At 69.7% G+C, this 114,994-nt stretch carries 96 protein-coding genes and 2 pseudogenes (1 of these 98 only partly in view); 48 read left to right on the plus strand and 50 right to left on the minus strand.

Annotated elements, in window-relative coordinates:
• Nucleotides 1-26: 26 nt before the first annotated feature.
• Nucleotides 27-1,763 carry a glycosyl hydrolase family 18 protein gene (locus ABD156_RS20065; RefSeq protein WP_344275458.1) on the minus strand — a complete coding sequence of 579 codons (1,737 nt, stop codon included), beginning with the start codon at nt 1,761-1,763 and terminating at the stop codon, nt 27-29.
• 239 nt (nt 1,764-2,002) lie between these two features.
• Nucleotides 2,003-3,253, minus strand: coding sequence for an MFS transporter (locus ABD156_RS20070; RefSeq protein ID WP_344275462.1), 1,251 nt, complete (start codon nt 3,251-3,253; stop codon nt 2,003-2,005).
• A gap of 223 nt (nt 3,254-3,476) precedes the next feature.
• Between ABD156_RS20070 and ABD156_RS20075 the strand changes: the two genes are divergently transcribed.
• The gene (locus tag ABD156_RS20075; protein ID WP_344275465.1) at nt 3,477-4,649 is read left to right on the plus strand and encodes a serine/threonine-protein kinase; all 1,173 of its coding nucleotides are present in this window, start codon (nt 3,477-3,479) and stop codon (nt 4,647-4,649) included.
• 73 nt (nt 4,650-4,722) lie between these two features.
• On the opposite strand, the gene ABD156_RS20080 is transcribed toward ABD156_RS20075, so the two are convergent.
• The 3 genes from ABD156_RS20080 to ABD156_RS20090 form a co-directional block, all read right to left on the minus strand.
• On the minus strand, nt 4,723-6,774 hold the full coding sequence (locus ABD156_RS20080; RefSeq protein ID WP_344275468.1) for a M3 family metallopeptidase: 2,052 nt from the start codon (nt 6,772-6,774) through the stop codon (nt 4,723-4,725).
• 91 nt (nt 6,775-6,865) lie between these two features.
• Nucleotides 6,866-7,570: a histidine phosphatase family protein gene (locus tag ABD156_RS20085; RefSeq protein ID WP_344275471.1), complete on the minus strand. Its 705-nt coding sequence runs from the start codon at nt 7,568-7,570 to the stop codon at nt 6,866-6,868.
• Nucleotides 7,571-7,599: 29 nt separating this feature from the next.
• Nucleotides 7,600-8,442, minus strand: coding sequence for an undecaprenyl-diphosphate phosphatase (locus tag ABD156_RS20090; protein WP_344275474.1), 843 nt, complete (start codon nt 8,440-8,442; stop codon nt 7,600-7,602).
• A 161-nt stretch (nt 8,443-8,603) separates the two neighbouring features.
• Here ABD156_RS20090 and ABD156_RS20095 point away from each other — a divergent pair, with 161 nt between their 5' ends.
• From ABD156_RS20095 to ABD156_RS20110, 4 genes are all read left to right on the plus strand, one after another.
• Nucleotides 8,604-9,566: an aldo/keto reductase gene (locus tag ABD156_RS20095; RefSeq protein ID WP_344275477.1), complete on the plus strand. Its 963-nt coding sequence runs from the start codon at nt 8,604-8,606 to the stop codon at nt 9,564-9,566.
• 98 nt (nt 9,567-9,664) lie between these two features.
• The gene (locus tag ABD156_RS20100; RefSeq protein ID WP_344275480.1) at nt 9,665-10,678 is read left to right on the plus strand and encodes a YncE family protein; all 1,014 of its coding nucleotides are present in this window, start codon (nt 9,665-9,667) and stop codon (nt 10,676-10,678) included.
• Complete coding sequence (locus tag ABD156_RS20105; RefSeq protein WP_344275483.1) at nt 10,675-10,899, plus strand: DUF5703 family protein; 225 nt, start codon at nt 10,675-10,677, stop codon at nt 10,897-10,899. Before ABD156_RS20100 ends, ABD156_RS20105 begins: the two co-directional genes overlap by 4 nt.
• Before the next feature lie 18 nt (nt 10,900-10,917).
• Nucleotides 10,918-11,499 carry a dihydrofolate reductase family protein gene (locus ABD156_RS20110; RefSeq protein WP_344275486.1) on the plus strand — a complete coding sequence of 194 codons (582 nt, stop codon included), beginning with the start codon at nt 10,918-10,920 and terminating at the stop codon, nt 11,497-11,499.
• 52 nt (nt 11,500-11,551) lie between these two features.
• Here the strand turns inward: ABD156_RS20110 and ABD156_RS20115 are convergent, their stop codons facing one another.
• The 5 genes from ABD156_RS20115 to ABD156_RS20135 form a co-directional block, all read right to left on the minus strand.
• Entirely contained in the window at nt 11,552-12,280 is a 729-nt protein-coding gene (locus tag ABD156_RS20115) for an SRPBCC family protein (protein ID WP_344275489.1), read from the minus strand.
• Nucleotides 12,273-12,875: a winged helix-turn-helix domain-containing protein gene (locus ABD156_RS20120; RefSeq protein ID WP_344275493.1), complete on the minus strand. Its 603-nt coding sequence runs from the start codon at nt 12,873-12,875 to the stop codon at nt 12,273-12,275. The genes ABD156_RS20115 and ABD156_RS20120 overlap by 8 nt, the downstream gene beginning before the upstream one ends.
• A gap of 33 nt (nt 12,876-12,908) precedes the next feature.
• Nucleotides 12,909-13,802: an alpha/beta fold hydrolase gene (locus ABD156_RS20125; protein WP_344275496.1), complete on the minus strand. Its 894-nt coding sequence runs from the start codon at nt 13,800-13,802 to the stop codon at nt 12,909-12,911.
• Nucleotides 13,802-15,124 (minus strand): M20/M25/M40 family metallo-hydrolase, encoded by a 1,323-nt coding sequence (locus ABD156_RS20130; RefSeq protein WP_344275499.1) that lies wholly within the window; start codon nt 15,122-15,124, stop codon nt 13,802-13,804. Before ABD156_RS20130 ends, ABD156_RS20125 begins: the two co-directional genes overlap by 1 nt.
• A gap of 387 nt (nt 15,125-15,511) precedes the next feature.
• A complete protein-coding gene (locus tag ABD156_RS20135; RefSeq protein WP_344275502.1) occupies nt 15,512-15,775 on the minus strand; it encodes a hypothetical protein in 264 nt (87 codons plus the stop codon).
• Between the two features lie 235 nt (nt 15,776-16,010).
• Between ABD156_RS20135 and ABD156_RS20140 the strand changes: the two genes are divergently transcribed.
• The 13 genes from ABD156_RS20140 to ABD156_RS20200 all read left to right on the plus strand — a co-directional run bounded on the left by ABD156_RS20140 (nt 16,011) and on the right by ABD156_RS20200 (nt 27,688).
• On the plus strand, nt 16,011-16,871 hold the full coding sequence (locus ABD156_RS20140) for a TetR/AcrR family transcriptional regulator (protein WP_344275504.1): 861 nt from the start codon (nt 16,011-16,013) through the stop codon (nt 16,869-16,871).
• Nucleotides 16,871-17,764: a beta-keto acid cleavage family enzyme gene (locus ABD156_RS20145; RefSeq protein WP_344275507.1), complete on the plus strand. Its 894-nt coding sequence runs from the start codon at nt 16,871-16,873 to the stop codon at nt 17,762-17,764. Before ABD156_RS20140 ends, ABD156_RS20145 begins: the two co-directional genes overlap by 1 nt.
• Nucleotides 17,757-18,698: a 3-hydroxyacyl-CoA dehydrogenase NAD-binding domain-containing protein gene (locus tag ABD156_RS20150; protein ID WP_344275510.1), complete on the plus strand. Its 942-nt coding sequence runs from the start codon at nt 17,757-17,759 to the stop codon at nt 18,696-18,698. Before ABD156_RS20145 ends, ABD156_RS20150 begins: the two co-directional genes overlap by 8 nt.
• The gene (locus ABD156_RS20155) at nt 18,691-19,116 is read left to right on the plus strand and encodes a thioesterase family protein (protein WP_344275514.1); all 426 of its coding nucleotides are present in this window, start codon (nt 18,691-18,693) and stop codon (nt 19,114-19,116) included. Before ABD156_RS20150 ends, ABD156_RS20155 begins: the two co-directional genes overlap by 8 nt.
• 75 nt (nt 19,117-19,191) lie before the next feature.
• Entirely contained in the window at nt 19,192-20,784 is a 1,593-nt protein-coding gene (locus ABD156_RS20160) for an ABC transporter substrate-binding protein (RefSeq protein ID WP_344275517.1), read from the plus strand.
• Complete coding sequence (locus ABD156_RS20165) at nt 20,781-21,737, plus strand: ABC transporter permease (protein ID WP_344275520.1); 957 nt, start codon at nt 20,781-20,783, stop codon at nt 21,735-21,737. Before ABD156_RS20160 ends, ABD156_RS20165 begins: the two co-directional genes overlap by 4 nt.
• Nucleotides 21,734-22,630: an ABC transporter permease gene (locus ABD156_RS20170; protein WP_344275523.1), complete on the plus strand. Its 897-nt coding sequence runs from the start codon at nt 21,734-21,736 to the stop codon at nt 22,628-22,630. Before ABD156_RS20165 ends, ABD156_RS20170 begins: the two co-directional genes overlap by 4 nt.
• Nucleotides 22,627-24,192, plus strand: coding sequence for an ABC transporter ATP-binding protein (locus ABD156_RS20175; RefSeq protein WP_344275526.1), 1,566 nt, complete (start codon nt 22,627-22,629; stop codon nt 24,190-24,192). Before ABD156_RS20170 ends, ABD156_RS20175 begins: the two co-directional genes overlap by 4 nt.
• A gap of 10 nt (nt 24,193-24,202) precedes the next feature.
• Entirely contained in the window at nt 24,203-25,303 is a 1,101-nt protein-coding gene (locus tag ABD156_RS20180) for a serine hydrolase domain-containing protein (RefSeq protein WP_344275529.1), read from the plus strand.
• 15 nt (nt 25,304-25,318) lie between these two features.
• Nucleotides 25,319-26,224 (plus strand): cobalamin-binding protein, encoded by a 906-nt coding sequence (locus ABD156_RS20185; RefSeq protein WP_344275533.1) that lies wholly within the window; start codon nt 25,319-25,321, stop codon nt 26,222-26,224.
• Between the two features lie 129 nt (nt 26,225-26,353).
• Nucleotides 26,354-26,956, plus strand: a complete 603-nt coding sequence (locus ABD156_RS20190; RefSeq protein ID WP_344275536.1) for a hypothetical protein — start codon at nt 26,354-26,356, stop codon at nt 26,954-26,956.
• Complete coding sequence (locus ABD156_RS20195) at nt 26,953-27,156, plus strand: DUF6186 family protein (protein WP_344275539.1); 204 nt, start codon at nt 26,953-26,955, stop codon at nt 27,154-27,156. The genes ABD156_RS20190 and ABD156_RS20195 overlap by 4 nt, the downstream gene beginning before the upstream one ends.
• A gap of 52 nt (nt 27,157-27,208) precedes the next feature.
• Nucleotides 27,209-27,688: an SRPBCC family protein gene (locus ABD156_RS20200; RefSeq protein WP_344275543.1), complete on the plus strand. Its 480-nt coding sequence runs from the start codon at nt 27,209-27,211 to the stop codon at nt 27,686-27,688.
• On the opposite strand, the gene ABD156_RS20205 is transcribed toward ABD156_RS20200, so the two are convergent.
• The 6 genes from ABD156_RS20205 to ABD156_RS20230 all read right to left on the minus strand — a co-directional run bounded on the left by ABD156_RS20205 (nt 27,685) and on the right by ABD156_RS20230 (nt 36,819).
• Nucleotides 27,685-28,467: an SDR family oxidoreductase gene (locus ABD156_RS20205; RefSeq protein WP_344275545.1), complete on the minus strand. Its 783-nt coding sequence runs from the start codon at nt 28,465-28,467 to the stop codon at nt 27,685-27,687. The genes ABD156_RS20200 and ABD156_RS20205 overlap by 4 nt on opposite strands.
• A 77-nt stretch (nt 28,468-28,544) precedes the next feature.
• Complete coding sequence (locus ABD156_RS20210) at nt 28,545-28,895, minus strand: hypothetical protein (RefSeq protein WP_344275547.1); 351 nt, start codon at nt 28,893-28,895, stop codon at nt 28,545-28,547.
• 77 nt (nt 28,896-28,972) lie between these two features.
• The gene (ligD, locus tag ABD156_RS20215) at nt 28,973-29,914 is read right to left on the minus strand and encodes a non-homologous end-joining DNA ligase (protein WP_344275550.1); all 942 of its coding nucleotides are present in this window, start codon (nt 29,912-29,914) and stop codon (nt 28,973-28,975) included.
• A gap of 33 nt (nt 29,915-29,947) precedes the next feature.
• Nucleotides 29,948-31,513 (minus strand): hypothetical protein, encoded by a 1,566-nt coding sequence (locus ABD156_RS20220; RefSeq protein ID WP_344275551.1) that lies wholly within the window; start codon nt 31,511-31,513, stop codon nt 29,948-29,950.
• Between the two features lie 136 nt (nt 31,514-31,649).
• Nucleotides 31,650-33,689 carry an MDR family MFS transporter gene (locus tag ABD156_RS20225; RefSeq protein WP_344275554.1) on the minus strand — a complete coding sequence of 680 codons (2,040 nt, stop codon included), beginning with the start codon at nt 33,687-33,689 and terminating at the stop codon, nt 31,650-31,652.
• Nucleotides 33,690-33,837: 148 nt separating this feature from the next.
• A complete protein-coding gene (locus ABD156_RS20230) occupies nt 33,838-36,819 on the minus strand; it encodes an arabinosyltransferase domain-containing protein (RefSeq protein ID WP_344275557.1) in 2,982 nt (993 codons plus the stop codon).
• Nucleotides 36,820-37,172: 353 nt separating this feature from the next.
• On the opposite strand from ABD156_RS20230, the gene ABD156_RS20235 reads away from it, so the two are divergent.
• Nucleotides 37,173-38,564 carry an amino acid permease gene (locus ABD156_RS20235; protein WP_344275560.1) on the plus strand — a complete coding sequence of 464 codons (1,392 nt, stop codon included), beginning with the start codon at nt 37,173-37,175 and terminating at the stop codon, nt 38,562-38,564.
• 84 nt (nt 38,565-38,648) lie between these two features.
• Here ABD156_RS20235 and ABD156_RS20240 read toward each other — a convergent pair whose 3' ends face one another.
• Together ABD156_RS20240 and ABD156_RS20245 are read right to left on the minus strand one after the other, a co-directional pair.
• Nucleotides 38,649-39,110 (minus strand): nuclear transport factor 2 family protein, encoded by a 462-nt coding sequence (locus ABD156_RS20240; RefSeq protein WP_344275563.1) that lies wholly within the window; start codon nt 39,108-39,110, stop codon nt 38,649-38,651.
• A gap of 12 nt (nt 39,111-39,122) precedes the next feature.
• The gene (locus ABD156_RS20245; protein WP_344275566.1) at nt 39,123-40,034 is read right to left on the minus strand and encodes a pyridoxamine 5'-phosphate oxidase family protein; all 912 of its coding nucleotides are present in this window, start codon (nt 40,032-40,034) and stop codon (nt 39,123-39,125) included.
• A 103-nt stretch (nt 40,035-40,137) separates the two neighbouring features.
• Here ABD156_RS20245 and ABD156_RS20250 point away from each other — a divergent pair, with 103 nt between their 5' ends.
• Nucleotides 40,138-40,701 (plus strand): CGNR zinc finger domain-containing protein, encoded by a 564-nt coding sequence (locus ABD156_RS20250; RefSeq protein ID WP_344275569.1) that lies wholly within the window; start codon nt 40,138-40,140, stop codon nt 40,699-40,701.
• Nucleotides 40,702-40,705: 4 nt separating this feature from the next.
• Here ABD156_RS20250 and ABD156_RS20255 read toward each other — a convergent pair whose 3' ends face one another.
• Entirely contained in the window at nt 40,706-41,266 is a 561-nt protein-coding gene (locus ABD156_RS20255) for a TetR/AcrR family transcriptional regulator (RefSeq protein WP_344275572.1), read from the minus strand.
• Nucleotides 41,267-41,302: 36 nt separating this feature from the next.
• On the opposite strand from ABD156_RS20255, the pseudogene ABD156_RS20260 reads away from it, so the two are divergent.
• Nucleotides 41,303-42,124 (plus strand): annotated as a pseudogene (locus tag ABD156_RS20260) (DMT family transporter); the annotation flags it as partial.
• A gap of 22 nt (nt 42,125-42,146) precedes the next feature.
• On the opposite strand, the gene ABD156_RS20265 reads toward ABD156_RS20260, so the two are convergent.
• A complete protein-coding gene (locus ABD156_RS20265; protein WP_344275575.1) occupies nt 42,147-44,444 on the minus strand; it encodes a glycoside hydrolase family 15 protein in 2,298 nt (765 codons plus the stop codon).
• Nucleotides 44,445-45,081: 637 nt separating this feature from the next.
• Here ABD156_RS20265 and ABD156_RS20270 point away from each other — a divergent pair.
• The gene (locus tag ABD156_RS20270) at nt 45,082-45,540 is read left to right on the plus strand and encodes a single-stranded DNA-binding protein (RefSeq protein WP_344275578.1); all 459 of its coding nucleotides are present in this window, start codon (nt 45,082-45,084) and stop codon (nt 45,538-45,540) included.
• Between the two features lie 188 nt (nt 45,541-45,728).
• Here ABD156_RS20270 and ABD156_RS20275 read toward each other — a convergent pair whose 3' ends face one another.
• The 3 genes from ABD156_RS20275 to ABD156_RS20285 form a co-directional block, all read right to left on the minus strand.
• Nucleotides 45,729-49,457, minus strand: a complete 3,729-nt coding sequence (locus ABD156_RS20275) for a S8 family peptidase (protein ID WP_344275581.1) — start codon at nt 49,455-49,457, stop codon at nt 45,729-45,731.
• A 90-nt stretch (nt 49,458-49,547) separates the two neighbouring features.
• The gene (locus ABD156_RS20280; RefSeq protein ID WP_344275584.1) at nt 49,548-50,738 is read right to left on the minus strand and encodes a CU044_5270 family protein; all 1,191 of its coding nucleotides are present in this window, start codon (nt 50,736-50,738) and stop codon (nt 49,548-49,550) included.
• Complete coding sequence (locus ABD156_RS20285) at nt 50,731-51,342, minus strand: RNA polymerase sigma factor (RefSeq protein ID WP_344275587.1); 612 nt, start codon at nt 51,340-51,342, stop codon at nt 50,731-50,733. Before ABD156_RS20285 ends, ABD156_RS20280 begins: the two co-directional genes overlap by 8 nt.
• Before the next feature lie 442 nt (nt 51,343-51,784).
• Here ABD156_RS20285 and ABD156_RS20290 point away from each other — a divergent pair, with 442 nt between their 5' ends.
• Nucleotides 51,785-52,420 carry a hypothetical protein gene (locus tag ABD156_RS20290; protein ID WP_344275591.1) on the plus strand — a complete coding sequence of 212 codons (636 nt, stop codon included), beginning with the start codon at nt 51,785-51,787 and terminating at the stop codon, nt 52,418-52,420.
• Nucleotides 52,421-52,717: 297 nt separating this feature from the next.
• On the opposite strand, the gene ABD156_RS20295 is transcribed toward ABD156_RS20290, so the two are convergent.
• The 3 genes from ABD156_RS20295 to cmtR all read right to left on the minus strand — a co-directional run bounded on the left by ABD156_RS20295 (nt 52,718) and on the right by cmtR (nt 54,753).
• On the minus strand, nt 52,718-53,458 hold the full coding sequence (locus ABD156_RS20295; protein WP_344275594.1) for an SDR family oxidoreductase: 741 nt from the start codon (nt 53,456-53,458) through the stop codon (nt 52,718-52,720).
• Between the two features lie 282 nt (nt 53,459-53,740).
• Complete coding sequence (locus ABD156_RS20300) at nt 53,741-54,424, minus strand: cation efflux transmembrane domain-containing protein (protein ID WP_344275597.1); 684 nt, start codon at nt 54,422-54,424, stop codon at nt 53,741-53,743.
• Nucleotides 54,421-54,753 (minus strand): Cd(II)/Pb(II)-sensing metalloregulatory transcriptional regulator CmtR, encoded by a 333-nt coding sequence (gene cmtR / locus ABD156_RS20305; protein ID WP_344275600.1) that lies wholly within the window; start codon nt 54,751-54,753, stop codon nt 54,421-54,423. The genes ABD156_RS20300 and cmtR overlap by 4 nt, the downstream gene beginning before the upstream one ends.
• A 44-nt stretch (nt 54,754-54,797) precedes the next feature.
• Here cmtR and ABD156_RS20310 point away from each other — a divergent pair, with 44 nt between their 5' ends.
• The gene (locus ABD156_RS20310; protein ID WP_344275603.1) at nt 54,798-55,604 is read left to right on the plus strand and encodes a helix-turn-helix transcriptional regulator; all 807 of its coding nucleotides are present in this window, start codon (nt 54,798-54,800) and stop codon (nt 55,602-55,604) included.
• Between the two features lie 45 nt (nt 55,605-55,649).
• Here the strand turns inward: ABD156_RS20310 and gcl are convergent, their stop codons facing one another.
• From gcl to ABD156_RS20345, 7 genes are all read right to left on the minus strand, one after another.
• Nucleotides 55,650-57,344 (minus strand): glyoxylate carboligase, encoded by a 1,695-nt coding sequence (gene gcl / locus ABD156_RS20315; RefSeq protein WP_344275606.1) that lies wholly within the window; start codon nt 57,342-57,344, stop codon nt 55,650-55,652.
• 2 nt (nt 57,345-57,346) lie between these two features.
• Nucleotides 57,347-58,237 (minus strand): 2-hydroxy-3-oxopropionate reductase, encoded by an 891-nt coding sequence (locus ABD156_RS20320; protein ID WP_344275609.1) that lies wholly within the window; start codon nt 58,235-58,237, stop codon nt 57,347-57,349.
• Entirely contained in the window at nt 58,237-59,061 is an 825-nt protein-coding gene (locus tag ABD156_RS20325) for a hydroxypyruvate isomerase family protein (protein ID WP_344275612.1), read from the minus strand. Before ABD156_RS20325 ends, ABD156_RS20320 begins: the two co-directional genes overlap by 1 nt.
• A 255-nt stretch (nt 59,062-59,316) precedes the next feature.
• Entirely contained in the window at nt 59,317-60,303 is a 987-nt protein-coding gene (locus tag ABD156_RS20330; protein WP_344275615.1) for a 2-dehydropantoate 2-reductase, read from the minus strand.
• A 401-nt stretch (nt 60,304-60,704) separates the two neighbouring features.
• Nucleotides 60,705-61,652 carry a ferredoxin family protein gene (locus ABD156_RS20335; protein WP_344275618.1) on the minus strand — a complete coding sequence of 316 codons (948 nt, stop codon included), beginning with the start codon at nt 61,650-61,652 and terminating at the stop codon, nt 60,705-60,707.
• Between the two features lie 296 nt (nt 61,653-61,948).
• Nucleotides 61,949-63,136 (minus strand): cupin domain-containing protein, encoded by a 1,188-nt coding sequence (locus ABD156_RS20340; protein WP_344275621.1) that lies wholly within the window; start codon nt 63,134-63,136, stop codon nt 61,949-61,951.
• 270 nt (nt 63,137-63,406) lie between these two features.
• Complete coding sequence (locus tag ABD156_RS20345) at nt 63,407-64,414, minus strand: pyridoxamine 5'-phosphate oxidase family protein (protein WP_344275624.1); 1,008 nt, start codon at nt 64,412-64,414, stop codon at nt 63,407-63,409.
• A 680-nt stretch (nt 64,415-65,094) separates the two neighbouring features.
• Between ABD156_RS20345 and ABD156_RS20350 the strand changes: the two genes are divergently transcribed.
• The gene (locus tag ABD156_RS20350) at nt 65,095-65,829 is read left to right on the plus strand and encodes a GntR family transcriptional regulator (protein ID WP_344275627.1); all 735 of its coding nucleotides are present in this window, start codon (nt 65,095-65,097) and stop codon (nt 65,827-65,829) included.
• Nucleotides 65,830-65,896: 67 nt separating this feature from the next.
• On the opposite strand, the gene ABD156_RS20355 is transcribed toward ABD156_RS20350, so the two are convergent.
• The 4 genes from ABD156_RS20355 to ABD156_RS20370 all read right to left on the minus strand — a co-directional run bounded on the left by ABD156_RS20355 (nt 65,897) and on the right by ABD156_RS20370 (nt 72,712).
• Complete coding sequence (locus ABD156_RS20355; RefSeq protein WP_344275630.1) at nt 65,897-67,291, minus strand: OFA family MFS transporter; 1,395 nt, start codon at nt 67,289-67,291, stop codon at nt 65,897-65,899.
• A gap of 162 nt (nt 67,292-67,453) precedes the next feature.
• A complete protein-coding gene (locus ABD156_RS20360; RefSeq protein WP_344275633.1) occupies nt 67,454-69,592 on the minus strand; it encodes an acetate--CoA ligase family protein in 2,139 nt (712 codons plus the stop codon).
• A gap of 2 nt (nt 69,593-69,594) precedes the next feature.
• Nucleotides 69,595-70,824, minus strand: a complete 1,230-nt coding sequence (frc, locus tag ABD156_RS20365) for a formyl-CoA transferase (protein WP_344275636.1) — start codon at nt 70,822-70,824, stop codon at nt 69,595-69,597.
• 16 nt (nt 70,825-70,840) lie between these two features.
• Nucleotides 70,841-72,712: a thiamine pyrophosphate-binding protein gene (locus ABD156_RS20370; RefSeq protein WP_344275639.1), complete on the minus strand. Its 1,872-nt coding sequence runs from the start codon at nt 72,710-72,712 to the stop codon at nt 70,841-70,843.
• A 1,057-nt stretch (nt 72,713-73,769) separates the two neighbouring features.
• Here ABD156_RS20370 and sucC point away from each other — a divergent pair.
• The 3 genes from sucC (at nt 73,770) to ABD156_RS20385 (ending at nt 76,735) form a co-directional block, all read left to right on the plus strand.
• Nucleotides 73,770-74,930, plus strand: coding sequence for an ADP-forming succinate--CoA ligase subunit beta (sucC, locus tag ABD156_RS20375; RefSeq protein WP_344275643.1), 1,161 nt, complete (start codon nt 73,770-73,772; stop codon nt 74,928-74,930).
• Between the two features lie 3 nt (nt 74,931-74,933).
• On the plus strand, nt 74,934-75,818 hold the full coding sequence (sucD, locus tag ABD156_RS20380) for a succinate--CoA ligase subunit alpha (RefSeq protein WP_344275646.1): 885 nt from the start codon (nt 74,934-74,936) through the stop codon (nt 75,816-75,818).
• A gap of 62 nt (nt 75,819-75,880) precedes the next feature.
• The gene (locus tag ABD156_RS20385; protein WP_344275648.1) at nt 75,881-76,735 is read left to right on the plus strand and encodes a LysR family transcriptional regulator; all 855 of its coding nucleotides are present in this window, start codon (nt 75,881-75,883) and stop codon (nt 76,733-76,735) included.
• A gap of 473 nt (nt 76,736-77,208) precedes the next feature.
• Here the strand turns inward: ABD156_RS20385 and ABD156_RS20390 are convergent, their stop codons facing one another.
• Nucleotides 77,209-77,850, minus strand: a complete 642-nt coding sequence (locus ABD156_RS20390; RefSeq protein WP_344275650.1) for a GntR family transcriptional regulator — start codon at nt 77,848-77,850, stop codon at nt 77,209-77,211.
• Between the two features lie 94 nt (nt 77,851-77,944).
• On the opposite strand from ABD156_RS20390, the gene ABD156_RS20395 reads away from it, so the two are divergent.
• Together ABD156_RS20395 and gdhA are read left to right on the plus strand one after the other, a co-directional pair.
• Complete coding sequence (locus ABD156_RS20395; protein ID WP_344275653.1) at nt 77,945-81,280, plus strand: molybdopterin-dependent oxidoreductase; 3,336 nt, start codon at nt 77,945-77,947, stop codon at nt 81,278-81,280.
• Between the two features lie 73 nt (nt 81,281-81,353).
• A complete protein-coding gene (gdhA, locus tag ABD156_RS20400) occupies nt 81,354-82,697 on the plus strand; it encodes an NADP-specific glutamate dehydrogenase (protein WP_344275656.1) in 1,344 nt (447 codons plus the stop codon).
• 640 nt (nt 82,698-83,337) lie between these two features.
• On the opposite strand, the gene ABD156_RS20405 is transcribed toward gdhA, so the two are convergent.
• Nucleotides 83,338-83,559: a hypothetical protein gene (locus ABD156_RS20405; RefSeq protein WP_344275659.1), complete on the minus strand. Its 222-nt coding sequence runs from the start codon at nt 83,557-83,559 to the stop codon at nt 83,338-83,340.
• 108 nt (nt 83,560-83,667) lie between these two features.
• On the opposite strand from ABD156_RS20405, the gene ABD156_RS20410 reads away from it, so the two are divergent.
• The 4 genes from ABD156_RS20410 (at nt 83,668) to ABD156_RS20425 (ending at nt 87,623) form a co-directional block, all read left to right on the plus strand.
• Nucleotides 83,668-84,669 carry a helix-turn-helix domain-containing protein gene (locus ABD156_RS20410; protein ID WP_344275662.1) on the plus strand — a complete coding sequence of 334 codons (1,002 nt, stop codon included), beginning with the start codon at nt 83,668-83,670 and terminating at the stop codon, nt 84,667-84,669.
• A 704-nt stretch (nt 84,670-85,373) separates the two neighbouring features.
• Entirely contained in the window at nt 85,374-86,606 is a 1,233-nt protein-coding gene (locus ABD156_RS20415) for an FAD-binding oxidoreductase (RefSeq protein ID WP_344275665.1), read from the plus strand.
• Nucleotides 86,607-86,625: 19 nt separating this feature from the next.
• On the plus strand, nt 86,626-87,228 hold the full coding sequence (locus tag ABD156_RS20420) for a dihydrofolate reductase family protein (RefSeq protein WP_344275668.1): 603 nt from the start codon (nt 86,626-86,628) through the stop codon (nt 87,226-87,228).
• Nucleotides 87,229-87,242: 14 nt separating this feature from the next.
• Complete coding sequence (locus ABD156_RS20425) at nt 87,243-87,623, plus strand: PPOX class F420-dependent oxidoreductase (protein ID WP_344275670.1); 381 nt, start codon at nt 87,243-87,245, stop codon at nt 87,621-87,623.
• Here ABD156_RS20425 and ABD156_RS20430 read toward each other — a convergent pair whose 3' ends face one another.
• Nucleotides 87,624-88,436 (minus strand): SDR family NAD(P)-dependent oxidoreductase, encoded by an 813-nt coding sequence (locus ABD156_RS20430; RefSeq protein ID WP_344275673.1) that lies wholly within the window; start codon nt 88,434-88,436, stop codon nt 87,624-87,626.
• 90 nt (nt 88,437-88,526) lie between these two features.
• Between ABD156_RS20430 and ABD156_RS20435 the strand changes: the two genes are divergently transcribed.
• Nucleotides 88,527-89,087: a TetR/AcrR family transcriptional regulator gene (locus tag ABD156_RS20435; RefSeq protein ID WP_344275676.1), complete on the plus strand. Its 561-nt coding sequence runs from the start codon at nt 88,527-88,529 to the stop codon at nt 89,085-89,087.
• Here ABD156_RS20435 and ABD156_RS20440 read toward each other — a convergent pair whose 3' ends face one another.
• Nucleotides 89,088-90,011 carry a LysR family transcriptional regulator gene (locus tag ABD156_RS20440; protein ID WP_344275678.1) on the minus strand — a complete coding sequence of 308 codons (924 nt, stop codon included), beginning with the start codon at nt 90,009-90,011 and terminating at the stop codon, nt 89,088-89,090.
• A gap of 83 nt (nt 90,012-90,094) precedes the next feature.
• Between ABD156_RS20440 and ABD156_RS20445 the strand changes: the two genes are divergently transcribed.
• Genes ABD156_RS20445 through ABD156_RS20455 form a run of 3 tightly spaced genes read left to right on the plus strand, consistent with a single transcriptional unit; the run spans nt 90,095 to nt 93,472 of the window.
• A complete protein-coding gene (locus ABD156_RS20445; protein ID WP_344275681.1) occupies nt 90,095-90,802 on the plus strand; it encodes a succinate dehydrogenase cytochrome b subunit in 708 nt (235 codons plus the stop codon).
• A 1-nt stretch (nt 90,803) separates the two neighbouring features.
• A complete protein-coding gene (locus tag ABD156_RS20450) occupies nt 90,804-92,732 on the plus strand; it encodes a fumarate reductase/succinate dehydrogenase flavoprotein subunit (RefSeq protein WP_344275684.1) in 1,929 nt (642 codons plus the stop codon).
• Nucleotides 92,729-93,472, plus strand: a complete 744-nt coding sequence (locus ABD156_RS20455; RefSeq protein WP_344275688.1) for a succinate dehydrogenase/fumarate reductase iron-sulfur subunit — start codon at nt 92,729-92,731, stop codon at nt 93,470-93,472. Before ABD156_RS20450 ends, ABD156_RS20455 begins: the two co-directional genes overlap by 4 nt.
• 68 nt (nt 93,473-93,540) lie before the next feature.
• On the opposite strand, the gene ABD156_RS20460 is transcribed toward ABD156_RS20455, so the two are convergent.
• A complete protein-coding gene (locus tag ABD156_RS20460) occupies nt 93,541-94,428 on the minus strand; it encodes a DUF2382 domain-containing protein (RefSeq protein WP_344275691.1) in 888 nt (295 codons plus the stop codon).
• Nucleotides 94,429-94,881: 453 nt separating this feature from the next.
• On the opposite strand from ABD156_RS20460, the gene erm reads away from it, so the two are divergent.
• On the plus strand, nt 94,882-95,643 hold the full coding sequence (erm, locus tag ABD156_RS20465; protein ID WP_344275694.1) for a 23S ribosomal RNA methyltransferase Erm: 762 nt from the start codon (nt 94,882-94,884) through the stop codon (nt 95,641-95,643).
• 102 nt (nt 95,644-95,745) lie between these two features.
• Nucleotides 95,746-97,203 carry an aldehyde dehydrogenase family protein gene (locus ABD156_RS20470; protein ID WP_344275697.1) on the plus strand — a complete coding sequence of 486 codons (1,458 nt, stop codon included), beginning with the start codon at nt 95,746-95,748 and terminating at the stop codon, nt 97,201-97,203.
• Here ABD156_RS20470 and ABD156_RS20475 read toward each other — a convergent pair.
• Entirely contained in the window at nt 97,197-97,802 is a 606-nt protein-coding gene (locus ABD156_RS20475; protein WP_344275700.1) for a TetR/AcrR family transcriptional regulator, read from the minus strand. The genes ABD156_RS20470 and ABD156_RS20475 overlap by 7 nt on opposite strands.
• A gap of 126 nt (nt 97,803-97,928) precedes the next feature.
• On the opposite strand from ABD156_RS20475, the pseudogene ABD156_RS20480 reads away from it, so the two are divergent.
• Nucleotides 97,929-99,839 (plus strand): annotated as a pseudogene (locus ABD156_RS20480) (primary-amine oxidase); the annotation flags it as partial.
• A 14-nt stretch (nt 99,840-99,853) separates the two neighbouring features.
• On the plus strand, nt 99,854-100,765 hold the full coding sequence (locus ABD156_RS20485) for a LysR substrate-binding domain-containing protein (protein WP_344275703.1): 912 nt from the start codon (nt 99,854-99,856) through the stop codon (nt 100,763-100,765).
• A gap of 253 nt (nt 100,766-101,018) precedes the next feature.
• On the opposite strand, the gene ABD156_RS20490 is transcribed toward ABD156_RS20485, so the two are convergent.
• Nucleotides 101,019-102,266 carry a flavin-containing monooxygenase gene (locus ABD156_RS20490; RefSeq protein WP_344275706.1) on the minus strand — a complete coding sequence of 416 codons (1,248 nt, stop codon included), beginning with the start codon at nt 102,264-102,266 and terminating at the stop codon, nt 101,019-101,021.
• 226 nt (nt 102,267-102,492) lie between these two features.
• Here ABD156_RS20490 and ABD156_RS20495 point away from each other — a divergent pair, with 226 nt between their 5' ends.
• The 6 genes from ABD156_RS20495 (at nt 102,493) to ABD156_RS20520 (ending at nt 109,160) form a co-directional block, all read left to right on the plus strand.
• Nucleotides 102,493-102,915, plus strand: a complete 423-nt coding sequence (locus tag ABD156_RS20495) for a RidA family protein (RefSeq protein WP_344275709.1) — start codon at nt 102,493-102,495, stop codon at nt 102,913-102,915.
• Nucleotides 102,912-103,589: a DUF1028 domain-containing protein gene (locus tag ABD156_RS20500; RefSeq protein WP_344275712.1), complete on the plus strand. Its 678-nt coding sequence runs from the start codon at nt 102,912-102,914 to the stop codon at nt 103,587-103,589. Before ABD156_RS20495 ends, ABD156_RS20500 begins: the two co-directional genes overlap by 4 nt.
• Nucleotides 103,589-104,713 carry a M20 family metallopeptidase gene (locus ABD156_RS20505; RefSeq protein WP_344275715.1) on the plus strand — a complete coding sequence of 375 codons (1,125 nt, stop codon included), beginning with the start codon at nt 103,589-103,591 and terminating at the stop codon, nt 104,711-104,713. Before ABD156_RS20500 ends, ABD156_RS20505 begins: the two co-directional genes overlap by 1 nt.
• Nucleotides 104,714-104,739: 26 nt before the next feature.
• Entirely contained in the window at nt 104,740-106,146 is a 1,407-nt protein-coding gene (locus ABD156_RS20510) for an aspartate ammonia-lyase (protein ID WP_344275718.1), read from the plus strand.
• 154 nt (nt 106,147-106,300) lie between these two features.
• Nucleotides 106,301-107,644, plus strand: coding sequence for an MFS transporter (locus ABD156_RS20515; RefSeq protein WP_344275720.1), 1,344 nt, complete (start codon nt 106,301-106,303; stop codon nt 107,642-107,644).
• Between the two features lie 34 nt (nt 107,645-107,678).
• Nucleotides 107,679-109,160, plus strand: coding sequence for an APC family permease (locus ABD156_RS20520; RefSeq protein ID WP_344275723.1), 1,482 nt, complete (start codon nt 107,679-107,681; stop codon nt 109,158-109,160).
• Here ABD156_RS20520 and ABD156_RS20525 read toward each other — a convergent pair.
• The 6 genes from ABD156_RS20525 to ABD156_RS20550 form a co-directional block, all read right to left on the minus strand.
• Nucleotides 109,157-110,011: an SAM-dependent methyltransferase gene (locus ABD156_RS20525; protein ID WP_344275726.1), complete on the minus strand. Its 855-nt coding sequence runs from the start codon at nt 110,009-110,011 to the stop codon at nt 109,157-109,159. The genes ABD156_RS20520 and ABD156_RS20525 overlap by 4 nt on opposite strands.
• Nucleotides 110,012-110,069: 58 nt before the next feature.
• Nucleotides 110,070-110,744, minus strand: a complete 675-nt coding sequence (locus ABD156_RS20530) for a hypothetical protein (RefSeq protein WP_344275729.1) — start codon at nt 110,742-110,744, stop codon at nt 110,070-110,072.
• 189 nt (nt 110,745-110,933) lie between these two features.
• On the minus strand, nt 110,934-111,455 hold the full coding sequence (locus tag ABD156_RS20535; protein WP_344275732.1) for a dihydrofolate reductase family protein: 522 nt from the start codon (nt 111,453-111,455) through the stop codon (nt 110,934-110,936).
• Nucleotides 111,456-111,508: 53 nt separating this feature from the next.
• Nucleotides 111,509-113,134: a dipeptide ABC transporter ATP-binding protein gene (locus ABD156_RS20540; protein ID WP_344275735.1), complete on the minus strand. Its 1,626-nt coding sequence runs from the start codon at nt 113,132-113,134 to the stop codon at nt 111,509-111,511.
• A gap of 4 nt (nt 113,135-113,138) precedes the next feature.
• Nucleotides 113,139-114,827 carry an ABC transporter substrate-binding protein gene (locus ABD156_RS20545; protein ID WP_344275737.1) on the minus strand — a complete coding sequence of 563 codons (1,689 nt, stop codon included), beginning with the start codon at nt 114,825-114,827 and terminating at the stop codon, nt 113,139-113,141.
• A 19-nt stretch (nt 114,828-114,846) separates the two neighbouring features.
• Nucleotides 114,847-114,994: the end of an ABC transporter permease gene (locus tag ABD156_RS20550; protein ID WP_344275740.1), read on the minus strand. The gene runs 854 nt beyond the window's last position; the window shows 148 of its 1,002 coding nt (coding positions 855-1,002); its start codon lies off the right edge, out of view — the gene reads right to left on this strand; the stop codon is at nt 114,847-114,849.

Consider the following 114,994-nt stretch of genomic DNA (forward strand, 5'->3'; position numbering starts at 1 on the left):
CGGCTGTATAGGTCGTTATACACCAGTCAGGCGACGGAGATGTCGTCCGCGTAGATCGGGCTCTGGCCGTACCAGCCGTGGACGTACACCGTCACCGCGCCGGACGAGCCGGTGGTGAACGGGATGGTCAGCTTGGTCCAGCCGGAGTTCGCCGTCCACGAGCTGGCCGTCGCTCCCCCGCGGACCCCGGCGTAGGCGTAGCCGCCCTGCACCCAAGCCGTCAACGTGTACGCGTGGTTCGGCGCGAGCGTCAGGTTCTGCGCCGCTTCCCCGGTCGTCGACGCGGTCGGCGACACCTGCAGCGCGTGGCTGCCGGAGTGCACCGGCGAGGACACGATCGTCCCCCCGGTCCACGGGCTCAGCGCACCGGTCTCGAAGTTGCCGTTGATGACGCTGCCGGTCGGGCTGGTTCCGTTGACCGTCAACGTGTACGTGGCGGTGTGGCTGCCGCCGCCCGCCACCGAACCGGTGATGGTCAGCGGGTAGACGCCTGGCTGAGTCGCGGCCGTCGTGGTGATCGACAGGTTCGCGCTCTCCCCCGCCTTGACTGTCGTCGGGCTGACCGAAGCGGTCACGCCGCCCGGCGCACCGCTCACGGCGAGGGAAACCTGCTGCGCCGTACCGGAAGTCACCGCGGTGGCCACCTTCCCGGTCGCCGAGCCGCCCGGGTCGATCGAAGCCGACGCGGGGCTGGCCGTCACCGAGAAGTCGTTGCCCGGCACCGGAGTTCCGCCGGTGAACGGAGCGAACGTGTGGCTGAAGTACCACTTGTCCTGCGGGATGCCGGAGCAGGTGTCCTGTGCTCCGGTGCCCGGGCAGGTGCCGTTGTCCCGCTGCAGCGCCCAGAACGACAGCATGTTGATGCCCTTGGACACCGCCCAGTTGTAGACGGTGACCGCGTCGGCCGTGGTGAAGGTTTCGGCCGCGCCGAAGTCGTCGATGCCCGGCATCTCGGTGATGCCGACCATCCCCCACAGCTGGTCCTGCGACTTGTCCGGGTACAGCGAAGCCAGCTGCGACACCAGCCCGGCGGCGGCGGTCTGGGTGTCCTGCGCCATGTTGTGCGTCGCGTTGTCGTAGTAGTCGAAGGTCATCAGGTTGACCACGTCGACCTTGGCTCCGTTGGAAACCGCGTTCTGCAGAACGCCCAGCGCGCTGGTGAGACCGCTCGTGGTGGTCGGCAGCGTGTAGGAGATCTGCAGCGAGCGCCCGTTGGCCGCCGCCCAGTCCTGGACCTTCTTGATCGCCTTGTTCCGGCGGTCGACGCCGGCCGAGTTGGTCAGCGAGTTGTCCTCGATGTCCATGTCGAGGCGCGGCACGTCGTACGTGGTGATCAGCGATTCGTACGCCGCCGCGATCTTGTCGACGTCCGTGCAGCTGTCGGCGATTTCGGTGGCGTTGTGGTCCGCGGTGTAGCCGCCGAAGGACGGGATCACGTCGCCGCCGCGCGAGCGGATGGTGCGGAAGTCCGCGCCGAACGACGAATCCGCGACCGGCAGGCTCGCGTCGCCGTTCCAGAGGACGGTGCACGAACCCGAGGAGGCGGTCTGCAGGAAGGCCATCGTCAGGTGCTTGACGCCGGCTTCCTGGGCCATCGCGGCCGGGCTCTGGCCGTTCCAGGATTCGAAGTAGGGCGCGAAAACGTGGTTGGGCAGCGGCGTCGCGGCGTGCGCCGGGGCCGCGGTGGCGACCAGCACGCCGAGCGGAGCCGCGGCGGCGGCCAGGACAGCGGACAATCGTGACAAGTGACTTCTTCGTCGCATGCGGGCTCCAGTGCCGAAAAAGGGGCCGTGCGGCGGCGGCGCACGGCCGGAACCTTCTCAGAATTGGACTGGACCAGTCACCCGTCAAGGTCTAGACCACTAATGCGGCCGAACGGCCGGGTCGGATCGTCGGGCGCCACCGGGGGCCGGTGGTCCGGTGCCGGGCACGGAGCTGCCATCCGCTTCGTGAGTGTTTCTGCCGGTGAGAACCGGCAGAAACACTCACGACCGCCAGCGGATCAGCCGACCTGTTCCTTGGCCGGGGCAGGCGCGCCGAGCGAGAGCGTCGTCGACCGCGTAGTCAGCGAAATCAAGGCCGCGGCCAGCGTCGACACCGCCAGGAAACCGAACGCGGCGGCGAACCCGAACCGGTCCGCGAGCCAGCCCATCACCAGCGGAGCGAGCACGCCGGCGAGCTGGCCGCCGGTGTTGACCAGGCCCATCCCCGCGCCGACCAGATCGCGCGGCAGCACGCGCAGCGGCAGGCCGACGATGCCGATCGAAGCGAGGCCGCTGATGAACATCGCGACGGTCTGCAGCACGGTGAACCCGGTCGCCGAATCCGACAGCAGCATCGCGACGAGCACCCCGGCCGCGGCGACGAGCGCGGGCACCACGAGCCAGCGCGGCCGATGGTCGAAGTACCGGCTCATCAGCCAGCCGCCCAGCAGCACCGCCGCCGCGCTGACCAGCTGCGGGATCGCCGCCGAGATCCCCGCCGCGACCAGCGACAGGCCCTTCGTCTCGACCAGGTACGACGGAACCCAGGTGATCATCCCGTAGGCGAGCATGTTGAAGCAGGCGAACATCGCCGCGCAGCGGATCACCAGCCGGTTCCGCAGTACCTGCGACACCGGCACCTTCACCGGGGCGACGCGCGCCTCGGGTTCGGTCAGCTCGCGCGGCAGCGGCGCCGGCAGGAGTCGCCACAGCAACAACCCGACGACCAGCCCGGCCACCGCGACGATCCAGAACGTGTGCCGCCAGCCCGCCGCGACCACCAACGGCGCGACCAGCAGCGGACCGAGCCCGGCCCCGACCGAGTTGGACGCCAGCAGCAGCCCGGCGCCGCGGCTGCGGCCCTCCTGGGTCGTCCGCTCGGCAAGCGCCTTGAAAGCCGCGCCGGGGAACAACGCCTGCGCGAACCCGAACGCCGCGCGCAGCACGAGCAGCACGACCAATCCGGGCGCGAACCCGGTGGCGGCGGTGAAAACCGACCACGCCACCAGGGAAATCACCAGCAACGGCCGCGCGCCCACCCGGTCCGCGAGCAGCCCGCCGGGCATCTGCCCGACCAGGTAGGCGATCGCGAACGCGGACACGACCAGCCCCTGCGTGGTCTTGGAAAGCCCGAACTCGGCGCCGATCAGCGGCAGCGCGACCGCGATCATGACGCGGTCGATGTAGTCGATGATGAAGACGCCGACCAGCAGCGCCAACGTGGTCCGTTCGGTCCGCCGCACGACCGGGGCGGAACTCGGAATGCTCACCGTCGGATCCTCCTTGATTCGGCGATGCCGCATTGTGCGGTCATAGACCCCCTCCGCGGCTTCGTCGGATCCGCCGAATCCCGGGCCCGGGCCTCAGCGGATCCGACGAAGAGCCGGATTCGCTGAGGTACCCGCGGCCGGAACCGGCCGTTCGGCGGCGGAACGCGGCGGGGTTCCCTACGCTGGCGAAGCTGACGACCGCGAGCGCACAGGGACGGTGGGGATGGCCGAGGGGCGACCGGACGCGATGATCGGCGGCCGGTACCGGCTGATCAGCGAACTCGGGTCCGGCGGTTTCGGGCGGGTGTGGCGGGCCCACGACGAAGCCCTCGACGTGAGTGTCGCGGTGAAAGAGATGCGGCTGCCGCCGTCGTCCAGCGACGCCGAACAGGCCGACCGGCTGAAGCGGGCCGAGCGGGAGGCCCGGCACGCGGCCCGGCTGCGCGACCATCCGAACATCGTGGCCGTGCACGACGTCGTGGTCGAGGACGGCGTCCCGTGGATCGTGATGCGCCTGGTCGACGGCCAGACCTTGGCCGACCGCCTCGCCGACGGCCCGCTCTCCCCCGGACAGGCGGCGCCGATCGCGGCGGCGCTGGTGGACGCGCTGGGCGCCGCGCACGACGCGGACATCGCGCACCGGGACGTCAAACCCGGCAACGTCCTGCTGACCGAGCGCGGCCACGTGCTGCTCACCGATTTCGGGATCGCCACCCACGACGCCGACACCCAGCTGACCTCCACCGGCATGTTCATCGGCTCGGTCGAATACACCGCCCCGGAACGGCTCGAAGGCCACGGCCGCGGCGCGGTCAGCGACCTGTTCTCGCTCGGGGCCACCCTGTATCACGCCGTCGAGGGCGTCTCACCGTTCGCGCGCGACACCGCGAAAGCGACGATGGCCGCGATTCTCTTCCATGAACCCCAGCCGCCGCGGCGCGCGGGCGCGCTGACCGATCTCATCGTCCGGTTGCTGGCGAAAGATCCGGCTGCCCGGCCGTCCTTCGCCGAGGCACGGGAACTAGCCGCCGCGGCGAACTCGCCCCGGCGCGAAACCCGAGTCGAGACCGTTCAGCAGCCGGTCGATCCGGAACCTGTGCCGCCGCGCCAGCACGCGGACCGGCCGCGAATCATCGCCGGGACCATCGCGACCGTTTTCGGCGTGGCGATGGCCGTCGTGGTCACGATGATCACCCTGAGCGGGGCGACGCATGCCGACACCCGGGGAGACGCCCTCTTTCCCCCGGCGTTGATCGCCGGGGGAATCTCGTTCCTCGTGGGAGTCGGCCCGCGCACCTGGCCGATCCGGCACTCCAAGCCGATCGCCTTCGGCGCGAGCATGGCCACGTTCGCGGTGCTGCTCGCGCTGTGGCTGCCGAACATCGCTGTCGGCTGAGCTTTTCAGTCCGGACGCCGAACGGCGGGACCGGTCGCCCCAGCCCCGCCGTATAGGTCGTTATACACCCAGCTTACGCGCCCGCGAGACCCCGGCGCTTCAGCAGCGGCTCGATCTCCGGCGCGCGGCCGCGGAAGGTCGCGAACGCCTCCATCGGGTCGACGCTGCCGCCGAGGCCCAGCAGGGTCGACCGGAAGTGGTCGCCGTTCTCCCGCTTCAGGCCGCCGTTCTCGGTGAACCACTCGACGGTGTCCGCGTCGAGCACCTCGCTCCAGATGTAGGAGTAGTACCCGGCGCTGTAGCCGCCCGAGAAGACGTGGTTGAAGTACGTCGTCCGGTAGCGCGGCGGGACGCTTTCCAGTGCCACGCCCGCCTTTTCCAGTGCCTCGGCCTCGAACCGCTGCACGTCCTCCACCCGGTCGTCCGGGCCGAGCCGGTGCCACGCGAGGTCGAGCAGCGCGGCGGCGAGGTACTCGGTCGTGCGGAAGCCCTCGCCGTACTGCTGCGCGGCCTCCAGCAGTTCGACCTGCCCGGCGGGCAGCGGCTCCCCCGTCTCGTGGTGCTTGGCGTAGTTGGCCAGGATTTCCGGCCAGAACATCCACATCTCGTTCACCTGCGACGGGTACTCGACGAAGTCGCGCGGCACGTTGGTGCCGGTGAAGGTCGGGAACTCGACGCCGGACAGCAGCGAGTGCAGCGCGTGCCCGAACTCGTGGAACGCGGTGCGCACCTCGTCGAGCGAGAGCAGGGTCGGCTCCCCCTCGCGCGGCTTGGTCACGTTCAGCACGTTGACCACGACCGTGCGCCGCCCGAGCAGCCGCGACTGGTCCACGAAGTTGTTCATCCACGCGCCGCCGCGCTTGGAGTCGCGGGTGTAGTAGTCCATCAGGAACAGGCCGAGCCCGCTGCCGTCGGCGTCGAAGACCTCGAAGATCCGCACCTGCGGGTGGTACTTCGGCAGGTCGTTCCGCTCGGTGAAAGTCAAGCCGTACAACCGGTTCGCCGCCACGAACACTCCGTCGTGCAGCACCCGGTCCAGCTCGAAGTACGGCCGCAGCGCCGCGGTGTCCAACTGGAAGCGCTCGCGCTCCACCTTCGACGCGTAGAAGGCCCAGTCCCACGGCTGCAGCGTCGCGCCGGGCACGTCGGCTTCCAGCAGCTTCTGCAGTTCCGCGGCCTCGGTGCGCGCGTTCGCGACCGCCACCGGCGCGAGCCGCTCCAGCAGACCGCCGGCCGCCTCGACGGTCTTGGCCGTCTCGTCCGCGATCACGTACGCCGCGTGGTTCGGGTAGCCCAGCAGCGCGGCCCGCTCGGCCCGCAGCCGCGTGACCTCCTCGACGATCGCGTTGTTGTCATAGGCGTTTCCGCGGTTGCCGCGCGACACCGAAGCGGTGAACAGGCGCTCGCGCACCGAGCGGTTCTCCAGCGACGCCACGGCCGCCTGCGCGGTGGGCAGCGTCAGGGTCAGCACGTACTTGCCCTCGAGACCGCGCTCGGCCGCCGTCTGCGCCGCCGCCGCGATCGCGCTTTCGCCGAGACCGGCCAGCTCCGCGGCGTCGTCGAGCACGACGGCGAGTTCGTTGGTGTCCCGCAACAGGTTCTGCGAAAAACGGGTCTGCAGCGTGGAAAGCTGCTCGTTCAGCGCGCGCAGCTTCGCCTGGTCCGCCTCGGGCAGCCCGGCTCCGGCCCGGCTGAAGTCGGTGTAGCGGCGCTCCAGCAGCCGCAGCGCCTCCGTGCTCAGCCCCAGCTCCGCGCGCTTCTGGTACAGCGCGTCGATGCGGGCGAACAGGCGCGGGTTCAGGTGGATCGCGTCCTCGTGCGCGGCCAGCTTCGGAGCGAGCTCGGCCTGGATCTCCTGGACCTCGTCGGTCGCGTTCGAGCCCGAGATGTTGAAGAACGTGCCGGACACCCGCGTCAGCAGCGCCCCGGCCCGCTCCAGCGCCGCGATGGTGTTCTCGAAGGTCGGCTCGGCCGGGTCGTCGGCGATCCGCTCCACGTCGGCCGCGTGCTCGGCGAGACCGGCCTCGAAGGCGGGCCGGTAGTGCTCGTCGGCGATCCGGTCGAACGGCGGCAGCTCGTACGGCAGGTCGCTGGGGACGGCGAACGGGTTGTCCGGGGAAATCATTCGGGTTTGCGCTCCTGGTTCTCCACAGGGTTCTCCACGTGGTTCCGCCCACCCTACGGGGTTTGGCATCCGACGGAAGGACTGTCGATCGTCAGCGGCCCGTGCTTCCGCCGACGACGGCGTCGCTGGAACCCTTCTTGCCGCGGCCGCGTTTCTTGGGCGGCGGCGGCACGATCCCGGCCAGATCACCGCCGTGTTCGTTCACCCGGAGCACGAACGGCCGCGTTTCGGTGTAGCGGACGACCGACACCGCGGCCGGGTCGACGACGATCCGCTGGAAGGCGTCGAGATGCTGGCCCAGCGCGTCGGCCAGGATCGACTTGATCACGTCGCCGTGGCTGCACACGACCCACACCGCGTGGTCGCCGTGCTCGGCGGTGATCCGGGCGTCGTGCGCGCGGATCGCGGCCACCGCCCGCGCCTGCATCTCGGCGAGCCCTTCCCCGCCCGGGAAGACCGCCGCCGACGGGTGCGCCTGCACCACGCGCCACAGCGGTTCCTTCACCAGGTTCTTGAGCTCCCGGCCGGTCCACTCGCCGTAGTCCACTTCGGACAGCCGCGGCTCGACGACCTTGTCCAGGCCCTGCGCGGCGGCCAGCGGCGCGACGGTCTGCTTGCAGCGCAGCATCGGCGACACCACCAATTCGGCCACCGGCACCCCGGCGAACCGCTCGACGAGCGCGGCGGCCTGTGCCCGGCCGGTGTCGTCCAGCCCGACCTTCGGGGTGCGCCCGGCGAGGACGCCCGAGCCGTTGGCCGTGGACTTTCCGTGCCGGAGCAAGATGACCGTACTCACGACGCCACCCTAACCGGTGATCCGCGCGGTCAGCCGCCCGCGGGTCCCGCGTTCGGGTCGAGCACGCCGCCGAAGACCAGGCCGAACAGCACGATGCCGAGCACGACGCGGTAGATCACGAAGGGCACGAAGCTGCGCTTCTTGATGTAGGCCATCAGCCAGGCGATCACCAGGTAGCCGACGCCGAAGGCGACCAGCGTGGCCAGAATCGTCGGCCCCCACTGCGCGTTCTCGCCGTTCTTGCCGATGTCGGTGAGCTTGTACAGCCCCGAGCCGAACACGGCGGGAACCGCGAGCAGGAACGAGTACTCGGCGGCTTCCGAACGCGTGTAGCCCATCAGGAGACCGGCGCTCGTCGTGCCGCCCGAACGCGAGACGCCCGGGATCAGCGCGAGCGCCTGCGCGAAGCCGTAAACCAGGCCGTGCGGCACGTTCAGGTGGTCCAGCGTCCGCTGCTGCTTCGCGGTCCGGTCGGCGAACAGCAGGATCAGGCCGAACACGATCAGCGTGGTCGCGGTGATCCGCAGGTCGCGGAAGGCCTTGTCGATCTCGTCCTGCAGGAGCAGGCCGAGCACGACGATCGGCAGCGAGCCGACGATGATCAGCCAGCCCAGCCGCGCTTCCGGGTCGCGCCGCCAGTCCGGGCGGTAGAGCGAAAAGAACCAGGCGCGCAGGATCCGGCCGATCTTCGGTCCGAAGTAGAGGATCACCGCGAGCTCGGTGCCGATCTGGGTGACCGCGGTGAACGCCGCGCCCGGATCGCCCCAGCCCGACAGCGCCGCGACGATCCGCACGTGCGCGCTCGAGGAGATCGGGAGGAACTCCGTGAGCCCCTGCACCAGCCCCAGCACCAGGGCCTCGAACCATCCCATCAGGCCGCTCCCGCCGGTTCGCCCGCCCGCACGGGGCGCAGTCCGATTCGCACGATCGGGAACCTATCGGGTGGTTCCCGGCGGTTCCCGGGAGGGCGCCGGTGCGACACGAGGTCACCTTCGTCCGGTCGCGGGGGGTGCGCCCACTAGGCTCGGCGGTCGTGGAAAAGCGACAGCTCGGCCGGTCGGGACTGCGGATATCGCGGATGGCCCTCGGCACCATGACGTGGGGCGGCGACACCGATCCGGACGAGGCGGCCAGCCAGCTGGTCGCGTTCGTCGACGCGGGCGGCACGCTCGTGGACACCGCCGACCTGTACGCCGGCGGCGAGGCCGAGCGGATGCTCGGCGAGCTGCTGTCGGACCTGGTCCCGCGCGAGGACATCGTGCTGGCCACCAAGACTGTCGCCCGGCGCGGAGACGGCCCGTTCGGCGGCGGAGCCTCGCGCGGCGCGCTGCTGTCCGCGCTCGAAGGCTCGCTGCAGCGGCTTCGCACCGACCACATCGACCTGTGGCAGCTGCACGCGTGGGATTCGTGCGTGCCGATCGAGGAAACGCTGTCCGCGCTCGACTACGCGGTGACAAGCGGCAAGGTCCGCTACGTGGGCGTCTCCAACTACGCGGGCTGGCAGCTCGCGACGGCCGCCTCTCTCGCCACCGTGCCGCTCGTGTCCGGGCAGTTCGAGTACTCGTTGCTGGAACGCGGCATCGAACGCGAAGTCGTCCCGGCCGCCGAGCACCACGGCATCGGCGTGCTGCCGTGGGCTCCGCTCGGCCGCGGCGTCCTCACCGGGAAGTACCGCACCGGCACGCCCGCGGACTCGCGCGGCGCGTCCGCCGAGTACGCCGGATACGTCGAACACCACCGCACCGAACGCGCCGCGCGGATCGTGCAGGCCGTCGTGACCGCCGCCGAGGGGCTCGGCACCTCGCCGCTCGCGGTGGCGCTCGCCTGGGTCCGGGACCGGCCCGGCGTAGCCGCTCCGGTCGTCGGAGCGCGCGACACCGGGCAGCTCACCGGCTCTCTCGCCGCCGAGGATCTGACCCTTCCCCCGGCGATCCGCAGCGCGCTGGACGACGTCAGCAGCGTCGACTTCGGCTACCCGGAACGGGGCACCCGGTGAGCCGCAGGTGTCGGGTCGGTGACACGGGCGTGACGGTTCGGCATTCGGAGAGGATGCTGAAGGGACCCGTTCGCCGGAGCTTTGCTGGAGGTTTCAAGGTGCGTCGGCTCACCGCCGCGTCGCGGATCGCGATCCCGCTGGCCGGTGCGCTCGCGCTGTCCGCCTGCTCGTCCTCGGCCGAACCGAAGGACAATCTGCAGGTCGTGGCCAATCCGACGGCCGCCAAACCGGCCGTCTCCCCCGCCCGCGCGGTCCCGCCGGCCGGGCAGGTGCTGCCGATGCCGGTGGTGTCGGCGATCGCGACCGACCAGCAGAGCCACACCCTCGTCGTGGCCCTCTCCCAGCCGCCTGAGCTGCGGCTTTACGACCTCGGCTCGCTCGGCGCGCCGAAGAAGACCGTCGCCCTGCCCGGTCCGGCGGAATCGCTCAGCGTGTCCGGCGGCCAGGCGCTCGCCGGAGTCCCGGGCAAGGGCGTGCTCGCCCGTGTCGCGCTGCCGAGCGGACAGCTGACCGCCGAGAAGGTCGCCGGACAACCCGCCGCCGGAACGGCCGACGGGCCGGACACCCTCGTCGCGGTCCGCGACCGCAAGGCCGTCGAGGTGCTGACGAACGGCGCGGTGGCGAAAACCATCACCGGACAGCTGTACAGCGCCGACGACGTGGTCAACACCGGCAACGGTGTCGTGGTCCTCGACCGGCTGCGCACCGCCGTGTTCAGCGTGGACGTGCAGGCCGGAACCATGGACGAAGGCCTGCGCGCGGGCGACGGCGCGGCCAACGCGATCGCCGATTCGTACGGCCGCGTGCTGGTCACCGACGCACGCGCGGGCGCGCTGCTCGCGTTCTCCACCAACCCCCTGATCCTCCGCCAGCGCTACCCGGTCCCGGGCGGCGCGTACGGCATCGCCTACGACGCGAAACGCAGCCTGGCGTGGATCACCCTGACCGCCCGCAACGAGGTCGTCGGCTACGACGTCCGCGGCGGAGAGCCCGTCGAGAAATACCGATTCCCGACCGTGCGCCAGCCGGACACGGTCGGCGTCGACGACCAGAGCGGCCGCGTGTTCGTCGGCTCGGCCGCCGGAGAAGGGACCCAGGTGATCCAGCCATGACGACAGTCGACGAGGCGGTGGTCGAAGGGGATTGGGAGTATCGCCGCCTGCGCCTTCCCCCCGCGGTGTCCCGGCGCGCGGCGATGATCCAGCTTTCCATTCACGCCGAGTTCGCGGGGTGGGAACTGCGGACGGTGCGGCTCTACGCGGACGGCACGCGGCGGGTGTGGCTGCGCCGGAAGCGCACCGCGGCGGACCACTCGACAGGGCTCGCCACCTGACCTGCTTGACTGTCCGTTATGCGCAAGTTGGTCTACCTCGTCGCGTCCACGCTCGACGGCTTCATCGCCGCGCCGAACCGGGAGGACCCGACCGGCTCGGTCTTCCAGTTCGAAGGCGACCACGCCGAGCCGCTGCTGCGGGAGTACCCGGAGATGGTGCCGACCCATCTGCGGTCCGTGCTCGGCATCGAGGACGCCCCGCACCGGCATTTCGACACGGTCGTCGAAGGCCGCGTCTCCTATCAGATGGGCGTCGACCTCGGCGTTCCGGACGCGTACACGCATCTGCGGCACTACGTCTTCTCGCGCACCATGACCGAGGCTCCCGGCCCGGCTGTGCAGGTGGTCAACACCGACCCGGCGGAGAAGATCCGCGAACTGAAGAAGGAAGACGGCAAGGACATCTGGCTCGTCGGCGGCGGCGCGCTGGCCGGGGCGCTGCGCGACGAAGTGGACGAGTTGCACCTGAAGCTGTACCCGGTGGTCATCGGCTCCGGCGCGCCCCTGTTCGATGCCGGGTTCTCGGTGGACAGCTACCGGCTCGCCGACAGCCGGACATTCGAGAGCGGCGTCGCCTTGCTGCGGTACGCGCGGGCCTGAATCGGGGAATCTGGCGTGGTGGACGAACCGGTGACCCCGGTTTTCGACACGATCAGCTGAGCGCGGCGATCCACTCCGCCCACTTGGCTTCCTCCGCAGCCACATCGACCTCCGGCGCGACGATGTGGTGCGTCGCCACCAGCGGGCCGCGGAAGCCTTGCATGAAGCAGAAAAGTCCCTCATCGGTACGGATCCCGACGGTCTGGTCGTTGACCGCGTACAACACACCATCAGACCCGGCCAGCCGAACCTTCGCGCCGACGCTCAACTCCTCGACCCCCAGTTCCTTCGCCACCGCGGCCCACAACGCAGACCAGTCCGCGATCACCGTCGACCCAAACGCGGTAACCGGCTTCGCAGTACGGCCCGGGAAATGCTGCACGAACTCCACCAGGTTGCGGAAGAACAGCGCGCCGCCCGCCTGCATGGCCTCGAACTCGTCCGCCCAGTCGTCGCCGGGCAGGAAGCCGCTCGTGACGCAGCGGATCACCGAGCTGCCGCCGTCTCGGCCCTCGACGAGGAATTCGTAGGCGATCCGGCGTCCGTCCGGCCCCGGTTCGCCGCCGTAGGCCAGGCGGTTCGGCGGGTCCCACGCGGTGATCGCGTGCGTCGGCTCGTAGGCGGCGAACGCTCCGCGCACCGCGCCGCCGACCCCGCCTTCGACCTCGTTGCGGCCCATGAACCAGGAGTCGATGCCCGGCCCGGTCGCGATCGCGGCCCAGACCTGCTCCGGCTCGACCGGGACCTCGGCGACGTCGATCTCCCGGAATTCCTTACCCATGCCCGTTTTCCTCCCCCATCGGCACGCTCGGGTGCACTGCCAGCACCACCCGGTGCGCGCGGCCGTTCTCTGCTTTTTCGTCGTGGTACTTCCCCACCAGCGTGGTCACCGCGGTCGCCAGTTCCTCCGCGAACGCGGCGCGGTCGGCCGCCGAAGCGAACCGGACCTCGCCGTCGAGCGCGAAGGTGGCGACGCGCTTTCGCGCTTTCGCGGCACCGGTGATCAGGATCCCGACGTCGCGAACCAGCCGCCCGGCGACCGCGAGCAGCCAGCGCGCGGAGAGCCGGTCCGGAGACTGCGCCGGGTCGGGCTGCACGGCCGCGAGCGCGGACGGCGAGATCACGTACGACGACGCGGTCGCCTGCATCATCCGCTCCGTGACGTTGCCTTTGCGCCGCTCCTCGACCAGCTCCACGAGCCCGTGCTTTTCCAGCGCGCGCAAGTGGTAGTTCACTTTCTGCCTCGGCAGGTCGACGCGGGCGGCCAGCATCGTCGCCGAGGCAGGCTGCGCCAGTTCGGCCAGCAGCCGGGCGCGGACCGGGTCCAGCGACACCTCGGCCGCGGCCGCGTCCTCGATCACCGCAACGGGAAACATGCGTCCCATCGTCGCGTCAGAACACTCAGCTTGTCAAGACAGATTTTGTTGTCGGTGGACCTCGTTGACGACCGACGCGATCCGCGGGACCACCTGCGCGGCAGCCTCCAGCGGGACGACGTGCCCGACGCCGGGCAGCACCACGGCGTATCCCTGGGCAAGCCCGCGCACGAACTGCTCGACGTCGGCGGGCGCGACGATCCGGTCCCGCTCCCCCACGATCGCCGTCACCGGCAGGTCTCCGGCCAGCGTCAACGCGGACTCGCGCGCATAGGCGTCGAGCGCGGGCCGGAACTGCGAGATGGTGTGCGGCCAGTTGCCGCGGATCATCTTGACGGTCAGCTCGACCAGGTCCGGGTCGGGATCGTCGCCGAACAGCCACCAGCGCAGCCCGGCGCTCACCGCCCGGCTGGTGTGCTCGCGGACCAGGCCGTACAGCTTCGCGCCCAGCACCATTTCCAGGTCCTGCGCGACTTTCCCGAGCGCGTTGGGCCAGGCCGCGGACGCTTCGGTGGCGATCCGCCCGGACGACGTCGACAGCAGCACCAGCCCGCCGGCGCGCGCCGCGAACAGCTCGGGATGCCGCTGGGTCAGCGACATGACCGCGAGCCCGCCCATGTCGTGGCCGACCAGCACGACGCGACCGTGCGGGACGGCCTGCTCGATCACCTCGGCGAGGTCGTCGGCGAGCTGGCCCATCGTCGCGGTGCCGCGCGCGGCCCGGCCGGATTCGCCGTGCCCGCGATGGTCGTAGCTGAGCACCGCGAGCGGATGCTCGACCGCGTCCGGCAACACCGGGGCGATGCGGCCCCAGCTGCGCTGGTCGAGCGCGTAGCCGTGCAGCAGCACGACGGTCACGGCCGCCGCCGGGTCGCCCCTGCGCACGAGGTGCAGGGGCGTGCCGTCGGCGAGCCGGAACTCGGGCATCAGGACGAGCGGAGGAACCGGTCCAGCACGCGGACGCCGAACTTCAGCGCGTCGACCGGGACGCGCTCGTCGACGCCGTGGAAGAGCCCGGAGAAGTCGAGGTCAGCGGGCAGTTTCAGCGGCGCGAAGCCGAAGTTGCGGATGCTGAGCTGCTGGAAGGACTTCGCGTCGGTGCCGCCGGAGAGCATGTACGGCAGGGTGCGCGCGCCCGGATCCTCGGCGAGCACCGCGGCGGTCATGGCGTCGACGAGCGCGCCGTCGAACGTCGTCTCGACCGGCGGCAACTCCATCCATTCCTTCTCGATGTCCGGCCCGAGCAGCTCGTCCAGCTCTCGGTCGAACGCCTCGAGCCGCCCCGGCAGGATGCGGCAATCGACGGCGGCCTCGGCCACCGACGGAATCACGTTCGACTTGTAGCCCGCGGTGAGCATCGTCGGGTTCGCGGTGTCGCGCAGGGTCGCGCCGATCATCCGGGAGATGTTGCCCAGCTTCGCGACCGCGCCCTCGAGATCGTCCTCGGGGAAGTCCCATCCGGTGATCTCCGTGACCCCCGCGAGGAACTCGCGCACGGAATCGGTCAGCACCAGCGGGAACTGATGCTGCCCCAGCTTCGCCACGGCCTCGGCCAGCTTGGTGACCGCGTTGTCGCGGTGGATCATCGACCCGTGGCCCGCCGTGCCGCGCACGCGCAGCTTCATCCAGCGGATGCCCTTCTCGGCGGTCTCGATCACATACGCGCGGACGTTGTCCTTCAAGGTGATCGAGAAGCCGCCCACCTCGCTGATCGCTTCGGTGACGCCCTCGAACAACTCCGGCCGATGCTCGACCAGCCACTGCGCCCCGAACTTGCCGCCCGCCTCCTCGTCGGCGACGAACAGGAACACGAGATCGCGCGGCGGCACGATATTGTTGATCTTGTAGTGCCGGGCCAGGGCCAGCGTCATGCCGACCATGTCCTTCATGTCGACCGCGCCGCGCCCCCACACGTACCCGTCCTGGACGGCCCCCGAGAACGGATGCACCGACCACTCGGCCGGGTCCGCCGGCACGACGTCGAGATGGCCGTGGATCAGCAACGCCCCGCGACTGGGATCCGCTCCCGGCAGCCGCACGATCACGTTGTGCCGGTCCTTGCCGCCGGACTCGACGTAGGTGATCTCGTACCCGGCGTCAGTCAGCTTCTCCGCGACATACTCAGCCGCGACACGCTCCCCCACGAGGGTTTCGGGGTCGCCGGTGTTGGTGGTGTCGATGCGGATCAGCTCGCTGGTAAGCGTGACAGCCTCGTCCGCGGCGGCGTCGATCAAGTTCGGTTGGGTCACCGGCCATTCCTATCATCCGCCGCAGGAAGACGCCGCCGTCCCGGCGAGTGGAACCGCACCGGGCGCGCCGAGCAGAAGTCCGTGAGGGAATCAGAGTCCCTCAGGGTTCCCCACACGACCAGGCATTCCCTCAAGGAGCCCCTCACGGAACCAGATTCCCTCAAGGAGCCCTTCACAGACCACGCCGCACCCGCGCACCCACCCATCGAGGCACCCAGCCCCTCCCCCAACCCCGATACGAAGCCTCCCTGCGGTTCGGGGGTGCTTGTCAAGGCATCTTTCCCGCCTTGACAAGCACCCCCGAACCGTCAGCACACTCGGGCTTCGGGGTGCCCCACGCAACCAACGGGCCAATGTCACCGCCAGGCGACGAGCCACAGCGAAAGATCACAACGACGGCTGACGCGTGATCCCCAGATCGATCCGCATCGCAAGCCGCGCCTTGGCGTGCAGTTTCACCAGCTTGTCGAGAAGCTCGATGACGTCGTCGAGGCACGCCCGCAAGGTCGCGTCCGGCTCGTGCTCGGCCGTCTGCACCTCGGCGGCCTCGGCCTCCGCCGGAATTCCGGCCTTGAGCGCGTGCGCATAGGTCAGCATCGCGTCCCGATAATTCCGGTTGTTCGCGGTCAACTGGATGTAGCACTCGCGCAACCGCTCAGCTTTCCGCTGCTTCTCGCGGCTTCGAGTTCCGCGCTGCGCAGCCGATCCGCGTGTTCCAGTTCCTGCAGCTTCGCCCGGCCCGGCATGGACACCTCAGCCTAACCGACTGATCCGCCAGTCAACCCAAGATCGCAACTCCTTGGCACACAACCGATATCTCAAACCGTTACGTGTCCAACCCCACCAGAGTTGCGATTTTCGCAACGCGGCGTTAGCGTCTCCGGCCATGGACGAAACCGACCAGCTGAGAGAACGAGTGCGCCAGCTGATCCAGTCCATGCCCGTCCCCCAACGCGAGTTCGCCGCCGCCATCGGCCTGGACCAGACCAAACTCTCCAAGGCCCTCAATGGCGCCCGCCGTTTCTCCCCGCACGAGCTCGTCCGCGTCGCCGAATACTCCGGCGTCACGGTGAACTGGCTGCTCAACGGCAGCGACGACGCCAAAACCGTCACCGCCGTCCCAGCCCCCGCGGCGGGAACCGCCAGCGACCCCGACGACCTTGCGCACTCCGAGCCACGGCGGCGGATCCTCGAAACCGCCTGGCAGCTCATCGCCGAGCGCGGCTATCACCGGGTGCGCATCGCCGACATCGCGCAAGCGTGCGGCACCAGCACCGCGGCCATCCACTACCACTTCCCCACCAAAACCGAAGTTCTCGACGAAGCGTTGCGGCGCAACGTGAAGCTCGCTTTCGACCGGCAGGTCGCCGAGCTGCACGCGGTGCCCGGCGCGCACGACCGGCTGCTCAAGCTGGTCGAGCTCCAATTGCCCACCGAGGGCCTGCTGCGCGCCGAATGGTCGGTGTGGCTGCAGGTCTGGAACGAGGTCGCGCTCGACCCGCGGCTGCGTTCGCTCTACACCGACTCCTACGACCGCTGGTACCAGACCATTCTCATGACCATCCGCACCGGCCAGGAGCAGGGCGCGTTCCGCCTGGCCGACCCCGAGGCCGCCACCGCGCAGCTCACCGCGCTGATCGACGGCCTCGGCATCCAGGTGCTGACCGGACGGCCCGGCAGCACGGTGGGCGCGATGCGCGCGCACCTGCACGACTTCATCGACCGCTCGATCGTCCAAGGAGCCTGATGAACCACGAGGTCATCGTCACCTGCGCGCTCACCGGTGCGGGGGACACCACCCGCCGGAGCCCGCACGTCCCGGTCAGCCCGGCGCAGATCGCCGAAAGCGCCATCGAGGCCGCCAACGCCGGCGCGGCCGTGGTCCACATCCACGTGCGCGAACCCGAAACCGGAGCTCCGTCGCGGGACGTCGCGCTGTACCGCGAGGCAGTGCGGCTGGTGAAAGAGTCCGGTGTGGACGTCGTCGTCAACCTCACCGCGGGCATGGGCGGCGACCTCGTCATCGACGCCGAAGACCCGCTCAAGCCGGTCGACGGCACCGACCTCGTCAACGCGCACGACCGGCTCCCGCACGTCGAGGAACTCCTCCCGGACATCTGCACGCTCGACTGCGGTTCGCTGAATTTCGGCGAAGGCAACCAGCTTTACGTGTCCACTCCGGACATGCTGCGCACCGGCGCGAAGCGGATCCAGGAACTGGGTGTGAAGCCCGAACTGGAGATCTTCGACACCGGCAACCTGTGGTTCGCCACGAAAATGGTCGAGGAAGGCCTGATCGACCCGCCGCCGCTGTTCCAGCTGTGCATGGGAATCCCGTACGGCGCGCCGCCGGATCCCGGGCTGCTGCAGGCGATGGTGCACCTGCTGCCGGAAGGCGCGCAGTGGGCGTCGTTCGCCATCGGGCGCGACCAGATGCCGTGGGTCGCGCAGTCGGTGCTGCTGGGCGGGCATGTCCGGGTCGGGCTGGAGGACAACCTCTACTTGGCGCGCGGCGTCAAGGCCACCAACGGCCAGCTCGTGGAACGCGCGGTGGACATCGTGCAGAAGCTCGGCGCGGACATCGCCAGTCCGGACCGGGCGCGGGAAATCCTCGGGCTGAAGGAGCGCGTGAATGCCTGAGACCACTGTGGACACTGTCGCCTGCATCGGAGCGGGAGTCATCGGCGGCGGCTGGGTCGCGCATTTCCTCGCCCAGGGCTTCGACGTCCGGGCCTGGGACCCCGCGCCGGACGCCGCGGAGAAGCTCGAACGGCTCGTCAACGCAGCCTGGCCCGCGCTCACTGAGCTGGGGCTCAAGCCGGGCGCGAGTCGAGACCGGCTCACCGTCACCGCGACACTCGCGGAAGCCGTCGAAGGCGTGGGCTTCGTCCAGGAAAGCGCGCCGGAAGACTTGGCGCTCAAGCAGAAACTCCTCGCCGACATCGACGCCGTCACCGCGCTGGACGTCGTGATCGCCTCGTCCACCTCCGGCTACGGCATGACCGAAATGCAGGTCGCCGCGAAGACGCCGGAACGGCTCGTGGTCGGGCATCCGTTCAACCCGCCGTACCTGATCCCGCTGGTCGAGGTCGCGGGCGGGAAGCTCAGCGCGCCGTGGGCGGTCGAGCGGGCCGCCGAGTTCTACCGCCGCGTCGGCAAGTCCGTGATCACCATGGACCGCGAGGTGCCGGGTTTCATCGCGAACCGGCTCCAGGAAGCGCTGTGGCGGGAAGCCCTGCACATGGTCGCGAACGGCGAGGCGACCGTCGAACAGATCGACCTCGCGATCACCGACGGGCCGGGCCTGCGCTGGCCGATCCAGGGCCCGATGCTCACCTTTCATCTCGCGGGCGGCGAAGGCGGCATGGCGCACATGCTGGACCACTTCGGACCGTCGCTGAAGTCGCCGTGGACCCGGCTCGAAGCGCCCGAACTCACCAAGGACCTGCGCGACGCCGTGGTCGACGGCTGCGACGACGAGGCGGCCGGGCGGACCATCGCCGACCTGATCGCCGAACGCGACCGGGCGGTCATCGCGATCCAGCGCGCGGTCGGGCAGGCCCGTCGTGGCTGAGTACCGCGACCGGGTCCGTCCAGAGTGGATCGACTACAACGGCCATCTCTCCGAGCCCTACTACGTCCTCGTCTTCGGCGACGCGACCACCGCGCTGATGGACATCGCCGGCCTCGGCCCCGGCTACCGCGAGAGAACCGGGGCGTCGCTGTACACAGTGGAGGCTCACGTCCGGTATCTGCGCGAAGTCGGCGCGGACGCCGAGCTTGAAGTGACCACCGCCGTGCTGTCAGTCGGCGCGAAAAAGGTGCGGCTCTGCCACGAAATGCGGGTCGGCGGCGAACTCGTCGCCACCGAGGAGCTGTTGTGCCTGCACGTTTCCGGAGGCCGCGCGACGCCGTTCCCCGCCGAGGTGGCCACCGCGCTGGAGGCGCATCTCGCCCCGGTCCCGGACTACGCGGGACGCGCCATCGCCTAATCCCCTCCCCACCCCCTCGTGAGCGGCAATCCCGGTTCGCGCCGGGATTGCCGCTCACCCGCTCGAAAGTCACCCATGGAAGCCCGATGTAAACCGACCAACGTTTCCCGCCGCCGATTCCTCACCACCGCGCTCGCCGGTGCCGCGCTCGCCAGCACCGCACCCCTGCTGGCCGCCTGCGGCTCCACCGTCGCCGCGGCCGTCCCCTCCGGCCCGCCCAAACGCGGCGGCGCCCTCCGCGTCGGCGTCACCGGCGGAGGCGCGTCCGACACGCTCGACCCGCACATCCCGGCCACGAACCCGGACATCGCGCGGGTGCTCAACCTCTACGAGCCGCTCCTGCTGCGCGATCACGACTACCGGCTCCAGATGCTGGTCGCCGAATCGCTGAAGTCCTCGCCGGACGCGCGCACCTGGACCGCCGTGCTGCGGTCGGGCATCCGCTTCCACGACGGCCGCCCGGTGACCCCGGCCGACGTCGTCGCGACCTTCCGCCGGATCACCGACCCGAAGGACCCGAAGAGCGGCGCGGCCGGGCTGACCATGCTCGGCGAGGTCGTCGCCACCGGCGACCGGACCGTCGAATTCCGCCTCACCTCCCCGAACTCCGGGTTCGACGACTTGCTCGGCCAGTACAGCCTCGGCATCGTCCCGGCCGACTTCGACGTCAAGCGGCCGATCGGCACCGGACCGTTCAAAGCCGACACGTTCACCGCGGGCCTGCAGAGCACCTTCGTGCGCAACGAGCACTACTGGCGGCCGGGCGAGCCGTATCTGGACCGGTTGTCGCTCATCAACTTCTCCGACGACGACGCCCGGATCAACGCCCTCCTCTCGTCCCAAGTGGACGCGATCGACCAGGTTCCCGTCGCGCTCGTGGACGTGCTCCGCAGCGACCCGCGCATCCAGGTGCTGCGGTCGGAAACCGGGACCTGGCTGCCGTTCACCATGCGGGTCGACCGGCCGCCCTTCAACGACGTCCGCGTACGCCAAGCACTGCGCTTGGTGGTCGACCGCGAGCAGATGATCAACCAGGTGCTCAGCGGACAGGGCCGGGTCGGCAACGACCTGTACGCGCCCTTCGACCCCGCGTACAACCGGCAGTTGCCGCAGCGAAAGCAGAACATCGAGGAAGCGAAACGCCTGCTCGCCGAAGCGGGCAAGCCGAATCTCGACATCGAACTGGTCACCGCGCCGATCCAAGCCGGCGCGGTCGAGGCCGCGCAGGTGTTCCAGCAGCAAGCCAAGGCTGCCGGGGTGAACGTGCGGATCCGGAAGATCGACACCACCACGTTCTACGGCGAGAACTACCTGTCCTGGGATTTCGCGCAGGACTTCTGGTACACGCGCAACTACCTGCCGCAGGTCGCGTCCGGTTCGCTGCCGAAAGCGCCCTACAACGAAACCCATTGGAACGACCCGGAATTCACCGACCTCGTCACGCGGGCGAGCGCCACGGTCGATCCGAAGGCGCGCGCGGAACTGCTTAGCCGGGCGCAGCAGATCGAGTACGAACGCGGCGGGCTGATCGTGTGGGGCTTCGTCGACCAGGTCGACGCCTATCAGTCCTATGTGGCCGGATTCGTGCCGGACCGCACCGGGATTTCGCTGTCGGGCTACCAGTTCCGGCAGGTCTGGCTCGGCACGGCGGAAGGCGGCGCGGCATGACCAGACTGATCCTCAAACGGCTTCTCGTGAGCCTCGTGGTGCTGTGGCTGGTCACCCTGCTGGTGTTCGTCGCGACGCTGCTGCTGCCGGGCGATCCGGCCCGGGCCATCCTCGGCCAGCAGGCGACTCCGGAGCGGATCGCCGCGCTGCAGCACACGCTGCACCTCGACGAACCGGTCTGGCAGCGCTACCTCTCCTGGCTCGGCGGCCTGTTCACCGGCGATCTCGGCACTTCGACCTCGACCCAGGGCCCGGTCACGACGCTGCTGGCGGACCGGGTGTCGGCCTCGCTGGTGCTGCTTGTGCTCGCCGCGGTGATCGCCACCCCGCTCGGGCTCGCGCTCGGCACGTGGAGCGCGATGCGCCGCGGCCGCGCCGGCGACCAGGTGGTGTCCGGAATCAGCCTGGTGATCGCCGCGCTGCCGGAATTCGTCATCGGCGTGGCGCTCATCGTCCTCTTCGCGACCACAGTGTTCCGCTTTCTGCCCTCGGTCACGCTCACGCCGCCAGGCGAAGCGGTCTGGGCCCAACCAAGTCAGCTTGTCCTCCCCGTGCTCACGCTCGTGCTCGTCGTGACGCCGTACATCACGCGGATGATGCGCGCGACAATGAACGAAGTCCTCGATTCCGGGTACGTGGAAATGGCTCGACTCAAGGGAATGCGCGAGCGGACGGTGCTGCTGCGGCACGCCTTGCCGCACGCGGTCGGCCCGGTCGCGCAGGTCGTCGCGATCCAGCTGGCGTGGCTGGCCGGCGGCGTCGTGGTGGTCGAATTCCTGTTCCGCTACCCCGGCATCGGCCAGGCGCTGATCGACGCGGTCGGCAAACGCGATGTCGCCGTGGTCCAGGCGGTGACGCTGCTGATCGCCGCGGTCTACATCGTGGTGAACCTGCTGGCCGACGTGATCGGCATCCTCGCCGATCCCAAGCTCCGGACGGAGGCAGTGCGATGACCGCGGTCGAAGAGGAACAGGTAGTCCCCGCCGTCCCGGAAACGCCGCCACGCGCGGCCGGGCTGATCCGCGCCGCCTGGGCGTTCCCGCAGGCCAAGGTCGGCACCGTACTGGCCGGAGTCGTCATCCTCGTGGCGCTTCTCGGCCCGTGGCTCGGGCCGATCATCACCGGCCACACCACCACGGACTTCGCCGGAAAGCCGTTCAAACCGGACGGACTGATGGGCACCGACGGCCTGGGCCGCGACGTCCTCACCCGCTTCCTGGCTGGCGGCACCACGTTGCTGCTGTACGCCGTCCTCGCCACCGCCCTCGGCATCGTGCTCGGCGCGCTGCTCGGCATGATCGCCGGGTACGGCGGCGGCTGGCTGGACAGCCTGCTGATGCGCGGCAACGACGTCCTGCTGTCGTTCCCGCAGCTGGTGATCGCACTGCTGGCGATCGCGGTGATCGGCCCGAAAGGCTGGCTGCTGGTGCTGGTCATCGGGCTGACGCACGCGCCGCGGACCGCACGGGTCGCCCGGCAGGCCACCGTCTCGGTGCGCAACCACGACTACATCCGCGCCGCCGAGATGTACGCCGTCCCGCGCAGCCGGATCCTGCTGCGCGAGATCCTGCCGAACATCACCGGCCCGCTGATGGTGGAGCTGGGCTTGCGGCTGACCTATTCGATCGGCTACATCGCCTCGCTGTCGTTCCTGGGGCTCGGCATCCAGCCGCCGGCCGCGGACTGGGGCCTGATGATCAACGAGAACCGGATCGCGCTCGTCGTGCAGCCGTGGGGCGTGCTGCTCCCGGTGGTCGCGATCGCGGTGCTGGCCGTCGGCACGAACCTCGTCGCCGACTCGCTCGCCTCGGCCGCGGCCGGGCGGACCCGGGAGGGACGCGCATGACGACCGCTCTGGAGGTGACCGGGCTGGCCGTGCGCACCGCGGCGGGCCGTCCGGTGCTGCATTCGGTGTCCTACGAGATCGCGCCTGGCGAGGTTCTCGCGCTCGTCGGCGAATCCGGCTCCGGCAAGACGACCGCCGGACTGGCCGCGCTCGGCCATTTCCGGCGCGGGCTGGTGTCCGGCGGCGGCAAAGTGGTGCTGCATCCGCGCGACGGCGAACCCGTCGACGTCCTGACGCTCGACGACGCCGCGCGCCGCCAGTTGCGGGGCCGCGCTGTCGCGTACATTCCGCAAGACCCGGCGCTGTCGCTGAACCCCGCGCTGCGGGTCGGGCGGCAGATCGCCGAGGTGCTGGAAACGCACGGGTATCCGGGTTCCGCCGAGGACCGGGTGGCCGAGGTGCTCGCCGAGGTCGGGCTGCCGTCCGACGAGGCCTACCAGCGGCGATACCCGCATCAGCTGTCCGGCGGGCAGCAGCAGCGGGTCGGCATCGCGATGGCGTTCGCGTGCCGCCCGAGCGTCGTGGTGCTGGACGAGCCGACCACCGGGCTCGACGTGAAGACCCAGGCGCTGGTGTTGGAAACCGTCCGGCAACTGACCTCCGAACACGGCGTCGCGGCGCTCTACATCACGCACGACCTCGCCGTGGTGGCGCAGCTCGCGGACCGGGTTGCCGTGATGTACCAGGGAAACCTGGTCGAATGCGGCGTCGCCGATGAGGTGTTGCGGCGGCCGAAGCACGCGTACACCAAGCGGCTTCTCGCAGCGGTGCCCGACCTCGGTGCGGAACCCGCCGCTGCTCCCCCGCCGGACGACGCAGTGCTCGCCGCGCGCGACATCCGGCTGGCCTACGGGCAGCAGAAGGTGTTGCGCGGCATCGATCTCGCCGTGACGCGCGGCGAAAGCGTGATGCTGCTCGGCGAATCCGGCTCGGGGAAAACCACGCTGTCGCAATGCATCGCCGGGTTGAACCGCGGCTTCACCGGCACCGTCGCCCTCGAAGGCACGCCGCTGGCCCCGGCCGCCCGGCAGCGCAGCACCGATGAGCTCCGGCGGATCCAGTACGTCTTCCAGAGCCCGTTCTCGTCGCTGAACCCGCGCAAGACGATCGCGCAGTCGATCGAGGTTCCGTTGGTGCGCTTGACTTCCCTCTCCCGCGCTGAGCGCCGGAAGCGGGTCGCCGAGACCTTGGACCGGGTCCGCCTGCGGCAAGACCTCGCGAACCGGCTGCCCGACCAGCTCAGCGGCGGCGAACGGCAACGCGCCGCGATCGCCCGCGCGCTCGTCACCACGCCGGACGTCCTCGTGTGCGACGAGGTCACTTCAGCGCTGGACGTGTCCGTGCAGGCCACCATCGTGGAACTGCTCGGCGAACTGCGCCGGGAGCTCGGCATGGCGATGCTGTTCGTGACGCACAACATCGCACTCGCCCCGGAGGTGGCGGACCGGATCGCGGTCCTGCGGGGCGGCGAGATTGTCGAGGAGGGCACCGTCGAGTCGGTGCTGAACTCTCCGTCGCACGAGTACACCAGCGAACTTCTCGCTACGACGCCGAGGCTGTGAGGAGCCGATCATGACTGTGCACGGAGCGGTGAAGCCCGGTTACGAGGGCGTGCGAGAAGCGTTCGGCGACATCATCGAAGCGACCACCGGCGGAGCCGCGTTCAGCGTCTTCCGCGACGGCGCGCCGGTGGTGGAGCTGTGGGGCGGCTCGGCGGCGGACGGCGTGCCGTGGACCGAGGACACCCGGGCTGTGCTGTTCAGCGGCACCAAAGGCGTGGTCGCGACCATCCTGGCGATTCTGACCGCACAGGGGAAGCTAGACCCGGACGAACGCGTGACCCGCTACTGGCCCGAATTCGCCTTGGCGGGCAAGGAGGACGTGCCGGTCTCGCAGGTGTTGTCGCACACGGTCGGGCTGCCCTACGTCGAGCCCGACCTGCCCATGCTGGACAACGCGGCGAACGCGAACGCCCTAGCCGCTCAACGTCCATTGTGGACTCCCGGCACGAAGGTCGCGTACCACGCGCTCACCTACGGCTACCTCGCCACCGAGCTGGCCCGGCGCGTCACCGGCGAGGACCTTGGCACCCTCGTCCGCGAGCTCCTCGCCGAGCCGCACGGCCTCGACCTGCGGCTCGGCACCCCGCCGACCGTCCCGGTCGCGACCCTGCGACGCGCGCCCGGCTACCGGATCAGCACCTTCCTCCAGGACGAGGAACGCCGCCGGATCGTCGAACGGATGTACCGCGGCCTGCTCGATTCCGGCGACTCGATGAACTCGCCGGAATACCGCGGCGCGACGCTGGCCGCAGGCGGCGCGGTCGGCACCGCGACCGCGATGGCCCGCCTGTACGACCTGCTGCGCTCCGGCAAGCTCGTCCCGGACGAGGTCCTCGCCCAGGCCACCCGCACCTGGTCCGAAGGCATCGACGCGATCAACGACCGCCCGCTGCGCTTCGGCCTCGGCTTCGAACTGGCCGACCCGATCGGCACCTACGGCCCCGCCGACGCCGATCCCGCCGCCTTCGGCCATTCCGGCGCCGGCGGCGGTCGCCACGGCGCGTGGCCGACCCGGGGTTTGTCCTTCTCCTTCGTGACGAACGAACTCCAGGCCGAGGACGTCGACCACCGGGCTTCCTCGCTGCTGGAGGCGCTGCACGAGGCCGTCTGACCTACCGTGGACCGCATGCGGATCGTGTCCCTGCTGCCCGCCGCCACCGACTTGGTCGCCGTTCTCGGCAAGGCCGGCGACCTGGTCGGCCGCACCCACGAATGCGACTGGCCCGCCGAAATTGCGTCCGTGCCGGTGGTGACCGCCGCGGACCTCGACTCCGACACGCTGACCAGCCGCGAAATCTCCACCGCCGTCGACGCGTCGCACCAAGGATCGTCGCTCTACTCAGTAGACCTCGATCAACTGGCCGCACTCGCGCCAGACCTCGTGCTCACCCAAGACCTGTGCGAGGTCTGCGCGGTGTCCTACACGCGCGTCGCGGCGGCGGTGCGGATGCTCGACGCCGGACCGCGCGTGCTCAGCCTCGAACCGCGCACCCTGGACGAAGTCCTCGACTGCCTGACCACCCTCGGCGACGCGCTGGGCGTCCCGGACGTCGCCGCTGCCCGCGCAGCCGAACTCCGCTCACGGCTCACGGCCTTGCGGAGCAGGGTCGCCGGGCTCCCCCGGCCACGGGTGGTCGCGCTCGAATGGCTCGATCCGCTCTGGCCCGCCGGACACTGGGTGCCCGAGCAGATCACGGCCGCGGGCGGCACGCCGCTGCTCGCCGAACCGGGCGAGCACACCAAACCGATGACCTGGGACGCCGTCGCCGCCGCCCGCCCGGACGTCCTGCTCGTTCTCCCCTGCGGCTTCTCGCCGGACCGCACTGAGGCTGAACTCGACGTCCTCACCTCCCGCCCAGGCTGGGCCGACTTGCCCGCAGTCCGGAACAGCCGGGTCTGGCTCCTCGACGGCCCGGCGTACTTCAACCGCCCCGGCCCGCGAGTGGTGCGCGGCGCGGAGATCCTCGCGACCGTGCTCCACGACGTCCCCGCTGATCCACCAGTCAGCCCTGACGAAGCCCGCCCGATCTGACGCTTTCGCCCGCAACTCGCGTCCGCCGCTCCCCCGCAAATCCGGCCCTTCCCCCGAAAAGATCGCCCGTCCGGGAAGCCAACCGCCCCCTTTCGTGTTGTCCTCCATGCAGGACCGGCACGAAATGGGGTGCGTCGCTTGAGCTCATCCGAACGGCACGCGGCGGACTACCCGGCGCACCGGCTGGCCGTCGATCTCCCGATCGCCGCCCTCCTCATCGCCTCCCTCGCCCACTGGATCCGCGGCGCTCCCGCCGACGGCGTCATCTTCTTCGCCGCCGCGATCCTGCTGCTCTTCACCGAACGCCACAGCACCGCCGCCGACGCGCTCCTCGCACCGTCCACCCGGCTCCCCGGCACCTCGCTGATCGCCGCTGCCGCACTGGTAGCGCTCGTCTTCGGCCGCCAGACCGTGCCGATGTTCCTCACCATCGCCGCGATCGGCATCGGCGCGCTGGTCGTGGAATGGCGGGACCCCTCGCTCCCGCCGCAGCCAGTCCCGCACCGAGGCTGGCTGTGGGTCGCGCTGGCGATCTCCTGGTGTCTCTGGGAGCTCGTCTCCTTCATCTACGAACAAGCCGCGGGCGGACTCTCGCTCACGCACCCGACGATGAGCGACCTCGTCGACCCGATGCTCGACAACCGCGTCGTCCAAGCACTCGCGCTCGGCGTCTGGGTCGCGGCCGGGCTGGCGATGCTGCGCGCGGCCGCCGCGGCGAGGAGAACGGCATGAGCAGCAGGCTGATCACCGAAATCGGCTTCGGCGCGATCGTGGCCGCCGCGATCCTGCTGTGGCTCGGCAGCCATCTGTTCCCGAAGAAAATCCCGCCGCTGACCCGCGTGCTCTCGGCGCTGATGCGGAAGCGGTCGACCCGGATCGCGCTCGTGCTGGCCTGGTGGTGGGTCGGCTGGCACTTCTTCGTCCAAAGCTGACACAGAGCTAACACCAAGCTAATCATCGATTATTTCTGCTATAGTCGATGACATGACCAGCACCGAACGCCTCGAGGTCTCGCGGATCGTCCCCGCCCCCGCCAGCGCCGTTTTCGCGGTCCTCGCCGACCCGCAGGGCCACGTCGACATCGACGCCTCCGGAATGCTCATGGACGCCGAGGGCGAACCGGTCACCCAGGCCGGAGACCGCTTCGTGGTCCATATGGACCGCGAAGCGCTCGGCGACCGGCCCATCGGCAAATACGACGTCGAGGTCGTCATCACGAAGCTCGTCCCGGACGAGGAGATCGCCTGGACCGTCGAGGGCAGCCTCCGCCCGCACGTCCGCCACATCTACGGCTACCGGCTCGAACCCGCCGACGGCGGCACCCGCGTCACGTCCTATTACGACTGGTCGGAGCTCTCCGAGGAGTGGAAGGAGCGCCTCACGTTCCCGGTCGTTCCCGAGTCCGCGCTCAAGGCGACGCTCGGCATCCTGGAGCGCACCGTCCGCCGCCGCGCCGCCGGCTAGCGGTACCGCAGCGCGGTCGGCTTGCCCTGCTCCGCCAGATACTGCTCGAAGGTGACCACGCCGTCGGCATGGTTCGGCGCCAGATTCGCGCCGGTCGCGTAACCGCGCCCGATCCGCCCCGGCACCGGCACCGGCACCGAAACGAGCCGTTTGCCCTTCCCGGACGCGGCGAGCAGGGCACGCGCCAGATCCTCCGTAGTCCGCACTTCCGGGCCGCCGAAATCGGCGGCCCGGCCCCGCGGTTCGCCTTGGGCCAGTTCGACGAGCCGCGCCGCGACGTCGCGGACGTCGACGGGCTGGAACCGGAACTTCGGCACCGGCACGAGCGGCAGCCGCGCGGCGCCGGCGAGGATCGTCCGCACCAGCGAGTGGAACTGCGTCGCCCGCAGGATCGTGTGCGGCATCCCGGAATCCGCGATCACCTTCTCGGCCGCCAGTTTCGCCTGGTAGTAGCCCATCGGGATCTTGTCCACGCCGACGATCGAGACGTACACCAGATGCGGCGTCTGCCCGCTCCACCGCGCGGCCTCCACGAGCGTGCGCACCGTCTGGACCTCGCGGCGATAGTCCGTGGCGCAATGGATCACGGTGCCGACCCCGGCGACCGCGACGTCGATGCCCCGCCCGTCGCGCAGGTCGCCGGCTGTCCACTCGACACCTTCGCTGGACCGCCGTCGCCGGCTCAGCGCCCGCACCGGCGCCTCCGCGGCCCGGAGCCGTTCCACGACCACCCGGCCCAGTTGTCCGGTCCCGCCGGTGACGAGGATCTGCTCGGCCACGTGGTCCTCCCGCTGCCGCACCGCCCGGGCTCAGCCGGCTCTCGCCCGCCATCCTGGCATGCCGGGCACCGCGGGGGTCAAAACTTCGAGCGCCACCGCACAGTCGGCTCGTCCGTGCTGTCCCGGCGCGGCGCGTCCTTGCGCAGCAGCACCGACAACCGTCCGTAGGCGGTGATCAGCTCCGACGTCGCCTCGTTGCCCCGTCCCGCGCGAGCGTGGTCGAACGCCTGCCGCAGGGCGGCCAGCGCGGCCGGTTCCGCGGTCGAGAGCAGGCCCGCGGCTTCGGAAACGGTCTCCGCGAGCCCGTCCAGCATGGCTTTCGTTTCCGGCCGGCCGGGCGCGACTGTCAGCACCGGCGACAGCACGCGCAGCTGGTGGTGCAGGCGATAAAGCACGGCGAGCGGATCGTTGTGCCCGGCACTGTCCATCGTGCTGTCCTCCGCTCCGTCCCCGGGGAGACTCGGCGGGCGCTCCCCCATGACGCCAGGCGCCCGAATGATTTCGCTCAGGAGTCCTCCGCCTCCACCCCGTCCCGGTCGGCCCACTCCAGCAACGGCTCGAGCGAATACGCCACGTCGTCGATGCCCGCGTGCAGGTCGCCGAGTTCGGCGAACCGGGCGGGCACGGTCGCGATCGTGCAGTCGTGCGGGTCGACGTCGTCGACCTCGTCCCAGCGGATCGGCGTGGACACCAGCGCCTCCGGTACGCCGCGCACCGAATAGGCGCTGGCGATCGTGTGGTCGCGGGCGTTCTGGTTGTAGTCCACGAACAGCTTTTTCGGATCCCGGTCCTTGCGCCACCAGGTGGTGGTGACCTCGTCCGGAGCCCGCCGCTCGACCTCGCGGGCGAACGCGAGCGCCGCCCGGCGGACGTCCGCGAATCCCCAGCGCGGCTCGATCCGGACGTAGATGTGCATCCCGCTGCCGCCGGACGTCTTCGGCCAGCCGCGGATGTTCAGCTCGTCGAGGATTTCCTCGGCGACGTGCGCGACCCGGCGCACCGTCTCGAACCCGCATTCCGGCATCGGGTCGAGGTCGATCCGCCATTCGTCCGGCCGTTCGGTGTCCGCGCGCCGGGAATTCCAGGGATGAAACTCCACAGTGGACATCTGCACCGCCCACGCCACGTGCGCCAGCTCGGTCACGCACAGCTCGTCCGCGTGCCGGTGGTAGCGCGGAAACTGCACCCGCACCGTCTCCAGCCACGGCGGCGCACCGCCCGGCACCCGCTTCTGGTGCACCTTCTCCCCGGCCACCCCGGACGGGAACCGGTGCAGCATGCACGGCCGCTCCCGCAGCGCGCGCACGATCCCGTCGCCGACCGACAGGTAGTAGCGGACGAGATCGAGCTTCGTCTCGCCGCGCGCCGGGAAGTAGACCCGGTCCGGGTTGGACACCCGGACCGTCCGGTCCCCCACCTCGAGCTCGACGGCCTCGCCCTTCGCCATGGAACCGACCGTATCCGGAAATCGGCCGGTGCGTCAGCGGTCGAACGGCACGAGGGTGAAATGCCCGACGCCCTTGGCCGCGGAATAGACCGTCCACTGGTCCGGACCGTTGCCCGGGCCCTTGTCGTAGAGCAGCCGGTAGTCCGGCTTGCGCAGCGGCAGCCGGTGGAACCAGTGGTAGTTGATCCGGAGGATCGTTTTACTGAAGAAGCCGTCCTCGGCGAGCCGCTTGTTCACGATCTTCGTGACCTGGCTGCGGTCGGAGAACACGTCGAGGATCTGGCAGTCGCAGTAGTAGGCCAGCGTGCCGATCTCCCCCGGCCCGGCCACTGACTTGCCTTGCAGCCGCGCGCCGAGCTCCTTGCCGACCCGCGCGTAGTCGGTCGAACTCGCCCAGTTGCCGAAAATGACCGGCGACTGCCAGGGCACGCCCTGCGCGAGGTCCACGCCCACGTTGGCGAGCGCGACCGCGCCGCCGAGCCCGAGCGCGACGAGCGGCGGGACGCGGTTCAGCTTCGGCCGCTTCTTCGTCTCGGCGTGCCAGACGCCGATCATCAGGACCGCGAACGAAGCCGTGCTGACGATCGGGGTGACGTAGTACCAGTGGTACGGGCCGACGCCGAGCGTCGAGTAGACGATGTAGTAGACAACGCCGCCCGCGCCGAGCGCGACGACCGGGGCCAGCTGCGGGAAGTCGTCCCAGCGGCGCGCGAAGCGCAGGGCCAGCCAGCCGAGCAGCACGGTCACGCCGACGAGCGCCGAGGCGAAGGCGACCATCACGGTGAACGGCAGGTACAGGAAGTACATCATCGGACCGCTGAAGTAGCCCCAGGCGCCGAAGAGGCCTTCCTGGTCCTGCTTGATCACCAGGGTGTCCGGGATGAAGGAGCCGAGGGCGAACCAGCTCGTGAGGAACCACGGCGCGGACACCACGACCGCGGCGGCCACGGCCGTCCAGAACTTCTTCCGGATCGCCGCGGTGGAGAAGGCGATCACCAGGACGAACACGACCAGGTCGAGGCGGGTCAGCACGGTCAGCGCGGCGACCGCGCCGAACAGCACCGGCCGCTTCTCCAGCGCGGCCACGACGAGCCACAGCAGGACGGCCGGGACGAGCAGCACCTCGAGGCCGGTGGCCGACAGCAGGAACGGGTTGGCGATCACCAGCAGCAGGCCCAGCACGCCGACCCACGGCGACAGGCCGAAGCGGCGGGTCAGCCGTGCCCACGCCCAGCCGATCGCGGCGCTGCTCAGCACGGTGAGCGCGCCCAGCGCCACCACCGTGTGCGCGGAGCCGCTGATCCGCGTGACGAAGGTCAGGAACCCGAGCAGCAGGACGTCGAGCGGCGACGTCGCGGAGTTCGCGATCGAGCCGGGAACGAGCGCCCATTCCCCGTGCAACGCGAGATTCTTCGCATACGACAGGGTGATGTACCCGTCGTCGGTGAGGCTCCCGCGCACGAGCAGGAACGAGAGCAGGCCGAGCACCGCGGCGGCCACCGGCAGCCACGCGGCGAGGCGGGACCGGACGGGAACGCGCGCGCTCTCCGCGCTGTTCGAGTCGTCCGAAGTCGTGAGCACAGATTCATCCACCGACATGATCCCGGAACAGTAGAGGGTGTCTGACAAGCAGATGCTAACGGGCTGTCCGAAACGTCGGTGCCTCCGCACCCGCTGCACCAGCGGTACCGGTTTCGCAACGGTTTCCCGCCGCGCGGCGCAATTTCCCGCAGTTTCACGCCAGTGCGTGCCGTCCCCCGGCGCGGTCGGCGCCCTGGTCGAGGATCCGGGTCGCCACGCGGGTGATCGCGGCGTCCAGTTCGGACCGGTCGCCGGCGCCCCAGTCGCCGAGGCGTTCGGCGATCCAGTCGTGCCAAGCGCGCACGAGCTTGTCCCATTCGCGCGTCCCGGATTCGGTGAGCGACCAGCTGTCCCGCGCGTAGTTCAGGTGCCCGGTGAGTTCCAGCCGCGCGAAGGCCGGTTCGAGAACCTGCGCCGGGACGCCGTGGTCCTCGCCGATCGCTTCGAGCGTCGCCGGACGGCCGGCCCGCTCGCGAAGCCGGACCTGCAGAACGCACCACAGGCCGCCGACGTCCAGTTCGGACCCTGCCCGCGCGACGATCGCGGGCGCGGCTTTGCGGCGTTCCCGGAACAGCAAAGTCGCGATGGCCCGTTCGAGTTCCCGGTCGGGTTCGTGCGCTTCGGGCATCGCGAATCCGTCGCCGAGGTCCGGCGCGGCGGCGCGGGCGGTGTCGCGCAACGGCATTTCCTTGAGGAAGAACGCGAGCACGAAGGCGACCAGCCCGACCGGCGCGGCATAAAGGAACACGACGTGCAGCGAATCCGCGTACGCGCTGATCACCGGTTCCGAAATCGTCGCGGGCAAATGGTGCAAGGCCAGCGGGACCTGGACGGCTTTCGGGTCGACGCCCGGCGGCAGCGGGTGTTCGGCAAGCGCTTTGGCCAGATTCGGGCCGAGCTGATTCGCGTAAATGGTGCCGAAAATCGCCGCGCCGAACGAACTGCCGATCGAACGCAGGAAGGTCACCCCGGACGTCGCGACGCCGAGATCCTTGTAGTCCACGGTGTTCTGCACCGCGATGGTCAGCACCTGCATGCCGAGCCCGATCCCGAGGCCGAGCACCGCCATGTAGAGCGCGGATTCCCAGAACCCGGTGTGCGGCCCGAGCCGCGACAGCAGATACAGCCCGACCGTCATCACCGCGGATCCGACCAGCGGATAGATCTTGTACTTCCCGGTCCGGCTGACCAGCGTGCCGGACAGGATCGAGGCGACCAGCAGCGCGAGCACCATCGGCAGCAGCCGCACGCCGGACGTCGTCGCCGACACGCCCTGGACGTACTGCATGTAGGTGGGCAGATAGGACAGCGCGCCGAGCATCGCGAACCCGACGACGAAGCTCATGATCCCGGCGACGGTGAACACCGGATTCCGGAACAGCCGCATCGGCAGCATCGGCTCCCGCGCGCGCAGTTCGACCGCGACGAACGCGCCCAGCAGCACCACCGAGCCCGCGGCCATGCCGATGATCACCGGCGAACCCCACGCGTACGTGGTCCCGCCCCAGCTCGTGACGAGCGTCAGCCCGGTCGCGGCGAGGCCGATCAGCAGGATGCCGAGGTAGTCGATCACCGGCTTGACCGCGGCGCGCACGCTCGGCATCGCCGACGCGGCCACCGCGAGCACCACCACCGCGAGCGGGATGTTGACGTAGAACGCCCAGCGCCAGGACAGGTGGTCGACGAACAGCCCGCCCAGCATCGGCCCGGCCACGGTCACGACGCCGAACACCGAGCCGAGCGCGCCCTGGTACTTGCCGCGTTCGCGCAGCGGGACGACGTCGGCGATCAGCGCGGTCGAGGTGACCATCAGCCCGCCGCCGCCGAGTCCCTGCACCGCGCGCCAGATGATCAGCCAGGTCATGCTGTCGGCGAACCCGCAGAAGAACGAGCCGACGCCGAACACGATCACCGACAGCTGGAACATCAGCTTGCGGCCGAACAGGTCGCCCAGTTTGCCGACGACGACCGTCATGATCGTCTCGGCCAGCAGGTACGCGGTGACGACCCAGGACAGATGCCCGGCCCCGCCGAGGTCGCCGACGATGGTGGGCAGCGCGGTCCCGACGATGGTCTGGTCCAGCGCGGCGAGCAGCATGCCGAGCACCACCGCGCCGAACACCGCGTGGATCTTGCGCCGGGACAGCGCCGCCGGCGCCGGTTCTTCCCGGATCTCCTCCGCCGTGGCCGTCATCGGCTCCTCCTCGCGCGCCCGCGCCGGGCCGCTCCCGGCGCGTCCACGTAAGCACCTCGGTCCACTGTGGAATAGCCGCCAGGCCCCGTTGTCGCCCGTTCCGGTGACCGCGGCGGACCGACGGTCCGGCGCGCGCTTCACGTCTTGCCTACCCGCCGCCTCCTCGGGTCGCGTCGAGCATGGCTGGCTGTTTCGCCAGCCCGGACGTCGGCCGGGTACCGTGTTCGACGGTCAGTCCCCGCATCGCGACCGGGTAGTCGAACCGGTACACCGCGACCGGCTCGCGCAGTTTGTCGCCGCGCAGGTACGTCGGGACTTCGGTGGCCTTCGCGTCGGCGAACAACGGCACGTACGGCCCGCCGGCGTCCGCGGAGTAGGCGACGCTGGCCAGCGACTGCGCGTCCGGACCAGGGGCGAACCGGTAACGGACCGGCTGCACGATGCCGTCCGCCAACGAGGCCGGAGTCCGGCACGGCACGACGAAAGCATTGGTCCAGTCCAACGTCACCGGCGCGCTCGGGGGGATCTCCTTCGTCAGCGGCGCCAGTCGCGGAATCCGGGGTGCGGTGACCCCGACCCAGCCGGACGGACCGGGGTCCGCGTCGCGCGCGACGACCCGGACCCGTCGCGCGCCCGGCGCCTGCCAGCGGGGATCGAACCGCGCGTCGCGCCACTTCCCGCTGCCGTCCCCTTTGGCCTTCACGGCCGCGAGCACGGTCCCGTCCGCTTTCGCGAACTCCATCGACACCTGCACTTTCCCATGCCCGGCAAAGGAAATCACGACCGGAGCCGAATCCTTCGCCCCGATGTCGGCGGGCAGGTCGTACCACCCGGTGGTGAGCGTGCCGGTCCCGGACGGCGACCGGTAGGAACTCCACGCCGGGTGCGCCGGGTCAGTGCCGTACGGGGTCCGCGGCGCCGAGTCCGGCGGGAACGTGGCGTTCATCGCGAACCCTTCCGCCGCGGCCGGGGCGGACGGCCGGAGCACCCCGGCGCCGACGTCCGGCTCGACGTCCAGCCAGTCCTCGACGCCGCAGGAGCTTCCGGCGCTGCCAGCACTTGGCGCGAGGCCGAGCGAAGCCAGGTTCGACCGGCCGACGGAGTAGGTGTCCCACCGCAGTTTCACCGCTTGCGCCTGCCCGGCCAGCTCGACCGCCACCGTCGCGGCGGCCACCGCGACGATCGCCCAGCCGGACCTCGGCAGCCAGCGCGGCGCGCGCCCCGCCTCCGGCCGCCGCTTCGCGCTCAGCCAGGCCCCGGCGAGCACGCCGCCGAGCGCGACGGCCAGCCCGGCCCAGAGGACCAGATCCGCCAGCCGCACGCCCTTCACCGAGGGAACGGAATCGCCCCAGCGGACGTCGTAGTCCGACTGCATCCACCACCGGTCCGGCGCGGACCAGGCCAGCCACGTCGTCGCCGCGGCCAAGCCCAGCGCCGCCGCCCGTGCCCACACCGAGGAAAGCGCTCCGCGCGCGACGGTGTGCACCAGCATCACGGTCACCAGCGTGCCGAACCCGGCCAGCGCACCGAAGTGGTGCGTCCACTTCGTCGGCGTGAACGCGAGCACGACGAGACACAGAACGCTGACGACGACCATCCGGCGGGCAGGCCCGACGGCCAGTCCCGGAGCACGGCGCCGGATCAGCAGCACAGCCGTCAGCGCCATCGCCAGGAACATCAGCAGCACCGGCACTCGGCGGTTCAGCGCGCCCTCGACCACCGACGGGTCGAGCAGGGTCGTGTAACGGGTGATTTCGCTCTGCCACGGGAGATCCGGGCCGATCTGCTGACGGACGACGGTCGACTGCAGGACGGCAGTCAGCGGCTGGTCGTAGAACGCCGTCAGCAACGCGCTGCCCGCGGCTCCGGCGACGACCGCGATCGCGCCGAGCACCCGGAGGTCGGCACGCCTGCGCACCAGCCGGACGAGGGGGCGCGCTCCGGCGACGAACGGCAGGAATGCCGCGACTCCGAGCGGGTTGGTCGTCGCGGTGGCGCCGGCGACCACGAGCCCGACCGCGACCGGCGTCACCGCACCGGTCGCCACGGCACGCTCGACCAGCGCGAACACCGCCAGCGAGCCGAACACGATCCACGGCTCCGGCCGCAGCCCGACGTCGAAGGCCAGGTACCACGCCAGGAACAGCGCCGCGGCCGCCCAGCGGGTCCACCGGCCCGGCCGGTCGACCAGGCGCGGCAGCACCAGCCGATCGATCAGGAACCAGGACGCCAGCCCCAGCAGCACCGAGGGCAGCCGCATCCACACCATGGCCGGCGAGATGCGGCCGAGCAGCGCGTACAGCTCGTAGTACCAGCCCCACGGCGCTTCCGGCGCGTTGAACCAGCGGAAGTAATTGCCGGTGAACCCGCTCGATTCCCGAGCGCGCAGCATCGTCGAGATGTATCCGTCGTCCACGGTGAGCGCACCGATGACGGACCAGACTCCGAGCACCCCGGTCACGACGACGTCCGCCGGCCGCGGCACCCACGCCCGCCGGGGGAACAGCCGGACCTTTCGCGCGGCACGCCGGTCGCGCCGGATCAGCAGCACGATCATGCCGAGCAGCGCGAGCAACGAGACCACGCCGAGCGCGACCTTCAGCACGCTCGGCGAGCTGACCCATCGGGTGTCGGGTTCGACCTGCGCGGACACCGTGCCCGGACGCTCGGTGTACAGGCCGGTGACGGCCGGGCGGCTCGCAGTCCTGGCGGTGCCGACGGCAGTGCCTTGGCCGTCCGAGTGCACGGTCAGCCGGCAGTCGCCGCCGGACGGCCGGCGGAGCAGCTCGGCACCGCCGAGTTCGGCTCTGACCGTGCCGTCGACCGCCCGGATCTCCAGCCCGCCGCCGAGCGGCTCGGCGCCTTGTTTGCCTCCCGGCGGAGTGGTCGCCAGGATCAGCCCGTTCGGGTCGGCGCATCGGACGGTCGCGTCCATTCTGGCCGGGTGGTACGGGTACGACGGCAGCGCGGTGTCCTGCGCTCCGTTCCAGCGGTACGTCGTTGTCTCGGTGTTCACCGGCGCCACGGTGAACAGCACCGCGGTCAGGGCGGAAAGGAGCCCGAGGCCGATGATGAGCCAACGATCGCCGGGTTGTCCGCGTGCGGTGGCGTCGGAATCTGGGGACGGCATCGCGCGCAGTTTAGTGTTCCGGGGTTTCCCCGCCGTGAAGCGGCCTCGCCGCGCACCGGTTCCGTCCGTCCACTGTGGAACATCCGCCCGCCGTCGGCATCGCCCGTTCCGGCCGCCTCAGCGCTCTGGCGGACGCCCGCTTCCGCCGATACCCTGGATACCCCCGGCGGCTGCCCGAAAGTCTCCGCGCGCACCGTCCATCGTGGACATCCGCGCAGCTCCAGCACGATTTCCGGATTTCAAACGGGTCCTGCCCGATTTACCCGGTTCCTCCACGGTGATCTGGAGCACACCTTAAGTCCAGCCTAGGTGTGCTGCGTCACGCCGCCCGGTACCGCTAGCGTCTCGCAACCATGGAATCCACAGTGGTCGCCAAAGAGGGCGACAACTACACGAAAGCACTGGGCAATCGCCAGGTGCAGATGATCGCGATCGGCGGGGCGATCGGGGTCGGGCTCTTCCTCGGCGCGGGCGGGCGGCTCCACGAAGCGGGACCGTCGCTGGTCCTTTCCTACGCGCTGTGCGGCATCGCGGCCTACTTCGTGATGCGGGCGCTCGGCGAACTCGTCATGCACCGGCCGAGCTCCGGCAGTTTCGTCACCTACGCCCGCGAGTTCATCGGGCCGTGGGCCGGCTTCGTCTCCGGCTGGATGTACTGGCTGAACTGGGCGATGACCGGGATCGCGGAGATCACCGCGGTCGCGATCTACGTGCACAAGTGGCTGCCGGACGTGCCGCAGTGGATCACCGCGCTGATCGCGCTCGGCGTGCTGATGGCGGTCAACCTGCTGAGCGTGAAGCTGTTCGGGGAACTGGAGTTCTGGTTCTCCGTCGTGAAGGTCCTCGCGATCATCGTGTTCCTGGTGACCGCGCTCGGGCTCGTGTTCACCGGCGCGAACATCGGCGGCACCACCGCTGGCGTGCACAACCTGACCGACCACGGCGGGTTCTTCCCGGCGGGCGTCGGCATCGCGCTGATGACGCTGCAGGCGGTCGTGTTCGCCTACTCCGCGATCGAGGTCGTCGGCATCGCGGCCGGCGAGACCAAGGACGCGCGCAAGGTTCTCCCGAAGGCGATCAACGGCGTCGTCTGGCGGATCGGCGTCTTCTACGTCGGTTCGGTGCTGCTGCTGGCGATGCTGATGCCGTGGCCGTTCTACAACGGCGGCGAAAGCCCGTTCGTCACGGTCTTCTCGCGGCTGGGCATCGGCGGCATCGGCGACGTGATGAACGCCGTCGTCCTCACCGCCGCGCTTTCCTCGTGCAACTCGGGCCTGTACTCCACCGGCCGCATCCTCCGCGCGCTCGCCGACGAGGGCGAGGCGCCGAAGTTCGTCGGCAAGATGAACTCGCGGCACGTGCCCTACGGCGGAATTCTCTTCACCTCGGTGGCCTACGTGCTCGGCGTGGTGCTGAATTACATCGTGCCGTCGAAGGCTTTCGACATCGCCACCGCGATCGCGTCGCTCGGCGTGGTCGCGACATGGGCGACTCTGGTGTTCTCGCAGATGCGCATGCGCCAGGCGGCGTTGCGCGGCGAACTGGAGCGGCCGAGCTACCGGATGCCCGGCGCACCGTACACCGGCTGGGCCACTCTCGGATTCCTCGTGCTGGTCGTGGTGCTGATGGGATTCTCCGACGGAGCCGAGAAGATCGCGTTCTACTCGATCCCGGCGATCGTCGTGGTGCTCGCGCTCGGCTGGCGCATCGTGTCCCGCAAACGGCAGGCGCGCACCGGCGCCTGAGCAAAGCCCGCGTTCCCCCATCCCCGCGAACGCGGCACCGGCCCGGCCGCTCCTCCGACACCACCGGAGGGGCGGCCGGGTTTCTTACCACAGCGGGAAGTCGACCCCGTGTTCTGCTTCCGGCCGCGGTCCGAAGATGCGCCGGTCGGCCTCCTCGATGCGCCGGTCGTTGATCGACGCCTCGCGCCTGCTCATCAGGCCGTTCTCGGCGAATTCCCAGAGCTCGTTGCCGTAGCTGCGCCACCATTGCCCGTCCGCGTCGCGGCTCTCGTACTGGAACCGGACCGCGATGCGGTTCTCGCGGAATCCCCACAGTCCCTTGCGCAGCGCGTAATCCTGCTCGCGCTCCCACTTCGCCGCAAGGAATTCGACGATCGCGGCACGGCCGACCACGTGCGTGTCCCGGTTGCGCCACACGGAATCCGGCGTGTAGGCCAGCGAGACTTTCTCGGGATCCCGGGTGTTCCACGCGTCCTCGGCGGCCTGGACCTTCTTCAGCGCGGCGGACAGGTCGAACGGCGGGAACGGGGGCCGCGATTCGGTCATGACGGGGTCCTTTCAGTTGATGAGCTGGGGATTGCGCGGATACGGCGTGTGCGCGACCTGACGCGGCGCCGGACCTCCGGAGACGATGCGCCGCACCTCGAGCCGGACGATCCGGCCGGTGTAGCCGTCGTCGCCCGAGCGGCCCGCTTCGCCCCATTCGATCGCGGCGGTCCCGGAGACCTGCAGGACGCGGCCGGTGGCGAAGTCGAAGAAGAGCAGCGCGGCTTCCGGGTTCGCGGCGATGTTGCCGAGGCTGTTGAACAGGTTGTTGCCGGGATAATCGGGCCACCACAGGGCATTTCCCTCGACACGGACGAACCCGGGCGCGCCGCCGCGATGGGACGCGTCCGCGCCGTGGCCGGGGTTCACGGTGCCGAGGAAGAACGTGTCGGCTTCTTGGATCAGCTCGGTGTCGCCAGGACTCAGCTCTGGGCGGGTCTGCGCTGGTGCTGTCGGTTCGATTTCCTCGGACAGCACGCGCTGCTGAATGTATTGCGGGCAGTTGCCGTACGCCTGCTCGATATCCACGATCAGGTGGTCTTCGGCGACGGTCGAGAGACTCCCGTTGATCCGGACCCGGCGGCGCGTGGCGAACTCGATGCTCGTCATCCCGAGCTGCTGCCCGGCCGGGAGCCCGTGCAGCGGATCGCCCTCCGGGATCCCGCGGCGGATCGCGAGCGTGGTCGCCGACCTGGTTTCGAGGAACCCGGGCGGGCCGACGATCGGCGACGTCCACAGCTGCCCCGCTGCGTCGCGTCCGGTGATGACGAGAAGCGTTCGCTCGGCCAGGAACCCCGCCATTCCCGCGGAAATCCCGGCTGGTTCGGCCATCCGCGACAAGCGCGCGGCCTGGCGTTCGACTCCGGCCTCGCGCTGGACCGCCAGCTCGCCGGCGTGGAAGACCTGCTGGATCGCCTGGTTCATGCCACCTCCTTTTCTCACGGGTCGCACGATGATGTTCCGTGAGAAGTTCTAGCAGTCGCTTCTCACGGATGCAACCCATTCCATCCGTGATACGGTCTCGGCCATGGGGATGCTGCCGGACGAGGTCGTGCCGGTCCGCCTGATGGCGACCGTCTGGGCCGACACGAGCGGGCTCCACGACGACCTCCGGACCCGCGAAGACCTCGACGCGTGGCTCGACGACGCCGGCATCGAACGCGGGCCGCGGCAGTCGTCCGCCGCCGAACTCGCGCTGGCACAGCGGCTTCGCGACGCCGTCCGCCGCCTTGCCGCCCAAGTCACCGCCGACGATCGGCAGACCCCGACCGTCAATCTGGACACCGCACTGGGCGACTTGAACGACCTCGTCACCCACCTGCCTGTCCCCCAATTGACCTTCGTGGCTGGGAAATTGCAGGAGAGTGCCTCGCGCGGCACTTCGCCTGTTGTCACTGGATTAGCCCGCGTGGCACGAGAATCGATCGCGCTTTTGGGCGGCCCGGAAGCGGCAAAGCTGCGCGCCTGTTACGCGCCGGGCTGCGTGCTCTACTTCATGAAGACGCATCCGCGCCGCGAGTGGTGCTCCGTCGCCTGCGGCAACCGAGCGCGCGCCGCACGGCATTACGAGAAGGTCCGCTCGACGCGCTGACGGCTCAGCCCAGCAGCACCACCGCCGTTTCCGCCGCACGCTTGAAGACACCCTTCGCGACCCGCATGCCCGCCATCACGACCGCGCCCTCGTGCAGCAGCATGATCTGCTCGCCCGCCTGACGCGGATCCGAAACGCCCGCCGACTCGGCCAACTCGACGAAAACGCCGAGCATCCACTTCTTGCTCTCGGTCACGACCGCGTACGCCGGATGCGCGGGATCGCTGATCTCCGCGTGCGCGTTGATCATGCTGCAGCCCTTGCCGCCGTACTTCTTCGCCCACGCCTCGGACGCGTCGAACGCCGCTGCCACCCGGTCCCGCGGGTCCGTTCCGGCCTTCTCCAGCCACTCGCCCAGAAACGCCCGCCAGCGCGCGTCCCGATCGGACAAGTACTCCACGACCAGCCGGTCCTTGGAGCCGAACCGGTCGTAGAGCGTCTTCTTCGTGACGCCCGCCTTCGCCGCGATGACGTCGACGCCGACCGCGTGGATCCCGCGTTCGTAGAACAACTCCGACGCGGCCGTCAGCACCGCTCGCGCCTTCGGGGTCCAGTCGATCGTCATGGCCCCAGTGTATACCGATCTGTATAGTCCGGTGCCATGGGTAAACCGATCGGTATAGTCGGAGCGGCCGTCCTGTTCGTGGTGTGCTGGTCGTCGGGGTTCATCGGCGCGAAACTCGGCGCGGCGGACGCGTCCGTGCCGACCGTGCTGATGTGGCGGTTCCTGCCGCTCGCGCTGCTGCTGGCGCCCTTCCTGCGGGTGCGGCCGGTCGGCGAGCTGGGCAGGCACGTCCTGATCGGGCTGCTGTCCCAGTCGGGCTATCTGCTCACCGTCTACTGGGCCATCGGCGAAGGCGTCAGCACCGGCACGACGGCACTCATCGACGGCGTGCAACCGCTGGTCGCCGCCGCGCTCGCCGGTCCGCTGCTCGGCGTCGCGGCGACCGGACGGCAGTGGCTCGGCCTCGCGCTGGGCCTAATCGGCGTCGTCCTGGTCAGCTGGTCGGACGCCGCTTCGCACGCCCCGGCCTGGGCGTACCTGATCCCGTTCGCCGGCATGCTCGGGCTAGTCGCCTCCACGGTGCTCGAACGCCGGGCTCGCGTCGCCGCTCCCCCGTTGCGCGCGCTGGCTATCCATTGCGCCACCTCGGCCGTAGTGTTCACCGCCCTCGCGCTGGCGACCGGCAGCGCGGTGCCGCCCGCGTCCGGGCACTTCTGGTTCGCCCTGACCTGGCTGGTCGTGCTGGCGACCTTCGGCGGGTACGGGTTGTATTGGCTGCTGGTCGGACGGATCGGCATGACCGCGGTGAACAGCCTGATGTTCCTGATCGCGCCGGTCACCTCGGTCTGGGGCACGCTGTTGTTCGGCGAACCGTTCACCGTGCTGACCGGCGTGGGCCTCGGGCTGGCCTTGATCGCCGCCGTCGTCGCGAACGGGCGGGTCAGCCGCCGTAGCGCTGCCGGACCACCTCCGGAGTCTCGAGGTTCTTCCCCGCGGCCATGTTCTGCGCGAGCCGGAGGTATTGGCCTTCCGCCCACATCAACGGCGCCGCGCTCCCGGTCGGACGGCCCAGCCCGAAGCACGCGACGTCGGCGCGATCCCACACCTGCTCGGGAATGAAGTAGCCGTCGTTCGCCGCGTCCGCCATCGACTTCAGATACACCGCCGCCGAACGCCCGTTGGCCAGCTCGTACTCGCCGCGCTCGCCGGACAGGACCGGCCAGAGCCGCCCGAAGCGCTGCGGCCCGTTCGCCGGCCAGCCGGTGCAGGCCGTGGTGCTCTCGCCGTAGTTGTCGTGCGGGTAGCGGTGGAAGTAGATGTCGCCGTTCGGGGTCGTCACCTGCATCGGCGCGTTGCCGTCGCGGGCCGCCGCGGTCGGAGCCACCGACTCCGCGACCGCCGGGTCCGCCGGCGCGCGGAGGCCCAGCCGGACCAGGTCGAGGAAGCCGAAGTCGACCACGTCGTGCTCGTAGAAACACCCCTCGTCGAAGCAGATCTGGCCGGTGTCGTTCGGGTCGGTACCCTTGTCCAGCCGCTCGTAATAGGTGTGGCCGCCCCAGTACCCGGAGGTCGTCCGCGTCCAGCCGTCGAGCTGCGCCCGCCACGAGTCCGCGGTGGACTCCCACTGCTGCGCCGCCGCGGCATCGCCGTTCGCCCGCGCGATCGCCCCGGCCGTGACCAGCCCGGCGACCTCCGCCGCGATCGACGACGGCGACCGCCCGTACTGCTCCTCCCACCGCTCGGTCGTCGCGGGCCCGCTCGTCCGGATGTGCTCCGCCGTCACCTTGACCCGCGCATACGTCGCCGCGTCGGTGAGCCCGGTCGTCCAGGCGAGGACGATCGCGTCGGAATCCTGGTCGAGCTGCTCGCAACAGCCGAGCTGCTGCGGCGTCGCCCCTTGGACCCCGCTCACCGGGCTGTACCGGGGAAACGCGCCGGCCGGATACGTCGTCCCGTCGCCTTGAGTGGGCGCGGAAATCCACTGCGAGGACCACAGGAATTGCGCCATCCGCTTGGCCTGCGCCGCGTCGCCCGCCGCGAGCAGCCCGGTCGCCTGCTGGTACAGATCCCGGCCCCACACGCGGTGGTACCCGTCGCCCAGCGTGTCACCGTTGACGACGTCGCCCCACGGCGTGGCCAGCCCCGCGACACTCGCGCCGCGATGCGTCTTGTCCTCCGCCGCGTGCAACGCCATCAGCGCTACGTAATACGCCCTCCGCTGCCGCTCGTCGCCCGCCACGCTGCCCGGCGCCGCCTTCAGGCTGCCGACATACTCCTCCCATCCGCGCCGATACGCCTGTTCCAGATTGTCGAATCCGCTCGCCAGCGACCCGTCCGCGGCCGCCGCCGCGCCGTGAGCGTCGCTCCCGTACCCGAGCGCGACCGAGAACGTCGTGTCCTGCCCGACCGGGATCTGTCCACATTGGACTACATTGCCAGAATTGGTGGAATCGAATTGATTCGCAATACGTTGATGTGCCCGCAAGTCTACCAGGCAATCGCTCGCGGCGCCGGAATATCCGTTGTCATGCGCGACGAACCCCGTCGAGGCCCGCAACGCCGACGCCACCGTTGTCTTCGCCCCGAACAGATCCTCCGTCCCGCTGGCCGTCAGCCCAGTCCCGTCCCACGCCGCGAGGTCGTTCGCCGCACCGCCCGCCATCGACGGATTCGCCAGCAGGTAAACCTGATACTGACCGCCGTCGAGCGACTGAAACCGGGTCCGCGTAACGAGAGTCGGCCGCCCAGCGTCGGTGACGTACGTCGTGGTGATGCGGTAACGACCGTTCTTGGCGGTGTTCGTGATCGTGTATTCGAGCGCCTTCTCGTCCGGCATCGAAACAACGTGATCCGTCGCGTCGCGCTCCAGGTCCACAAAGGACTTCCCGTCGGTGACGACGTACTGCATGTCCTGCATGTTGGCGACGTCCGCACGCGGATAGAACACCTCGGAGGTAACGCCCTTCGCGACCGTGAACCACAACGGGCTCGCCGTCCCGGCGGCGGTCCCGAGGGCGGATTTGTCCCCAGTTGTCCAAGATGACGGCCCGCCGCAGCAATCTCCCGGCGTGCCTCCCGCCGCCGGCCGCGCCGCTCCTTGCCCGCTGCCGCCCGCTCTGCCGTCCACCGCCGAACCGGGCTTCGCCCCCACTTCGGCAGGCGCTATCCCCTGTCCCGCCACCGAAATCCCCACGACCGCGACCACCGCCGCCGCCCGTCCCCACTTCCCACCGACCATGCCGCTCATGCTGCCCGCCGCCTCCGCCCGGAACAACAGCCGAACGGTGGGAACCGCTCCGCCGTCGCCGCGAGGGAAGTCCCACCCGATGGAGTGACCGAGAAGCCCCGGAAACTGTCGTACCCGGATGGTCTCCTGATTCCCGAAGCGGCGCCCGCCCCGGGCCCGCACCGAACAGAGGAGCGTCACCATGGCCGGAGAAACCGTCCGCACCGGAAACCTCGCCGCCGAGCCGGAGCTCACCTTCCCCGTCGCGAGCCCCCTTCGATTCCTGGACCACCAATCCCACGATTTCGCACGACGGCGAGCTTCTCCGCACAGACCCGGCGCCACTGCGCCGCCCGGTCAGCCCGACTCGCCGTCGAGCCCAGGTTCAGGCGGCATGGGCAGCCCGAGTTCCCGTCGTCGGCGGAGGACGATCGCCCGAACCTGCTTCGCGACGTCTTCGAGCTGCGGCGCCGCCGCTGCTCGACAGCAGCGCAGGCGCCAACCGTGCCCGACGTGAGTGATCCCGAGATGGGTCTCATTCACCCCAACTGAACGCGCACATCTTTCGACAAACGAAAACTGATCGAGTCCACTCGATCGTCGCCTTCGCCGCCACGGACTTGGCGGCACAAGACCAAGGAGCTTCATCATGGCCGGAGAAACTGTCATCACCGTGGTCGGGAACCTGACCTCAGACCCCGAACTGCGGTTCACCCCCTCAGGAGCCGCGGTCGCGAATTTCACTGTCGCGTCAACGCCCCGCACACTCGATCGGCAGTCCGGCGAGTGGAAGGACGGCGAGGCGCTGTTCCTCAGGTGCAGCATCTGGCGGCAGGCAGCGGAAAACGTCGCCGAAAGCCTCACCCGGGGCGCGAGGGTGCTCGTCACCGGACGTCTGGTCCAGCGGTCATTCGAGACCAAAGAAGGAGAGAAACGCACCGTAGTCGAACTGCAGGTGGACGAGATCGGCCCGTCGCTGCGGTATGCCACCGCCCGGGTCACCAAGGTCAGCCGCAACAGCGGCGAAACCGGCGGGCTGAGCGGAGAAAACTGGGGCGCCGCGCCGGTGCCCGCCGGAATCGGCGCGGGTGGTGAGCCGCCATTCTGATTCGCACCGGTGGCGGCCAGCTGAGACCCAGTCGCCCATACGGCCAACCGACATGTCGAACCGAAGGGAACGCTGCCTCAGACACGCTTGCAGCACCGGAAAGCCACCGCACGCCTCGGATGGCCTCTCCGCACCCGACCGGCGGCCGGGTGCGGGGGTTCGCCCGACGCGGCAAACCCCCGCACCGCTCAACCGATCTGATAGGCGCGGGTAATCGTCTGGCTCACCGCATTGCCCTTGTCGTCGGCAGCCTTCGCCCGCAACGAAGCGAACCCGCTCGCCGGATTGCGGACCTTGGCCGTCCACTTCGGACCGTCCGCGGTCAGCTCCACCGGTTGCCACGTCGCGCCGCCGTCGTAGGAGATCTCTACCGTCAGCTCGGTGACCTTCGGCGGCGAATCCTGCCGGGTCACGGTCACCGGGAAGCTGATCTCCTTGCCGCCCGGCACGACGTTGCGCAGGTCCGCCGGCGGGGCGAAGCCGACCGCGAGCATGCCCAGCGGGCCGTCCTCGAACAACGTCGGGGCGACCGTCCACTCGCCGCTGAACTTCGTGGACGTCGGCCACCAGGGCTTGTCCCGGGTCACCTCAGTGGTGATCCGGTACGTGCCGAACCGCGCCGGGGCCTGGAAAACACCTCGGCCCGGAGAGTTCTGGGCACCGAGGAGCTGGCCGTCGAGATAGGCCGACGTGGTGCCTCGGTCCAGTCCGTTCAGGTAATCCGCGCTGCTGCTGTGCCCGGCCGCGTCGGAGAACACCGGCACGGTGACGTCGAGCGCCCAGTCCTTGGTCCGCGACACCCACGGGCGGCCCGACGCGGTGGGCCCGGTGAAGGAGGGGCCGATAACAGCGGTGTTCCAGTCGATGCGGTAGGACTTGCCCGCCGCGAGGGTGCGCTGTCCCTCGACGAGGGTGCCGCCCTCGGCGACGCTGACATCGGTGAACTCGACGCCCTGCACCTGGAGCCGCCAGTCGCCCGGGGTGAAGTAACGCCGTTGCTCGGACTGCGGCGCGGTACTCGCCCCGCCCCGGTTGACCTCCCCATCGGCACCCACCACGATCGCGTACACCATCGGGAGGAATTCCTTGGCGTAGCCGTGGTAGGCCATGGTCACCGCGGCCACGTCCGCGGCCCTCGCCTCGTGCGTCAGGCCGGCGGGGATGCTGCCCGCCGACGGGTAGTACAGGTCGTACTGGTAATCGCTGCGGTCCCGCGTGGTCAGCGAGGAGGTCAGCCCGCCGGCCTTGGCCAGTGCCACGTAGCGGTCGCCGGTGTAGCCGTCCAGCTGAAGGGTCGGCAGCGACCACTTCTCGGGCAGGGTGCCGAGCAGTGTGGCCGAGGCGACGGGGTCGACGAGGCGGAAGGCCGCGAGCCGCCCGCCCGCCGCCTTGACGTTGTCGATCCGCTTGCCTGCCTCGACGACGGGCATGCCGTCCGGGAAGTCCAGCACCACCAGCTTGTCCTTGGCGTCCACTTTGGACAGGTCGGCCGGCGTGCCGGCACCGCCGTAGACGGTGCCCAGCCGCTGAGTGGACGGCGGAGGGCTGTCGGAGAACCGGGTGAAGCCCGCGTCCACCGCCAGCGGTTGCGTCCCTTCCGCGGTGAGTTCGATCCACGGCTGGTAGAGCTGCACGTCCTCGGTGAAGCGGAAGTACTTCGAACTCACGCCCGGGGTCGAATAGGCGTAGAGCCGCTGGAACTGCGCGCCGGCGGCCAGCCCGAGCGACACCGGCTCGTGCGGTCCCTCGGGGCGGGTCTCCAAGCGGGCGCCCAGTCCGCCGTCGAGGGCTCCCGTCTGGTCCGTGCGCACCGTAACCGGCTTGGCCTGGCGGGCATCGAAGAACACCTTCGTATCGCGAGCCACCTTCACGACGGGGTTGGCGAACGCAGTGATCTCCGGCGGCCCGCCCGGCTTGCGAGCCGTGAGCCCCGCACTCAGCGTGTACTCCCCCGGCGGCACCCGCATCGGCTTGCCCGCGTAGCCCAGGAAATTCTGTCCGGTGTGGACGTTCACCGCGACGGAGGTTTGGAGGTCCTGCTCGCCCGGAGCCTTGCCGTCCCTGCCCAGCAGGTTCGCCGACAGGTCGTACAGCTCCGGCTCGTCCTTCACTCCGACCGGAGTGCGTACCCGGGTCTTGCCGTCCGCGGTGCCCGCCAGCAGCAGACCTGCGTAAGTCCCGGGCTTGCCGGACCTCGCGGTGAACGTGATGTCCACGGCGGCCTTGCCGCCGGCGGGCACGGTGACCGAGTTCGCCGAGATCTTGGCCAGGTTCGTGGCGGGCGGCTGCCCCTGCTTGTCCGCCAAGCTGAAGGCCAGGTTGAGCGTGACCGCGGCGGTACCGGGGTTCGTGTAGGTGACGGTGCGCTTGCCGGGCTTGTCCGACCAATGCACCACAGTGTTCACCGTCGCGGGCTCGGACTGGACAACCTGGGTCACCGCCGCTGCCGCGTCGAGCCGGCCGCCGCCGATCGCGGCCACTCCGATGCCCGGCAGTTCCTTGGCCGCGCCGACCAGCCCGGACTTCAGTTGCTCGCCGGTCCATTCGGGGTGCTCTTGGGCCAGGATGGCTGCCGCTCCCGCGGTGTGCGGCGTGGCCATCGAGGTGCCGGAGAGCCTCGTGTAGTGCTCGTCCACCGGATCGCCCAGCGCGGTCCCCTTGGCGCGCGCGGCCACGATGTCGCTGCCTGGCGCGCCGATCTCCGGCTTCACCGCGCCGTCGCCGACGCGCGGGCCGCGGTCGGAGAACGGGGACAGCGCATCGGATTTGGTCACGCTTCCCACCGCCAGCGCGGCGTCGGCCGTCGCTGGGGAACTCACCCCCTCGTCCTGGCCCGCGTTGCCGGCCGCGACCACGAACAGCGTGCCGTACTGACGGCTCAGCTTGTTGACCGTCTGAGAGCTGGGATCGGTGCCGTCTGTGGGATAGGTGCCCAGGCTCAGGTTCACCACCTTCGCCTTCGCCTCGCGCGCGGCCCACTCCATGCCGGCCATGATGTCGGACTCGCGGCCCGAGCCGCCGTCGTTCATCACCTTGCCGATGGCCAGCCGCGCGTCCGGGGCGACCCCTTTGTACTTGCCGCCCGATGCCGCGCCGGAACCGGTGATGATGGAGGCGACGTGCGTGCCGTGCCCGTTGCCGTCGACCACGTTGCCCTTGCCGCTGAAGTCCTTGCTCTGCGCGACTTTTCCGGCCAGGTCGGGATGCTCCGCGTCCACTCCGGTGTCCAGGACGGCCACGGTGACGCCCTTGCCGGTGTACCCGGCCTGCCAGGCCGCGGGCGCGCCGATCTGCGGCACGCTCTGGTCCAGCGAGGCGTGCACCTGGTGGTTGAGCCAGATCTTGCTCGGCCCGCCCGAGAGCACGGCCGGTCCTGCCGCGCTCAGCCCGGCCCAGAACCCCCTGGCGTCCTTTTTGGACTCGGCGAGTTCGGAGTAGCCCAGTGCGTCGAAGCTGCGGCCGCGCTGAGCACCGGACGGCGCGGCCGAGCGAGCGGCCACACCGTCCGGGTACTCGGCCAGCAAGGGCAGTGTGTCGGTGGCGGCGTCGTCGTAGCCCTGGCGGATCAACCCGGTGACGTTGAAGAGTTCCTGGTCTAGCCGACCTGATTGGAGGAGAGGAATGGCTGAGGCGGGCACCAGGTAGGAGTCGGTGCGGTCGCCGTGCCGGGCGCCGAACTGGACGTACGGCGGGTGCCCGGAGCGGGCGTCGTCCTGCACGGCCAGCGACCAGTGGCCGCGCGCGTCCTTGCGCGCGCTGACCCGGTCGCCGGTGATCAACGTGACCTGGTGACTGGCACTGTCCCCGGGCGCGGCCGGTGCACCGGCCGCGCCTGCCGGACCGGGCAGGGCCGTCAAGGTCGCCGCCGCGCAGGCCGTGGCCAGCGCGACGGCGGTCAACCGTCTCCGTGGTGTCATCAGTTCTCCCTGGTGAGGTGATGCCGGATTTGCCGGAGCAGCGGGGCAATTTCGGATGGTTCGCCGAGAACAGGAGGTGACACGGCGGGGTCACTGTCCGGGCGGGACGACTCCCTGCTCGTCAGCGACCGCGGTCTGGACCGAACTGGAGAAGGTCACGGTGCCGGGATTGATGCCCGCTGTCGTGATGTCGTTGTCGTCACGCTTGAGCCGGGTCCGGCGTTCTCCGATGAATTCGCCGGTGGCGGGGTCGACGATGATCTCCATGCGGAAGGTGCCGTCGACGGGATCCACGCCCAGCGCGACGCCCGTGCGGCCGTCGAGGTTGGCGACCTGCTCGGTCACTTTGAGGCCGGGGATCTTCGCCACCGCGCGGTACAGCGACTCCTTGAGATCGGCCGGCAGGGTGCCGGTCTTGAGCAGTTGCGCGGCGATGTCCAGCACCCCGCCGAGCTTGGGTTTGTTCACCACCGAGAGGTCGGCCGCCATCAGGTCGTACAGCTGCTGCGGGTCGCGCGGCAGGTCGGCCAGCCGCTGTTCGGTGGGTGCGCCCCATTCGTCGGCGGACCGGCCGACGATGGCCATGGCCTTGCCGGGGAACTTTCCGCCCGCGGCGCGCCATTCGCCGCTCGGCCAGTACTCGCTGAGGTCGGCGCCGTGGCCTCCGTTGAGCTTCTCGGTGCCCGCCTTGAGCGTTTGCTCGTCGCCGATCAGCCACTTCCGGCTGCCGGTGGGCGCCGTTTTGAGCAGCCATTGCCCGGCGAAGTCGCTGGGCTGCCAGGTCTCGGTCAGCCGCTCGCCGGCAAAGGCGGCCGGGATCCGGCTGTCGTTCCACAGGAGCCAGGTGCGGGTCGCGACGTAGCGGAACTTGCCCGCCGGGACGGGAGTCTCGCCGATGACGTGGATCTTGTCGGCGGCGGTATTCAGCGCCTGCCTCACCGACAAGAACTTCACTCGTGGCGCGGACGCTGAAGTCGGGCCCGAAGAGTCGGCTCCGCTGGTCACCACGGTGACGCCGACAGCGATGACCACTGCCGCGGCGGCCGCGCTAATCCACCAGCGTCGCCCAGCCCGGGACGCCGGCTTGCCCTTGAACTCGGTCAGCGGGGCCGTTTCCGGCGCGGGGATGCTTTTTCCTTCGAGGGACCGCACGGCGTTCACCAGCGCGTTGTTGGCCGCGGCCAGGGTCCGCCTGCCGGTGGGTTCCTCGGCGCGCAGCGAGGCCAGTGCCTCGTCCAGCTCGTCGTTCGTCCACAAGCGACGGACGTTGTTCTCAGTCATCGTCGCGCTCTCCTTCCAGACTGGGCGGGGCCTTCGGCGTGGCTCGGGCTCGAAGCAGCCGCCTGACCCGATGCAGCCGGGAACGGACAGTGCCCGCGGGAATGCCGAGGACCGCACCGATCTCGCTGGCGTCCAGCTCTCCCCAGCTGGACAGCAGCAGGACGTCCCGGTCCCCCGGCGCGAGGCCGGCCAGCGCGGCGGCCAGTTCCCGGACCCTGACCTGAGCGTCGACCTGGTCGGCGACCCGGTCCGCATGACCGTGCGCGACCGGCGTGCCGTGGTCGCGGGCGGTCATCCGCAGGTACCGGATCTCGGCCCTGGCATGCTGGCGCAGCAGGTTCGTCGCGATGCCGAACAACCAGGCGCGGGCGCTGGCCCGTGCCGGGTCGTAGCTGGCCCGGCGCTGCAACGCGATCAGGAAGGTCTCGCCGACCAGATCGTCAGCCGCGACGGGCCCGGCGCGGCTGGCAAGGTATCGGCGCACGTCCCGGGCGTGCCGGTCGAACAAGCTCTGGAAGATCGGCTGCAGGTCGGGCCCGCACAAGTCCGGTCGATCGTCACCGCCCGCCGCGCCCGCCGCGGCGTACCGCTCCGCCCTAGTCACATCGGATATTCGCCGGAGCCGCCGGAAGTGTTCATCCCGGCCCCGCGACACGACGGCCCAGGGCCGCCGACAACCGGCCCGGCCTGTTCGCCACGAGAGACCGCGCCTGGTCGCCCCGGCCTCCGCCACAAGAGACCCGTGCCCGGCAGCCGCCACAAGAGATCGCATCTGGCAGCCGACCCTGGCCTCCGCCACGAGAGACCGTGCCCGGCAGCCGACCCGGCCTTCCCCGCGAGGGACCGCGCCTAGTTTCCGTCCCCGGCCTCAGCAAGCCGGACCGTCGCCGCCGCGCGCGCAGGTCCCGGCGTCAACCGGCCGCATGCCTCGATCCCCGCCAAACCCCGCGGGTGGTCTGGTCCTTTCCCGCAAAGGTCCATACCACTGACCGAAAGCCGACTATCGGCCCTGACCGGCCGGAAATCCCGCTGGTAGCTTCCGATCCATGCCCGCATCCCGCCGGACCAAGGCCGGAATCCCAGTCCTCGCCGCGATTTCCGTACTGCTGCTGGCTCCGCTCTCCGCGCCAGCCGCGCAGGCCGCTCCCGCCGGGCACCCCGGCGTCAGCGTGCAAGACGAATGCAGCACCCCGTCGATCAACCGGCTGCAGAAGTGGCTGGCCAGCGGCGAAGGAACGACCGTCCCGCCCACCGGCAGCCTCCTCGTCCCCGAAGGCGACGGCTACGCGGCGAAGGTCGTCTTCCAGAACAACGAATGGCACGTCGCCGTAGTCTGGCTGGGCAACCAGTTCGACGCACAAGCCGACCTCGGCCATTCGTCCGGATTCTGGCTGACCTACAGCGCCGACGACGACCTTTACGTCCAGCTGCGCCCCGCCTCCCACTGGAGCGGCGGCGACAAATGGCTCACCCGCATCCCCTCGACCGGGGGCCAACTGGTCCGCAAGTTCTTCCCCTTCGACGCCGACGCGTGGACCTGGCTTCCCGAACTGGGCCAGCCGCAGTACTCGTTCGCCTCCGCGCTGACCGAAGCCCGCGGCCTGGTCTTCGTCGGCAAGACCCCCAACACGCTCGACTTCCGCGAACTGCTCATCGACGGCTACCAGCCGCCCTGCCTCTGACCCCGCCCGCCGCCTCGGCCCGAACCAGCCGCCCGGCCGAGGCTCCGGCACCCCGCCGAGGTTTCGGCGCCCGGCAGGCCAGGAACAGCACCCTCTTCTTCCCGGCCTGCCGGGTCCGCCGCACCACCGACAGCCACGACCGCAGCAACCGCTGCCAGTCGCGGGCACCGGACACGGCCAACACCGACCGCCACGACCGCCGCCGGAACGGCCACCGGGCACGGGCACGGCCACGGCCACCACCGCCACCGCTGACCCCCGCGACCGCCAGGACCGCCGAAAACGTTGCCGAGCCCGCTAGTTCTGCACCGCGGGCCGAATAGTGATGTCCCCGATCTCGACGTCGTCCGGCTGCTCGATCGCGAACCCGATCGCCCGCGCCACCGCGGCCGGGTCCAGCGCGAACTCTTCGACCCGCCGCCGAATCGCCTCCCGCTCCCCCGGGTCGTCGATCGAATCCGCCAGCTCCGTCCGGACGAACCCCGGCGACACCGACGTCGTGCGAAGAACCCCGTCCGTCGATTCCTGCCGCAGCGCCTCCAGAATTGTCCGCACCGCGTTCTTCGTCCCCGCGTAAACCGCCTGCGCCGGAACGATCTTCAGCCCGGCCGTCGACACCGTCGTCACCAGATGACCCCGGCCCTGCCGCCGGAAAACCGGCAGCGCGGCGGCGATCCCGTGCAGCACCCCGCGCACGTTGACGTCGATCATCGCCGACCAGCCCTCGACGTCGGCGTCCGCCACCGGTCCCAGCTTGGCGATCCCGGCGTTGCCCACCAGCACGTCGAGCCGGCCGAACTCGTCGACCGCCCGTTGCACGAGCCGATCCAGGTCCGCGCGGCGCGTCACGTCGGTGACGCACGCGACCGCGCGACCTCCTCCGTCGCGGATTTCCTTCACCAGCGCGGCGAGCCGATCCTCGCGGCGCGCGCCAAGGACCACCGCCGCGCCCCGTGCCGCCAGCAGCCGACCGGTCGCCTCGCCGATTCCGCTGCTGGCACCGGTGATCGCGACTACTTTCCCAGCCAGCACAGACATTCCCACCCCTGACACCTAAATGGACACGTGTCCGCAAGCTTACCGGACACGTGTCCGCATACGCCAGCGAGCATCGGCGGCATCAACATCGGCCGGAGCGCAGTCAAGGAAGCGTGAGCGCCGCCGAAATCCGGCCCCGCGCCACGTCATGCTCAACCGGCCCGAACGACCACCGGAGAAAGGCCCGCAGGTGAGCGACCTAGCTGCCGCACTGACGCTGATCGGCGTGTTCATCGCCTTCGCCATGACTTTGCGCGCCGTCCAACGCCGCATGACCCGCGATCAGCAGCAGTGCTCGCCCCGCCAGGCCTCAAGCCCCTCGCGCACCGCGACGGCCGCGATCACCAATGCCGCGACGGGATCCGCCCAGTACCAACCAAACAGCGCATTCACCAGCAACCCGACCAGCAGCACCCCGGAAAGGTAAGTGCAGAGGAGCGTTTGCTTCGAATCGGCGACCGCGCTCGCGGACCCGAGTTCCCGCCCGGCCCGGCGTTGCGCGCTCGAAAGCACCGGCATCACAACCAAGGACACGGCGGCAAGCACGATCCCCGCTGTCGAATGCGAGGCCTCGCCGCCGCCGAACAGCGACCGCACCGAATCGACCGTGACGTAAGCCGCCAGCAGGAAGAACGACACCGCGATCACCCGCAGCGCGACCCGTTCCCGACGCTCCGGATCCGCGCTGGCGAACTGCCACGCCACCGCGACCGCGGACAGCACCTCGGCCACCGAGTCGAGCCCGAACGCGACGAGCGCCGACGAGGACGCGATCGTCCCGGCCGACACCGCGACGATCGCCTCGACCACGTTGTACGTGATCGTCCCGGCCACCAGCCACCGCACTCGCCGCTGCAGGACCGCCCGCCGCGCCGCATCCACTGCGGGGCGCGACCCGCAACTGGCCAGCGACAAGGGCTCGCCGCCCAACACCTCCGAGCGACAGTCCGGGCAGTTCTCAGTCATCGAACGGCCCGCGATTCCTCGTCGCACGCATCCGTCGGCGCGACAGCCAAAACGACCTGCGTCAGCTCCGACAACGCATGCGCGAGATGCGGATCGGCGATCGCGTACCGGACCTGCCGCCCCTCATACGTCGCGATCACCAGCCCACACCCGCGAAGGCACGCGAGATGATTCGAGACGTTCGACCTGCTCAACTCCAGCTGCGAAGCCAACTGCGCCGGGTACACGACACCGTCCAGCAGCGCCACGAGAATCCGGCAGCGCGTCGGATCCGCCAGCGCCCGGCCGAGCCGGGCGAGCGCCAGTTCGCGAGTCTCAGAGATCAGCACAACCGCAACAGTACAGCTTCCACTGAATCAAATACACTGGCGAAGTGGACAACCTCCTCGGCGACTTCCTCCGCGCCCGCCGCGAACGGATCTCGCCTGCCGACGTCGGGCTGCCGGACAGCGGACGGCGTCGCGTCCAAGGACTGCGCCGCGAGGAACTCGCGCTCCTGGCGGGAATCAGCAGCGACTACTACATCCGGCTGGAACAGGGACGCGACCAGAACCCGTCCGCCCAGGTCCTCGACGCGCTTGCCCGGGCACTCGGCCTCGACGAACCCTCCCGCCGACACCTGCATCAGCTCGCCGCCCCGACGCAGCCGAGCCAAGTCGAACCGCACGTGCCCGCGAGCATCGTCGAATTGATCTCGACTTGGCCGACGAATCCGGCGTACGTCCAGGACCGCCTCACCAACGTCCTCGCAGCGAATCCCGTCGCAGCAGCGGTTTCGCCGAACTACGCGGTCGGCCGGAACCTGCTCCGCGCGGTCTTCCTCGACCCGGCCGAGCGAGACCTCCGCCGCGACTGGGAGCAGATGGCCGCCGATGGCGTCGCCGGTTTGCGCGCCGCTCTCGGCCCGAATATCGCCGACCCGGCCGCCGCCGAAGTCATCGCCGGGCTGACCTCCAGCAGCGAAGAATTCCGCGCTCTCTGGGCCCAGCACGACGTCAAACCGAGGACCGGCCACCTCGTCCGCTTCCGCCACCCAGCAGCCGGAGACCTCGATCTGCACAGCGACAAACTGGACATCCCCGGCCCGGCGACCCTGCAGCTGGTGGTCTTCCACGCGACCCCCGGCACCCGCGACGCCGAGGCACTCGCCTCGCTGGCAGACCTGATTCCCGCGCGATGACACCAGAAACCGGGCCGGAGCGCGCACGCCCCGGCCCGGCTCCCGTCAGTCGGCCGCTTCGAACTCTCGCACCGCGTCCAGTGCGGCGCCCATCGCGGCGTTGCCCTCGCGTTCGATCATGATTTCGACCAGCACCGGCCGCCGGGTGCGTTCGGCTTCCTTGCGCGCCCATTCGAGCGACGACCGGATCTCGCCCGGGTCCTCGACGCGCGTGCCGGAGCAGCCGTAGGCCTCCATGATCTTCACGTTGTCCGTGCCGTGGTCGTCGTAGTGGATGTCGACCTGGTAGTTCATCTCGTACGGCAGCTCGGACTGGCGGATCAGGCCCAGGTACTCGTTGTTGAGCATGACCAGCACGAACCCGACGTCGTACTGTGCGGCGACCGCCAGCTCCTCCACCAGGAACTGGAACGAGTAGTCGCCGACCACGCCGACGACCTCCGCGTCCGGCCGGGCCTTCTTGACGCCGATCGCCGCCGGGATCTCCCAGCCGAGCGGCCCTGCCTGGCCGCACACCTGGTAGTGCCGAGGCAGGTGCGCGCGCTGGAACTGCCCGGACCAGATCTGGTACAGCCCGATCGCGGTGACGAAATAGGTCTCCGGTCCGTAGAACTCGTTGAGTTCCTTGAACACCCGCGGCGCCTTGATCGGCGTGCAGTCGAAGTCCTCCTTGCGCGGCAGCTCGGCCTTGAGGTCGCCGAGCCGCTTGACCCACGCGCGGTCCCGCGCCGGAGCGGTGCGCGCGTCGAGCTCCGCCAGCAGCGCTTCCAGGAACTCCCGCGTATGCGACACGACGCCGAGATCCGGTCCGAACACCTTGCCCAGCTGAGTGGGCTCGATGTCGACGTGGATGAACTTCCGGTCGCCTCGGTACACCGACAGCTCGCCGGTGTGCCGGTCGCCGAACCGCGCGCCCAGCGCCAGGACCAGGTCGGATTCCAGGAACGCCGCGTTGGCCCAGCGCTGCGACGTCTGGATGCCCGCCATGCCGGCGAACAGCTCGTGGTCCTCGGGGAAACTGCCCTTGCCCATCAGCGTGACGCCGACCGGGACGCCGAGCCGTTCCGCGAGCCGCCGCAGCGGGTCGCTCGCCTCGCCGAGCACGACGCCGCCGCCGGCCAGGATCAGCGGGCGTTCGGCGGCGAGCAGCATGTCCAGCGCCCGCTCGACGCGCGCCGGCGACGGCTTGACCGTGCTGACCGGCAGCGCCGAATCGATCGACGAATCCCACTCGATCATCTGCTTCTGCACGTCGATCGGCAGGTCGATGAGCACCGGGCCGGGACGTCCGGACCTCGCGATCCGAAACGCCTCGCGGAAGATCCACGGCAGCTGCGCGGCTTCCTTCACCTGGACCGCCCACTTCGTGACCGGCCGCGCGATCTCGACGATGTCGACCGCCTGGAACGCCTCCTGGTGCAGCTTCGTCGTCGCGGCCTGCCCGGTGATGCACAGGATCGGGACGGAGTCCGCGTGCGCGGTGTAGAGGCCGGTGATCATGTTGGTGCCCGCCGGACCGGACGTGCCGATCGCGACGCCGACGTTGCCGGTCGTGCGCGCCCAACCGTCGGCCATGTGCGTCGCGCCTTCTTCGTGGCGGACCACGAGATGGTCGATGCCGCGGCCCTGCATCGCGTCGTACAGCGGCAGGATCGCCGCTCCCGGGCAGCCGAAGGCGACGTCGATCCCTTCGTCGACCAGCACGTCGACGACTGCCTGCATAGCGGGGACTCGGGCCATGGTCAAACCTCCTCGGACGAGCGGCCGGACAGTTCTTCGACGACCTTCAGCAGCGCGGAGTGGTCCAGCGAGCCGTAGCCCATCGCCCGCCCGGCCGCGACCAGCTGCGCGACCAGGCCGGTGAGCGGGAGCGCCACGTCGGACTGCCGCGCCGCGGCGAGCGCGATGCCCATGTCCTTGTGGTGCAGGTCGATCCGGAAGCCCGGCTCGAACCGCCGCTCGACCATCGACTTCCGTTTCAATTCCAGGATCCGGCTCCCGGCGAGACCGCCCGCCAGCACGTCGAGCCCGGTGCCCGCGTCCACTCCGGACGCTTCCAGCAGCACGATCGCCTCCGCGACCAGCCCGTAGATCCCGCCCACCACCAGTTGGTTGGCCGCCTTCACGACCTGGCCCGCGCCGTGCGGGCCGACGTGCACCACGGTCTTGCCGAGCGCGTCGAACACCGGCTTCGCCGCGGCGAAATCGGCCTCGTCGCCGCCGACCATAATGGACAGTGCGGCCTGCTCGGCTCCGGCCTGGCCGCCGGACACCGGCGCGTCCAGCACGCGGATCCCCTTGGCCGCACCGGCTTTCGCGACCTCGATCGACGTCTCCGGCCGGATGGTGCTCATGTCGGCCAGCAGCGTGCCGGGCGCGATCGTGTCGAGCACGCCCCCGGGGGCGAGCACGACCTGCTCGACCTGCGGGTGGTTCGGCAGCATGGTGATCACGACCTCGGCCCCGGACACCGCGTCGGCGACGTCCTTCGCAGCGCGGCCGCCCGCGGCTTCCAGTTTGGCCAGCGCGTCGGCGTTGAGGTCGAACCCGCTCACCTCGTGTCCGGCGGCGGCCAGGTGCGCGGCCATCGGCGTGCCCATCACGCCCAGTCCGATGAACCCGATCCTGCTCATCAGTTTCCCCTTCGCTCGTACGGCAGCCAGGTCAGCGAGTCCACAGTGGAACCGTCCGGTTTGTATTCGATGCCCACCGGTCCGGCGTAGCCCGCCGCCTGCAGCTTTTCCAGATGTCCTTCGAGATCCAGCTCCCCCGTGCCCGGCTGGTGCCGGCCCGGCGCGTCGGCGATCTGCACGTGCCCGGTGCGCGGGGTGTGGCGGGCGATCACGGTGTCGAGGTCGTCGCCGTTGACCGCCAGGTGGTAGAGGTCCGCGAGCAGCCGGACGTTGTCCAGGCCCAGCTCGTCGAGCACCGCGACCGCGTCGGCCGCGGTCTTCAGCGGGTACGCCGGGGTGCCGGACAGCGGTTCGAGCACCAGCTGCGCGCCGATGCCCTCGGCCGCTTTCGCCGCGGTCGCGAGGTGCGTGCGGGCCAGATCGTCCTGTTCGGACGGTGCGACCCCGTCGATCCGGTTGCCGTACAGCGCGTTGAAGCTGCGGCAGCCGAGCCGTTCGGCGAGCCCGAGCGCGACCGTCAGGCTCGTCGCGAACTCCGCCTCGCGGCCGACCCACGACACGAGCCCGCGCTCGCCCGCGGCCATGTCGCCCGCGTAGAAGTTCAGCCCGGTCAGCTGGACGCCCGCCTCCTCGACCGACCGCGCGAACCGGTCGACGTCGGTTCCGGACGGGTCGGCGCTGTCGAACGGCCACCAGTACTCCACCTTGGTGAAGCCCGCTGCCCGAGCGGCCTGTGCGCGCTCGAGCAGCGGGAGTTCGGTGAACAGGATCGACAGGTTGGCGGTGTAGGGCAGCGAGTGCCGCTCCCCGGCGGGACCGGTCATGAGTACCTCGGCTCCTCACATCTCGATCAGCTAATTTCGCTTTGTGGAAGTTTTCTTCCGTAGTTCGAGAATAGCTGGACGCGGAGGCTTCGGTCAACGGTCGACGGGCAGGTTTCCCCGGCGCGCGGGGGCGGCAAGATCCACAGGAGCGTCACCCGACGCTGGTCACGCGCGTGCCGCGGAGAGAGGATTCAAGACCAACTGTCCACAGTGGTCATATCTGAGTCCACAGTAGACTTTTCGTTGATTCTCGTTTCAGCCGACTGAAATCGGCGTGCTCGTGCGATTGAGCAGCCCGATCGCGGCGTGGACGTGCCGCAAGGCGGGAGCCCGGACGCCGGTCAGGTCCGCGATTTCGACGACCGCGCCGACGATCGCGTCGATCTCCAGCGGTTTGCCCGCTTCCAGATCCTGGAGCATGGACGTCTTGTGGTGCCCGACCCGCCACGCGCCGTCGATCCGCTTCTCCACCGAGACCTGCGGATCCGCGCCCGCGGCCCGGGCGATCGCGAGGGTTTCGGCCATCATCTCGGCGACGAGCGCACGGGTCTCGTCGTGCTCGCACATCTGCGCCATGGTCGCCCGGGTGAGCGCGGACAGCGGATTGAACGCGACGTTGCCCATCAGCTTGACCCAGATGTCGTCGCGCAGCCTCGACTCGACCGGGGCCTTGAGTCCGCCCGCGACCATCGCGTCGGCGAGGTTCCGGCAGCGGGCGGAAGTTTCGCCGGACGGCTCGCCGAGGGAGAACCGCGTGCCCTCAAGATGCCGGATGACGCCCGGCTCCTCGATCACGGTCGAGCAGTAGACGACACAGCCGATCGCCCGCTCGACGGCGAGCACACGGCTGGTCGCCCCGCCGGGATCGACCGCCTCGACGCGATGTCCGGCCAGCGGATGGCCGGTCAATCCGTGGAAATACCACCACGGAATGCCGTTCTGCGCCGCGACGAGCGCGGTGTTCTCGTGGAGGAGAGGCTCCAGAAGTTCGCCGCAGTCCGGGTACGAATGTGCTTTGAGGCCAAGGAAAACGTAGTCGACCGGCCCGATGTCGCGCGGGTCCGAGGTGACGTGCGGACGCGCCGTGAAGTCGCCGCGCGGGCTCAGGACGCGCACCCCGTCCGCCGCCATCGCAGCGAGGTGCGCTCCGCGCGCCACGAGGTGGACTTCGGTGCCGCCGCGATGGAGGGCCGCGCCGACGTACGCGCCGATCGCTCCCGCGCCCAGAACCGCCACCCGCATGGTTGCCTCCCGGTCCGGATCCTGCTGACGTTAGATTGCATACAGTATCCCGCGTGGTGGATGCGGGGCCAGGCTTTGGTTATCGGAAGCGGCGATGACGCAGGGGCGGCTTGTGGTGCCGTAAGGACGGCCGTGGCGATGCGACGAGGAAGTGGTGACACAGGGGCCGCCGTGGCGTTGCGAGGACGCTGTGGGGACGCAGGGGCCGCCGTGGTGACGCACAGCTGTCCGGTACTGCAGGGAAGGACTCCCGCAGTCACTCCGGCGGGATGGCGCGGTCAGATCATTCCGCCAACCTGCTCGAGGTTCGCGCAACGGCCTCGCTCAAAGTCGTCGACTGGCCTGTCAATCTGCCCGTGGCTCAAGGGAAACTGCTGAGCCGAACGGTCCAGCCAGCGACGTCAGACCTCGCGCACAGACTCCGCCACGAACCCGGACAGCACCAGCCGCGCAGTGCACCGGCTGTGCCCGGAGGTCGTCGGAGCCCTCCGGCGCACCACCACCTCGTACCGCCGCCCGCCCGCTTCCACGAGCACGCTCCGGCCCTCGTCCCGGGATTCCTCAGCGACGGCCAGCACCGCGTCGAGTCCGCGCAGACCGGTGCGGCCCCGGACCTCGATCTCGGCGAACTGCGACCACGCGCTCTCCGCCGAGGTGCGACCGCGCAGGTTCTCGAACCGGACGTTGCCGCCGAGCGCCTCCTTCGCCACCAGTTCGGCTTCGGGAACCGCGAGGCTGCCGTGGAGGTACCCGTCGGGCACGGTCAGGAGGTTGCCTGCCCAGCGGTCCCCGCCGACGTGGCTGACCTCCCACACCCGCCCGGGATGGTTCTGCGCCAAGCTGGCCACCAGCGGGCGGCCGAAAACCGCGCAGCACATGTCCTTGCTGCCGTGCGTGCACACGAGAAAGAGCGGACCGGACACCGGTTCGCCGTGCCCGCGCCGTCCGGCGGCGACCGCTTCGAGGTCGAGGTGCGCGAGTTCGTCCAGATCAGCGACGTCGAGCCGTTCCGTCCAACGGTTCCCGGGCAGCCCGCTGGCCACGTAAACCGCACGCGGAGCGCCGGGTTCCCGCACGTGCCGCCCCGGCTTCCGGATCAGCAGCGGACGAAGGCCGGCGGCGCGCGCGGCGTCGAGACGCTCGGCGGGAAATACGGCGGCCAGCACCTCTTCGAGCGCGTCCGGACCCCACGAACCTGGCTGCTCGACCAGCAACCAGGACGTCATGCGCGCAGCGGTCCCGGCAGGCTCGCCACCGAGCTCGCGAGTCAGCGCGGCGCATCCGGGCGCGGCATTCCGGCCCGGGAAGCAGATTCCCGGGCCCGAGTGCCGCACGTCGGGCTTAGGCATGCCTAAGTATAGCTGACCGCTCGCCGTGCCCCTCCGAGGCGACCGTCCCCGGCGCGCGACATCACTCGATCGGGCAGTGCTCGGCCCCCGAACGGCGGGCGAGGCGGCAGGTTCGCCCAAGAGCCCGTCGCCGGGAGCACACCGAACACGCTTCGGCCACCGTGCCCTGCGCAACTACTTCCTCGAGGGCCCTCCCGGAAAAGTCCCGGCTCAAGCCCGAGCCGCCAGTCCCTGCGCCACCAACTCCCCCGAGAGCGCACCCGCCATCGCCAGCGTGCGCCCGGAGAAAACCCGGCTCAAGCCCGAGCCACCAGTCCCTGCACCACCAACTCCCCCAACAACGCCCGCACCGTCGCCGCAGGCACTCCCGGCGCGGCGTCGACAAGCACCTTGAACGGCTGCGGCGCGCACCCCAGCAGCGCAGCGAGCACCGGCCGCGCGGCCTCCGCGAAGACCAGCCGCTTCCCCGCCCCGACCAGGGCCACCGTGCCCTCGCCGTCCGCCAGCGCGGCGCGCGGGACGAGCAGCCGGACCTCGAAGTCGTCGTCCGGCGGCAGCAGCTCCGCCGTCGCCGCCCATGGCAGGCCGACGCGGGTCTGGGCCGGAGCCTGGGCATCCCGGTCGGCGAGGAACCGGTCGACCACGTCGCCCGCCGCCAGCTCCGCCAACCGACCGCGCAGCGCTTCGGCCCGCTCGGCCCGCGCGTCCGGACCGGCGAACCGGGGCAGGTCTTCGCGGAAGAGTTCGTCGGACCGCAGCTGGTCGGCCAGCCACGCCACGAGGTCCACGCCGGTGGCGGCGTTGAACCCGATCGTCAGATGCAGGGACTCCTCGCCGACGGCGGACACGTCGTGCCAATGCCCGCGCGGCAGGTAGAGGACGTCGCCGTCCTCCAGCAGGAAGTCGTCGTGCGGCTCGCCCTCCGGACGTTCCGGAAGCTCGACGTCCCGCTGCAGCGGCGAACGCCGGGTGACGCCGTGCAGCCGCCACCGCTTGCGCCCGGAGAGCTGGATGATGAACGCGTCGTGGTCGTCCCAGTGCACGTCGAAGCCGTGCGTGGTGCCCCAGCCGGCGTAGAGGTTGACCTGGATGCGCTCGCGCAAGTCGTGTTCGAGTCTGCCCGCCAGCTCGCCGACCTCGTCGACCAGTTCGTTGACCGAGTCGAGCACGAGCGTCGCGCCGGCGCGCAGGTGCTCGGCGAACGGTGCCGAAAGCACGCGCGGGACCTGGCCGTTGCGCCGGGTCGAGACCATTTCGGTGTAGGTGTGGGCGGGGACGACGTCGCCGTCGCGCGCGAGCCGCAGCCGGGGGAACTCCAGCCGGTGCTGGCGCAGCACCCGGTCCAGCTCCGGCCACGGGAGCAGCGACGCGAACCGCCCCTTCTCCCCCGGAAACCGCCGCGGCTCCTTGCCGAGGACCTCTGCGAAGAACTGGCCGGCCTCGAGCGGTGCCACGAGGCCGGCCAGTCCGGGAATCTCCGTCATGGAGCGGGACAACGGCTAGTCGTTGCCGTCGTTGTCGGCCACGGCTCCGTTGGCCTTGCCGCGGTCGACCGCGGCGGTCAGCGGTTCCACGCTCAGCAGCAGGCCGCTGGCGGCCGCGTCGGTGTCGGTTGTCATGCGTTCTTGAGCCATCCGGACCTCGCAACGTCGACGACTGGGCCCGCCTCACGCTACGGGAGATCGCCGAGGCGGACATCAGTCATTTGAGTTATCTTCCCCGGTCCCGCGACCACCCTCGGCAGCCTTGGCGCGTCACAGATTCTGCTGGTAGTCCAGTTCGAGACCGGCTCGCAGCTGCTGCTCGTTCACCCCCGTGCGCACCAGGTTCGCGGCCTCGCCGGCGGTCTCGTTCAGCTTGAGGTGGTCGGTCCAGATCGTCGACGAACGCGGCAGGTCAGCCGGGTCGACGTGCCGGGAGGCGTCCCACAATCCGGCTGCGAGCACCGCGGCGTTCCGCGCGAGCCGGACGGTCTCGATTTCCACCTTCAGCACCGTTTTCGGAGTGCGATTGCGCTCGGTCATCGACTCGCGCAGCGCGGACTCCGTCCTGATGAACGCCTTCCCGGTGATCTCCACGGTGCGGGAGTCCCCGGGGACGACGGCCACTACAGCCACCTCAGGACGCTCGACGACATTGTGGAACGTGTCGGTGCGCCGGTTGCCCGGCCGATCCGCGAGGACGACCGTCGCCGGTCCGATCATCCGGGCCACTCCGGGAGGATCGCCCTTGGGACTGGCGTCCGCGCGCCCCGAGCCGTCCCGCGACGTGATCACCGCGAAGGGCGAGGCAGCAAGGAAAGCAGCCGCCGCGGGCCCGATCGCCGAGCCCTCCTCGACGACGTCGGTGTCCTGGGTCGCGGTTGGACCCCACAGGTTCGAGCGGATCACCGCTTTGCCGCAGTGCAGGAACGCTTCCTCGACGAGAAGCCCGTCCTCGGCGAGAGTTCCGTTGATCCGCAAGGTCTCGCGCCATCCCGGGATGAGCACGAGCAGCGCGGCCCCGGTGCCTGGCGCGGCGTCCGACGGAACCGGGAGTTTCAGCCGCGACTCGGTCTCTGGCTTCGCGAACCCGGGAGTCCCGCCGACCATCTCGGCCCGCTGCCGACCCCCGGCGTCGACGTAGCCGAGCGCACCGGCGGGACTGTGGCGGAGCAACGTGCGGCAATGCGGGTCGAGGTGGTCGATCGACTTCATCATGACCGGCAGCGGCCGTTCGCCCACGACGCGTTCCAGGTCCGGCACCGCACGGATGATCCCCATGGAGTTAGGTTAGCCTAATTCACTGGCGGGCTGCGGGGTGCTTGCCGCCGACGCTTCCGCGGACAGCCAGCGTGGGATTGACCCGCTGCCGGACGCGGGCGACAGCCGGACCGAGTTGGGTTCACCCCGCCGCCGAGCACGTCGCCTGCCAGTTGACGGAGAGTCCACTTCACCGCCAGGCGCAGGCGGCGGGCCTCGCTCCACCGCCAGTCACTGGCGACCGGCTTCGTGGAACTCTCTCCGCTGCAGAGAGGGCGGCACCTTCAGCGTCGACCCCCTCCATGGCCACGAGGCCCAGCCGCCCCGCGCCAGCCCGTCCCACGCCAGGACCGTCCCACGTCGGCTTCCGGTGCTCCCGCCCCGTCCCGTTCTGCCCTGCCCTGCCCTGTCCCGCCCCGTTCTGCCCTGCCCAGTCCTGGCCGGGCCTGCCCTGCCCTGCCCTGCCCGGCCTGGCCTGGCCTGGCCTGGCCTGGCCTGGCCTGGCCTGGCCTGGCCTGGCCTGGCCTGGCCTGGCCCGAGGCCACCAGCCGTCCATCCGCCTCCGTCACCACCCGCCCATCCACTTCCGGCGGAACATCGCACACCCGATCCAGAATCCCGGGATTTTGCATACCAAAACCTGTATCCTGAAAACTGAGTTCCTCGAATCCCGCCGCAGATCCCACCACCCGAGGTGCACCGTGACCGAGTCCGTTTCCCCCCTGCCCGAACGCGGGCCTACCGGCCGCCGGACGGCGAAAGGGTCGCTTGCCGGCAAGAGCGGCAGCCGGGTGGAGCGGCCCGCGCCGTTGCGGCAGGTCGTGTACGACGCGCTGGCCGAGCTGATCATCAACCGCACGCTCGAACCCGGGCAGCATCTCGTCGAGGCCGATCTCGCCGAATACCTCGGGGTCAGCCGCCAGCCGGTGCGCGAGGCGCTGCAACGGCTGCAGAGCGAAGGCTGGGTCGACCTCCGGCCGGCGCAGGGCGCGTTCGTGCACCTGCCCACCGATGAAGAAGCCGACCAGTTGCTCGGCGTCCGCGCGGTCCTCGAGACCCATTCCGCGCGGCTGGCCGCTGCTTGCGCGACCGACGAGGACATCAAGCGCTTGTGGGAGCTGCAGGACGTCGGCATGAAGGCCCTCGCCGCGGACGACGGCGAGCGGCTCGTCGCGGCGAATGCCGACCTGCATTCCTACATCACCGAGCTGACCGGCAACGCGGTCCTGTCCGAGCTGATCGGCCTGGTCGACCGCCGCGTGCGCTGGTACTACACGCCGATCGCGCGGCCCCGCGGGCGCGACGCGTGGCAGGAGCACGCCGCGCTGATCGAGGCGATCGCCGCGCACAACGTCGACAAGGCCGAAAAAATCATGGCGCAGCACACCGAACGCACGCGCCGGGCGTTCCACGAACGGCCCGGCGCGTCGGAGTAAAGCGCAGCGGTCTGGGAGCGACGGGGCGGATGCCAGCCGTCCCGTCGCTCCCGGACCAGCGGGGCGCTCAGCTGCCGGCCGCCGGAGCGGTTCGGGCGATCTGCTTGCCCGCCTTTTCCGTTGCGCCACGCCCGGAACGCCCAGGCTGGCGCAAGAACAGCGTCATCACCGCGGACAGCAACGCGATGCACCCGGCCAGCACGTACGCACCGGTGTAGCCCCACGCGGCGATCACCCCGGCTGCCAAGCCGCCGCCTCCGACACCGCCCACCAGTTTCGCGCTGTAGACGATGCCGTAGTTGGTCGCGTTGTGGTTTTCGCCGAAGTAATCCGGTACCAGCGCGGCGAACAGCGGATAGAACGCGCCGCTGCCGAAACCGGTCAGCACCGCGAACACCATGAACCAGAACAAACTGTGCGTCTTGCCCGACCACAGCACGCCGAATTGCGCGAGCGCCGCGATCACCAGCACCCAGAACAACGTCGCTTTGCGCCCGATCCGGTCGGACGCCCAGCCGACGATTCCACGGCCCACCCCGTTAACGATCGCCAGGATTCCCGCCGAGGACGCCGCTACAAACGCGCCGAACTGGCTTTCCTTGGCGAAATCGACCTGGAAATTGATCCCGAACAACGAAACGCCGCCGATCACCACGAGCGTGACCCACATCAGCGGAAGCATGCCGGTGCGGATCGCTTCCATCGGCGTGAACTGGCGCACCGCGGGCGGGTTCTTGGCCAGGCTCTTCGCCTTGCCCGCCGCGCTGCCCTTCAGCCAGGCGATCGGGTCGACCTCGGCGGGCCACCAGTTCTTCGGCGGGTCCTTGAACAGGAAACCGCACAGCCCGACCACTACGAGCATGTACAGGCCGATCGCGTCGAGCGTGATCGTCACGTTCTCATGTCCGAGAAAAGCGCTGAACAGGTAAATGAACGGCACCGAACCGTAAGCGAACCCGCCGTTCACGAACCCGGTGCGAGCGCCGCGTTTCTCCGGATACCATTTGCCGACCATATTGATGCACGTCGCGTACACCAGCCCGGCGCCGATTCCGCCCAGCACCGAATACCCGATGAACGCCACCACCAGGTTTCCGCTGTGCGCGATGGAGAAGTAGCCGATCCCGGAACACACCGCGCCGGCCAGCATCGCCGTTTTCGCCGACACGATGTTCTTCTCCCGCAGCCGCCCGGCCGGGAAAGCGACCCCGGCCTGGAACACGGCCCAGATGCTGGCCAGCCAGAACGCGTCCGACAACGACCAGCCGTATTTCTCTTCGAGCGTTCCCTCGACGGCTCCCCAGCCGTATTCGAACACGCTCACCGCCATCATGGCCACCCACGGCAGCCAGACCATCCAGCTGCGGGACCGGCCCATCAGGTCCCGGGGGCTCTCCCCGATCCGGTACGTCCGCCCGTTTTCGTCGACGATCTCCTGGTATGTCGGTTGGGCTGCGGTCATGAGAATTCTCTTTCGTCACCGTTGACTTCGGTTCCCGTGCCGGGCTGTCTCCGTTCTTCCCCCGAGCCGGGACACGACCGCGCGTCCCGGCTTCCCTTCCTCGCCGCACTCCGCTGACCAGCGGTTAGGTGTCGGGCAACGTACGCCTCCCTCCGGACTTGATCAAGGCAGCAGCCCCGCCGAACGCGCCCAGCGGTACTTCGCGCCGAGCACCGCGACCGGCTTTTCGGTCGTGTAGGGATAAGCGACGACGCCGTGTGCGTACAGGTGCTCGCTGGCCTGCTCGACCTCGACATCCCCGGACAGCGAGGCCACCACCGGCTTGTGGATTCCTTTCCGCCGAAACTCCTCCACGACGTCCACGACCAGCTCCGCGAACACCATCGGCGGCGTGACGATCGTGTGCCAGTAACCGAGAACCAACGAGTGAATACGATCGTCGGAAAGGCCGAGCGCGATGGTGTTCCGGTAGGTCGAGGGCGGTTCGCCGCCGGTGATGTCCACCGGGTTGCCGGCCGCGCCGAACGGCGGGATGTATTCGCGGAACGCGGCGTCGAGGTCGTCCGGGATGTGCATCAGCGTGAGCCCGTTGTCCACACAGGCGTCCGACAGCAGCACCCCGGAACCGCCCGCGCCGGTGATGATCACGACGTTTTCGCCCTTCGGCGTGGGCAGTTTCGGCACGCCTCGCGCGTATTCGAGCAAGTCGTTGAGCCCGGGCGCGCGAATGACGCCGCTCTGCCGCAGGATGTCGTCGTAGACCCGGTCATTTCCGGCTAGTGCACCGGTGTGCGACCCGGCCGCTTTCGCGCCTTCCGACGTGCGCCCGGCTTTCAGCACCACCACTGGTTTCTTCGCGGACACCCGTTTCGCGGTTTCGGCGAACGCGCGACCGTCCTTGAGATCTTCCAGATGCATGGCGACGAGTTCGGTGTTGTCGTCATGCTCGAAGAACGTGAGAAGATCGTCTTCGTCGATGTCTGCCTTGTTTCCGACGCCGACAATCGCCGACACACCCATTCCCGCCGACCGGCTGAAGCCCAGAATCGCCATCCCGATCCCGCCGCTCTGCGACGACAGTGCCACGCCGCCCTTGACGTCATAAGGAGTGCAGAACGTCGCCGACAGGTTCTCCGGCGTGTAGTAATAGCCGTAGATGTTCGGGCCGAGAATCCGCACTCCGTACTTGCGCGCGATGGCCAGCACTTCGTTCTGCAGCTCGATGTTTCCCGTCTCGCCGAAGCCAGACGGGATCAGGATCGCCCCGGCCACGCCTTTCGCGCCCGCCTCTTCCAGCGCTGCCGGCACGAACTTGGCCGGGATCGCGAAGACCGCGACATCCACGTCGCCGGGCACGTCCGCGATGCTCGGATACGCCTTGCGGTCGAGGATTTCCGCGGCCTTCGGATTGATCGGATAGATCTCGCCCGCGTACCCGCCGTTGACGAGATTCTTCATCACCGAATTGCCGATCTTGCCGTCCTCGGCGGACGCTCCGATGACCGCGACCGCCGCCGGCTTCATGATCCGGTTCATCGCGGTCAGGATTTCGTCCTGGCTGAACCGCACCGGCTCCGCGGCCGCCGCCGGATCGACGAGGATCCGCACGTCCACCGCAGTCGCCCCGTCGCCGGTGGCGAGCACCGGGTTGAGGTCGACCTCGGCCAACTGCGGGAAGTCGGTGACCAGCCGCGACAGCCGACGCACAATATCCGCCAGCGCCGCCTTGTCCACCGCTTCGCGGCCGCGTACTCCATTGAGGACTTCAGCCGCGGCGATTCCGTCCACCATGGACAGCGCCTCGTCGGTGCTCGTGGGTGCCAGGCGGAAAGTGATGTCCTTCAACACCTCGACCAGAACTCCGCCGAGTCCAAACGCGACAATCTTGCCGAAGCTCTGATCGGTGACCGCACCGATGATCACCTCTTGCCCGCTGGTCAGCATCTGCTGCACCTGGACGCCGGCGAGGCGCGCCGACGCATCGTAAGCCTTGGCATTAGCCAGAATGGCGGCGTAACCGTCCTCGACTTCCTGCTCGGTGCAGAGCCCGACGAGCACACCGCCAGCCTCGGTTTTGTGCAGGATGTCCGGCGACACGATCTTCAGCACCACCGGCAGGCCGATTTCCGTCGCCTGCGCCACCGCTTCCTCCGCCGACGTGGCGAGCCGTTCCTGTGGCGTCGGAATCCCGTACGCCTCGCAGATCGCGCGTCCCTCCGGCGCGGTCAGCACGGAACGGCCTTCCTCGGCTGCTCGGGCCAGGATCTCCTCGACCGCCGCGCGGTCCATTTCCGTGGTCATCCTCAGATCACGCCCGCCGTCCGAAGGTGCTCGACGTCCGCCGTGCTGTAGCCGAGTTCGCCGAGCACTTCGTCGTTGTGTTCGCCCAGCAACGGTGAACGCTCGACGTCCACCGGCGAGTCCGACAGCTTCAACGGGCAGCCCACCGTCTTGAACGCGCCGCGCTCCGGATGCGGCACCTCGACCACCGACCCGAGCTCGGCCAGGGTCTCGTCCTCGATCAGCTCCTTAGTGGACAGAATCGGTCCACAAGGGATGTTGCGGGCGTTGAGCAGCTCCATCACTTCCCATTTGGTGCGCTGCTCGGTCCATTCCTCGACCATCGCGAACACCTTGTCCAGTTTGGACAGCCGCGCCTCGGGAGTGGCCCAGTCCGGGTCCTCGGTGAGCTCAGGCCGTCCGATCAGCTCAGTCAGCGGAGCCCAGCCGACCGGCTGGACGATGACGTAGATGTAGTCGTTGGGCCCGCCTGGCGCGCAGCGCACCGCCCAGCCCGGCTGGCCGCCGCCGGACGCGTTGCCCGAACGCGGCACCTCGTCGCCGAACCGCTCGTTGGGATACTCCCCCAGCGCCCCGTGCGCCAGCCGCTGCTGGTCGCGCAGCTTGACCCGGCACAGGTTGAGCACCGCGTCCTGCATCGCCACCTGCACCCGCTGCCCGCGTCCGGTGCTCGTGCGCTGGTACAACGCCGCGAGAATCGCCGCGACCAGATGGATGCCCGTACCCGAATCGCCGATCTGCGCACCGGTGGCGGTCGGCGGCCCCTGTTCGAAGCCGGTCGTGCTCATCGAGCCGCCCATCGCCTGCGCGATCACTTCGTAGGCCTTGAAATTCGCGTACCTGCCAGGCCCGAACCCTTTGATGGACGCGTAAATCAGCCGCTCGTTGATCTCGTGCAGCTTCTCCCAGGAGAACCCGAAGCGGTCCACCACGCCAGGCCCGAAGTTCTCCACCAGAACGTCCACTGAGGACACCAGTTTGGTGAAGACTTCCTTGCCCTGCTCGCTTTTCATGTTCAGCGTGATGCTGCGCTTGTTCGCGTTCAGCATCGTGAAGTACAGACTGTCCACTCCGGGCAGATCGCGCAGCTGACCTCGCGTGATGTCGCCGCGGCCGGGGGTTTCGAGCTTCACGACGTCCGCGCCGAGCCAGGCGAGGATCTGGGTCGACGACGGTCCTGATTGGACGTGGGTCATGTCGAGGACGCGGACGCCCTCCAGTGCCTTTCCCATCTTCGGCTCCTCCCGACTACTTGTACATCGTCTGGTTCATGGTTCCGGGGGCGTAGGCGTCCGGGTCGACCCAGACGTTGATCAGCGACGGCTTGCCGGATTCCCGCGCGCGGCGCAGCGCCGGGGCGATGTCCGCCGGGTCGCGGACCTCCTCCCCGTAGCCGCCGAGCATCCGGGCGAACTGGTCGTAGGGGACGTCGCCGAGGGTGTTGCCGATGCGTTCGCGCGCGAGGCCGTATTTCTGCGCCTGGCCGTAGCGGATCTGGTTCATCGACGAGTTGTTCCCGACGATTCCGACGAACGGGAGATCGAACCGCACCAGCGTCTCGAAGTCCCAGCCGGTCAAGGAAAACGCGCCGTCGCCGAAAAGCGCCACGACTTCCTGGTCCGGACGCGCGTGCTTCGCGGCCATCACGAACGGAATGCCGACCCCGAGTGTCCCCAGTGGACCGGGATCCATCCAGTGCCCGGGTGCCTTCGGCTGCACGACCTGCCCGGAGAACGTGACGATGTCGCCGCCGTCGCCGATGTAGATCGAGTCCTCGGTCAGGAATTCGTTGATCTCGTGCACCAACCGGTACGGATGGATCGGATTCGCGTCGGAATGCTGCTGCGGCAACCGCTTCTGCTTGGCTTTCTCCTCGACCGCACGCAGCTCTTCCAGCCACGGCTTGCGCCCGACCGCCCCGTTGTCCACGCGACCCGACGCGGCATCCGCGACGGCGGCGAGGATCTGTCCGGCGTCTCCGACAATGCCGAGATCGATGTCGCGATTCTTGCCGACCGTACGGTAGTCGAGGTCGATCTGCACCACCTGCGCGTCGGGAGAAAGCCTCTTGCCGTAACCCATCCGGAAGTCGAACGGCGTGCCGACAATGACGATCACGTCGGCGTTGTCGAACGCGTAACGGCGAGACAACTGGAAGTGGTGCGGATCGCCCGGCGGCAGCGTTCCCCGACCGGCGCCGTTCATGTACGCCGGGATGTTCAATGCGCGCACGAGTTCCGTCGCAGGCTCGGTGGCGCGAGTCGTCCAGACCTGGCTGCCGAGCAGAATCGCCGGTTTCTTGGCGTGCACCAACAGATCCGCGAGCTTCTCGACGTCCGCCGGATCGCCCGCGTTCCGAGTGGAAGCGCGATAGCGGCCGGACTCCGGGATCCTCGCGTTCTCCAGCGGCACCCTGGCGTCGAGAACGTCGCGCGGAATCTCCAAAAAGGACGGTCCGGGCGCGCCCGCGAAGGCCTCCCGGAACGCCATCGACACCAGGTCCGCAGCCCGCGAAGTGTGCGGGACGGTGGCCGCGAACTTGGTGATCGGGCTCATCATGTCCACGTGCGGGAGGTCCTGCAGCGAGCCCATTTTGTGCTGGCTCAGCGCACCTTGACCGCCGATCAGCAGCATCGGGCTCTCCGCGCGCAACGCGTTCGCGACGCCCGTGACCGCGTCGGTCGTCCCCGGCCCCGCCGTGACCACCGCACAGCCGGGACGCCCGGTGATCCGCGCGTACCCGTCGGCCGCGTGCGCCGCGACCTGCTCGTGCCGGACGTCGATGACGCTGATGCCCTCGTCCACGCAGCCGTCGTAGATGTCGATGATGTGGCCGCCGCAGAGGGTGAAGATGGTGTCGACGCCTTCAGCTTTCAGGGCTTTCGCGACCAGGTGCCCGCCGGAGATCGTGGCTGCCGCCTCGCGGTCGCCGCTGGCAGTGGTGGCCCTGGGCTGCTCCGTGGTCGCGCCGGTGTTCTCGCTGTGCTTCTCCCCGGGCTCCCAGCCGGTTCGCCCGTTGGGGTTCTCGCTGTTCTTCTCTCCGGGCTCCCGGCCGGTTCGCCCGCTGGGGTTCTCGCCGGTGTGCTGGCCTGCTTGCCGGCCGGTCGTGGTTGGCGACATGCGCAACTCCTCCTGTCCCGCGCCGGACCTCTCTGATCCGCGCGCTCGTCCCGGTCTGCTCGTGCCCTCTCCGCGGCCCGCCGGATCTGTCGCCGCAGGTCAGCGGCTCGTCGCCGGAAGACTGTAGATTGCATACCGTATGAGGTAGGCATTAGACTTACTCTTCGAGCCGCCCGCTGTCCAGGGGCATCCGCAGGTTTGTCCGACTGGCTTGCGGGCCGCTTCGCCCCGGGTTCCGGAGGGAGGTTCGCGAGCTGATTCGTCGGGTTGATCTGCCGCATCGGAGGCGGCGGCAGTTCTCGTTCGTCGGATCGGTTTGTGCCGCTGAACGTGGCGGCAGTTCGGCTCGCCAGGCCGACCTTGCCTGCCCAACGTGGTGGCGGTTCGGCTCGTCAGATCGATCTGTCCTGTCGAACGCGGAGGCAGCTCAGCTCGTCAGATCGATCTGCCCGGCTGAACATGGCGGCGGACTTGCGGACGCGTCCACCGCACCGGAGCGCATCGGCGCTGAGTGGTGCGGATCGGGCGCGTCGTCGGAGCGCGTCGGTGCTCAGTGGTGCGGATCGGACGCGTCGACGGGTCCGCACCGGAGCGCGTCGGCACCAAGCGGTGCGGACCAGGCGCGTCGACGACGCCTGCCGCATGGAGGGGCATCCACCTCAAGCGGTTCGGATCGGACGCGTCGACAGGGATTCGGCTGGGATCCGCCTCCTCCGGGCGGATGCCAGAGCTGCACGGGATCCGCATCCGGCCAACCTGGCCGGATGTCGGGGGGGTCGGCCAGGCCGAGACCTGCCGGGTCCATCCCGGACAACCGGGCCCAGGCCGGAACTCCCGGCCAAACCCGCCCGGGCAATCAGCCGGGCCACAACTTCAACCCACAACCCAACCGTCCCCCTGACCCGCCATCAGCACCTGCCACCAGCACCGGCCGCCCGCCACCAGCACCAGCCTCAGCAAGACGGCTCAACCGAACTGGCCAAGAAGCAGCCCCAACCCGCACACAAACCCACCCTCACCAACCCCCGGCTCCCCCGCCCGCAAGGAAGGAATCCCGATGGACCTCTTGGAACACCAAGCGCGCGACCTCTTCGCCGCGCACGGCGTGCCAGTCCCCCGCGGCCAGGTCGTCGCCACGCCCGAGGAAGCACGGGCGGCGGCCGTCGAGATCGGCGGGCCGGTGGTCGTCAAGGCGCAGGTCAAGACCGGCGGCCGGGGCAAGGCGGGCGGGGTGAAGCTCGCGGCCCGGCCGGACGACGCCGAGCGGATCGCCGGCGAGATCCTCGGCATGGACATCAAAGGCCACCGCGTGCATCGCGTCCTCGTGACCGAGGCGAGCGATATCGCCGACGAGTACTACGTTTCCTACCTCCTCGACCGCGCCGACCGGACCTTTCTCGCGATCGCGTCCGCGGCCGGCGGCATGGATATCGAGGAAGTCGCCGCGACCCGGCCCGAAGCACTGGTCAAGGTGCCGATCGACCTCCGCGTCGGGGTGGATCTGGTGAAGGCGCGCAGGATCGCGGCGGCGGCGCGACTTCCGGTCGAAGCGGCAAGTGTCCTGGTTCGGCTGTGGGACGTGTTCACCTCCGAGGACGCCACACTCGTCGAGGTGAATCCGCTTGCCCGTACGCGCGGCGGAGAAATCGTCGCGCTCGACGGGAAGGTCACGCTCGACGACAACGCCGCGTTCCGGCATTCCGGGCATCAGGTGTTCGCGGACGCGGAACTCGGGGATCCGCTTGAGCAGCAGGCGGCCGAGCAGGGACTCAATTACGTCAAGCTCGACGGCGACATCGGCGTGATCGGCAATGGCGCCGGGCTCGTGATGTCCACTCTGGATGTAGTGGCTGCCGCGGCGCAGGAGGCCGGGGCGGTCGGGCCGGCGAATTTCCTCGACATCGGCGGCGGGGCGTCCGCGGAAGTGATGTCGGCCGGGCTCGGGGTGATTCTCGGGGATCCGGCGGTGCGCAGTGTGTTCGTGAACGTCTTCGGCGGGATCACGGCGTGCGACGCGGTCGCGGACGGCATCGTGAAAGCGTTGGCGCTGCTGGGCGATCGCGCGACGAAACCGTTGGTGGTCCGGCTCGACGGGAACAATGTCGCCGAGGGCAGGCGGATCCTCGCCGAGGCGGCGCATCCGCTGGTGACGGTGGTCGCGACGATGGACGACGCCGCCCGCGAAGCGGCCAAGCTCGCGACTGTGACGGAGGGCTGACCGATGGCGATTTTCCTGGACGGCACCAGCCGGGTCGTCGTTTCCGGCATCACCGGTTCGGAGGGCGCCAAGCACACCCGCCGGATGTTGGCCGCGGGCACGAACGTCGTGGGCGGAGTGAATCCGCGCAAGGCCGGGCAGACCGTTTCCCTTGCCGGGCATGAACTGCCGGTGTTCGGCGGCGTCGCCGAGGCGATGGCGGAGACCGGTGCGGACGTAGTGGTCTTGTTCGTGCCGCCGCCGTTCGTGAAGGACGCGGTGCTCGAGGCGGTCGAAGCCGGCATCGGTCTCGCGGTGGTGATCACCGAGGGCGTACCGGTGCACGATTCCGCCGCGTTCTGGGCGCACGCGCGCAACAGCCGCACCCGGATCGTCGGGCCGAACTGTCCTGGCCTGATCTCCCCCGGGCTGTCGAACGCCGGGATCATCCCCGCCGACATCACCGGTCCCGGACGGATCGGACTGGTGTCGAAATCCGGGACGCTCACCTACCAGCTCATGCACGAACTCCGGGACATCGGCTTTTCCAGCTGCATCGGCATCGGCGGCGACCCAGTCGTCGGCACCACGCACATCGACGCGGTCGAGGCGTTCGAGAAGGACCCGGACACCGACGTGATCGTGCTGATCGGCGAAATCGGCGGCGACGCGGAGGAGCGCGCGGCGGCTTACGTGCGAGAGAACGTGCGGAAGCCGGTCGTCGGGTACGTCGCCGGGTTCACCGCGCCGGAAGGCAAAACCATGGGGCACGCGGGAGCGATCGTGTCGGGGTCGTCCGGGACCGCCGCGGCGAAGAAGGCGGCGCTCGAAGCGGCTGGAATCCGGGTCGGGCGCACGCCGAGCGAGACGGCGCGGCTGGTTCGCGAGGTGCTTGCCGAAACCAGCTGAGGCCGGAAGAGGCGGCACAGGCGTAGTACTACCCCCGGAGTGGTTCGGATTCAGGAGGACCGATGGACCTGCGGCAGCTGGAAACCGTCGTGGCAGTGGCCGAGGAGGGCGGGTTCACAGCGGCCGCGCGGCGGTTGCACACGGTGCAGTCGACTGTGTCCACTGTGGTCCGTGCGCTCGAACGCGATCTCGGCGCCGAGCTGTTCGAGCGCACCACTCACCGGGTCGCGCTCACGCCTGCGGGCAAAGCGTTTCTCCCGGCCGCGCGAGCCGCGCTGGAGGCGGCGAGCCAGGCTCGGGCGACTGTCGACCGGGCGCGCTGGCAAGTCACCGGGGAGGTCCGGATCGGGGTCATGCCCGGGGCGTGGCCGGAACCGCATCGGGCGCTGAGCGCGTTGCGCCGCGACCATCCCGGAGTGCGCGTGCTGGTGCGGACCGCGCCGCCGAACCAGCTGCGCGAGGCGGTCGTGACATCCACTGTGGACATAGTGGTCGCGGTCGCCGGCTGCGCCCCGAGCGAGGGCCTGGTGAGCCGTCCGGTCTGGAAGGAGGAGATGGTGCTGGTCACCGCGGCGGGCGACGGGGCCGCCGATCGCCCGGTGTCGGCCGCCGAAGCGGCCAGCACCGCGGTGGTGGATTTCGCGCCGGGATGGGCGATCCGGGAGGCTACCGACCGGACGTTCCAGTCGGCGCGGGTGCGGCGGACCGTCGTGCACGAGGTCACCGACGCGCCGGCTGCGGCCGAACTGGTGCGGCACGATCTCGGCGGTTGCGTGCTGCCGGTGTCGATCGCCGCGCAGTTCCCGGACCTGACCGGCCGCCGGTTCGCCCGCGGCGGTCCGGCGTGGAACATCACGGCTACGCACGCCGGCGACCCGCGTCCGGCGGTGGCGGCGGTGTTGCGGCATCTGACCTGACCGCACCCGCGGTGAGCCTGGCATCGAATATCACGATGACCGGCACGGCGGTCCGGCGACAAGCTGTGGTGCGGCATCTGGCCAGACGCGGTCCGCCTACGGCTGCCCTATCCGGGACATCACCGCCGCGCACGCTGGCGATCCCGTGACGAGCAAGCGATGTTGCCGCACCCGACCGGACCAGTTTCATCCGCAACGAACCGACGTCCCGACGACGGACCGACCTCCAACACATCGTGGCACCCCACGCTGGCGACCCGGTCCCGCCCCGAGGCCGCGGCTTCGCGGCATCCGCCCACGACCGCACGCCGCCTCGCTCGCAAACACCGCGTCACACTCGGAAGTTCCTACTGCCCATCGTCCAGACCAGGACCCACCGATCAGCGATTCGCCCCCCCCCACAGCCCGACGCAGCAAAACCCTCGCTCAACCGAACGGCACCCGATCGCCCTGCCAGCACACCAAACACCTGCTCAGCCCGAAGCCCAATCCGCCCGGATGTGCTTCAGATGCGCCCGCACCTGCCCCTCCAACCGGCCCCAATCCCGAGCCTCCACCGTCGCCAGCATCTCCCGGTGCTCCCGCGCCGAATCCGCCAACCGGCCATGCTCGGCGAGTTTTTCCAAGCCGTACAGGCGCGTCTGGTCGCGCAGGTTCGCGATGGCGTCGGTCAGCCGCCCGTTCCCCGCCAGGGACAGCAAGTCCAGGTGGAATCGGCGATCTGCCTCCAGGAATCGCGCAACATCGCCTTCCCCTGCCGCGGTCTCGATCTCGGCGGCCAGGCCGTCCAGTCGCGCGAGGTCGCCGGGGCCGGCGGCCGCGGCGGCGGACAGCGTCGCCGGGACTTCCAGCAGCAGCCGCATTTCGTAGATTTCGTCCAGGTCTCGTTCGGTCATCGCGACGACCCGGTAGCCGCGGTTGCGGACCGGTTCCAGGAGACCCTGGTTGACCAGCGTCAGCAACGCCTCGCGCACCGGGCTGCTCGACACGCCCAGGCGCGTCGCGAGCGCGGCCGCCGAATAGATGTCGCCGGGGCGCAGGTCGCCGGACACCATCGCCTGCCGCACGACTTCGAGCACTTGTTCGCGCAGGTTGGTGCGCTGCAGCTGCGTCACGGGAGCACTCCTCCGCTCTCGCGGGCTTGACTTCGCCCGCTTCCGTCCCGCATCGTACAGGAGTAACCGGTAGCCGGTTACTAAGGAGTAACTCATGCCTGAGGTTCGCGGTTACTGCACGTTGTGCCGGTCGCGCTGCGGCGCGGTCTACACAGTCGAGAACGGAACGCTGCGCGGCGTCCGGCCGGATCCCGCGCACCCGACCGGGGCCGCGTTGTGCCCGAAGGGCCGGGCGGCGCCAGAGCTGGTCTACTCCCCCGAACGACTGCGCCGGCCGTTGCGCCGCACCACGCCGAAGTCCGACCCGGATCCGAAGTGGCGCGAGATCAGCTGGGACGAAGCGCTTTCCGAGATCGCGGGGCGGCTCGGCGACATCCGCGCGGTCAGCGGGGCCGAGGCGGTCGCGTTTTCAGTCACCTCCCCCAGCGGCACGCCGATGTCCGACTCGATCGACTGGGTCGAGCGGTTCATCCGGCTTTTCGGCAGCCCCAATACGCTGTACTCGACCGAGATTTGCAACTGGCACAAGGATTTCGCGCACGCGTTCACGTTCGGTTCGGGACTGCCCGCCCCGGATTACGCGGGGACGGAATTCGCGGTGTTGTGGGGGCATAATCCGGCCAAGGCGTGGCTTGCGCAATCTGCGGCATTGGCCGGGGCGCGGACACCGAAGCTGGCGGTTGTCGATCCGCGGCGGACTGCGAGCGCGGTGCAGGCCGAGCATTGGCTCCGGGTCCGGCCAGGCACCGACGGTGCGCTCGCGCTCGGGGTCGCCCGGGCGTTGCTCGAGCGTCGCGGACACGACGAAGCGTTCGTGCGGTCGTGGACTAATGCTCCGCTGCTGGTCCGAGTCGACAATGGACGGTTTTTGCGGGCGTCGGAAATTGACCCCGCCGGGGCGGGATTCGCAGTGTGGGACGAAACGGCTGGCCAGGCTGAGCCGTACGACACGGATTATCCGGCGACCGGGCCGGAAAGGTTCGCGTTGCACGGAAAACGTCGTGTGCGCACGTCGGCTGGTTACGTTGACTGCATTCCCGCGTTCGAGTATTACGAGCAGGCCTGTGCCGCGTGGCCGCTCGACCGGACCGAGGCGGTGACGACTGTCGAGGGCGCGGCGATCGAAGCTTTCGCGGCGGACCTTGCCGAGGCGAAATCCGTTACCTACGCGGCATGGTCGGGCGTCGGTCAGCACGCGAACGCGACGCAGACCGAGCGCGCGATCGCCACTCTCTACGCGCTCACCGGCAGTTATGACTCCCCCGGCGGCAACGTCGTTCTGCCGAAGCTGCCGGTCGCGCCGGTCACGTCGCCGGATCAGCTCGCAGCCGAGCAGCGCGCGAAAGCCCTTGGCCTTCAAGAGTTTCCGCTCGGGCCACCCGCGCAGGGATGGGTGACCGCGCGCGACTTTTGCCGGGCGGTTCTCGACGAGAAGCCTTATCCGGTCCGGGCTTTGGTGTCGTTCGGCGGGAATCTTCTGCTTTCTCAACCAGATCCAAAACGCACTGCGGAAGCGTTGCGGCGCTTGGAATTCGCGGTGCATCTTGATTTGTTCGAGAATCCGACCGCGCGGTTCGCCGATCTTTTGCTGCCGGTTCAGACGCCGTGGGAGCATGAGGCCGTCAAGGCGGGTTTCGAAATCACCCAGGCGGCACAGGAACACGTGCAGTTGCGGCCTCGGATGGCTGATCCGATCGGAGAGTCGCGTTCGGACACTGAGGTCGTGTTCGCACTGGCCGAGCGGCTCGGGCTCGGCGCGGAGTTCTTCGACGGCCGCATCGAGGACGGCTGGGATCACCAACTCGCCCCGCTCGGCCTCACTGCCGCACAATTGCGCGAGCGACCGGGCGGTGTTGATCTGCCGTTGCGGACTGAGTACCGCAAGTATGCCCAGTGCGCGGAAAATGGTGCGGCGACGGGGTTTGCGACGCAGACCCGGCGGGTCGAGCTGTATTCCGAGCGGCTCGCCGAGCATGGCCAGCCCGCGGTCCCGGACGCGGAGCCGCCCGCGCCGGATCCGCGGCACCCGCTGGTGCTGACGTGCGCGAAGAACGGGTATTTCTGCCACAGCCAGCATCGCGGGATTTCGTCGCTGCGCAAGCGTTCTCCGGAACCGGCCGTCGATCTGAGCGCCGAACTCGCGGCGGAGCGCGGGATCGAGGACGGGCAGTGGGTCCGCATCACGACCGCCTCCGCGGACGTCCGGATGCGGGCGCGGATCGATCCCGCGCTGCATCGCGACGTGGTCGTGGCCGAGTACGGCTGGTGGCAACCCGCTCCCGACCTCGCGCTGCCCGGTTCGGACCCGCTCGAGGACGGCGGGACCAACTACAACCTGCTCGTCGGCGACGACGCCCATGACCCGGTCAGCGGATCGGTTCCGTTGCGCTCGACGTTCTGCGACGTCCGGCCGGACGAGTCGCGGCCGTGGACCGGGCAGCGGGAGTTCGTGGTCGAGGGCGCGGAGTTCGAGACCGAGGACATCCGGTCGGTGCGCCTCGAACCGGTCGACGGGCGGCCGGTGCCGGGGTTCCGCGCCGGGCAGCACATCACGGTCGCCTGGCCGGACGCACCTGGGCTGACCCGCAGTTATTCGCTCACCGGGGCCGCGCAAGCGCCGGACGGCGGGTACGCGATCGCGGTACGGCGAGTGTCGGGCGGGCAGTTCTCGCCCGCGGTGCACGACCGCGTTCAGCCGGGGACTCGGTTGCTGGTCACGGCTCCGTCCGGCGGGTTCGCGGTGCCGACTGTCCATTCGCGACCCATCGTGCTGCTCGCCGCCGGGATCGGGATCACGCCGTTCCTGAGCTACCTGGAGACGCTCGACCCGGCGTCGGCACCGGAGATCGTGCTGCACCACGGCAGCCGCGACCGGTCTCGGCACGCGTTCCGCGAGCGCATCGCCGCGCTGGCCGGCGGCCTGCCGACTGTCCAGATCTTGGACCACTACAGCCGTCCTGGTCCGGACGAGCCCTGCGATTTCACCGGCCGGATCACCGCTGACCGCATCGACGCTGACCTGATCCGGCGGCGGGCCCGGTTCTACTTGTGCGGTCCCGAAATCATGCTGGACGAGGTGACCGCCGGCCTGGTGGAGCGGGGCGTGCCGCGCTTCGACATCTTCACCGAGAAGTTCCACGCCGCGCTCGCGCCGGTCCAGATCCCGGACGGTGCCAAGGCCACTGTGCGGTTCGCGCGGTCCGGCCGCGAGCTGACCTGGCGAGCCGGCGACGGGGATCTGCTGCGGTTCGCTGAAGCGTCCGGCGTCGCGCTGCCCAGCGGATGCCGGCTCGGACAGTGCGAAAGCTGTGCGGTGCCGGTGCTCGACGGAAGCGTCGCGCACCTGGTCGCCATCGCCGACGATCTGCCCGCTGACCAGTGCCTTGCCTGCCAGGCGGTACCCACTACCGATGTAGTGCTCGATGCGTGAGCCTGGTCACCCCCTAACCTCGCAAACCCCGTCGGGGGTGCGAAATCCGGCACTCGGACGGCATCATCGGCGGATGGCACTCGACAGGACATCGCGCGAAGTGTACGAGGAGATCGTCCGGAAGAACCCGGCCGAGCCGGAGTTCCACCAGGCCGTCTTCGAAGTGCTCGAAGCGATCCGGCCCGCGCTGCGGCGGGATCCGGGCCTGCGCGACGCCGCGATGCTGGAGCGGCTGTGCGAGCCCGAGCGACAGGTGATGTTCCGGGTGGTCTGGACCGACGACGCGGGCGCGGTGCACGTCAACCGCGGCTTCCGGGTCGGGTTCAGCTCGGCGCTCGGGCCGTACAAGGGCGGGCTGCGCTTCCGCGGCGACGTCACGCTCGGGACGGTCAAGTTCCTCGCCTTCGAGCAGATCTTCAAGAACGCGCTCACCGGCCTCGGCATCGGCGCGGGCAAGGGCGGGTCCGACTTCGACCCGGCCGGCCGCAGCGACGGCGAGATCATGCGGTTCTGCCAGGCGTTCATGACCGAACTGGTCCGGCACATCGGCCCGGACACCGACGTCCCGGCCGGCGACATCGGCGTCGGCGGGCGCGAGATCGGCTATCTGTTCGGCCAGTACAAGCGGCTCACCAACCGCTACGACGCGGGCACGATCACCGGCAAGAACCCGCTGCTGGGCGGCATTCCGGCGCGTCCGGAGGCCACCGGATACGGGACGGTGTACTTCCTCGAAGCGATGCTCGGAGCCCGCGACGACTCGTTCTCCGGCCGCACCGCGGTGGTGTCCGGTTCGGGCAACGTCGCCTACCACGCGATCGCGAAACTCCAGGAACTCGGCGCGCGGCCGATCGTGTGCTCGGATTCCGGCGGGTACGTCCACGATCCGCGCGGGATCGACCTGGAAGTGCTGCACGACTTGAAGGTCGCGCGGCGCGGGCGGCTCTCGGAGTACGTGGATCACGTGCCGTCGGCGAAGTACGTCACGGACGGCACGCCGTGGGATGTGCCGTGCGACCTCGCGCTTCCGTGCGCGACGCAGAACGAGCTGGACGAGCAGTCCGCGTTGCGGCTGGTGAAGAACAACGTCCGCGCGGTCGCCGAGGGGGCGAACATGCCGTGCACGCCCGGTTCACTGCAGATCTTCCGCGAGGCCGGGGTCGCGGTCGGCCCCGGAAAGGCCGCGAACGCGGGCGGGGTCGCGGTGTCGGCGCTGGAGATGCAGCAGAACGCGGCGCGCGAGCGGTGGACGTTCGAGCGCACGGACCGGACGCTGCGGGAGATCATGACCGACATCCACCGGACGTGCCTCGAAACCGCCGACGAGCACGGGGTCGCCGGGGACTACGTGAGCGGGGCGAACATCGCGGGGTTCCGGAAGGTCGTCGCGGCGATGGATGTCTGCGGGTACATCTGAGGCGCGTCTACGGTCTTCGTTCGGCAGAATTTTGTATGCAGTATTTAGTCGCTGGTGTGCCGGTCGGCTGAATGGTGCCTGTGGTTCACAGTTCACGGTTCACAGTGGACGGGATTCTCTGCGGTCTGGGCTTCGGGACGGCCGCGTTACAGGGGCTAAGCCGGAGTCTGTGCCAAAGCCAGTGCGAGTGCCGTAGCCGGTGCCGTAGCCGGTGTCGGTGCTTTGGCCGGTGTCGGTGCCGCAGCCGGTGACAGTGCTGCGGCCGGTGTCGGTGCCGTAGTCGGCGGCAGTGGCAGTGCTACCGGCGGTATCGGTGTCGTGCAGCAGCTAGTGTCGATGCCCAGTGTCGATGCAGGTGCCCGGCACGGATGCCGATGCAGTGCCCCGGTGCTGGTGCAGGCACCCGGGCCCCAATGCCGGGTGCCGATGCAAGTGCCCGGGCCGTCTCCGGGACGGTCGCGGTGCCGTGACTGTGCCTGCACGGTCGCTCCTGGACTCGAACCTTCCCGGCGCAGCAATGGGACAGCGGCCGGCCCGGTGCTGGGGCCGTCGTGTCCCGGTGCCGGGTTCGCCGGTCGGCGGAAACCCGGCCAACGCCGTCGTTTGCTAGAGCGTCAGGACGAGAGCGCCGGGCAGGCGGTCACCGCGAGGAGGAGAAAGTCACCACGACATAAAGGAAAACCAACAGCCCGGCGACTCCGAAAACAGCGGCGACCGCACTGCGCACCCAGGTGACCAGGCCGGTGGCGGTGCGCTGCCGGTAGCTGTTGAAGCGCGCGTGGGTCTGGCTGGCTCTGTCCAGCAGCCCTCCCACGAAAAGACCCGCGCCCAGGACAAGCACAATGATGAGCAACGTCGGCATGACCGGGCGCCTCCTTCGGTAGCACGGTGTTTCCCGGCTTCAGAAAGCGAGAATCCCGGGGCGGGACGCCTGGCGACTACGGGAGAAGGTCTTCCGGTCCAGGGACTTGTGACCCGGTGCCTGCGGGCGAACGACCACCGCGGCGACACTTTTCCGAACTGCATTCTCACCGGGAAAAGCATTTCCGGCAAAGAGAAGGGGCCGCCGACCCCGCCGGTGCTTGACGTGCGCCCGGCGGAACGCTTCGGTACGGGGATGAACGCGTATGTGGAGCGTCCGCCGGTGCCGGGGCTGGCGGGAGTCGTGCGCACGGTGTGGATCCAGCGCACCGGCGACGCGCCGTACGTGCAGCGGCATCTGCCGACCGGCGGCGTCGAGATCCACTTCCCGGTCGGTGGGCGACCGCGGTTGCTCGGGCCGTTGACCGGGCCGCGGATCGAGGTCATTCCGGCGCGGACGACCATCGTCGGCGTGCGGTTCCGGCCGGGGGCCGCGCCTCCGTTGCCCGCCGGGCTCGACGAACTGGCCGACCAGCATCTCGGCCTGGCCGAGTTGTGGGGGCGGACCGCGGACCGGCTCGTCGAAGCAGTCGCGCTCGCCGCGACGCCCGAGCTCGGACTGGCCGCGCTGCAGGCGCACCTCGTGCGGGAATTCCGCCGGGCCGGCGGGCTCGACCCGCTGGTCGGGGAAGCGGTGCAGGTGCTGATGCCGTGGGACCCGGTCGGCGTCGACGCGGTCGCCGCGCACCTCGCGCTCTCCGCGAGCCAACTGCGCCGGCGGTGCCTGCAGGCAGTCGGGATGAGCCCAAAGGTGCTGCAGCGGACGTTGCGGTTCCAGGGATTTCTCGCGCTGGCCCAGGCAGGCGCCATCGCGAGCGGCCGGCGGGGCGCGGACGGGATGGCGAGCCTCGCGGTCGACGCCGGTTATGCCGACCAGGCGCATCTCAGCCGCGAATGCCTGCGGCTGACCGGGGTCACGCCGAGGCAGCTGCTCGGGGGCGATCTTGACCGGTGCGCTTGCGGGCATGATCATTCCGCTTCGTACGCGCCGTTCCTCGCCACCCGGAGGCATTCTCTGGTGCGGGGCGGGGTTTCCGCGCGGTGGGGATGAGTGCCGAGGGGACTCCATGGGATGACGCGGCTCCCAGGGCTTCTCGGCTTGGCCGGTCCGGGGCGCGGACACGCTCGACCCGCCACGCGGAAGTGTTCGCCGGTGCGGGACGGTGTCTCGACGCGGCAAGATGAATCCCGCAGGGACTCCACCAGACGACGCGGTTCTCGGGTTTCACGCTCTGGCCTGCCTGGGGCACGAAGACGCGATCAACCCGCCATTCCCCCAGGCGTTCTACGATGCGGCGCGGGGTCCCGCCCGGCGGGAATGTGCCCCCAAGGGACGCCAGCGGACGAGGCGGATCCCAAGGTTCATCCCCTGGCCTGCCCCGGGTGCCCAGGAACCATTAACCCGCCGCCCGGACATGTTGGCCGGTGCGGGACGGCATCTCCATGCGGCGGAAGTGAGACTCCATCAGACGACGCGGTTGTCGAGGCTTCTCCCCCTGACCTACCCGGGCACGCGGGACACGATCAACCCGCCATCCCTCGCCAACCGGAAATGTTCGCTGCGGCGGGGCGGTATCTCCGTGCGGGTGGCAATGAGTCCCGATGGGACTCCAGCGCACCACGCGGTTTCAAACCCTTCCCCGGCCCAGCCCGCCACGCTTCGCATCCCGGAGCCGTCCGCCAGTCCAGGCGTGAGCATCTCCCGTGCGCGTTTTGTTCAAGAACCGCCCTCTGGAACTCCGTAACGTCGCCTCCGTGATCGACCTGACCGCGCTCGACGTCCTCTCCCCCGGTTCGCTGGGGTACGGAGCCAGTCCGCAACCGGGGCTGGTCGTTCGCTGTCATTCGGTCTCGGATGTCGTTCAGGTCATGGCCTACGCGGCCGAGACCGGCAAACGCGTCGTGCCGCGCGGCGGGGGCCATTGTTTCGTGGACCGGTGCCCGGCCGGCGGGATCGTGGCGGATCTGTCCGGGATGGACCGGATCGAGGTGGACGACGGCGGCGTGGCGACGATCGGCGCCGGGGCTCGGCTGGGCTCGGTCTACCCGGCGTTGCACGAGTTCGGCCGGACGATTCCGGCCGGGTGCGGTGACACCGTGGGCATCGCGGGGCTGACGCTCGGCGGCGGGATCGGGCTCCTCGGCCGCCAGTACGGGCTGACCTGCGATCGGCTCGTCGGCGCGCAGGTGGTGCTCGCGGACCGGAGCGTCGTGGAGTGCGGCGAGGGCCGGGAAGCTGACCTGTTCTGGGCATTGCGGGGTGCGGGCGGCGGGCAGTTCGGCATCGTGACGGAGTTGCGGTTCGCGACGGTGCCGGAGCCGCCAGTCTGCCGGATCGAGGGGACCTGGGAAGAGCAGGAGGACCTCGTCAAGACCTGGCAGGACTGGGCGCCCGGAGCCCCCGACGGGCTGACGGTGAACCTCAGTGTCCAAGCCGGACGCGCGACGCTCTTCGGGGCTTCCACCCTCCCGCCGCGGGCGACCCGGGAGTGGCTCAGGGAGTTCACCGCTCGGGCCGGTGTTCTGTATGCAATAGACATCCGACTGGATGTTCCCTACAGCATGGTGAAGCCGACATTCAGCACGCTGGATTCGGCCGCGGCGAGCCGGGTCCGGTCGGAGTTCTTCGCGGGGGCGATGTCGGAGGGCACTACGCGGGAACTGCTCAAGGGGCTGACCGGCAACCGGCGGCTGGCGTTCACGGCGATGGGCGGGGCGTACAACCGGGTCGCGGAGGACGAGACCGCGTTTGCGCATCGGGGTGAGCGGTTTTTGCTGGAGCAGGTCAGCGAGCCGGGCGATCCGTGGGTGGACGAGGCGTGGAGGACGGCGCACGCGGAGGGGTCCGGCCGGGTTTATCCGAACTTTCCCGATCTCGCGCTCGAGGACCCGGTCCGGGCGTATCACGCGGGCAACTACGACAGGCTCGCCGCGCTCAAGAAAACCTTCGACCCGCATCGGGTTTTCGACTTTCCCCAGGCACTGTAAGCGACTATTAAGGATCGTCATGACCAAAGTGTTCAGCGCCCTCTCCGTCTCGGTCGACGGCTACATCAGCGGCCGCCTCCCGGAGGGGGCCGACGAGGTCGGGAGCGGGCTCGGCGACGCGGGAGCGCTGTTCGACTGGTACTTCACCGGCGACACGCCCAGCAAAGTCCTCGACGGGTTCACCCTGTCCGAGCCGAGTGCGCGGGTTTTCGACAAACTCGCCGACCGCGTGGGGGCGTCGGTGGTCGGGCACACGACCTACGACCATTCAAGCCACTTCGGCGGTAGTGGTCCGCATCCGACCGCTCCGTTGTTCGTGGTCAGCCACCAGCCGGTGCCGGAACTGAGCGCGGCGCAGACTCACGCGGCCAGCGTCGAAGAGGCTGTCGCCGGCGCGCGGGCGGTGGCGGGAGACAAGGACGTCGCACTAATGGGCGGGGTTCTGGTCACCGAGGCGATCAAGGCCGGATTGGTCGACGAGTTCGTCCTTCACCAGGTTCCGATCCTGCTCGGCGGCGGGCGGAGCTTCTTCGGGGAACTCCCGGCGCACGTCCGGCTCAGGCTGGTCGAAGCCGTCCCAGCACCCGGCGTCACCCATCTTCACTACGAAATTCTTCGCTGAAAGGAACCACGACCATGCTCAACCCCGATGTCCGCCGCATCCTCGACGGCACCCCGATCGCCCACCTCGCCACCGTGCTCCCGGACGGATCGCCGCACGTCGTCCCGGTGTGGATCGGCACGCACGGCGACCGGATCGTCTTCCTCACCGGCCCGGACAGCCGCAAGGCCCGCAACCTCCGCCGCGACCCCCGCGTGGCGATTTCCCTTACCCCGCCGGACAATCCGTTCGAGCCGGTCACCATCCGCGGCCGGGTGGCCGAATGGATCGAAGGCGACCCGGCATGGGAGATCGTCGACGCGGTGGCCAAGAAATACATCGGGCAGCCGTACACGCGGGAGCAGGTACGCGTGGTCGGCCTGATCGAACCGGAGCGGCAGTCGGTGGGGATGTAGTCAGAAAGCGACCGAAGCGGCCAGTTCCCGCTGCGACTCAAGACAGTTCAGCCGTTCGGCGAGTGCATTGCGGACGGCGTCGTAGGTGTCCGAACCGAGGGAAAGGCGCAGTGGCGGGTTCGACTGGAGGGTGGTCTCGTACAGCAGCGCGGCGATCTTGGCCGGGTCGCCGGAAAGGGCGCTGTCGTCGAGGGATTCCAGATAGCGGCGGGTCCGGCCGACAGCATTGTCGCGGTAAGGAGCCGTTTCGGCGGTGTACTGCAGCGCGGATGCGAAGCCGGTCCGGGTCCCGCCGAGCTGCGCCACGGTCAGGTGGATGCCGAACTCGGCGACCTCCCGGCTGACGCTCTCGGTGTACCCCTCCAATCCCCATTTGCCCGCGTGGTACGCGCTGTGCGTCGGCGAGCCGAGCTGGCCGCCCATGCTGGAGATCTGGATGATCCGCCCGCCGCCCCGGGCGCGCATCGGGCCGAGGAACGCGCGGGTGATCAGGATCGGGGCGAGCAGCAGCACCTCGATCTGGTCCCGGATCTGCTCGGTCGTCATCTCCTCCGCCGCGCCCACGACGGCATAGCCGGCGTTGTTCACGACCACGTCGACCGGCCGCCGCCGCACCGTCCGCTCGATTACCGCGGAAACGTCGGCCGGACGCGTGAGGTCGAGCCGTTCGACAGTGAGGTGCGGCGAAGCGGGCAGCGCGTCCGGACGCCGGACTGTCGCGGTGACGTGCTCGCCGCGGCGAAGTGCCTCTTCGACCAGCCGACGGCCCAAGCCGCCGGAAGCGCCGGTGACGAACCAATGCCGTGCGGACATAGCGCGACCTCTCCAAGGTAAGGTTAACCGGAATTTGTTCCGCTTAGACTATCCGGAACACATTCCGGTTAGCAACCCAGGAGGGAACCGATGGCCGACGCCCCGCGCCGCACCCGGCGAGACGCGCTCGAGAACCGTGCCCGGCTCCTGGAGGTCGCCGCGCGGGCCTTTGCCGAACAGGGCCTCGCGGCGGCGCCGGCCGCGATCGCCAAGCAGGCCGGGGTCGGCGTCGGCACGCTCTACCGGCACTTCCCGACCCGCGAAGCGCTGATCGACGCCGCCTACCGGCATCACCTCGCGGGAGTCTGCGAGCAGGCGGCAGCCCTCCTGACACAGCACCCAGCCGCGGAAGCAATGCGCGAGTGGCTAACGCATTTCCTCGCGTACGCCAGCGCGAAGCACGGGATGTCCGAAGCACTCAACGCGGTCATCGCGTCCGGCGTCGATCCTTATTCGGACAGCCGGAAGCTGCTCCTCGATGCCGTCGGCGACCTGCTCGCAGCAGGAGCGGACGACGGGACGCTCCGGTCCGACGTGCCCGCCGAGGACGTCCTGCTCCTGATCGGCGGTATCGCGTATTCCGCGCAGCACTGCGAAAAACCGCAAGCGCAGCGGCTGATCGACCTGGTGTTGGACTCCCTGACTCGCTGATCACCCGCCGACCAGCGGACGCGTGCCGGGCGGCAATTGGGCGACGCCGCCGCCCAGGTACCGCACCACCGCCTCCTGCAGCGCCCGCACGGCGCGCGGCTGCTCGACATCCCGCCGGTACGCCAGCCGCACCACCCGGCTCAGCCCGGGTTCGGTGAACCGCGTGCGGCGGAACCGGTCCCCGACCACGGTGCTCGGCACCACCGCCAAGCCCAGCCCGGCCTGGACCAGCTCCAGCACCGCGTCCATTTCGCCGCCTTCGATCGCGAAGAGCGGGTCGAATCCCTCAGCGCGACACGCGGCCACGGTCGCCTCGCGCAGGTCGTAGCCCTGCCGGAACATCACCAGCGGCCGGTCCCGCAGCGCGCCGATCGGCATCCGGCCGCGCACCGGGGTGGGCGCGTCCTTCGGCGAGATCACCACGAGGTCTTCGACGAACAGCGCGCGGCTCTCCAAACGGGAATCGTCGTGGACGCGGCTGTCCACGATCATCGCCAGGTCCAGCCCGCCTTCCGACAGCGCGGTCTGGAGATCCCGCGACCCGCTTTCGTGCAGCACCAGCTCGATGCCCGGGTAGTCCCGCCGGAACGCGGCGAGCATCGCGGGCAGCAGACCGGTGCACAGGCTCGGCGTCGCGCCGAGCCGTACCCGGCCGCGGCCCAGTTCGTCCAGCTCGCGGATCGCCCGGTACGCGGTCTCCGTCTCGGCGAGGATCCGGCGCGCGATCGGCAGCAGCGTCTCCCCCGCCTCGGTGAGCGTCACGTTCCCGCGGATCCGGTGGAACAGCCCCGCGCCGACATCCCGTTCCAGCGCGCGGATCTGCTGCGACAGTGAGGGCTGCGCCACACGCATGCGTTCGGCGGCGCGGGTGAAATGCCGCGTCTCGGCCACTGCCAGGAAGTACGCCAGCTGTTGGAACTGCACGAGCGCCATCATAGGCATTGCCTCTGGTGTCGAGAGAAATCATGTGTTTGCCCTCTCGTCAGCGCCGACCTACCGTCGGTTCCGTGGCACTCGCACCCGCTCCGCCCCGCCGTCGCCCGGCGCTCGTGACGTTCTGGCGTTCGACCATCGGCAAGAAGGCCGTCATGGCCGTCACCGGGCTGATGTTCGTCGCGTTCCTGTTCGTGCACATGGCCGGGAACCTGAAGGTTTTCCTGGGACCACAGCATTTCGACGACTACGCCGCCTGGCTGCGCACCATCGGCGAACCCGTGCTGCAGAACGCCTGGTATCTCTCGATCCAGCGGACCGTGCTCCTGATCGCGCTGGTGCTGCACGTGGTCGCGGCGGTGCAACTGTCCAAACGGGACCGTCAAGCGCGCCCGGTGAAGTACGCGCACGGCCAGCGGCGCAAGGCCAGCTTCGCGACGCACACCATGCGCTGGGGCGGCGCGACGCTCGCGCTCTACATCGTGTGGCACATCCTGGACCTCACGGTCGGCGTGGCCAACCAGGACTTCCGCGACGGCCAGCCGTACCACAACATCGTCGCGGACTTCCAGGTCTGGTGGGTCAACCTGATCTACATCGTCGCGCTGCTGATGCTCGGCCTGCACATCAACCACGGCTTCTGGAGCGCGGCGCAGACCCTCGGCATCACCAGCAAAACCCGCGACCGGGCGCTGAAAACCGTGGGCTCCGTGCTCGCCGTCGTGATCACCGGCGGCTTCCTGATCGTGCCGATCGCCGTGATGGCGGGATGGGTGGCCTGACATGAGCGAATACACGCTCGGCGAGCCGATCGCCGACACCCGGGCGCCCGAAGGCCCGATCGAGGACCGCTGGGACAGCCGCCGCTTCGGCGCGAAGCTGGTCAACCCGGCCAACCGGCGGCGGCACCGGATCATCGTGGTCGGCACCGGTCTCGCCGGCGCGTCCGCCGGGGCGACTCTCGCCGAACAGGGCTACCACGTGGTCCAGTTCTGCTTCCAGGACTCGCCGCGGCGCGCGCACTCGGTGGCCGCGCAGGGCGGCATCAACGCGGCGAAGAATTACCGCAACGACGGCGATTCGGTCTACCGGCTCTTCTACGACACGGTGAAGGGCGGCGACTTCCGGTCCCGGGAGTCCAATGTGTACCGGCTGGCGCAGGTGTCCACGCAGATCATCGACCAGGCGGTGGCGCAGGGCGTGCCGTTCGCCCGGGAGTACGGCGGACTGCTCGACACCCGCTCGTTCGGCGGGGTCCAAGTGCAGCGCACGTTCTACGCGCGCGGCCAGACCGGACAGCAGTTGCTGCTCGGCGCGTACCAGGCGCTGGCGCGGCAGATCGACGCCGGCGGCGTGGAAATGCACCCGCGGACGGAGATGCTGGACCTGATCGTGTCCGACGGCAAGGCACGCGGGATCGTCGCGCGGGACCTGGTGACCGGCGAGGTGACCACGCATCTCGCGGACGCCGTCGTGCTCGCGACCGGCGGCTACGGCAACGTCTTTTACCTGTCCACCAACGCGAAGGGCTCCAACACCACCGCGATCTGGCGGGCACACAAGCGCGGCGCGTACTTCGCGAACCCGTGCTTCACGCAGATCCACCCGACCTGCATCCCGCGGTCCGGCGAGCACCAGTCGAAGCTGACGCTGATGAGCGAGTCGCTGCGCAACGACGGCCGGATCTGGGTCCCGAAGCAGCCTCGCGACCCGCGTCCTCCCCAAGAGATTCCGGAGGCCGAGCGGGATTACTACCTCGAGCGGATGTACCCGAGCTTCGGCAACCTGGTGCCGCGCGACATCGCCTCGCGGGCGGCGAAGAACGTCTGCGACGCCGGTTTCGGCGTCGGTCCCGGCGGGCTCGGCGTGTACCTGGACTTCGCGGACGCGATCGAGCGGATGGGCCGTCCTGCGGTGGAAGCCAAGTACGGCAACCTTTTCGACATGTACGAGCGGATCACCGCGGAGAACCCGTACCAGGTCCCGATGCGGATCTACCCGGCGATCCACTACACGATGGGCGGTCTGTGGGTCGACTACGACCTGCAGAGCACCGTGCCGGGCCTGTTCGTGATCGGCGAGGCGAACTTCTCCGACCACGGCGCGAACCGGCTCGGCGCGTCCGCGCTGATGCAGGGCCTCGCCGACGGATACTTCGTGCTTCCGGCCACCCTCAACGACTACATCGCCCAAGGCAGTTTCCCCGCGCTGGACCCGGCCGATCCGGCTGTCGCCCAAGCGGAAACCGCCGTGCGCGACCGGCTCGAACGGCTGCTGTCGGTCCGCGGAACCCGCAGCGTGGACTCGTTCCACCGCGAACTGGGCCACCTGATGTGGGACCACTGCGGGATGTCCCGCTCCGCCGAGGGCCTGCGGAAAGCTCTCGACCGGATTCCCGAGCTGCGGGCGGAATTCTGGCGCGATGTCCGCGTCCCCGGCACCGGCGAGGAGCTGAACCAGGAACTGGAGAAGGCCGGTCGCGTGGCCGACTTCCTCGAACTCGCCGAGTTACTGCTGCTCGACGCCCTGGTGCGCGAGGAATCCTGCGGCGGCCATTTCCGCGAGGAACACCAGACCGAAGACGGCGAGGCTCAGCGCGACGACGAGCGGTTCTCCTTTGTCTCAGCCTGGGAGTACGGCGAGAAGCCGGTGCTGCACCAGGAAATCCTGAACTTCGAGCACGTCCACCCCACCCAGCGGAGCTACACGTGAAACTCACCCTGCGGGTCTGGCGCCAGTCCGGCCCGGACGACGACGGCAGGCTCGTCGAGTACCCGGTCGACGACGCCAGCCCGGACATGTCGTTCCTGGAGCTGCTCGACGTCCTCAACCAGCACCTCATCGAGGACGGCGCGCAGCCGATCGCGTTCGACCACGACTGCCGCGAGGGCATCTGCGGCTCGTGCGGCGTGGTGATCAACGGCCGGGCGCACGGCCCCGAACGCACCACGACCTGCCAGCTGCACCTGCGGTCCTTCCGCGACGGCGACGTGCTGGACGTGGAACCGTGGCGCGCCAAGGGTTTCCCGGTGATCAAGGACCTGGTGGTGGACCGCTCGGCGTTCGACCGGATCATCGAGGCGGGCGGCTACGTCACCGCCCCGACCGGCAGCGCTCCCGAAGCGCACGCGACGCCGGTGCCCAAGCCGGACGCGGACCTCGCCTTCGACAATGCGACCTGCATCGGCTGCGGCGCCTGCGTGGCGGCCTGCCCGAACGGGTCGGCGATGCTGTTCACCTCGGCGAAAGTGGCGCACCTGAACTCGCTCCCGCAGGGTCAGCCGGAACGCGCCCAGCGGGTGCTCGACATGGTGGAAACCATGGACGCGGCGGACTTCGGCGGCTGCACGAACACCGGCGAATGCGTCGCCTCGTGTCCCAAGGGCATTCCGCTGACGAGCATCGCGAACCTCAACCGCGAGTTCATGAAAGCCAGCCGCTCGCGGCGGTAGCCGAGAAGTCCGTGAGGGGAACCCTGAGGGACTCTGATTCCCTCAGGGTTCCCCTCACGGACCTCGGGTCAGGACTTCTTGCCCCGACCGGTGTCGTCGTCGATGTCGATCCGCTCCTTGCGGACCTTCCCCTGCACGGTCTGTTCCTCGGTCACCTGCTCGGTGCCGAGGCGCACCCGCTCGACCGGGACGGTTTCCTTCTGCACCACGGGCTTCTCGGCGTGCAGGACGACGTCCTGCTCCGCCTCGCCGATCTCGGCCTTGCCCGCGGCCTTGGCGTCGGTGATCGGCTCGCGCTCGACGCGCACCTCCTCGTGCGTGACCGGCACGGTCACCTGCTCCTCCTCGGTCACAACGTACTTGCGCAGCCGCACGTGGCCGGTCTCGACCTCTTCGGTGCCGACCTTCAGTCGCTCCTCCGAGCGCACCACGTCGCCGGTGTCGGTCGTCTCGTGGCGTCCGCCCTTGGCCGCGGCGGTGTCGTGGCCGGTCGCGTGTTCCTTGCCTGCGGTGCCGCCGGCCGCCGCGTCACGCCCCCGGCCTGCGGCACCGCCCGCTGCCATGCCGCCAGCCGCGCCACCTGCAGCCATGTCGCGCCCGGTGTTCCGGCCGCCGCCGACGTTTTCGCCGTTCCCGGCCCGCGGGGCCGGCAAGCCGTAGTACTTGTACAGCTCGACGCTTTCCTTTTCGGAAAGGTGGCCTTCGGCGTCGATCCGCGGCGCGTCGGACACCTGGTCCTTCGCCACCTGCACGTGCAAGCCGTCGTTCTCCATGCCCGCACCCGAGAGCGGCACGAAGCTCTCCTTCTGGCCGAACAGCCCGGTTTTCACCGTCACCCACTCCGGCCGCCGCGTGTCGTCGGCGAGATACACCGTGCCGACCTTGCCGATTTTGCTGCCCGCATTGTCCATCACGGTGCTGTCGACGAGATCTTGCGGCTGCATTGCGCGTACCATGGATCCACTCCATTTCCCGAATCGGATTTCCTTCTCCGGTCCCCACTCTCCGGCTGGTCACAGGGCCGCGCAAGCTTCGCACCCCTCAGCCGAGCGACCCCGTTTCGTGTCAGTTTGCGACCCGGTTTCACCGGGTACTTCCGTCGCAAGAGGACCGTTCGCCATCCGGTCCGGCGGAATGGGCGAAGAATTGCCCGGCCGCCGGATCAGGAAAGGCTGCGGCGTGTTTTTCAGAGCGCTGCCCGCACGCTGCCGGAAAACCCGGATGCGGCCGGACTCGCCGGTCGGCTAAGCTCCCGCCCTATGGGTGCCACCTTCGCCGCGTACGCATTGACTCGCCTGCGCAACGCCTGAGCGCCGGAAGCTCACCGCTCCGTCGCGCTCTCCCGTTGTCCGTCCGGGCCGCCTTTCCTGGCGCCCGGGTCGCTTCCTCATGCGCGGAGTCCGCACCCCATGTCTGCCCAGCCTTTCGGCGGACGGCACGAGCTCGGCCAGAACTTCCTGGCCGATCCCGCCGTCATCGCCGCTGTCTGCACCGCCGCCAACCGCACGAACGGTCCCCTCGTGGAACTCGCCGCGGGCGACGGCGCACTGACCGTCCCGCTCAGCCGCACCGGCCGCCCGCTGACCGCGGTCGAACTCGATCCCCGCCGCGCCCGCCGCCTGGCGCAGCGGACCGGGGAGAACGTCGAGGTCGTCCACGGCGACCTGCTCCGGCACCGGTTGCCCACAGTCCCGCACACCGTCGTCGGCAACCTTCCTTTCCACCTCACCACCGCGACCCTGCGCCGGTTGTTCCGGCAGCAGCACTGGGAACTGGCGGTGCTGCTGGTGCAATGGGAAGTCGCCCGCCGCCGCGCCGGAATCGGCGGCGCGTCCCAGATGACCGCCGCGTGGTGGCCGTGGTTCGAGTTCGCGGTGCCCGCGCGGGTCCCCGCGCACGCGTTCCGGCCGCGCCCGGCCGTGGACGGCGGAATCCTCGTGATCACCCGCCGTCCGCGGCCGCTGGTCGCCGAGCAGGCCGATTACCAGGAGTTCGTCCGCGAGGTCTTCACCGGACGCGGCCGCGGGCTGGGCGGGATCCTGCCCCGCACCGGCCGCGTCAGCGCCCGCGGGGCACGGACCTGGCTTGCCCGGCAACGGCTGTCGCCGCAAGCACTCCCCCGCGATCTGACCGCCGAGCACTGGGCTTCTCTCTGGAACCTGGTGCGGTGACCCTGCATCGATCCGCCAGATGCAGCGCAGCGAAAAGCTCTGCTTTCGCGGACCACGGCGGCTGGCGATAGTGGACGGAAGCGACGAGAGGCGGTTCCGGGAATGAACCACGGCGACTGGGTGCGCGAGGCCGCGCAGCTGCGGCCCCGCACAGCGGCCTTTGTGGACGGTGATTGGCTGAAGGCCAAGTCCGGCAAGACTTTCGCCGACGTCAATCCGGCCACCGGGCACCCAGTCGCGCAGGTGGACGAGGGCGGCGAAGACGAGATCGACGCCGCGGTCACGGCCGCGCGCCGAGCGTTCGAGGACGGCCGCTGGTCACGGCTCGCCGCCACCGAACGCAAGAAGCGCCTGCTGAAGCTGGCCGACCTCATCGGCGCGCACGGCCGGGAACTGGCGCTCTGCGACACCCTCGACGTCGGCCGGCCGATCTCCGACACCTTCGGCCAGGACGTGCCCGCGACCGCCGAGTGTTTCGCCTGGTACGCCGAAGCTCTCGACAAGCGCTACGACGAGGTCGCACCCACCCCTCCAGGCAACTTCGCCGCGATCCGGCGCGTACCGCTCGGAGTGGTGGGCGCGGTCGTGCCGTGGAATTTCCCGCTCGACATCGCCGGGTGGAAACTCGCCCCGGCGCTGGCCGCGGGCAACAGTGTCGTCCTCAAGCCCGCCGAACAGTCTCCGCTGTCCGCGCTGCGGCTGGCGGAATTGGCTGTGGAAGCCGGAATTCCGGACGGGGTGCTCAACGTCGTGCCGGGCTTCGGCGAAACCGCCGGACAGGCGCTCGGACGGCATCCGGACGTCGACGTCCTCGCCTTCACCGGATCGACGCCGGTGGGCGGGCTGTTCCTGCGCTACGCCGGGGAGTCGAACCTCAAACAGGTCTGGCTCGAATGCGGCGGCAAGAGCCCGGTCGCGGTGTTCGCCGACGCGGACCTCGATGCCGCGGCGGACCTGGTCGCGTTCGGATTCTGCGCGAACTCCGGGCAGGTCTGCTCGGCCACCACCCGGCTGCTCGTCCAAGCGTCGGTCGCGGACGCATTCCTCGCCCGGCTGCGCGAAAAAGTCTCCGGGTGGGCGCCCGGGGATCCGCTGGACCCGGCCACGAAATTGGGTCCGATGATCGACGAGGCCGCGGCAGCCCGGGTGCTGGCCGCCGTCGAAGCCAGCAGCGGAACCGTCGTCGCGGGCGGCACCCGTCGAGGCGCGTTCCTAGACCCGGCCATCGTCACCGACCTGGCCTCCGACGATCCGCTCGTCACCGAGGAACTGTTCGGACCGGTGCTCACAACGCAGACCTTCGAGTCCGAAGCGGACGCGATCCGGCTGGCGAACGACACGCCGTACGGCCTCGCCGCCTCGGTCTGGACTCGCGACCTCGCCCGCGCACACCGTGTCTCCGACGGAATCCACGCCGGGACCGTCTCAGTGAACACCGTGGACGCGCTCAGCACCGCGACCCCGTTCGGCGGCTTCAAGCAGTCCGGCTTCGGCCGCGACCTGTCCCTGCACTCGTTCGACAAGTACACCGGCCTCAAGACGGTCTGGACGGCCTACTGACCGAGGTCCCGCCCGGTTTCCGCGGCCAGGTACCCCAGCACCAGCGCCCGCACCCGGTCCGCGGACAAGCTGGTGTTGCGCCCGGCGAGGTGCAGACCGTACGCGTCCTCCAAGGCCACCGCGTTCGCCGCGATGTCCGCCGCGGGCGAGCGCAACTGGAACGCGCCTGTGTCCCGCCCGTGCGCCAGCGCCGCCGAGTACAGCGACACCTCGCGATCCCAGAGCGCCGTCATCAACACCGCATGCTCCGGACTGCGCGCAGCGTGGACGTGCATTTCGTACAGCACGCGGCTCAGCTGATCCCCGTCGTCGGCGGGCAGCCCCGCGTCGACCAGCCGCACGAGCCGCCGGGCCGGATCGTCCTCCGCCTCCGCCGCGCGCGCTCGCGCCCAGTAGAACCGGTCGACCGCGTCGCGGTGCAGCTCGAACAGCAGATCGTCGAGGTCCGGGTAGTAGTAGCTGACCGAGCCCGCCGACAGCCCGGCCTCCTCGGCGACGTCGCGCACGCGGAGACCGGCCAGCCCGCGCGTCCGGATCGCGCGCCCGGCCGCCGCCACCAGCTCGTCGCGCCGCCGTTCCTGGTCCTTGGGTCGTGCCACGTCCAGGATTATTGATGACGTGCATCGAAAAACCCAGCGCGGGTTCCGGAGAACCCACCCCGTAAGGACCTTGCCAGGCAGACCGGCAGGACGCATTCTTTGCGATAGACCGCAAAGAATGAGGAGACGCGCATGGCCCACCCCCTCTCGCGCCTGACCGAAGACGAGGTCGCCCGCAACCGGGCGCTGCTGGCCGAGGCCGGGATCGCGACCGAGAGCACCCGGTTCGCGCTCGTCTCACTGCTCGAACCGGCGAAAGCGGCCGTGCTCGCCTGGCGGCCGGGCGACCCGGTGGACCGCCGCGTCCGCTCGCTGCTCCTGGACCGGGAGACGGGCGCGGTGCGCGAGGCGGTCGTGTCGCTGACCAGCGGCGAGATCGTGGCCGAGCGGGCGGTGGACGTCGTGGCCGAGGGGCAGCCGCCGATCCTGCACGAGGAGTTCGACCTGGTCGAGAAGATCCTCTGGGAGGACGAGGCGTGGAACGCGGCGATGCGCCGCCGCGGCATCGAAGAACCGCGTTCGGTCCGGATCTCCGCGCTGAGCGCCGGATGCTTCGACATCCCCGGCGAAACCGGGCTCCGGCTCGTGCGCTGCCTGGCTTTCCTGCAGCTGAACAAGGACGACAACCTGTGGGCGCACCCGATCGACGGCGTCGTGGCCTACGTCGACCTGATCGCCGGCCGCGTGCACGACCTCATCGACGACGGCCCGGCCGACATCCCGCGCACTGCCTACGACTACCACCTCGACGGTCCGGCGCGAGACACCCAGAAACCCATCGTGATCACCCAGCCCGAGGGCCCGAGCTTCACCGTCGACGACGATGTCGTCACGTGGGAGAAGTGGCAGTTCCGGATCGGCTTCAACGCGGTCGAAGGCCTTACCCTGCACCAGATCGGCTTCCAGGACGGCGAACGGCTGCGTCCGGTGGTCTACCGCGCTTCGGTGGCGGAGATGGTCGTTCCTTACGGCGATCCGAGTCCCGTCCGGTTCTGGCAGAACTACTTCGACGCGGGCGAGTATTCGCTGGGCAAGGAAGCCAACTCGCTGACCCTGGGCTGCGACTGCCTCGGCGAGATCCGCTACTTCGATGCCGTCCTGCACGACGACGACGGCCAGCCGCACACCATCACGAACGCGATCTGCATGCACGAGGAAGACGCCGGGGTGCTGTGGAAGCACACTGACCACTACAACGGGAGTGTTTCGACCCGCAGGCAGCGTCGGCTGGTCATCTCGTTCTTTGTGACCGTCGGGAATTACGACTACGGCTTCTACTGGTACCTCTACCTCGACGGCACCATCGAACTGGAATGCAAGGCCACCGGCATCGTCTTCACCTCGGCCTTCCCGGCTGACGATCCGGAGTACCCGTGGGCCACCGAAATCGCCCCCGGCATCGGCGCGCCGTTCCATCAGCACCTGTTCTCCGCGCGGCTGGACATGATGGTCGACGGCCTCGCCAACGCGGTCGACGAGATCGACGTGCAGCGGGTCCCGATCGGCCCGGACAACCCGTACGGCAACGCCTTCACCCGCAAGATCACGCGGCTGGCCAAGGAATCCGAGGCCGCCCGGCTCGCCGACGGCAACCTCGGCCGCACCTGGCGAATCAGCAATCCCGAGTCGCCCAACGCGCTCGGCAAACCCGTCGCCTACACGCTGCATCCGGAGGGCCTGCCGCCGTTGCTGGCCGACGACGCGTCGTCCATCGCCCGCCGCGCCGCCTTCACCCGCAAGCACCTGTGGGTCACCGCGTACGCCGAGGACGAGCGCTTCCCGGCGGGCGAGTACGTCAACCAGAACGACGGCAAGACCGGCATCGACACCTGGATCCAGGCCGACCGCGACCTCGACGGCACCGACCTGGTCGTCTGGCACACCTTCGGCCTGACGCATTACCCGCGCACCGAGGACTGGCCGATCATGCCCGTCGACCACACCGGATTCACGCTGAAGCCCAGCGGATTCTTCGACGCCAACCCGGCGCTGGACACGCCCGCGCCGAAACCTCAGCATCCGGATTGCTGCCACTGAGGCAGGATGTCGGCATGAGCGAGCCTTCCTTCACCCTCGTGCAGCTTCGCTACTTCGAGGCGGCGGCGCGGCACTTGAGCATGACTGCCGCGTCGAAGGAGCTGATGGTGTCGCAGTCGGCTGTTTCGACGGCGATCGCGCAGCTGGAGAAGGAGATGGGCGTGCAGTTCCTGCTGCGCCACCACGCCCGCGGGCTCAGCCTGACCACCGCCGGCGAGGAGTTCTACAAACGGGTGCTGGATTTCCTGGCGCACGGGGCGGAGCTGGTCGAGACCGCGCGGCAATCCGGCACCGATCTGGTCGGCACGCTGACCGTCGGCTGCTTCACCACGCTCGCGCCGTTCCGCCTGCCGAGCCTGCTGGCCGAGTTCGAAGCCCGGCATCCGCGGGTCCACGTGTCCCTTCGCGAGGGTGAGCACAAGGCGCTCAAGAGCGCTTTGCGGGCTGGCGAAACCGAGCTGGCGATCCTGTACGGGTACGACCTCGACGACGACATCGACCGCGAGGTGGTCGGCACCGCCGCACCGTACGCGCTCGTTTCGGAGGACCACCGGCTCGCTCGGCGGAAGAGCCGGAAGGTGTCGCTGCAGGAGCTGGCCGAGGAGCCGATGGTGCTGCTCGATCTGCCGCACAGCCGGGAGTATCTGCAGTCGATCCTCAGCGACGCTGGGGTGTCGCCGCGGGTCCGGCATCGGACCAGCGGGTACGAGACGGTGCGGGCGCTGGTGGCTTCCGGGCACGGGTTCGCGTTGCTCAACCAGCGTCCGCCTGCTGACACGACTTACGCGGGAGCGAGTGTCGTGCCGCTCGCGCTGACGGATGAGGTTCCGTCGTTGGAGATCGTCCTGGCCGCTATGCGCGGGGTGCGGCTTACTCGGCGGGCGCAGGAGTTTCGGGAGTTGTGCCGGGCGATGTATTCCTCGTGAGTGTTTGTGCCGGTGCTGACTGGCACAAACACTCACGAGTCCGTGGTGCTCTGCGGGTTCGGGTTGTGCGCGGGGGTTCTCGCCCCGGTCGACGGGCCCGGCGCGCGGTGCCCGCGGTGCCGAGGTCCGTGAGGGGAACCCTGACGGAATCAGAGTCCCTCAGGGTTCCCCTCACGGACTTTCGCGGGAGCGGAGCCGCACTGCAGGCAGCCAGCCCGGTGTCCGCTCCAACCCGCGCAAACACTCAGACCGTTCACGCCCAGTGGCTCTGGTACCCGCGCTGAATCGCCACGTGGTCGGCCACGAACTTCGCGTCGTGCCACACCCCCCAGATGAAACTCGACCCCCGCCGCGCCAGCCACGGCAGGCCGAGGAAATACACCCCCGGCTCCACAGACACCCCGCGACGGTGCTTCGGCCGCCCGTTCTCGTCGAAGGCGTCCACCTGCAGCCAGCTGTAGTCGACCGCGAAACCGGTCGCCCACACGATCGACGTCACTCCGGCCGCGGCCAGATCCAGTTCCAGCACCGGATCGGTGACGCACGCCGGGTCCGGACCCAGCTCGCGCGCGGACGGTTCCTCCGGCAGGTCGAGCCCGTTGCGCGCGGCGTAGGCGTCGGCTTCGTCAAGCAGGGCAAGGTAATTCTCGTCGCCCGCCGCGATGTTCTTCGCCAGGTCCGTCGCGAAGGCGAGCTTGCCGTCGGCGTACGCGCCGGTCATGCCGACGAGCGTGATGCCGAGCCCGGCCAGCGCGCGGAAGTCCACGGTGTGCCCGCCGCGTGCGCCGCTGACCGCGATGGTCACGTGTTCCGCTCCGGCGGGCGGCGTTTCGGCGTCCCACTTGCCCAGAACGCCGAGCCACCAGCAAAAGTCGCGGTCGCGGTAGCTGCGCGGCGGACGGTCGTGCGGACCGACGGACAGGTACACCTCGCGTCCGGCGCGGCGGAGCTCCTCGGCGATCTGCACGCCCGACGAGCCCGCGCCGACCACCAAGACCGCGCCTTCGGGCAGCTGCTCGGGGTTCCGGTAGCCGCTGGAGTGCAGCTGCACGGGACCGGCGTCGGCGGGCACGATCGGCGGGATTACCGGGCGCTGGAACGGACCAGTGGCGGCGATCACGAACCGGGCGTCGATGGGTCCGTCCGAGGTTTCGACGCGGAATCCGGGCCTGCCCTCGTGCCGCCGCACGGACGTCACCTCGACCCCGGTGCGGACCGGCGCGGCGATCTTTTCCGCGTATGCCTCGAAATAGTCCGCGACCTGGTCCTTCGACGCGAATTCGCCGGGGGCCACGTCGGGGAACTCCAGGCTGGGAAACCGGTCGTGCCAGGCGGGGCCGTTCGCGACGAGCGAGTCCCACCGTTCCGAGCGCCAGCGTTCGGCGATCCGGCTCCGTTCCAGGACGACGTGCGGCACGCCGCACTCGGTCAGGTGCTCGCTCATCGCCAGGCCGGCCTGTCCCCCGCCCACGACGAGGGCCTCCACCTGTTCGCTCGACATCCCAGACCTCCGCTCCGGCTTCAGCGCGGTTCAGCGCCGTCTCTCCGGATCCTCACGGCCCGCACTGCTCGTGTCCAACAGATGTTTCCGGCACTCAAGATCTGTTTCAGAGATGCAGAGTGCATCAGAAGAACAGATGCATTGGTCCGGAAAGATCTACTGGACAGAACCTCGGCCGCGCGGTCAGGCTGAGGCGTCCGACGACCGCCGCAGGGAAGGCCACGCAGTGACTGTCCACCGTCGCATCCGCCCGTTCAACACGCGGGACACCTACCCGGAGCAGAACCTCGACAACGACCTCTGCCAGGCCGTCGTCGCCAACGGCACGGTCTACGTCCGCGGCCAGATCGGGCAGGACCTCGACACGAGCGAATCGGTCGGGATCGGCGACGTCGGCGCGCAGGCCGAGCAGGCGATGGCGAACATCGAGATGCTGCTCGAAGAAGCGGGCAGCCGGATGGAACACCTGGTCAAGCTCACGATCTACCTGGTCGACCCGCGCTACCGCGAAACTGTCTACCGCACCGTCGGGCGCTGGACCAAGGGCGTGCACCCGATCTCGACCGGCGTGGTCGTGTCCGCGCTCGCCCGGCCGGAATGGCTGTGCGAGATCGACGCCATCGCGGTCATCCCGGAGGAGGAGAAGTGACCTTTTCGATCGTCGCCCGCGACACTTCCGGCGGCACCGTCCGGTTCGGCATCGCGGCCAGTTCGTCCAGCCCGGCAGTCGTCGCCCGGGTCGCGCATCTGCGTCCGGGTCTCGGCGCGGCGGCCTCGCAGAACATCACCGACCCTCGCCTCGGCGGGCGGCTGCTGGACCGGCTCGCCGAGCACGGGGATCCGGAGAAGGCGCTGGCCGAGGTCACGTCTTCGGCGGACCACATCGAGTACCGGCAGCTGACTGTGCTCGGCCAGACCGGGCCCGGTTTTGCTTACAGCGGCTCGAAAACCCTCGGCACCCACGCGTCGGCGACGGCGGACGGCGTGGTCGTGGCGGGCAATATGCTGGCCGGTGCGCACATTCCCCAGTCCATGGTGGACGCTTTCACCGGCGCGACCGGCGAGCTGGAGCAGCGCCTCGTCGCGGCGATGCGGGCCGGGCTCGCGGCGGGCGGAGAGGAAGGTCCGGTGCGGTCGGCCGGGCTCGTCGTGGTGTCCGCTGCTGAGTGGCCGGTCACCGATCTGCGCGTGGACTGGGCGGACGAGCCGATCGAGGCACTCGCCGAACTCGTCGACGTCTGGCTCCCCCAGCGCGACGACTACGTCACCCGCGGCCTGAACCCCGCCGCCGCACCGTCGTACGGCGTGCCGGGAGACGAGTGATGGCCGCACCCAAAGCGGCGGCCCGCGCCGCGGTCGAACGGCATGCCGACGAGCTGATCCAGCTGTCCGAGCGGCTGCACGCCGACCCGGAGACCGCGTGGGAAGAGCATCGGGCGGCGGCCGCCGTCCCGGAACTCCTCGACCGGGCGGGGTTCGCGGTTTCATCGAAGTACCTCGGCTTGGACACCGCGTTCCACGCCAGCTTCGGCTCCGGTCCCCGGCGGATCGCGCTGTGCGCCGAGTACGACGCGCTGCCTGGCCTCGGCCACGCCTGCGGACACAACCTCATCGCGGCCAGTTCCATCGGTGCCGCCCTAGGACTCGCGACGGTCGCCGACGACCTCGGGATCACCGTCGAGGTCTACGGCACTCCGGCCGAAGAAGGCGGTGGCGGGAAGATCGAACTGCTGGAACGCGGCGCTTTCGCGGGCGTGGACCTCGCGATGATGGTGCATCCCGCGCCGGTGGACGTCGCCGAAGCGCGGCCGTTCGCGGTCAGCCACTCGAAAATCTCCTACACCGGCAAGTCCGCGCACGCCGCCGCTTACCCCGAGGCCGGGGTCAACGCGGCCGACGCCTTCACCGTCGCCCAAGTCGCGATCGGGCTTCTGCGGCAACAACTTCCGGCGTCGGCGCGCGTGCACGGCATCGTCACGCACGCCGGAGACGCTCCCAACGCGATTCCCGAGCACGCGTCCGGCCGGTGGTATGTCCGCGCCGAGACACTGGCGGAACTGTCCGAATTGGAGCCGCGTGTAATGCGCGCCTTCGAGGCTGGTGCGCTGGCCACTGGCTGTGAGCTGAGCGTGGAGCCGGAAAGCAAGCCGTACGCCGAATTCCGCGCCGACGAAGCCGCTTTGGCCGCCTATCGCGCGAACGCGCTCGAACTCGGCCGCGAGTTCGCTCCGGACGGCACGGCGTCGCGGATGAACCGCGCGTCGACCGACATGGGCAACGTCTCGCAGGTCGTGCCCGCGATTCATCCCTACATCGGCATCGGGTCGCTGCCCGCGATCAACCATCAGCGCGAATTCGCCGCGCACTGCGTCGGCGGCACCGCGGAACGGGCCCTGCTCGACGGCGCGATCGCGCTGGCGTGGACCGGCGTAGACCGTACTTTTTGAACCCTCCTGAACCGGGAAGGACACTGATGTCCAGCACCCGCTCCGAGCACGACATGCTCGGCGAGATCAGCGTGCCCGACGACGTCTATTACGGCGCGCACACCGCCCGTGCGCTGGTCAACTTCCCCATCACGCGCGAAACCCTCGCCGACCGGCCGCATCTCGTCACCGCGCTGGCCGCCGTCAAGGAAGCCGCCGCGCGCGCCAACGCGGAGGTCGGTGCTCTCTCGCCGGAACAGGCCGCGGCGATCGTTCAGGCGTGCGCGGAGATCCGGGACGGCCGCCTGCACGATCAATTCGTCGTCGACCTCATCCAGGGCGGAGCCGGGACCTCGACGAACATGAACGCCAACGAGGTCATCGCCAACCGCGCCCTGGAGCTGCTGGGCCACGCCCGCGGCGAGTACGCGGAACTGCACCCGCTCGACCACGTAAACCTCGGCCAGAGCACCAACGACGTCTACCCCACCGCGGTCAAACTCGCGCTCGACCGGCATCTCGCCGAACTCCTCGCCGCGCTGTCCGGCCTGCGGGAAGCGTTCGCGGACAAGGCGATCGAGTTCGGCGACGTCCTCAAGATGGGCCGCACCCAGCTGCAGGACGCCGTCCCGATGACGCTCGGCCAGGAGTTCGGCGCGTTCGCCGCGACGCTCGGCGAGGACGAACAGCGGCTCGCCGAAGCCCGGCTCCTGCTGCACGAACTGAACCTTGGCGGCACGGCGATCGGGACCGGCCTCAACGCGCGTCCTGGGTACCGAGAACGAGCCGTCGCGCACCTGCGCGAGCTGACTGGGATCGCGACACTCGTCTCCGCACCCGACCTCATCGAGGCGACCCAGGACGTCGGCGTGTTCGTGCAGCTGTCCGGCGTGCTGAAACGCGTGGCGGTCAAATTGTCCAAGATCTGCAACGATCTCCGGTTGCTCTCGTCCGGGCCGCAGGCCGGGTTCGGCGAGATCGCGCTGCCCGCGCGGCAGGCCGGGTCGTCGATCATGCCGGGCAAGGTCAACCCCGTGATCCCGGAGGCAGTCAACCAGATCGCCTTCGAGGTCATCGGCAACGACGTCACGATCACGCTCGCCGCCGAAGGCGGGCAACTGCAGCTCAACGCCTTCGAACCGATCATCGCGCGGGCGCTGACGGCTGGCCTCGACCACCTCACCGCCGGGGCCCGCGTGCTCGCCGAACAGTGCGTACGCGGCATCACCGCGCGAAGAGAACACCTGGCCGACCTCGTCGCTACCTCGACCGGGCTGGTCACCGCGTTGAGCCCGGCACTCGGCTACGAAACCGCGTGCACGCTCGCCTTGGAAGCACACCGAACCGGGCGTCCGGCGCTGGAACTCGTGCGGGAACGGCGGCTGCTGACCGACGACCAGGTCCTCGCGCTGACCACCCCGAAAGCCCTCACCGGCGGACCCGCCCGCACGTAAACGCTGGGTTTCACCGCCATCAGACCCTCGTATCGGCACAGCTCAGCGCCTCTGCATAAGCCGAACAGATGCATTGCTTTGCTTATTACTTCTTGTTAGATGCCGTGGGCCGCTCTTAGCGTCCTCCCGAAGAACCGGTCCAAGGAGGCCACTCATGACCGCATCCGACGCCTCTCCGGCGCCAGACCTGGCCGACCAGAGCGCCGATCCCGCCACGCTGCGCCGCAGTGTCGCGGCCGGCGCCGTCGGCGTCTTCGTGCACTGGTTCGACTGGGCCGCCTACGCCTACCTCGCCGGCACCATCGCGTCCGTGTTCTTCCCCGCGGGCAACTCGACCGCCGGGCTGCTCGCGGTGTTCGGCGTCTTCGCGGTGTCGTTCGGGATCCGGCCGATCGGCGCGCTGATCTTCGGGCCGCTGGGCGACAAGATCGGCCGCAAGCGGACGCTGTCGGTGGTCATCTTCGTGATGTCCGGCGCGACTCTGGTGATCGGCCTGCTGCCCGGGTACTCCACGATCGGCATCGCGGCCCCGATCCTGCTGGTGCTGCTGCGCCTGTTGCAGGGCCTCGCGGCAGGCGGCGAATTCGGCAGCGCGGCGAGCTTCCTGGCCGAGTACGCGCCGCGCCGTCGCCGCGGATTCGGCGTCAGCTGGCTGGAAGTCGGTTCGCTGCTGGGATTTCTGGCCGGTTCGTTCGTGTTCCTGCTGCTCTCGATCGGCCTGACGGACGCGCAGCTGGCGTCGTGGGGCTGGCGCGTCCCGTTCCTGATCGCCGCGCCGCTCGGCATCATCGGGTTCGTCATCCGCAGCAAGATCGAGGACACCCCGGAGTACCGCGCGCTCGAAGCGACCGACAACGTGCCGCGCAGCCCGGTCCGGGAACTGTTCCGCCACAACAAGAAGCAGCTCCTGCAGGCCGCTGGCTTGATGACCATGATGCACGTGCCGTTCTACGCCGTGCTCACCTACCTGGTCACCTACGAAACCGACTACCTCGGCCACTCGTCCGGAAGCGCGGCGGCGCTGTCCACGGTGATCTCGCTCGTCGGACTGTTCCTCGTGCCCTTCTTCGGCCGCCTTTCCGACCGCGTCGGCCGTCGGCCCATCCTGATCGGCGCGGGCGTCGCGCTGTTCGTGCTCGCCACCCCCGCGTACCTGCTGATGCGCACCGGGCTCGTCGGAACCTGGATCGGCGGGCTCGCGCTCGGCGCCATCCTGGCGGCGATTCTCGGCACCTACGCGGTGTGGTCCGCGGAGATCTTCCCGACGCGCACCCGCCAAAGCGGGCTCTCGATCGCGTACAACATCACCGCGGCGCTGTTCGCCGGCACTGTGCCGTACCTGATGACTGTCCTGATTTCCGCTACCGGCAGCACTCTGGTGCCCGGGCCGTACCTGATGGTCGCGGCGGCCGTCGGTCTCGTCGCCGCGTTCTCGATGCGCGAGACCGTCGGAACTCCGCTGCTGCACAAGGAAGACCTGGAGAACACCGAAGCCTGACTCCTCCCCCTCGATTCACCAAAGGCGGTGAAGCGTGTCCGAACCCACCTTCGTCAACAGCGAATCCGGAAACCTGCGCCGGAATCTGCGCCGGATCGACTCGATCTTCCTCGCGATCGCGGCCATCATCTCGGTGGACACCATCGGCCAGATCGCGACTTCGGGGGCGGAGGCGGTCACCTGGACCGCCGTGCTCCTGGTGCTGTTCCTGTTCCCGTACGGGCTGGTCATGGCCGAACTGGGCAGCGCGTTCCCCGCGGAGGGCGGCCCGTTCGTCTGGCTGCGGCTCGCGTTCGGGAAGCTGCCCGCCGCGCTCGGCACGCTGCTGTACTGGATCACCAACCCGGTGTGGCTGGGCGGATCGATCACCTTCCTCGCCGCGGCGACCTGGCAGCAGTATCTGGTTCCCGCCTCGCCGGGCGGGTTCGCGGACTACGCGTTCAAGCTGATTTTCATCTGGCTGGCGATCCTCGGCGCGGTGGTGAGCCTGCGGTACGGGAAGTGGTTCATCGCCGCCGGGGCGCTGCTGAAGGTCGGTCTCGTGGTGCTCTTCGCGGTCACCGCGGCGATCTATGCGGCCCGCCACGGCGTCCAGGGCTCGCTGGCCTTCTCGCCGACTATCGGCGGATTCCTCGCTGTGGTCCCGGTTTTGATGTTCGCGCTGGTGGGCTTTGAAGCGCCGAATGGTGCGGCCGAGGAGATGCACAACCCACGTCGCGATATCCCGGTCACTGTCGGAGTTTCGGGTTTGGTGTCGGCGTTGTGCTATCTGGTGCCGGTGTTCGGCATCGTGCTGGTGATGCCGGCGGACAAGATCAACGGACTCGGCGGCTTCCTCGACGCGGTGCGCCAGGTGTTCTCGGTGTACGGCGGCGCTTCCGGCGCGATGCTGACGCTCGCCGCGGTCGTGTTCGTCTTCGTCCTGCTGAACCAGGGCTGCTCGTGGATGATCGCTTCGGACCGCATTCAGGCGATGGCCGCCGTCGACGGGGCGTTTCCGCGGTGGTTCGGTGCTTTCCACCCGAAGCTGAACACGCCGTTGCGGGTCAACCTGCTTTCCGGCGTGGTGGCGACTGTGTTCACGGTGGTGGCGACGATTGTGCAGAGCAGTTCGGCGTCGGCGGTGTTCGCGGTCGTGCTGAACATCGCGGTGAGCACGTTGCTGCTGTCGTACCTGCTGATCTTCCCGACGATCCTGGTGCTGCGGCGGAAATACCCGTCGGTCGAACGCCCGTTCCGGGTGCCGGGCGGACGGGTCGGGCTGTGGGTCAGCGCGGTGCTGATCTACGCGTGGATCCTGCTCGGCGCGTGGCAGACCGTGGTGCCGGGGGTGCTCGACCGGATGCTCGGGGTGCCTTACGACTTCGAGGCGAAGTGGGGCGTGTCGCGGCTGACCTTCGAACTGTTCACGGCCGGGACGCTGGCGGTGCTGATCGGGTTCGGGTTCGTCGGGTATCTCATCGCCCGTCGGCAGCCCGCGCCAGTCGCGGAAATCCCCCAGCCGACCACGGCTTAGACCTTCCGCCCCACCACACCCGCCACGCATCGGGCCGCGTCGCTCAGCGGCTTCAGCCGAGGCCCGTCCTGCCACCACTCGTCCGCGACCGACAAGCCGGGGCCGTCCGTCCGGCTCGGCGGGAGAAGCTCCAGGCCGGGCAGCATCGCCTCGATCTCCGTCCGGGTGCGGAACCGGCCGGCGCCGAGCGGTCCGGACACCAGGATCTCCTCGATCCGCTTCGCGACCGCGGTCAGCTCCGGCACCTCGGGGTCGTAGAAATGCGCCATCGCGACGTACGAACCGGGCGCGAGGGCGTCGATGTACTCGCGCATCACCTCGACCGCGCCGTCGCCCTCGTAGTGGTGCATCGTGCCGATGTGCAGCAGCGCGACCGGCTCCGAGAAGTCGAGGTACTCGCGCACCGTTTCGTGCTGCAGCACCGCCTGCGGCTCGAAGATGTCGGCCTCGACCATGTGCGTGAAGTCGTTGTCCTCCAGCAGCGCGCGGCCGTGCGCGAGCACCACCGGGTCGTTGTCGACGTACACCACGTGCGCGTCGCGGTGATAGCGCTGCACGATCTGGTGGGTGTTCTCGGCCGTCGGGAGGCCGGAACCGCAGTCGAGGAACTGCCGGATGTCGGTCTGGCTCGCCAGCATCCGCAGCACGCGGTTGTGGAAGCCGCGGTTGCCGCGGGCGATGTGCACCGCCTCGGGGACCGCCGTGCTGATCTTCTCCATCACCGCGCGGTCCACCTCGTAGTGGTGGCTCCCGCCGAGGAACCCGTCGTAGATCCGCGCGATGCTCGGGCGGTTCGGGTCCACCCCGACCGGCACCTGGCTGGGCGACAACGGGGACGACGAGCCGGTCATGGACACCTCGCGGAGCAGTCGGTCGACAGTGGCCTACTGAGAGTAGTACTGCCGCCGCTCAGCCGTGCCAGCGGCGCGGCTGGTCGCCGTTGTCGCCGCCCCATTGCTCCATGTACGAGCTGACCGCCGAGCGGAACGCGTCTCCCATCGGGTCGCGCGGCTGGTTCCGGCTGTCCTGCTGCGGGTCCTGCGTCGGCTGGACGCGCGGCGGCGGCGCGGTCGTCGCGGGACGGCTGCTGGCCCGGACGATCGTGTCCCGCACCTGGCCGCTGGCCGGGCCGGGGGACGCGCTCAGCGTGCTCACCGCGGGCGGCGCGGAAGAAGTCGTGTGCGCCGGAGCGGGCGGCGGCTGGACGGGCTGCGGATCGGCCCCGCCGGACGTCGACGGCCACAACGCCCACGAGCCCAGCCCCGCACAGAGCACCACTGCCGCACCGGCGAAGACGCCGTAGCGCGCGGGCCGTCGCTGGGCCGGCGGCGCGGTCTGCGCCGGCTTCGCGGGCGGATCCGCGGCGGGAACCGGGCCGCGTTTGGCGAGCTGTTCGGCCGGCGAACCGGTCGAAAGGTCGAGGACCCCGCCGAACGCCGAGGTCGTCTCGGTGCCGCTCTCGGCCCGGGGACGCACCAGCGGCGGGGGTTCGCTGCCGTCGATCCGGGGCATCGGCGCCGTCTCGGACAGCCGCACGAGATTCGCGACCGACTCGAGGTCGCTGCCGGACTCCGGGTTCCCCATCCAGACCTCCACCCCGCCGGGGCCGCGCGTCCGCGGCACTTCCGGCGCCGCAGATCCTAGGGACCCCCGGTCCGCGCTGTAAACCCGCCTCGGACGTGATCCAGTGCTCTCGACGGGTTTCTGCCCCGGGATGCGGCCGTTTCCGGTCGAAACCGACGCCGGCAGCCCGCCGATGAGGACCGCTGACGCTCAGCGCAGCACGCGATACCGAAGGCTCGTCCCCTGCTGCGCCAGCAGCTCCAACCGCACCGGCGACCCTGCCCGCTCGAACAACCGCACGCCTCCGCCGAGCAGCACCGGCATCACCATCACCGCGACCTCGTCCAGCAAACCCGCCTCCACACAGGCCCGCCCGACCGAAGCACCCAGCACATTCACCGTCTTCTCCCCCGCCGCCGCTCGAGCCGCCGCGACGCCTTCCTCGAGAGACGAACAAAACGTCACCCCGGGCACCGCCGGCGCGACACCCCGGGTCAGCACCACCTGCGGCCCGTCCCACAAGCCGCCGAAGGCCTTGCCCTCGGCTTCGGTGCCGCGATAAGGGTCGTCGCCGGAGAAGGTCCGGCGGCCGACCAGCAGAGCGCCAACCTCCGCGGCCAGCTCGTCCGCCGAGGCGTCCCCGGTGTACGGCGCGAGCCATCCCATGTCCCCGCCCGGCCCGGCGATGAACCCGTCCAGCGACATCGCGGCGGAGTACAGCAGCTTTCCCATGTCAGTCCCTTCCGTTTTCCGTACCGACTCCCGGAAGGGCGCGAACTCATCGGTCAGCCGGACAGCGCGCGCCAAGCCTCCCGGCGTTCCCGCTGCCGTTCCGGGTCCGCGACCGGCGCCGCCGCGACCAGCCGGCGGGTGTAGTCCTCCCGCGGCGAGCCCAGCACCGACGCCACCGGACCCTCCTCGACCACCTTGCCGTGATGCAGCACGACAACCCGGTCCGCGACCCGCTCCACCACCGCCAGGTCGTGGCTGATGAACAGGCACGCGAACGCCAGTTCCCGCTGCAGGTCCGCCAGCAGGTCCAGCACCGAAGCCTGCACCGAGACGTCCAGCGCGCTCGTCGGCTCGTCCGCGATCAGCAGCCGGGGCCGCAGCGCCAGCGCCCGCGCGATCCCGACGCGTTGCCGCTGCCCGCCGGACAATTCGTGCGGGTACCGGCCGCTCCAGCTCGGATCCAGGCGCACGGCGGCGAGAAGTTCCGCGACCCGCTCCCGGTGCTCGCCGCGTTCGCCGTGCACCACCAGCGGTTCGGCGATGCTCGCGCCGATCGTCGCGCGCGGGTTGAGCGCGGAAGCCGGGTTCTGGAACACGATCCCGATCTGCCGCCGGATTTCCCGCCGCTGCCGGGCCGACGCCCGCGCGATGTCCACGCCGTCGACCTGCACGGTGCCTGCCGACGGCGTGACCAAACCGGTCAGCACGGACGAGATCGTGCTCTTGCCCGAACCGGATTCGCCGACGAGGCCGAGCACCTCGTCGGTCCCGATCGTGAGGGAGACGCCGTCGACCGCGCGCACCGGCGGAGCCCCGCCGCCGACCCGGTAGGTCACCGCCAGATCGGTCACCGAAACCAGCGGAGCCGACGTCGGCCGCACCGCACCAGCAGGCGCGGAACCCAGCGACAGCACCGAATCCAGCAGTTCTCGCGTGTAGCCGGCCTGCGGTGCGGCGAACAACCCGGCCGCCGTGTTCTGCTCGACCACCTCGCCGTCACGGAGCACCACGACCCGATCCGCGACGTCCGCGACCACGCCCATGTCGTGCGTCACCAGCAGGATCGCCGTGCCGAGCCGGTCCCGCAGCGACCGCAGCAGCTGCAGGATCCCGGCTTGCACGGTGACGTCCAGCGCCGTGGTCGGCTCGTCCGCGATCAGCAGCTTCGGATCGTGGATCAGCGCGATCGCGATCACCACCCGCTGCAGCTGCCCGCCGGACAGCTCGTGCGGGTAGGCGCGCAGCACGCGCCGCGCGTCCAGCTCCACGAGCTCCAGCAGTTCCCGGGCCCGTTCCCGCGCCACTGCCCGAGACACCTTGCGATGTGCCCGGACGGCGTCCACGAGCTGCGTGCCGATCCGGAACACCGGGTTCAGCGCGCTCATCGGCTCCTGGAACACCATGCCGATCTCGCCGCCGCGCACCGCGCGCAGCGCCGGACCGTCCACTGTGTACAGATCGCGGCCGTCGAGCACCGCGGAACCGGTCACCGTCGCGGTGTCCGGCAGCAGGCCGAGCAGCGACAGCGCGGTGACCGACTTGCCGGAACCGGACTCCCCGACGAGGGCGACGACCTCGCCGGGGTGCACCTCGAAGCTCACCTCGCGGACCGCGACAGCGTCGAGGGTGTCGCCGAACCGGATCGAGACGTCGCGCAGGGACAGCAGCTGCTCGGACACGGGATTACTTCGCCAGGCCCATCTGGAGGTAGTTCGGGTACGCCGGGAACGCGCCGATCGCGAAATTGCCGACCTTCGCGCCGTGCAAGAACGAGTTGCGCGTGTAGATCAGCGGGATCACCGGCGAGTCCTGCATGATCCGCTTGTCCGCCTTGGCCCACAGCTTCCCGGCCGCCGTCGGGTCGACCGTGCCCTGCGCCTGCGCGATCAGCGCGTCCACCTCCGGCACCGAGTAGCGCGCCTCGTTGTACCCGCCGTTGCCGATCTCCGAGGTGCCGAACAACGGCTCGATGTTGGCGTTGGCGCTCGGGAAGTCCGGCTGCCACGAGCCCAGAGTCAGGTCGTAGTTGCCGTCGTTGCCGGTGACCAGCGTGGTCCACGCCTCGTCGTCGAGCGGGCGCAGCTTCGTGCGGATTCCCGCGCGCTGCAGCGCGGCCTGGATCGCCTGCGCTTTGTCCGCCTCGTTGTTCGCCGTCGACACCGGGAAGTCCAGGTTGTCGATGCCGTTCGGGAAACCCGCCTCGGCGAGCATCTGCTTCGCCTTCGCGACGTCTCCGTTCGGCGGAGCCGGGTAGAGGTCGTACACCTCGCGCCCGGCGATGCCCTCGGTGATCAGCGTCGTGGCGATCGGGCCGGCCAGGTCCGCGCTGCCCGCGGCGGCGACCTGGTAGGCGGTCTTGTCCACGGCGTACTGGAACGCCTGGCGCACCTTGGGATTCGCCAGCGGGCCGCGCTTGGTGTTCAGCGCGAGGTAGGCCAGCGCGCCGGACTTCGACGTGACGAGCTGGTTCTTCGCCGCCGGGTTCGTGCGGATCTGCGCCAGCTGCGCCGGATTCACGAACGACGAGCCGAACGCGAACGCGTCGTTGCCCTGGCTGGCCAGCAGCCGCTTCGCGACGACGCCGGTGTCCTGGCCCATCTGGATCACGACCGCGTCCGGCAGGCCGGTGCGCGCGAGGTCGGTCTTGGCGTCCCAGTTCGGGTTCCGGACGAACTTGACCTGCACGCCCTTCTGGTACGACTCGACCTGGTACGGGCCGGACGCGACCGGCTTCGTGTCGTAGGTCGCGTCGGTCCCCTTGCCCTTCGGCACCGGCGCGAACGCGGGCATGCTCGCGATCCACGGCCAGTCGCCGTACGGCCGGGCCAGGTGGAACACGATCGTCTTCGGGTCCGGCGTCTCGATCGACGCGAGTTCGCCGCCCTTGAACGGGCCCTTGTAGCCTGCCGCGCCGTCGAGCAGGTTCTTGTGGTAGCTCAGGCCGCCGGAGAACGCCGGATCGAACGACCGCTCGATGCCGTGCTTGATCTCGGCGCTGGTGATCGGCGTGCCGTCGGCCATCTTCAGGCCGTCCTTGAGCGTGTAGGTCCAGGTCTTGCCGTCCGCGCTCGCCCGGCCGGTGTCGGTGGCGAGGTCCGGGACCACGGTGGCCGGGCCGTCCTCGGCGGTCTTCCACGCGGTGAGCCGCCGGTGGATCAGGCTGATCGTGGTGATCGCCAGGTTCTGGCTCTTCGCCGGGTCGAGGTGCTGCGAGGTGGTGTCGCTGAGGATGTACAGCGTGCCGCCGGACGCCACCGCGACCGCGCCCCCGCCGCCGGACTGCTCGTTCGCGTTGCACGCGGCGAGGAACGCCCCTGCCCCGGTGACCGTGGCGGTGATGCCCAGCGCCTTCAGGAAGTCCCTGCGATCCATGGTTTTTCCGTTCCCTTTCTCAAGAACCGAGCCGAGCGCGGGGGTCGAGGACCCCGTAGAGCACGTCCACCGCGAAGTTCGCGAGGACGACGAAGAAGGCGGCGAACAGGCTGACGCCCATCAGCACCGGAAGGTCCACCTGGTGCACGGCGTCGACGAGCAGCCCG

It is taken from the genome of Amycolatopsis albidoflavus, assembly GCF_039525725.1.
Classification (GTDB): Bacteria; Actinomycetota; Actinomycetes; order Mycobacteriales; family Pseudonocardiaceae; genus Amycolatopsis; species Amycolatopsis albidoflava.

What these genes read in the sequence shown, in the direction of transcription:
- ABD156_RS20065 (WP_344275458.1), bottom strand. Translation starts at nt 1,763, where the DNA reads ATGCGACGAAGAAGTCACTTGTCACGATTGTCCGCTGTCCTGGCCGCC.
- ABD156_RS20075 (WP_344275465.1), top strand. Translation starts at nt 3,477, where the DNA reads ATGGCCGAGGGGCGACCGGACGCGATGATCGGCGGCCGGTACCGGCTG.
- ABD156_RS20080 (WP_344275468.1), bottom strand. Translation starts at nt 6,774, where the DNA reads ATGATTTCCCCGGACAACCCGTTCGCCGTCCCCAGCGACCTGCCGTAC.
- ABD156_RS20090 (WP_344275474.1), bottom strand. Translation starts at nt 8,442, where the DNA reads ATGGGATGGTTCGAGGCCCTGGTGCTGGGGCTGGTGCAGGGGCTCACG.
- ABD156_RS20105 (WP_344275483.1), top strand. Translation starts at nt 10,675, where the DNA reads ATGACGACAGTCGACGAGGCGGTGGTCGAAGGGGATTGGGAGTATCGC.
- ABD156_RS20110 (WP_344275486.1), top strand. Translation starts at nt 10,918, where the DNA reads ATGCGCAAGTTGGTCTACCTCGTCGCGTCCACGCTCGACGGCTTCATC.
- ABD156_RS20115 (WP_344275489.1), bottom strand. Translation starts at nt 12,280, where the DNA reads ATGGGTAAGGAATTCCGGGAGATCGACGTCGCCGAGGTCCCGGTCGAG.
- ABD156_RS20120 (WP_344275493.1), bottom strand. Translation starts at nt 12,875, where the DNA reads ATGTTTCCCGTTGCGGTGATCGAGGACGCGGCCGCGGCCGAGGTGTCG.
- ABD156_RS20125 (WP_344275496.1), bottom strand. Translation starts at nt 13,802, where the DNA reads ATGCCCGAGTTCCGGCTCGCCGACGGCACGCCCCTGCACCTCGTGCGC.
- ABD156_RS20140 (WP_344275504.1), top strand. Translation starts at nt 16,011, where the DNA reads ATGGACGAAACCGACCAGCTGAGAGAACGAGTGCGCCAGCTGATCCAG.
- ABD156_RS20145 (WP_344275507.1), top strand. Translation starts at nt 16,871, where the DNA reads ATGAACCACGAGGTCATCGTCACCTGCGCGCTCACCGGTGCGGGGGAC.
- ABD156_RS20150 (WP_344275510.1), top strand. Translation starts at nt 17,757, where the DNA reads ATGCCTGAGACCACTGTGGACACTGTCGCCTGCATCGGAGCGGGAGTC.
- ABD156_RS20160 (WP_344275517.1), top strand. Translation starts at nt 19,192, where the DNA reads ATGGAAGCCCGATGTAAACCGACCAACGTTTCCCGCCGCCGATTCCTC.
- ABD156_RS20165 (WP_344275520.1), top strand. Translation starts at nt 20,781, where the DNA reads ATGACCAGACTGATCCTCAAACGGCTTCTCGTGAGCCTCGTGGTGCTG.
- ABD156_RS20170 (WP_344275523.1), top strand. Translation starts at nt 21,734, where the DNA reads ATGACCGCGGTCGAAGAGGAACAGGTAGTCCCCGCCGTCCCGGAAACG.
- ABD156_RS20175 (WP_344275526.1), top strand. Translation starts at nt 22,627, where the DNA reads ATGACGACCGCTCTGGAGGTGACCGGGCTGGCCGTGCGCACCGCGGCG.
- ABD156_RS20180 (WP_344275529.1), top strand. Translation starts at nt 24,203, where the DNA reads ATGACTGTGCACGGAGCGGTGAAGCCCGGTTACGAGGGCGTGCGAGAA.
- ABD156_RS20185 (WP_344275533.1), top strand. Translation starts at nt 25,319, where the DNA reads ATGCGGATCGTGTCCCTGCTGCCCGCCGCCACCGACTTGGTCGCCGTT.
- ABD156_RS20195 (WP_344275539.1), top strand. Translation starts at nt 26,953, where the DNA reads ATGAGCAGCAGGCTGATCACCGAAATCGGCTTCGGCGCGATCGTGGCC.
- ABD156_RS20200 (WP_344275543.1), top strand. Translation starts at nt 27,209, where the DNA reads ATGACCAGCACCGAACGCCTCGAGGTCTCGCGGATCGTCCCCGCCCCC.
- ABD156_RS20210 (WP_344275547.1), bottom strand. Translation starts at nt 28,895, where the DNA reads ATGGACAGTGCCGGGCACAACGATCCGCTCGCCGTGCTTTATCGCCTG.
- ligD (WP_344275550.1), bottom strand. Translation starts at nt 29,914, where the DNA reads ATGGCGAAGGGCGAGGCCGTCGAGCTCGAGGTGGGGGACCGGACGGTC.
- ABD156_RS20220 (WP_344275551.1), bottom strand. Translation starts at nt 31,513, where the DNA reads ATGTCGGTGGATGAATCTGTGCTCACGACTTCGGACGACTCGAACAGC.
- ABD156_RS20225 (WP_344275554.1), bottom strand. Translation starts at nt 33,689, where the DNA reads ATGACGGCCACGGCGGAGGAGATCCGGGAAGAACCGGCGCCGGCGGCG.
- ABD156_RS20230 (WP_344275557.1), bottom strand. Translation starts at nt 36,819, where the DNA reads ATGCCGTCCCCAGATTCCGACGCCACCGCACGCGGACAACCCGGCGAT.
- ABD156_RS20235 (WP_344275560.1), top strand. Translation starts at nt 37,173, where the DNA reads ATGGAATCCACAGTGGTCGCCAAAGAGGGCGACAACTACACGAAAGCA.
- ABD156_RS20240 (WP_344275563.1), bottom strand. Translation starts at nt 39,110, where the DNA reads ATGACCGAATCGCGGCCCCCGTTCCCGCCGTTCGACCTGTCCGCCGCG.
- ABD156_RS20245 (WP_344275566.1), bottom strand. Translation starts at nt 40,034, where the DNA reads ATGAACCAGGCGATCCAGCAGGTCTTCCACGCCGGCGAGCTGGCGGTC.
- ABD156_RS20250 (WP_344275569.1), top strand. Translation starts at nt 40,138, where the DNA reads ATGGGGATGCTGCCGGACGAGGTCGTGCCGGTCCGCCTGATGGCGACC.
- ABD156_RS20255 (WP_344275572.1), bottom strand. Translation starts at nt 41,266, where the DNA reads ATGACGATCGACTGGACCCCGAAGGCGCGAGCGGTGCTGACGGCCGCG.
- ABD156_RS20265 (WP_344275575.1), bottom strand. Translation starts at nt 44,444, where the DNA reads ATGGTCGGTGGGAAGTGGGGACGGGCGGCGGCGGTGGTCGCGGTCGTG.
- ABD156_RS20270 (WP_344275578.1), top strand. Translation starts at nt 45,082, where the DNA reads ATGGCCGGAGAAACTGTCATCACCGTGGTCGGGAACCTGACCTCAGAC.
- ABD156_RS20275 (WP_344275581.1), bottom strand. Translation starts at nt 49,457, where the DNA reads ATGACACCACGGAGACGGTTGACCGCCGTCGCGCTGGCCACGGCCTGC.
- ABD156_RS20280 (WP_344275584.1), bottom strand. Translation starts at nt 50,738, where the DNA reads ATGACTGAGAACAACGTCCGTCGCTTGTGGACGAACGACGAGCTGGAC.
- ABD156_RS20290 (WP_344275591.1), top strand. Translation starts at nt 51,785, where the DNA reads ATGCCCGCATCCCGCCGGACCAAGGCCGGAATCCCAGTCCTCGCCGCG.
- ABD156_RS20295 (WP_344275594.1), bottom strand. Translation starts at nt 53,458, where the DNA reads ATGTCTGTGCTGGCTGGGAAAGTAGTCGCGATCACCGGTGCCAGCAGC.
- ABD156_RS20300 (WP_344275597.1), bottom strand. Translation starts at nt 54,424, where the DNA reads ATGACTGAGAACTGCCCGGACTGTCGCTCGGAGGTGTTGGGCGGCGAG.
- gcl (WP_344275606.1), bottom strand. Translation starts at nt 57,344, where the DNA reads ATGGCCCGAGTCCCCGCTATGCAGGCAGTCGTCGACGTGCTGGTCGAC.
- ABD156_RS20320 (WP_344275609.1), bottom strand. Translation starts at nt 58,237, where the DNA reads ATGAGCAGGATCGGGTTCATCGGACTGGGCGTGATGGGCACGCCGATG.
- ABD156_RS20325 (WP_344275612.1), bottom strand. Translation starts at nt 59,061, where the DNA reads ATGACCGGTCCCGCCGGGGAGCGGCACTCGCTGCCCTACACCGCCAAC.
- ABD156_RS20330 (WP_344275615.1), bottom strand. Translation starts at nt 60,303, where the DNA reads ATGCGGGTGGCGGTTCTGGGCGCGGGAGCGATCGGCGCGTACGTCGGC.
- ABD156_RS20335 (WP_344275618.1), bottom strand. Translation starts at nt 61,652, where the DNA reads ATGCCTAAGCCCGACGTGCGGCACTCGGGCCCGGGAATCTGCTTCCCG.
- ABD156_RS20340 (WP_344275621.1), bottom strand. Translation starts at nt 63,136, where the DNA reads ATGACGGAGATTCCCGGACTGGCCGGCCTCGTGGCACCGCTCGAGGCC.
- ABD156_RS20345 (WP_344275624.1), bottom strand. Translation starts at nt 64,414, where the DNA reads ATGGGGATCATCCGTGCGGTGCCGGACCTGGAACGCGTCGTGGGCGAA.
- ABD156_RS20355 (WP_344275630.1), bottom strand. Translation starts at nt 67,291, where the DNA reads ATGACCGCAGCCCAACCGACATACCAGGAGATCGTCGACGAAAACGGG.
- ABD156_RS20360 (WP_344275633.1), bottom strand. Translation starts at nt 69,592, where the DNA reads ATGACCACGGAAATGGACCGCGCGGCGGTCGAGGAGATCCTGGCCCGA.
- frc (WP_344275636.1), bottom strand. Translation starts at nt 70,824, where the DNA reads ATGGGAAAGGCACTGGAGGGCGTCCGCGTCCTCGACATGACCCACGTC.
- ABD156_RS20370 (WP_344275639.1), bottom strand. Translation starts at nt 72,712, where the DNA reads ATGTCGCCAACCACGACCGGCCGGCAAGCAGGCCAGCACACCGGCGAG.
- sucC (WP_344275643.1), top strand. Translation starts at nt 73,770, where the DNA reads ATGGACCTCTTGGAACACCAAGCGCGCGACCTCTTCGCCGCGCACGGC.
- sucD (WP_344275646.1), top strand. Translation starts at nt 74,934, where the DNA reads ATGGCGATTTTCCTGGACGGCACCAGCCGGGTCGTCGTTTCCGGCATC.
- ABD156_RS20385 (WP_344275648.1), top strand. Translation starts at nt 75,881, where the DNA reads ATGGACCTGCGGCAGCTGGAAACCGTCGTGGCAGTGGCCGAGGAGGGC.
- ABD156_RS20395 (WP_344275653.1), top strand. Translation starts at nt 77,945, where the DNA reads ATGCCTGAGGTTCGCGGTTACTGCACGTTGTGCCGGTCGCGCTGCGGC.
- gdhA (WP_344275656.1), top strand. Translation starts at nt 81,354, where the DNA reads ATGGCACTCGACAGGACATCGCGCGAAGTGTACGAGGAGATCGTCCGG.
- ABD156_RS20405 (WP_344275659.1), bottom strand. Translation starts at nt 83,559, where the DNA reads ATGCCGACGTTGCTCATCATTGTGCTTGTCCTGGGCGCGGGTCTTTTC.
- ABD156_RS20420 (WP_344275668.1), top strand. Translation starts at nt 86,626, where the DNA reads ATGACCAAAGTGTTCAGCGCCCTCTCCGTCTCGGTCGACGGCTACATC.
- ABD156_RS20425 (WP_344275670.1), top strand. Translation starts at nt 87,243, where the DNA reads ATGCTCAACCCCGATGTCCGCCGCATCCTCGACGGCACCCCGATCGCC.
- ABD156_RS20430 (WP_344275673.1), bottom strand. Translation starts at nt 88,436, where the DNA reads ATGTCCGCACGGCATTGGTTCGTCACCGGCGCTTCCGGCGGCTTGGGC.
- ABD156_RS20435 (WP_344275676.1), top strand. Translation starts at nt 88,527, where the DNA reads ATGGCCGACGCCCCGCGCCGCACCCGGCGAGACGCGCTCGAGAACCGT.
- ABD156_RS20450 (WP_344275684.1), top strand. Translation starts at nt 90,804, where the DNA reads ATGAGCGAATACACGCTCGGCGAGCCGATCGCCGACACCCGGGCGCCC.
- ABD156_RS20460 (WP_344275691.1), bottom strand. Translation starts at nt 94,428, where the DNA reads ATGGTACGCGCAATGCAGCCGCAAGATCTCGTCGACAGCACCGTGATG.
- erm (WP_344275694.1), top strand. Translation starts at nt 94,882, where the DNA reads ATGTCTGCCCAGCCTTTCGGCGGACGGCACGAGCTCGGCCAGAACTTC.
- ABD156_RS20470 (WP_344275697.1), top strand. Translation starts at nt 95,746, where the DNA reads ATGAACCACGGCGACTGGGTGCGCGAGGCCGCGCAGCTGCGGCCCCGC.
- ABD156_RS20485 (WP_344275703.1), top strand. Translation starts at nt 99,854, where the DNA reads ATGAGCGAGCCTTCCTTCACCCTCGTGCAGCTTCGCTACTTCGAGGCG.
- ABD156_RS20490 (WP_344275706.1), bottom strand. Translation starts at nt 102,266, where the DNA reads ATGTCGAGCGAACAGGTGGAGGCCCTCGTCGTGGGCGGGGGACAGGCC.
- ABD156_RS20505 (WP_344275715.1), top strand. Translation starts at nt 103,589, where the DNA reads ATGGCCGCACCCAAAGCGGCGGCCCGCGCCGCGGTCGAACGGCATGCC.
- ABD156_RS20510 (WP_344275718.1), top strand. Translation starts at nt 104,740, where the DNA reads ATGTCCAGCACCCGCTCCGAGCACGACATGCTCGGCGAGATCAGCGTG.
- ABD156_RS20515 (WP_344275720.1), top strand. Translation starts at nt 106,301, where the DNA reads ATGACCGCATCCGACGCCTCTCCGGCGCCAGACCTGGCCGACCAGAGC.
- ABD156_RS20525 (WP_344275726.1), bottom strand. Translation starts at nt 110,011, where the DNA reads ATGACCGGCTCGTCGTCCCCGTTGTCGCCCAGCCAGGTGCCGGTCGGG.
- ABD156_RS20530 (WP_344275729.1), bottom strand. Translation starts at nt 110,744, where the DNA reads ATGGGGAACCCGGAGTCCGGCAGCGACCTCGAGTCGGTCGCGAATCTC.
- ABD156_RS20535 (WP_344275732.1), bottom strand. Translation starts at nt 111,455, where the DNA reads ATGGGAAAGCTGCTGTACTCCGCCGCGATGTCGCTGGACGGGTTCATC.
- ABD156_RS20545 (WP_344275737.1), bottom strand. Translation starts at nt 114,827, where the DNA reads ATGGATCGCAGGGACTTCCTGAAGGCGCTGGGCATCACCGCCACGGTC.